Consider the following 105758-nt stretch of genomic DNA (forward strand, 5'->3'; position numbering starts at 1 on the left):
GAATCCTGCACACCCCCTCAGACCGGCCACGCACGATCGAGCTGACCTCCTGACCCCCTGTGCGGCACGGCCTGACCCCGTGCCGCACAGGCTCTTTCGCCCAGGCATTACAGGCAGCGCCTCGCCTGCTGCGAAACGAACGGATCCGGCACGAAACGCTGCCAGGACCGCTGAACACCTGCTGTCCGCTCTCGGGTTCTGGCTCGCTTTCCGTGATGCGCGCCGGCTGGGCATCGGCCCGCTCGGCGCAGGCCTGACGATGCTGCCGCTGGCCGTCTCGCTGATCGCATTCTCGATGCTCGTGCCTCGTCTGCTGGGCCGCTGGGGAGCACGCGCGTGTGTCCTTGCCGGCATCGGGTTCACCGCGGCCGCGATGGCCGCGATCGGGCTCGGCTCGGTCCTGCAGGCAGACGGGGTGGCGATGATCCCGGCCATGATTCTGATCGCGGCCGGGATGGGGTTCGGCATCGTGGGGCTGCAGTACGTCGCAGTCAGCGGCGTCACCGAGGACGACGCCGGGACCGCCTCGGGCGTCCAGCGCGCGGCTGACCAGTTGGGCGGTGCGACCGGGGTAGCAGTCTGCGTCGGGATCGGGTTCGCTCCGACCCTGCACTCCCTCGATCCGTTCCTGGTCGCCACCCTGCTGGCCGTCGTGGGGCTCGTGACCGGTGCGGTCGTGGCCTGGCGTATGCCCGCGCCTGTCCCCGCGGAGGACCTGCAGGAACACGCTGGATGACCTTCGCCCTGCCGGGGTGTGCCGCCCTGACTACCAGGGCGGCACACCCCGACGGGGCTTGCTGGTCAACGTTCTCCACAGCCGAGCGAAGGTCACGTGCCCGTCCTGTCCTCATCCATCACCGACCCGTTGTGGGACCAGTTCCAAGCCCTCCTGCCCAAGCGGGAGGCGGCCGCTCATCCGCTGGGCTGTCACCGTCCCCGTATCCCCGACCGGATCGCGCTCGACAAGCTTCTGGCCCGCCTCGTGCTCGGAGGCACCTACCACCAGCACGCCGACCACACCTGCTCGGCAACCACGATGAGGGCCCGGCGGGATGAGTGGATCGCCATCGGCGTCTTCAAGCGGCTGCACCAGCTGGCCCCGGAGGCTTACGACGAGGCCATCGGCCTGGACCTCGAGCATCCGTTCCCGGCTGGTCCGGAAGACAACCTGAGCGCTTACCGGGACCTCCTCGACAGCGGCCTGGACCCATCCGCCATCGCGTTCGCCGGGGACTCCGCCGGCGGCGGCTACTCGGTCACCACCGCCCTGGCCGCCCGCGACGCGGGGCTTCCGCTGCCCGCCGCGATCGTGCCCTTCTCCCCGGGCTTGGACGCCACCCGGACCGGGGAGAGCATGACGACCAAGGACGGCATCGACCCGATTTTCACCCGCGAGGCCGTGATGCACACCGGGGCCATGTACCTCGCCGGGTAGAAGTTTCCCGGGCGGCTGCCGGCTCCCGTGAATCCGCCGCGTACTTCGCTGTCGCCGAAGCACTGGCGAACGCGATCAGACACGCGGGCGCCCGGCGCATCGCGATCAGTCTGGCCTACCGCACCGACGGCGGAGGCCTGCTTGTCCTCCGCGTGCGCGACGACGGTCGCGGTGGAGCCCGTGTCGAGGGCGGGACCAGGCTGCGGGGCATCGAGCGGCGCTTGGCCGCGTTCGACGGAACCCGGACCGTCAGCAGCCCGGACGGCGGACCCACCGAAGTGAGGATGTCACTGCCGTGCGCGTTGTCCTGGTCAAGGACCTCACCCTCCTGCGGGACGGACTCATCCGGATCTTCGAAGCCTACGGTTTCGAGTCGTCGAGGCCGTCGGCAACGGCCCCTCACTCGTACGGGCTCTCAGACAACACCGTCCCGACGTGGCCGTGATCGACGTGCGCCTGCCCCCGACCTTCACCGACGAGGGACTGCGCGCCGCGATCGGCCATCTCCTGAAGGAACGAGTCTCGGACGTGGGGAACTTCATCGACACCGTCCGGCGGGTCGCGGACGGCGCGACGTGATGGACCCCGAGACGGCAGCTTCGCTGCTGGCCCGCCACGATGCCGACGAGCCGCTCGGAACGCTATCTCCCCACGAGCGTGAGGTGCTGTCCCTGATGGCTGAGGGCCGCTCGGTCGCCGCGATCGCCGCCCGCATGTTCGTGACGGAGAAAAGCCGTGAGCAAGCACTGCAACGGCATCTTCAACTCGGACTCCAGCAGGCGGCAGAGGACAACCGACGTGTCCTTGCCGTCCCGGCTTACTTGCAAGGGTGAGCGCGGGGTTCGGGCGGCGCCCGTGCGGTTGCGCTTCTTGGCCAGGGAACCGTCACGCGTGCAGGAGCCGGCGGGTCACCGTCGTGGTGATGTCTAGGGGCTCGAGGCTGCGGTGGATCTTGGCCATGACGCTGGCCCCGAGCCACATGTCGTACAGGATCCGGGCCGTTTCCAGCGGCGTGTCCTCGATCGTGACAGATCCGTCCGTGAGGCCGGCGGAGATGGCTCGCTCCAACCGGCCGACGATCGCATCCGTCCCCTCCTTGAGCGCGAGGCGCATCGACTCGGAAAGGTCGGACACCTCGGCCCCCAGTTTCACGGCGAGACACCTGCCCTGGCACTCGCCGACGCTCTGGGTCTCACGCCACACCTTCCAGTAGTCCATCAGGCGCTCGGCTGCGGACCGACCGGGCGCTGTCAGGACGCGGTCCATGTCCGCGAGGTAGTCGTCGAAGTAGCTCTTCAACAGGGCTTCGCCAAAGGCGTCCTTGGAGGGGAAGTGATGATAAAAGGAGCCCTTGGGCACGCCGACCTCCGCGAGCACCTCATTGAGGCCGACCGCCGAGTAGCCCTTGTGAGCCATGATCCTCTGGGCGGCATCGAGAATGTTCTGACGGGTTTCGGTGCTTCGTGCCGCGGTTCCTGGCATGCTTGCCATTCTACCTTGCATTAGACCAGTCGTCTACTTACCGGGCTCGCTCCGGTGGGTCGTTCGTCGCCTGACACGGGCAGACGCAGGACGCGATGGGAGGTCCGGGCCGCGGCGGTCGAATTGCTCAGGCTTGTGGTCTGCGGCGTCCCTGTCCATGACGGTTCTCGGAGGTACGTGGAACCATCGAGGCTCTGGTACTCGCCGCGAGGCGCGAACCGCTCGGCGAGCGGAACGGCGACCGGGGCATCGACATCCCGTAAAGTGCTGGTCATAAGCACCGTCCTACCAGTGCTGTAGCGGTCAGCACAGGAACTTGAGGGTCAGCGCGCATTGCGCGCGACGGGGATTTTTCCCGCCGGGCGACAGCGACACCGTCTTCTGTGGGGTGGCTGGCAATTGGATGCCGGGTATGGGATGACGTAGTCAGGCGGGGATGTCCTGCCGAAGACGCGCTCGTCTCCCGCAACTGCTGTGAGTCCGGTGACCGTGCCCGGGCCGGCGGTGGCCGGCCCGGGCACGAGGGCGTCACCAGGTGATGACGCCTGCCCCATCACCGCCCTTGGCGCCTGCGGCCCCGTTGTGGCCGGAAAGTCCAGGCTTTCCGGCCAGGCCAAATCCACTTCTCGCCCTTGGCGTTGCCGACGTCGGGTTCCCGTTCGCCTCCTTGGCCACCGTTTTCGCCGGCACCGTGGGACATGCGCTACGGCCGGGGCGCCGCCGGGGCCGGAGGCGCCCCGGCCGCCGCACGGCCATCCCGTGGGACGACACCACCCGGCAGCCGGACGCCGAGCGGAAACCGGGCAGCAGATGCCGGAACTGGGACTCGCTCAGTCCGAAGTCGATGACGTTGCGGCCCGGCTTGCCGGATAAGGCGTCGATGTGCGCGTACTCCAGCCCCGGAACATTCGATCCGGAGCAGCGTTCATTCCACCCCGGCCTGCCATTCGCGAGGTTGACTCGCTCGGTGATCGCGGTTCGGGATGTTCCCGTCCGGGTGAATTCAGGTTTGATGCGTCGATTCGCCGTTCTGGTGACGTGATCATGTGGCTACAGGTGGCGTGCAGAGCGCCCGGAGGGGAAGAAGGCGATCTTGAATTTCATGGTGCGTGTGCTGGAGGGGGCCGCTGCCGGCGCTTTCATGGCGTCGTCGTGGGCGGATCTGTACCGGCGGGACTCGCAGGCGACCCCCTACCAGTCACCGCCGTGGCTCACCGGGTGGGCGCACCAGCTCCCGCCCACCTCGCGCCTGGTCGTTGCCCTGTGTGAGGGGCCTGCCCGGCAGGTCCTGGCCGCTGTGCCGCTGGTCTGCGACCATGCGGGCGCCCGACCGCGGACGGTCGCCCTGTCGGCGCCGATGGGGGAGTACGTCCGCGCCGTGGGCCCAGCAGCTGAGGACCCGCAGGTGGCGGAGGCTCTCGCCCGGTACCTCGAAGGGCTGGCATCTGACGGCCAGCACGTCGATATCGCGGGCCTGCCCGCAGACAGTGCCCTCGCCCGGCACCTCACCTCCACCGGCCCCGCCGTTGCGGGGCACTGGCACACCAGCGTCACCGACTGCGCCGAGATTTCCTTACCCCTTGCCTATGAGGAGATGTCCCGCTCGACCCGACGTGATCACAAGCGACGCCAACGCGCCTGGGACGAACTCGCCCAACGCCACAAGGTGACCTACCGGCGCACCCGCGACAGTGACGAACTGCTCCCCGCCTACGCGGTCCTGGCTCGCCTGCACGCGCGCCGCTGGGCCGGCCACACGCCGCCTGCCGGCTCGCCCCATGCCCCCGGCGCACCCTACTGGCCGGCCGTGCTTGAGCGCTGCGGCGCCAACACGGCGTTCATCGCCACCCTCGCCGTGGACGACGAGATCGTCGCCGCCCAGCTCTGCCTGACACGACACCGCCGGGCCTACTCCGTGGTGCCGGCCATAGACCCTCTTCACAAGGACCTCGCTCCCGGCCACGCCCTCCTGCGCCACCTCGCACAGGATCTGACCACGGCCGGATACGAGTACCTCGATCTGGGCCGCACCGTCCCGGGCCAGCACGCCTACAAGGACCAGTACCGGCCACGCTGGAGTAATACCGTCTCCGCCGTCAGCGCACCAACGGCGTGCCTCGAAGTGCCCGACGAACTTGCCCGGCCCACCGCAGAGCCTGTCTGAAACGTGTGCCCCACCCTGCACCCGGGTGGGACCTCAGTCACGGCCCGCAGCGGCGGTTGGCACGGGGGCGTGTCTTCCTGCTGCGCTTCGGACTGAGCGGCGCGGGCACCGTAGTCGCGTCCTCGAGTCGGCTGCGGCACTCGCCGTGGCTGACTGACCGATCTGCAACGGACACCCGGGGGGCCGACAGCCGGCGGGCGGCGAACACGGACTCGAGCGCGGCCCGGCGCCGCCGATACGGCCAACTGGTCGTGTCGGCCCCGGACAGCCGCATCAGATCCAACGCGACGAAGGGCACTGTCACGTTGGCTGACCGGGCTGGGAGGGGTTGTGCGTGGGGAGCGCGTCGCTGTCGCACAGGGGGCATCGGTACCCGGTCGAGGTCGTCTCCCCTTGCGTGTGGCTGTACTTCCGCTTTCCGCTGTCGTTTCGCGAGGTGGAGGAGTTGATGCTCGAGCGTGGGATCGTCGTCTCCCACGAGACGGTGCGCCGCTGGTGTGCCAAGTTCGGACAGCGGTACGCAAGCGCGCTGCGCCGTCGGCAGCTCCGCCCTGGTGACGAGTGGTATCCGGACGAGGTCTTCGTCAAGATCAGCGGTGCGCAACGCCACCTGCGGCGGGCCGTTGACCGGAACGGCTACGTGTGGGACATCCTGGTGCAGAACCGCCGGGACAAGGCCGTGGCCAGGCGTTTCCTCCGCAGGCTGATGAAGAAGAACGGCGCGGTGCCGCGGGTGATCGTCCCCGGCAAGCTCCGCTCCTACGGCGCGGCCCATCGCGAGGTCATGTCCTCGGTGGAACATCGCCCGCACAAGGGTCTGAACAACCGGGCGGAGAACGGCCACCAGCCCACACGGCAACGCGAGCGCGCGATGAAGGGAATTCCGCTCGGTAGGCGGGGCGCAGCGGTTCCTGTTCGCGTTCAGCGGCCTTTCGCCCCACTTCCGGCCCCGCCGCCACCTGATGAGCGCGCACGGCCACCGAACCGAGATGGCCACCCGCGTCGCCATCGGGGGCCAGAGCACCGGCACTGCCGGCCGGCCCGCCACGGCCTGAACACAAGACCGGACCGCAAGCCCGCCCACACCCCCCGGCACGCCAACAGACCTTCACCCGCACGGCCCGCACCTCCGCGCTCCTGCCGGCCGCCGACGCCGTCATCGGCACGACGGCCCGCCTCGCGGTGGACGCCCTGCGCGCCCGCTGCAACCCACCCGGGCCCGGGCGGGGCACGCGAGCCCGGCTGCCGTATGGGCTGGCGCCCGGCCCAGTCGCATCGACTCGCCCAGGTCCCGGGCGGGGACTCGCGCCGGCTCGGTCGTACGGACTGACGCAGGGCCGCCCGGGATCAGAGCTGGAATTCGGCCGGGGACAGCCCCAGTGCCGCGCAGGCCTCGCGCAGGACCTCCGCCTCGGCCTGGGAGAAGTGGCCGTCCGCGCCGGCGACGACCATGCCGGTCTGGATGACGGCCCGGGCCTCGGTGGGCTTCTTGGCGGCCTTGGCGATCTCCTGCAGCGCCTCCGCCTTGCCGTGCTGGAAGTTTCTCGTCAGCTGGTCCACGTGCTTGCCGAAGCGCTGGCGCAGCTGCTCCGGAGGGAAGTTCTGCAGCACGTCGTTGCTCAGGATCATCGATTCGACCTGCTGGCGCTCGGCCGGGTCCACGTGCCCGTCGGCCGCCGCGACCAGGGCGCACATGGCCATGCTCGCGTCCCGGTACGCCCCGCTCTTCAGCTCGTTCTTCAGCGAACCGAGCTGCGTCTTGAACAGGCCGATCAGCTGGGCCTTGCCGCCCCCGCCGGACCTCGCCCCACCGCCGTGCCCGCCGGACCTCGCCCCACCGCCGTGCCCGCCGGTCGCGCCGGCCACGCCGTGCCCGCCGGTCGCACCACGCCCCGCCTGACCCTGCTGCAGAGCCTTGGCCTGGTCCTTGAGCCGGTCCCACACTGCCATCGCCGTCACCTCGGTATTCGTCAGCCTCAAAGGGCGCACCCGCTCACGCGCGCACACCCTCCCAACGCCCGGCCCTCAGGCAAAAGTTCCGCAAACCCTCCACCACCCCGCGCTCCCACCCGATGCGCTCACCCGGCGGCTCCCTGCCGGCCCGGCCACCGGCAGCCCTGGACCTCGTAGCCCTGCGTTCTCCGGGGGCTACCTCCTGTCGGCGGCCGGTTCCTCCGTCGGGGCCGGGCGTTCCGCGGACGGGACGGGCCGGACCGAAGTCGGTGCCGGGGAGGGGGAGTCGGTCGTGGGGCGGGTGCTCCCGGCGGCGCGGGTGGCGTTCGTGCGGGGGCTGCTCGGCCGGAACTCCGCGACGCGGGGGGTGTCGTCACGGGGGGCGGACGTCCTGGAGCGCTCCGGGGCGGGGTCCGGCGCGGAGGGGGAGGGCGCCGGGGTCGCGGGGGCCCGTGCCGGAGGCGGCGGGGCCATCGGGACCGTCGGGCGGGCGGGCGCCTCGGACGCGCCCGGGCGCAGCGACAGGACGACCACGGCGGCCGCGGCGCAGCACAGGCCCGCCCCGGCCGCGGCGCGCAGCAGCCGTCGGCGGGCCGCGCGGCGGCGGACCGCCTCGTACCGGCCGGGCGGCGCGCCCAGGTAGTCCGGGGAAGAGGGGCGCAGGATCACGGCGAGCGGGTCGTCGGGGCTGGACTCCGGCTCGTCCGCGGCGTCGTCAAGGCGTGTGGTCAAGGCTTCTCCTCAGATGGACGCGGAGCAGTTCCCGGGCCGCGTGCAGATCGGCTTTGACGGTTCCTTCCTTGCGCCCGGTCAGGGCGGACACCTCCCGGACCGGCATGTCAGCGTAGTAGTGGAGGAGGATCGGGACGCGCAGCCGCTCGGGCAGCGCCTGCACGAGCAGCCGCACCGACGGGTCGGCCTGCTCGGGCTGGGGGCGCACGGCGACCTCCGAGGTGACGCGGTGCAGGGCCCGGCGCTCGCGTTCCAGCTTGCGCCAGTGGTCCCGCACGAGGTTGGCCGCGGTGACGTAGAAGGAACCCGCGGGGCTCCTCCACGGACGTCCAACGCGCCGACAGCCGGGTGAAGGCCTCCGAGGCGATCTCGTGCGTCGTCTCGTCGTCGTCGACGAGCCGGCGGCACCAGCCGGCGAGACGCGGGTAGAGGGCGGCGAACAGCTCGGACGCGTCCTTCTCGCGGGACCGTTTCAACGCTCTCCAGAGGTGGGGGATTCGGTGCCGTCCTGCGCGGCGAACACGATGACGTTGTCCGCGTATCCGTTGCCGGTCCGCGCTCCGCCGCAGGTGATCAGCCGCAGCTCCGGACGGCCGACGTTCCCGTAGACGTCGTCCACCGGGAAGTCGTTCTTCGGGACGGTCCGTACGGAGGTGGCGGCGAACCGTGTCGCCGTGCCGTTCGCCAGGCGCGCCTCGATCCGGTCTCCGGGGCGCAGCCGGGCCAGGTGGCGGAAGACGCCGTCGCCGTAGCGCCCGACCGTGACGTGGCCGAGGAACACCGACGGCCCGGTCCGGCCCGGTGCCGGCGAGTGCCGGTACCAGCCCGCCCGGTCGTGCGCCATGACCGGCGGCACCTGCACGGTGCCGTCCGCGGCCAGGCCCAGCGGGATGACCGGGGTGTCGACACCGATCGCCGGGATCAGCAACCGGACCGGCACGCCGCGGCCGCCCGCGGGGCGCGGCCCCCCGGCCTGCTGCCGCGGCGCCGAGGTGCCCGGGCCGGCCGGCTGCTCCGCCGGGCCGCCACCGCAGGCCGTCAGCAGGGACACCAGGGCCCCGGCTGTGAACGCGCGCCTGGAGAGCGGGGTCATGCGCCGGTCGTCCGGCGGCGTACGACGTAGACGGTGCCGCCGCCCACGAGGAGCACCGCGGCGGCGCCCGCACCGATCGCGGTGCCGTCGGTGCCCGAGTCCGCAGCCCCCGTCGTCACGCCGGTGTCGGGCGCGCCGCCCGGCATGACGGAGACCTGGTCGCGCGAAGGTGCGCGGGTGGGTTCGGGCTTCGGCGCCGGGCGGGCCGGGCGGGTCCGCCCGGCGGGCGCGGCCGGTGTGTCGCCCGCCTCAGGGTGGGTGGTCGGCTCGGCGGCCGATGGCACGGGGCTCGGGGTCGTCGCCCCGTCCGCGAACGCGGGCCCGGTGCCCATGAGTACGGCGGTGCCGGTCCTTCCACGCGGTGATCACCGGCTCGATCAACGACCACTGCTCGTCCGGTAAGTCACTCGGGTACGGCTTGCGTTCACTCACCCGGTCACAGCACCAGATCAACAAGCGCGGACCGGCAGATCCTGCCCCGCAGCCACACCATCAGGCGACAGCAGATCCACTCAAAGAGTCATGAACTCCGCTAAGAGCGTGATTCGCCCAAGCCGGGCGTCCCAAGACGGTTGAAGCCGGCGAGGCGCGGCGAGACGACGAAGGGGAAGGATTCGCCATCGGGGGTCTTCAGGGCCGCCACGATGTCATGGTCCGGTGCACCGAATATCTCGAAGTGCTGCACGGTGCAGTGCTCCATTACCTCGCGGATGTACGGATCCGAGAGCCTCCAGTGGGCGCGGATGGCATCGGAGTCGCGGTAGAGCTGGAAGCTGTGCGCCAGCATCCGCTCCTCGTCGATGAAGACCTCGACCATGAGCTGAGGGCCGTGCTCTTGAGCGAATGCCACCGCCTGCGCGATGGCGCGCCGGAAACCGTCGAGGTGACCGTCCGTGATGCGCATGGTATTGCGGAAGAGAATGGTGCTGCTGTTTGTGATCTCCATGCGCCGAGTGTTGCGCCTCAACCAAGGTTGAGGTCAAGGGTGCAGCCCAGCCGGGGAACCGGCGACGACACTGAGGCTGCCGATGATGCCCTGGCGGGCCGCCTCGCGCTCTCCTCCGGCACGGAGGACCGAGCAGCACCTCCCACCCGAGCTCAGCGTGAACCGAACATTAAGTTGCAAATCGACCCCTAAGAGGTCGTTTTCACCTGTAATGCATTAACATCGCCGGTTTTCTGTGGTGGGCTGGTGTGGTGTTGGTGAGGCTGCCGATCCGAGTGGGGCTCAAAGGCTGGATGAGATGACGGGTGGGGTTGGAGGCGGTTCGTGCCTGTTTCATTCCAGGACGCCTGATTGCGTCGCGTGCTTCCACAAGGCAGAACACGCGCCTGGGCGCACTCGTCTGCCGGCGGTACATCCAGGTCATGAGCGAACGTCGTGCGTATCGGAGTGATCTGTCCGATGCCCGCTGGGAGCTGGTCGAGCCGGTCCTGGCAGCCTGGCGATCCGAGCGCCGCCGCCGGGCCCTGCCGTTCGGGCGGCCGCCCGAGCACGAGCTGCGCGAGATCATGAACGCGATCCTGTACGTGGACCGCACCGGGGTGCAGTGGCGCTACCTGCCGCACGACTTCCCGCCCTGGGAAACCGTCTACGGCTACTTCGCCAAGTGGCAGAAGGACGGTGTGTTCGCCCAGATCAACGGCCTGCTGCGAGAATTGGTACGGCAGAAGGAGGGTCGCACTGCCCGACCCTCGGCGTGCGTCATCGACGCGCAGAGCGTAAAGACCTCCACCAGCGTCCCGGCCGCCGGGCAGGGCACGGACGCGGCGAAGAGGATCGTAGGCCGCAAGCGAAGCATCGTCACCGACACCCTCGGGCTGTTGCTGGCGGCGCTGGTCACCGCGGCAAGCGTGCAGGACTCCGACGCCGGCCAAACCCTTGTCGAACACATCGCCGCGGAGCATCCCACCGTCCGCAAGACCTGGGTCGACGGCGGCTACCGCCACCATCTCGTCGAACACGCAGCCACCCTCGGCATCGACATGGAAATCGTCCAACGCACCCCCGGCACCAGGGGATTCATCCCGCTGCCCAGACGCTGGACCATGGAGCGGACCTGCGGGTGGCCGATGCTCCACCGCCGCCTGGCCCGCGACTGCGAAACCCTGCCGCCCGCTCCGAAGCCATGATCCACCTCGCCATGACCGACCTCATGGCCCGCCGCCTCACCGGCGAGAACACCATCTCCTGGCGCGACCCCGCAAAGCCACACCAACCACAGATTCCGGGATGAAACAACGGGAGAAAACGACCTCTAAGACGCGTCGGCTTCAGTCAAGCCGCCTGACCCGGTCACGACCGGGCCGGCATCGGTGCCCGTTTGCAATGCTTCGTTGAGTGTTTATCCAGTCCAAAGGTACTGTGCACGCGACTGCGGTATGCCATTTCACCATGGCTGTGAGCGTCATCGCCCGACCGGGTTCCTGCTGTCAGTTTGTTTCGACGTCAGCGGATCGTCCCGCGGCCTGTGCTCGATACCGCCCCGGTGTGGTGCCGAACTCCCGTTGGAAGGCGTGTGAGAGCGCGTACGGGCTGCCGTAGCCGACTCGGCCGGCGATGGTGGCCAGGGTGTCCGGGGTGTCGCGGAGCAGGGTGGCGGCTCGGATCACGCGCCACCAGGTGAGGTACGCCATCGGAGGGCGGCCGACCAGGGTGGTGAACCGGCGCGCCAGGGTGGGACGGGATACGCCCGCCTCCGCCGCCAGACGGTCATTGCTCCACGGCGCGGCCGGGTCCGAATGCAGCGCCCGCAGGGCGGCGGCCGCCACCGGGTCGCCCAGTACGCGGGGCCAGGCTCCACTGGGGGCCTCGGTCATCCAGGCGCGGATCATGTAGACGAGGAGGAGGTCTAGCAGGCTCGGGAGCGCCACGCAGGAGCCGGGTCGCATCTCGTCCAGCTCACCGGCGAGCAGATCGATGGCGGCACGGAGTTCGAGGTGGCTGCCTACTCGACTGGGAAGGTGGACGACCTCAGGCAGCTCTGCCATGAGCGGGTGCATGCGGCTGCAGTCGAGCCAGTACTTACCGCAGAGCATCTCTGTCTCGTAGCGACCGGGCTGGGTTCGCGGCTCTGTCTCCACAAGCCATTGCTCGAACGGCACTGCCTTCTTCTTCGCAACTGCCGCATCGACCGGGAAACCGGCGATGACATGGCCTGTGCCATGGGGCAGCAGCACCGCGTCACCCACGCCGAGAGACGTGAGGGCGCCACCGTCGGTCAGTAGCCAGCAGTGGCCCGCGAGGACGACGTAGAAGCCCGCGCCGTCGTACGGGTCCAGTCGCGCGCACCAGCTCCCGCTTGTCCGCAGCCGGTGGAACCGGGGGTGCCCGAGGTGCACGGCAGAGATCGCATCGCTCACCACATCCATCCCTTCAGGATATGTGCCGCATGAAGGATGAGATGTATTCGTATTTTTTTGAGCTGGATGCATATCGAGACGATCGTCCGGCCTTTCTTAAGGTCGATCACGTGATGAAAGAGAACGAGAGTGTGCAGAGCATGGTGCTGGGAGACGTCGAGGTCATCCGGGTCGTCGAGTGGCACGAGCCGTTCCTGCCTGCCTCCGGCATGTTCCCGGGAGCTGCCGCCGATGTGTGGAAGGACAACGAGGACTGGCTGGCACCGGACCACTGGGAACCGGACAGCGACTTTGCGGTGCTTGCTTTGCAGAGCTGGGTGCTGCGCAGCGCGGGCCGGACCGTCCTGGTCGACACCGGAGCGGGGAACGGGCGCGAGCGACCGGGCATGAAACCGTTCCACCACGCCCAGAGTGATTTCCTCGGCCTCCTGGCGATGACCGGTGTCCGCCCACAGGATGTCGACGTCGTCGTCAACACCCACCTCCACGTCGACCACGTCGGCTGGAACACCGTCGACGCGGACGGGCAGTGGATACCGGCGTTCCCCAACGCCCAGTACCTCATTCCGGCCGCCGACGACTTCCACTACGGTCCGGACAACGCGTACGGGAACGGCGCGCAGCAGGTCGACCGCCTGATCTACGAAGACAGCATCGCGCCCGTCCACCAGGCCGGACAAGCCGTGCTGTGGGACGGCCTCCACCGCATCGACGAACACCTCATCCTGGAGTCCGCACCCGGTCACACCCCCGGCTCATCCGTGCTGCGACTCGCATCCGGCAGCGACCGGGCAGTCTTCGTCGGAGATCTGCTGCACAGCCCGGTGCAGATCCTGCACCCCTGCTGCAACAGCAGCGTCTGCCTGGCCCCGGAACAAGCGGTGGCCAGTCGCCGTCGGATTCTCGGGCGGGCGGCTGACGAACGGGAGTTGCTCGTTCCCGCGCACTTCGGTGGCGCAGGGGCCCTGGAAATACGACGGGACAGTGACGGGTTCGCCCTCGGCCCATGGGCAACAGCCAGCGGGAGGAACAGTGCGTCCGTCTTCGAGTGAGCCGTGACCTCACCCGCTCACCGCCCCGCCGTCCTCCGAAGCCCTCGGCAGACGGCGCGACCATCACCACCTGCGTCAGCCAGGGAGACCACGGGTGAGCGCACGACCATGAACACCATCCTCAAGGCGCTGCGCCAGCTCTTGAGCCGATAGCGGGGGCCGTTGACCGAGACCACGTCGCAGTGGCGGGCATGGTGGCGACAGGCGTGCTTGTGGAGGGGACAGTGTCCCCGGACCTCACCTGTTGCCCATGAGGGTGATCGTTCGGCGAAAAGCCTCATGGAGCTTTCCGCCGCATAGGCGACCGCCCTTCGCGACCACATCATGCTGCTCAGCCCCGCCCCGTCTACCTGCCGGGGCGGGACCGGGATGCCTCGGCGCTGCGCGCTCTAGTGGGCGGGTTCGTGGCTGACGGCCTGGTCGGAGCAGGCAGCGGCCAGATCGGCCAGGGCGACCCATTCGGCGGTATAGCGGCAGTGCACGTCGGCAGCGGGCGGCAGCCACTGGGCCGGGTCCTGGCCTGCCTTGGACCGGTTGGAACCGGCGGTGACCGCGACCAGCGACTGCGGGGCTCCCTGGTCGTTGGCGTAGGCCTCGCGGCGCTGAGCACTCCAGGCGAACGCGCCGAAATCCCAGACCTCGGCGAGGGGGACCAGGTGGTCGTTGTCCAGGCTCGAGGCGGAGGCCACCCAGATGGCGTCGTAGCAGGAGAACCAGCGCCCGCCCGTCAGGCGACAGCCTGCCCCCCACCGCCGGGGCCTCGACGGCCTCGTCGAGGAGGACCTCGGCGCGGGTGTGGCAGCCGTCGGCCGGATCGAGCCCGGTGTTCCAGTGGCGGAAGCTGTCCCGGCTGTAGCCGTCGCGGGGACGCTGTCACGTTGGCTGACCGGGTGGGATGATCTTCTGGTTGGTCGTGCTGGGAGGGGTCGTCCGTGGGCAGCGCACCGCCGTCGTACAAGGGGCACCGGTACCCGGTCGAGGTGATCGCGCACTGCGTGTGGCTGTACTTCCGCTTCCCGCTCAGCTTCCGCGAGGTCGAGGAGCTGATGCTCGAGCGCGGCGTGATGGTGACCCACGAGACGATCCGCCGCTGGTGCGCGAAGTTCGGGCAGTCCTACGCCAACGGCCTGCGCCGCCGCCAGCCCCGGCCCGGGGACAAGTGGCACCTGGACGAGGTCTTCGTCAGGGTCAACGGCGAGCAGCGGTACCTGTGGCGGGCCGTCGACCAGGACGGCAACGTGCTCGACATCTTGGTCCAGAACCGGCGGGACACCGCTGCGGCCAGGCGCTTCTTCCGTAAACTACTCAAGAAGACTTGCTCGGTGTCGCGGGTGGTGGTCACCGACAAGCTCCGTTCCTACGACGCGGCCCACCGCGAGGTCATGCCCTCCGTCGAGCACCGCTCGCACAAGGGCTTGAACAACCGAGCCGAGAACAGTCATCAGCCCACCCGGCAGCGTGAACGCGCCATGAAAGGCTTCCGCAGCGTCGGCGGAGCCCAGCGGTTCCTGTCCGCGTTCAGCGGCATCTCACCCCGCTTCCGACCCCGCCGCCACCTGATGAGCGCCCCGGCTACCGAGCCGAGATGGCCATCCGCTTCGCGATCTGGGATCAGATCACCGGCGCCGCCGGCCAGCCCGACAAGGCTTGAGCACCGGCCCGAAACCCGGCCCTCCCCACGCCCCGATACGCGGTCAGAGACCCACGCACCCGATAATGTGACAGCGCCCTCGTGCGGTCTGTGGCCGATGCCCTGCCAAAGCAGCTCGCCCCCCTGTCGTCCCCCCGTTGCGAGAGCCCGGTCGCCGCGGCGCCGCACACCACATCGTTGGAAGACTGCCCCGTCTGCGGCGATGCGTTGCTTTCTAAAGCCGCGCCGCTGTCGAGGCGGCACGGCGACTCCTCCTTCTGACTCGCTGGTGCCACCTCGCGGCCCAGGGCTTCGGCGTAGTCGCGTGACGTCCGGTTTGTGGTGACTGAGTGCTTCACCTGGCGGCTGCGAGCCCTTCATCTGGCGCGTTCCTGTGCCGGACATCGAGCGCGAATGCCTGCTTCTTCCTCATCGAGCACCACGGTCTTCGTGCCGTTGCAGGCGGCACCGGTTCCCTTGTCTCATTTCCCGAGCCTCTGGGTCGGCGCTGTGGCACGGTGCTCTGTCGGAGTGGTGCCGCGGAGGCGTTTGAAGGCGACGCTCAGCGCGAACGTGTTGGCGTAGCCGACCTTCCGGGCGATCGAGCCGACCGTGGCCTGCGTCTCGCGCAGCAGGTCGGCTGCCAAGTCGATGCGCCACGAGGCGAGGTAGGTCATTGGCGGTTGGCCGACTTGTGAGGTGAAGCGACGGGCGAGCGCGGCGCGGGACACTCCTGACTTGGCCGCCAGGTCCGCCACGGTCCACGGGTGGGCCGGATCGTCATGGAGAAGTCGCAGAGCATGGCCTACCACTGGGTCCTCCATTGCGCGATACCACGGCGGTGCGTGCGCTTCGGACTGGTCGAACCAGGCCCGCAACGTGGAGATGAGCATCAGATCCAGCAGCCGGTCGCGCATCACCTGCTGTCCGGGTTTGTCCCTGACGATCTCCTCGGCCACCAGATCCAGCAGCGGGCGGCGATAGTCGGCGTCGGGGATCACCAGCACGTCGGGCAGCGCGTGGAGCAGCCGTTCACTGATCTCGCCCCGGCCGGTGTAGGCGCCGCTGAGAAGGAGGGCTGAGCCGTCCGGACCTTCGCCGGTCTCGCCGCCGTTGGCGCCGCGAAGACAGTAATCGGTGCTGTTGATCACGACCTGCGGTGGGGTGGCCGGGTCGTCCGCGACCGTATACGGCGCCCGGCCGCGGATGATCGCGATGTCTCCGGTGCCGACCGGCACCGGCTCGCCTTCCGCCGGGACAATCCATGCCCGGCCGCGCAGCATCGTGGCCAGCGTCAGCGGTGAGCCGCTGGCAAACCGCAGGGACCACGGCCGGTTCATGACTGTCCGCCGGAACAGGGCACCCCGTGCCCTCACCCCGTCCAGCAGTTCGGAGAGCACATCCACGCCCCTACTGTAGACGCGTAGACATCGAAGTGAGTCTCCGAGCCATGGATCGTCTCGCGAGAAGCGTCTTGACTGGCCTCATGACCAAGCATCCGATTTTGGTAACTGGCGGCACGGGCAAGTCCGGCAGCCGGGTCGTGTCCCAGCTGCGAGCGCAGGGGGCTTCGGTCCGGGTGGCATCGCGCTCCGGCGAGCCGCAGTTCGACTGGCTCGACCGCGCCACATGGGACTCCGCGCTGGAGGGCGTGAAGGCGGTGTACCTCGTGCCGATCGACGGGGAGCTTCTCACCCGCCCCTTCATCGAGCGTGCCGTCCATCTCGGTGTCGAACGCGTCGTACTGCTGTCGGGGCGCGGTGTGGATGTGCCGGGATACTCCGGCGAGGCCAACATTGCCGGCGCCACACACGTGGACGGTGAGAGCGCGGTGCGCGACAGCGGTATCACGTGGACGATCCTGCGACCCGCCTGGTTTGCACAGAACTTCAGCGAAGGCATCTTCCTGGACGCGATCCTCGCCGGTGAGCTGAGGCTGCCGGCAGGGGACGGCGCGGCCTCCTTCGTCGATGCCGAGGACATCGCCGCAGTCGCGGTCGCAGCACTTGCCGAGGACGGCCACGGCGGGCAGACCTACGAACTCTCCGGGCCCCGGGCCCTGACCATCGCCGAAGCCATCGCCGAGATCTCCCAGGCCACCGGCCGTGACCTCCGCTACGTTCCGCTGTCCCCCGAAGAGTTCGTCGCTGAACTCACCGGGCAGGGATGGCCGTCCGCCGAGGCGGAGGACTACGCGGAGGCGGTGAGCCCGATCCGGCGCGGAATGGACAGCTACATCTCTGACGGAGTACAGCGCGCACTCGGCCGGCAGCCGCGTGACTTCTCCGACTACGTGAAAGCGTCCGTCGGAGCGTGGCGCGACTGACCACAGAACCGCATCGCCAGCAACAAAAGCGATCCGCTGACCGCCTGCCGCCCAGAACGCCAACCTGGCTCACACCCCCATACGAGAGCCGGAGGGAAGGAGAGCGACGACATCAGCATCTACGAGCCGAACCCGAAGCACCGCAGTGATCATCCGAGGCTGAGGAGTGCGAGGGGGCGATGAGGGTCGCGGGCGTTGTGGCGGAGGCCGGCTGCGATGTTCTTCGCTCCGACTGCCCGTAGGGCTCCTATGGCGAGGTTGCGCCAGGTGGCCATGGCGCGGGGTGTGTTACCGGTCCGCACCTGCGAGGCGTCCTCGGCGAAGGTGGTGTCGCGGATGTAGTGCAGGGTCTCGATCGTCCAGTGGCCGCGGACGAGTCGAGCGAGCTGGGCCGGGGTGGCCTGCTCGGCGGACAGGCTGGCGACGGCGTAGACGGTCTTGACGGTGGTCTTGCCGGTCTTGCGATCGGTGCGGCGACGCTTGATCTGGACGGCCTGGCGGGCGCCGGGGAAGAGGAGGTTGTTCACGGTGGCGACCTTGATCCGACGGATCTCCGAGCGGCCGTGGCCGACGCCCTTGGTGCGGCCCTGAAGCGGGATGTCCTTCCAGGGAAGGGCCTTGAGCTGTCTGCGCAGCTTCTTCTGGTTGCCCTTGACGATCACGATGTAGTGGGCACCCCGGCCCAGTAGGTAGTCGGCGTGGTCGCGCTGGGAGTGCATCGCGTCGCTGGTGACCACGACTCCGGCCAGGTCGGCGACGGTATCCAGCAGCGGCTGGAAGCAGGTGATTTCGTTGGTCTTCTCGCCGACGTCCAACTGGACCGGGACCAGGCCGGTGGTGTGCTCCAGCGCGGCGAGCAGGTGGATCTTGCGGCCTTTCGCCTTCGCCGCACCGCGCAGGCTCTTGCCGTCCACTGCCAGGCCGCGCAGCCCGGCGGTCCCCGTCGGCTTCGGGCGACGATCGGCGAGCCAGCGCCCGACCGCTCGGTCCAGCGCGTCGCCGTCGGTGCGGGCTAGCAGTCGGCGGACGGTTGTCTCAGCGGGCAGGGCCCGCTTGGGCAGGAGCGGATCGGGACGGGCGCCGACCTGTCCTAGCACGTGCGCCGGGGCGTCGGCGATCCACTCGCCGACCGCTAGCAGCGATGTCGCTCCGGCCAGCACGGCACACGCGGTCAGGGCGAGCACGACAGCCAGGCGGTGGCGCACCCCGCGCGCATCACGCGGGTCGGGCACCTCGGCCAGCCGCTCCAGCAGCCCCGGGACCTCCTCGAACCGCACCTCGGAGTGCTTGTGGAGCTGGTCAAATGCAGGCGGGATCAGCGATGACGTGTCGGCAGGCACGGTCTTCCACTCGGATCACGGGGCGTCAGACTCCATGATCCTGGAAGCCCGGCCTGTCACGTTCGGGGTTGCGCTGCTGACCTGGCAGATCGCCAGGAACCGGACGTGACGCAACTACGCCGACGCCCTGCCTCGCGGCCCCCAACACGCCCGCTCGGCGATGTCGGTGAAGGTCATTACAGACCCAAGACCCGCTGACCTGCGTCGTCACACCCTTCGACGATCATGGACGGCTTCGCCCGTGCGGAGCGTGCCCTGTTCACCCGGCCCGCGCCAAAATCCGCGCGAGCCCGGATGAAATTCCTGCGCACGCGAGAGAAGGGCTTCATCAAGACCCTGGCGGAGAGGCTGGGTGTCTCCCGTAAGACGGTGCAGCGCTACCTCTCGGGCACCTCCACCAAGCCGAATAAGCGGCTCCAGCAGGCCCTGGTCTAGGAGACCGAGTCGGAGGGGCAACCACAGGACAGGGCACAGGCAAGGCAGCGCGCGACCACCTCGGGCGGGCTCGTCATCAAGTTCTGGGCCACCCTCGGCTTCACCGCGAACGAGTCCGCGGACGACGCCCGGATGCGGGACCTCACCATCGCCGTGTCACCCTCCCACGCGGCCCTCATCCTGGCAGCACAGGAGGAGGGTGCAACGGGACACCGATCTCCATGAGGCGGTCGAGGAGGCCATCGCGGACGCCTACTTCCGTCAAGCCGGGGGCGGTTGCGCGAGCGTGGAGGTGAAATTCCGGGACGTGCAGTAGCTCGAAATCGAGTTTTGGCTGAGCGGAATTAAACGACTGCGATAGACCTGCCTTGAGCCGAAGCACGATAGTTGTCGCATAGGCAGGCTTGTTGCCACCAGCCGGTCGTGGACGCTCCGGCTGGGCTCACGCCGAACAGCCCGGGCTTGCCCGCTGGCCCTGCTCGACCTCACCCGTGCGGGCAAGGTCGAGCACCAGGAACAACAAGCCCCGTCTGGACACGCCATGCCACGGGCCCGGGGGATCAGCATGACACCCCCAGGGCACGCCCATGGGGACGAGCTGTTCAACGACGTCGTGACCCCGCTGACTGCGGCACCTCTCCAGCATGCCGACGGATTTTCGCGCCAGCTTCGGGAGAAACAGGACCTTGTCGATTGGGTCCCAAGTGGCTGTGGCACCTGAGACCCTGTGGGGGTGGATCAGGGGATCGCTGCGGTTCTGGGGGCGGCTGTTGGTGTCCTAGGCACGCTGGGGACGGCTGTCGCGACGTACGGTGCTGCAAGCAGACAGGCACGGGACCAAGCAAAGGCGACTCACGCGCAGCGCTTACGTGACGAGCGACGCGAGGCGTACCTGTCCTTTTTAGAGGGTGTCACGCATGTCGAAAAGGCGCTCCAGATGATTGAGCCGCTGGTCGTTAGCGGCGATCCGGCAGGCATCAATCAACTGGCGTTGAGCGATGCGATAGGCCATCTGCAGGCTGCCGAGACTGCGTACACGCTCCACTACAGGAAGGTGCAGCTTGCGGGACCAGCGAAGGTCGCAGAATCGGCGCTTCAGGTCTGGGAGGCGGTGGCCTCCTTCTACACAGGCATGCGGAGTAACGCCACAGCCCCGCTGTCGCAGGAGAATGCCCGCCGCATCTTGACGTTGGCCAAGAAGGTGGCAGCGGCGGACGCTGAGTTCCTGAAACAGGCGCGGGGGATTCTCGAAGAGCCGACCGCCTAGGTTCTGCCTGTTGGCCGGTCGTGACAAGTAGCTTGCCTTATCGGTGATATCTGGAGTGCCTCAAGCAATGAGACTGGCCAGATCACCCTACGTCGCTGATGACAACCAGCGTGCTTCGGCACATGTCTGTGACCGTCGCGAGCGATGCGCGGCGACCCGATATCCCGTCCCTTTCCCGTGACGATTGAGAGGCCCGTGTAAGTACCCCCGCTCCCCGCTCCCGCCGCCGCCCCCGCGTTCCCGTCCCCGGTGCGGCCGCGCATCGCCAGCCGGTCGACCAGGCGAAGGTTGGCCGCCGTGCGGTGCGTCGGCGCGCCGCCGGGATGGCCGCCACCGAGGCCGCGGCCGCGCTCGAGGACGCCCGGCTGCAGCAGCACATGGACCGCGACCGCGAGGACCTGGCCGACGACGAACGCAGTCCAGCCGAAGTCGGCGAGTGCGAGCGCATCACGCAGCTGCTCACCGCCACCGGCGGCGTCTACGACCCGGAGACCGACGCCGTCGTCCAGGACGAGCTCGCCGCCGACCGGCGAGCCGAGGAATCCGAGCAGCAGCGCCTCCAGGAGCAGCAGCAGCTCGCCGCCCGCGCCGACGAACTCGTCGCGCTCGCCCGAGCCGGCCGACTCGACCGGAGCGTGGAGACCCGGTCGGGAGACGAGGCCGCCCGCGACATCCTGTTTCACCGCGGCGACTACCACCCGGTGGTCGACGGCTGGCTGGCGCAGGCCCTCGCCGACCGCTCCGGCCACTACGCCGACCCGGCCGCGCGTACGGCGGCCGCCGGCTCGCTGCCCGTGGCGGTGCGGGCCCACGCCGTCCTGCTCGCCGCGCTCGCCCGCACCGCCGTCCGCACCGCCGCCCCTGCCGCCGACGGCGAGCCGGGCGACGGGAGTTGCCTCGATAAGCTGGGAACTGTCCGTGCTGCTCATGTCCGTCTCCACGTGCTGGGCGATGGCTGAGACGGTTAGGGGGATAGGAGGGCTCTGCTACGGACGGGGCCCGCCGTCGCGCTTGTCAGACCGCAATGAACAGCTGGGGCAGCTCCGTCAGCTGGTCGACGGTGTCTTGGTACTGCTCTGCGGGAATTAGACGCCGTTTCATTTGGTGAGTCGGCGGTAGCTGATGAGGGCTGCGGCGATGCCGACGAAGGCCAGGAAGTGCTCGGCCTTGCGCTCGTAACGGCGGTGCAGCCTTCGGCAGCCGGCCAGCCAGGACACGGTCCTTTCGACAACCCAGCGGTACCGGCCGAGCCGGGTGGAGGACTCGATGCCCTTGCGGGCGATGCGGTGGCGGATGCGACGCTCGCGAAGCCATTTCCGCAGGTGATCGTAGTCGTAGCCCTTATCGGCATGGAGCTTGGCCGGACGCCGGCGGCGCGGGCCCCGGCGGGAGCGGACGGGCGGGATCCCACGCACGAGCGGCTGCAGGCCGAGGCTGTCGTGCAGGTTGGCGCCGGAGATCCCCAGCGACAACGGTACGCCGTTTCGGTCGGTGATGAGGTGAATCTTCGATCCCGGCTTGCCACGGTCGGTCGGATTCGGTCCGGTCAGTGGCCCCCGTTTGCCGCCCGGACGCTGACGGAGTCGATCGCGCACCGCGACCAGTCCAGCTCACCCCGCACGCCGAATTCGTCGAGGATGACCCGGTGCAGCCGGGCCCGCACCCGCTCCCGGCTCCACTGGGCGAAGCGCCGGTAGACGGTGGGCCAGGCCGGCCCGAACACCGGCGGCAACTGCCGCCAGGTGCAGCCCGAGGTGGCCACGAAGATGATCGCCGCCAGACATTCGCGGTCCCCGGCCCGTCAGCGGCCGCCGCCCTGCGGGCGTATGACCTCCGTCGGCGGGGCCACCCGCCGGAACAGCGTCCACAACTCGTCCGGCACCAACCGCTCGACCAGAACCGTCATGCACCGCTCAACGAACGATCAAGCCAATAGAAACGGCGTCTTAGTGCCGTCCAGTTGTTTCCGCACCGCGAACAGCTGAGTCCGAAGAGGCAGCGGTGAGCTGTTCCAGGAAGGGGAACATGTCCCACTCGTCGATTCGCCGCCGCAGCGCGGCCTGCGCCGGTGTGTCCGGCATGAGCAGTCCGTGCATCACATACAGCGCGTAGAACCAGCGCAGGCCGAGGAGCACGGTCCGCGCCCGCACGAGCTCCTCATCATGGACCTGCCTCACCACCCCCACCGCACCCACGTGCTGCTCCAACGGCCCCCAGTCCACTGGCGGTACCTCGCCCCGCTCGGCCGCGCCCAGCATCTGTGCCCAGTCCTCGACCGTCAGGTCGAACATGCCGAGCGCGGCCAGCGCCTCGGCCAGCGCGTCCGCCCCGACCTCCTGCACCCCAGGCTGATCGCGGCGACCAGGTGCACCATGCCCGTGGAGTCCGGCCCCTCGGCCTCCACCGGTACGTCCTCGCCGGCTTCGAGGGCCGCGCGCACCAGGGCGGGGTTCGCCGCTGCGCGGCACCACGAGCCGCTCGGCGGCCGCATACAGCGCATCCTGCCCCTCCTCACCTGCCCCGGCCGCGCTGTGAGCCAACTCCACCAGCCGCTGTGACACCGACCTCTCCAGCACCCACACCAGAGCCTGACGCACGGCGCCGACCGGGGGCTCCGGCACCGCAGAAGAGGTCACCCCGCTTCACAATCCACTCGTTCCTGGCCAGGGCGGTCGCCTAGAGTTCGACCGCTAGCGCGTGTCTCTTTGATGGGTTGGTCAGTTGATCGGATGTGTCCGTCCGATTAGTGATCACCGATGCGATGTGGGACCGGATCGAGCCGCTGATGCCGGCGGATCCGGTCCGTGGGCGGCGATGGGCCGACCACCGTCGCACTCTTGAGGCCATCGCGTGGAAGTACCGCACCAACTCGCCCTGGCGGGACCTGCCCGACGAGCTCGGCTCTTTCCAGACCGCTCACAAGCGGCTGATCAGATGGGCCGTGGACGGCACCTTGGAGATGATCCTCGCCGCCGTCCTGGCGGCGGCGGACGTCGAGGACGACATCGACTGGACGGTATCGGTCGACTCCACCGTCGTCCGGGCCCACCAGCACGCTGCCGGAGCACTCAAAAAGGGGCGGCCCGCTCCGGCGAGCCCGCCGATCACGCGCTCGGACGCTCCCGCGGCGGGCTGAGCACCAAGGTCCACCTGGCCGCAGACAGCCGCGCACGGCCCCTGGCCTTCACCATCACAGCAGGCCAGGCAGGTGACGCACCCGCCTTCGAGACGGTGATGTCCCGCATCCGCGTGCCCCGCACCGGCCCGGGCAGGCCCCGCACCCGGCCCCTGGCCGTTCTGGCCGACCACGCGTATTCCTCACGCGCCATCCGCAGCCACCTGCGGCGCCGGGGTATCCGTGCGGTCATCCCGCAGCCCTCCGACCAAGTCGGCCACCGCCTGCGGCGAGGCCGGCTCGGTGGCCGTCCGCCCGGCTTCGACAGCGAGGCCTACAAGCAGCGGAACACCGTCGAGCGGTGCATCAACCGCCTCAAGCAGTGGCGCGGCCTGGCCACACGAACCGACAAGCTCGCGATCGCCTACCAGGCCGCACTCCACCTCGCGGGCATCCTCATCTGGACCCGACGCTGACCAAAGAGACAGAACCTAGACGTCCCCGACTCGTGCGGGTCGCGCTGTCGAGCCGGCGGCCCTTGCGTGTGGCGCAGCCGGGGTGCCCGCGCTGTGGCGCGAGGGCCTGGTGGTCACCGTCCCGTCGTGCGCCGCAGGGCGATCGCGGTGAGCAGTATGCCCTGGCGGGAGAGCCACCGGCCGGTGAACCCCTCGATGCGTTCTCCGTCGGGGGAGGTGCCCAGGACGAGCAGTCGCGCGGAGAAGGTGCCCGAGGCGGGGTCGATGGTGATGTCCGCCTCGGCGAAATCGAGTTCGCGCCGGGTGAGCGGGAACCAGGTCTTGAACACCGCCTCCTTGGCGCTGAACAACAACCGGTCCCAGCAGGTTCCGGGAGAGGACTGCGTCAACGCCCGCACCCGCGCCCGTTCCTGGGGCAGCGAGATGAACTCCAGCAGGCCCTTCGACAGGGGAAGGTCGGGCTCGGCGTCGATGCCGAGCCCCGCGAACGCGGCGGAGCGGGCGATGGCGGCGGCCCGGAACCCGGGACAGTGGGTCAGGCTGCCGACGATGCCGTCGGGCCACACCGGTGCGCCGCGCACACCCGACAGCACAGGCGCCGGCGGCATGCCCAGTTCGCTCATGGCGCGGCGCGCGCACAGGCGGACGTTCGCGTATTCACGTCGGCGCTTCGGCTGGGCCCCCGCCACGGCGGCGGCCTCCTGCGGGTACAGGGCGGTCAGCGCCGCGTCGTAGTCGACGAACGTGCTGCCCGTCCCGACGGCCGAAGGCAACAACTCCTCGATCATCACACCACCCCGCGTTTCCGCCGTCGTTCCCGGCCTCTCCCACCCCGCTCCGCGCTCACAGCGAGCGGGCGAGCCTGAACCCGAGGTCGTCGATGGCGAGGGTCGGGTGGCTCTTGCGGCGGCACGACGCCCGGCACCCCCGGGGCTCGTCGAAGAAGCCACCGCCCCGGAAGACGCGGTACGGGCCGTAGACCCGGGGGTCGTAGACGTCCCAGCACCACTCCCAGACATTGCCGATCATGTCGTGGAAGCCCCACTCGTTCGGCTTCCGCGTGGCGACGTCATGCGGCTCGCCCCCGGAGTTCCCGCGGTACCACGCGATCTCGTCCAGCTCCCCGTAACGGACGTCCGAACTCCCGGCCCGGCAGGCGTACTCCCATTCCGCCTCGGTCGGAAGGCGGTAGCCGTCGGCCGCCCAGTCGCAGACCACGTCCTGCGCGTCACGGCTGTCGCCCATCGAGTAGCAGGGTTCGAACCCGGCCGCCCGCGAGAAGAGGTTGCAGAACCGGATGGCGTCGTTCCACGAGACCTCCGTCATCGGCGTCCTCGGCCCCGCGGCGTTTCCCGGCGTCTCGCCCAGCACGGCGGCGTACAGCTCGCGGGTGACCGGAGTCGGCGCCAGCCGGAAGGCGGCTACCTCGACCGCCCAGTCCGTCATCGTGCCCTCGTCCCGCAGCACGATCTTCCCTGCGGGCAGGTCGATCAAGGGATCGGCGGCCGGCCGGCGCAGCGTTGATTCACGGCTCATCGCAGCCCTACTCCTACACATTCGTTCGTGTCCTCGACGAGCGATCGCCGTCAGGGCACGCGCAGACGTCCTCGCGGACCCGTCGCCCCGTCCAGCCGGACGACGGGTACGACGGGTCCGGTGTTTCTCGCCGCGTTCGTCCTGGTCGGCCGCGCATCACACCCGGTTGCCATCGCCCCCGCAGTCTGCCGCACCGGACGCACCTGGAGGGCGCCGACCGATCTTTTCCGGCCGCGTGCGCGCGGATCGGCGTCCGTGTGGGCGGGGCGAACCGAACCGGGGGAGTCAGCCCCGGGCGGCGCCGAGCGACACCGGCAGGGACCTCAGCCCGCGCAGGGCCGTACCCGGCTGCCAGCGCAGGTCGGCCGGGTCGGCGGCCAGCCGGAGGTGCGGGAACCGGTCGATGAGCCGGTCGAAGGCTATCTGTGCTTCCAGCCGGGCCAGCTGCGCTCCGACGCAGTAGTGGATGCCGTGTCCGAAGGACAGGTTGGCGGCCGCCTGACGATGGATGTCCAGGCTGCCGGCGTCGGGGAACTGGGACTCGTCCCGGTTGGCCGACGTGAGCGCGACCACCACCAGCTCGCCCTCCGGTATGACCACTCCGCCGACCTCGATCGGCTCGGTCGTGAAGCGCAGCGACGACGTGTTGACCGGGCTCTCGTAGCGCAGGAGCTCGTCGACCGCCCCGGGCATCAGTGAGCGGTCCGCGCGCAGAGCGGCGAGCTGGTCGGGGTGGCGCAGCAGCGCGTACACACCGTTGCCGATGAGGTTGACCGTGGTCTCGTTGCCCGCGACCAGCAGCAGGAACGCCATCGAGACCAGTTCCTGGGTGTTCAGCTTGCCGTCGTCACTGGAGCGCACCAGGCCGGTGAGCAGGTCGTCCGCCGGCTGCGACCGCTTGCTTTCGATCAACTCGTGTAGATATCCGAGCAGTGCCATCGTGGCCTGCGCCATGCTCTCCGCGTCCCCGCCGGAGAGCTGGGTGGGGACCCAGCCCTTGAAGCGCTCCTGGTCGTCGGCCGGAACGCCCAGCAACTCGCAGATCACCGCCATGGGCAGCGGGTAGGCGAGGGCACGCATCAGGTCCACCTCGTCGTGGCCCTCCATCGCGTCGAGCAGTTCGGTGGTGATCTCCTCGATCCGGGGGCCCAGTTTCTCCACCGCTCGCTGCGTGAACACCTTGTTGACCTGCTTGCGCAGCCGGGTGTGGTCCGGCGGGTCGGCGTTCATCATGTGCGCGGCCAACTCGCTGGCGAACACCATGCCGGTCTCGCCGTCGGTGTGCCGCTGGATGACCTTCTGGCCGACCTCGATGTTCTTGGACAGGCGGTTGTCGGTCAGCACGGACTTCGCGTCGTCGTAGCGCGTGACGAGCCAGACCTTGGTCCCGCCCGGCGCGATGATTTCGCGGACCGGTGCCTCCGAGCGGAGCACGTCGTACAACGCGTGCGGATCATGCTCGAACTCCTTCTCGTCGATCTGGAGCGGAGCCGCGCCGTCAGGGCCGCTGGACATGCTTCCTCCCGTAGGTCAACCAAGATTTCCGCGAACGATTCGGTGCGCACCCTGAACGGGTGGTACGAGGGGCGGTGTCGCCAGTCGATCACTAAACGCCGTGTCCCGCAAGGCTTCCCGGGTGGCGGTACCCTTCTCGCTTTCGTGCGAGATGCCGTCGGATGAACGGCAGGGAAAACGCGAAACGCCCGTGGTTCGCGTCGATGAGTACGTGCCGAGGGTACTGCCCATGGGAAAGGGAGAGGAGAGTTTCGGGGAGGGGAAAGGCTGCTGCCGACCTCGGCCCGCGCGGGTTTTCCGGACGCTCTTCCTGTCGATTTTGGGCCACGAGCCCGGTCGGGTCCCCGCGCGCCGGCGGCGGAACCGCGCCCCTCCGCGAGAGGCCACCTCGCGGCCGACGCCGCGTCGGAGGCGGGTTCCTCACCGGTCTGACCAGCACGAAGATGCTACGGGGAGCTGCGCGGCGGGAGCGGTCCCGCGGCCGCACCGGTGGAACCAGCCACTCCGTAAACCTGTAGATCGCACTTTGGCTGGTTAGTCTTCCAGGCCCCGGTGGGCCGTTGACCCATGAAACAGGAGCGTGTTAGTTTCCTCCGGCTATCTGTGACCATGATTTTTCTCTTGGGGGATTGTAAATTGCCGGATTTGTTGCAGGAACGGCGCGGAGTGCAGGTATTGATGTGCGATCCGGCCGGGCCTACGGTGGTCACCGAGCAAGATGCGCTGGACTTGATCGGTTCGGCATTGTTCGACGCCGAGATCGTGGCCGTGCCGGTGAGTCGGCTCGACGAGAAATTCTTCTCGCTCGGTACCCGCATCGCCGGAGAAATCATGCAGAAGTTCGTCAACTACCGCATGCGTCTGGCCGTCATCGGTGATATCTCCCGCCATATGGAGGCCAGTTCCGCGCTGCGCGCTCTGGTGCATGAATCCAATGCGGCAAGTCATATCTGGTTCCTGCCCGACGTCGAAGCCCTCGACGCGCGTCTGGAATCCATCGGCGGCAGAGGGCGGGGCTAGACAGCCGTCCTGAAGGCGGACGCCGCGGTCTGCCGGCCGGGTGGCCCCGAGCCGCGTCCGAGCCCGCTTCGCGGGGTCCGGCCGACGCTGTGCCGGGTCGGACGGCCGCCCACCGGGCGCCATCGCCGATCTCGGGCAAGGGGGCAGAGTGGTCCCCGGCGTAGGCGTACCTTCCGCCCTTCGTTCTCGTCATCGGGGCGCGCGCTGCGGTCGAGGAGCGCGCGCACTCTCCGGGGAGGCGGCAGTCGCCGCGGCCACGCGGAGCCCGTGAGATCCGACAGCGGCATCCAGGCCGCGGAGACCAACAGCCGGCTGTGACACATCCAGGCGGCATTCACCGTTGGAGCCGTTCACCAGGAGAGGCATCCGCCGGTCCGGCGTGCCGAGTATCGGCGGTGAGCGGCCAAGGTGCGTCACACCATCGCGAAAGACAAGGGGAGTCTCCACTGATGTCGCAGCATGTCCCCATAGCCGTCATCGGCATCGCATGCCGGTTTCCCGGGGCCGACGACCACCGCCGGTTCTGGGACGTCATCAGGAACGACCGGTCGCAGATCGGCGAAGTGCCACAGGCGCGATGGAACACGGGGGGAGGCCGGCCGGCGCGGACCTCCGGCGACGGCACGAGGCGCCCTCCGAGCAGCTGGGCCGGCCTGATCGACGACGTGGACGCCTTCGACGCGCCGTTCTTCCGCCTCTCCCCGCTGGAGGCGGAAAGCACCGACCCGCAGCAGCGGATCACGCTGGAACTCGCCTGGTCCTGCCTCGAAGACGCGGCCATCGCGCCCAGCGCGCTCTCCGGGCGCGACGTCGGGGTGTTCATCGGCTCGTTCAACCTGGACTACAAGGAGCTCCAAGAGAGACAGCTGCACGAGGTCGCGGCACACCACTCCACGGGAACGATCGGCGCCGTCATCGCCAACCGGGTCTCCCACTTCTTCGACTTCCACGGGCCCAGCGTCGTCGTCGACACGGCGTCGTCCGCCTCCCTGCACGCCCTCCACCTAGCGGTCCAGTCCCTGCGGCACGGCGAGTGCGCCCTCGCGCTCGCCGGCGGGATCAACCTCGTGCTGACCCCGGCCCGGTACACCTCCTTCGCCAAGACCGGCATGCTGTCGCCCACCGGCTCGTGCCGTCCCTTCGACGAACGGGCCGACGGCTACGTGCGAGGCGAGGGCGGCGGCACCGTCCTGCTCAAGCCCCTCCCGGACGCCGTGCGCGACGGCGACCACGTCTACGGCGTCATCAAGGGCAGCGCCGTGAACCACAGCGGCAGGACACGCACCCTGACCTATCCGAGCGAGGAGGCGCAGGCGCAGGTCGTCGCGGAGGCCCTCACCCGGGCAGACGTCTCTCCCGACACCATCGGGTACGTCGAGGCGCACGGCACGGGCACGCCGACCGGCGACCCGGTCGAGTTCGAAGGGCTGGTGGAGGGCTTCCGCAGAGCGCGCGGCGAGACGGCGAAGCCGCCTGAGCACAACTACTGCGGGCTTGGGTCGGTCAAGCCCGACATCGGCCACCTCGAAGCCGCCGCCGGGATCGCCGGCCTGATCAAGGTGCTGCTCGCGCTGGAGCACCAGGAGCTGCCCGGTCTGCGGGACTTCCAGCGGCTGAATCCGCGCATCGACCTGGACGGCACGCCCTTCCACATCGCCGGCCGGCTGCGTGAGTGGGAGCCGCTGCGGTCGCGGTCCGGCGAACCACTGCCCCGCCGCGCGGGCGTCAGCTCGTTCGGCATCGGCGGCACGAACGCCCACGTCGTGCTCGAAGAGGCACCGGCCGTCACACCGGCCGACCCGCGGCAGCACCCCGCGTACCTCCTCTGCCTGTCCGCCAGAACCGGCACCGCGCTCCGGCGGCGGATCCAGGACATGCGGGACTGGCTCGACCGTGACGGCGCCCACGCCGACCTGTTCGACCTCGGTGCCACGCTGCTCCTGGGCCGGGAACACCTCGACCGCCGGACCGCGCTGGTCGTGAGCGACCGTGACGACCTCCGGGCGAAGCTGACCCTGCTGCTCGACACCGGGCGCGCCGACGACTGCTTCCACCGGCCCACGGGCACGCCCTCGGACGGCGAGCCGGCCGGAGCACCGCGGCCCGCCGCCGGGGCCGGGTTCGACCTCGGCGCCGACCTGCCCGCCGCCGAGTACCGGGAGCGGCTGCTCGACCTGGCGGAGTCCTTCGCCGAAGGACACCACCACCGGTGGGAGGACCTGTTCGCGTCGGCCCCGGGACGGCGGCTACGGCTGCCGACCTACGCGTTCGACCGGCACCGCTTCTGGATCACACCCGACGCCCCTGCGGACCAGACCGCTCCCGCCCAGGCGCCGGCGCCCCCGGCGGGCGAGGAGCCGGATTCCGCGATCAGCCAGGAGGAGCACGTGCCGGACGTGACCGCGCGAACACCTCGAGGGGGGCCGGTGGACACCGACGTCCGGGAACGGGTCGAGGCGGACCTCCGCAACCTCGTCGGCGGCGTACTGAAGCTCCCGGCCGACGAGATCGGTCCGCGGGACCGGCTGTCCGACCTCGGCTGCGACTCGGTCGGCAACACGACGCTCGCCCTCCGGCTGAGCGAGCACTACGGCATCGACGTCGCGCCGTCGCTGTTCTACGGGTACTTCACGATGGAGATGCTCAGGGACCGCCTCCTGGAGGAGCCGTACGCCGACGCCGTGGTGCGCACCTATGCGGCGGCCGATGGTCCCACCGCCGATGAGCACCCGACCGGTGAGCACCCCACCGACGAGCACACCCTCGACGAGACGGCCCGCGCCGAGGGGGAGGCGTCCGTCCTGGCGGCGGACGAGCCCGTCCCCGGGCCCGGCCCCTCGGCGAAGAGCGGATCCGGTGCCGTCGACGACGGTGACCACCGTATCGCCGTCATCGGTATGAGCGGCCGCTTTCCGCAGGCCCGCACGGTCGACGAGTTCTGGCAGTTGCTCGCGGAGGGCCGGGAGGCGGTGACGCCGATCCCCGCGCACCGGCTGGGCAACTGGGCCGGGGTCGCCGGAGCGCGGGACGTGCGGGGCGGATGGTTACCCGGTGAAGCCGAGTTCGACCCGCTCTTCTTCGAGATATCCCCCAAGGAAGCCGAGCACATGGACCCCCGGCAGCGTCTGCTGCTGCAGGAGGCGTGGCGGGCCCTGGAGGACGCCGGATACGGGGCGAAGCAGCTCGCCGACAACACCATGGGCATGTTCGTCGGCGCCGAACAGAGCGACTACCCGGGACTGGCCGGGGACGGACAGACGCTGACCTCCGGTCACGACGGCATCCTGGCCTCGCGTCTCAGCTACTTCCTCGACTTCTCCGGTCCGGTGCTGACCGTGAACACCGCCTGCTCGGCAGGCCTGGCGGCCGTGCACCAGGCCTGCCTGAGCCTTCGCAGCGGCGAGTGCGACACCGCGATCGCGGCGGGCGTCAGCCTGTTGGCCGGCCCCCAGTTCCACGAGCACGCCACCCAGGCCGGGATGCTGTCGCCCGACGGGGTCTGCTACGCCTTCGACCAGCGTGCCAACGGCATGGTGATGGGCGAGGCGATCGCCGCCGTCGTACTCAAACCGCTGGCCAAGGCCCTGGCCGACGGTGACCGGGTGCACGCGGTCATCACCGCGAGCGGTCTGAACCACGACGGCCGGACCAACGGCATCACCGCGCCCAGCCAGCCCGCGCAGGCCGCCCTGCTCGAATCCGTGTACCAGCGCTTCGGCGTCCGGCCGGCCGACATCGAATACGTGATCGCCCATGGCACGGGCACCCGGCTGGGCGACCCCGTCGAGGTGAACGCGCTGACCGAGGCGTTCCGCCGCCACACCGACAAGACCCGGTACTGCGCGCTGACCTCGGTCAAGACGAACATCGGGCACACCCTGGCCGCCTCGGGCGTGGTCAGCCTGATCGCCCTGGTGCAGGCCCTGCGGCACCGGACCGTGCCCGCGAGCCTGCACTCCGAGCGGGAGAGCGAGTACATCGACTGGGAGCGCAGCCCGTTCGAGGTCAACAAGGAGGCCCGGCCCTGGCCGGACCGACCGGGGCGTGAACGGACCGGCGCCGTCAGCTCCTTCGGCATCAGCGGGACCAACGTCCACGTCGTGGTGGAGAGCCACGGCGACGGATCGGCCGCGCGGCCGGCCCTCTTCCGGCCCTCGTACCTGCTCGCGCTGTCGGCCAAGACCGAGGAGGCGCTGCGGACGCGGGTGGCGGACCTGCTCGCCTTCCTCCGGGCCGGTGGGGCCGACGACGTGGGGCTCGCGCGGATCAGCAGCACCCTGCTCGCGGGCCGGCACCACTTCGCGCACCGGTGCGCGGTGGTCGCGGACAGCCCCGAGGACGCCGAACGGCTGCTGCGGCAGGTCCTCGACGGCAAGGAGGACCCCCAGGTGTTCCGCGGCCTGGCCGGCCGTGACTTCCGCCCGCAGACCGCGCTCGCCGAGTACGGGAACGAGCTGGTGGCACGCGCCCGCGCGGGGGACCGGGACGCCCGGTACCGGGACGCGGTCCGGGCCCTGGCCGACCTCTACTGCCAGGGCTACGAGCCGGCCTGGGAGAACCTCTTCGGCGACCGGCCGCTCCCGTGCGTGTCGCTGCCCGGCTACCCCTTCGCCCGCGAAACCTACTGGGCCGGTCCGGCGAGGGCCGGCCGAGCGGCACCGGCGCACGCCCTGCCCGCGCCCGCCGCGCTGCACCCGCTGCTGGACAGCAACGTCTCCACACTCCGGTCGCAGCGTTTCGCCAAGCGCCTGTCGGCGGGCGAGTTCTTCCTGCGCGACCACGTCGTGGACGGGAAGATCCTGTTGCCCGGAGTCGCCCACATGGAGATGGCGTACACCGCCTCCCGGCTGGCCACCGGCTCCGACAGCGTCACCCTGCGCGGCATCATCTGGGGCCGTCCGATCGTCATGGACACCCCGTCCCGGACCGTGCACATCGAACTGAGCCCGCTCGGCGAGGACGCCCTGGAGTTCGTCATCCATGACGGTGCCGAGGGAGAACACACGGTCTTCTCCCAGGGCCGGGCCGACTACGCCGCCGGCCGGCCGACGCGCCCGCGTGGCGCGATCGACGTCCCCGCGATCAAGGCGCGGTGCACCACCCGCCGCGAGAACACCGAGATCTTCGCGAGCCTGCGGGACCTGGGGTTCGGCTACGGCGAGACGTTCCAGGCCATGGAGACGCTGTACTGCGGCGAGGAAGAGGGGCTGGCCCGCATCGTGCTGGGCGACGGTCTCGACGAGGACTACCCCCGCTTCACCCTGCATCCCTCGCTGTTCGATGCCGCGCTCAACGCGCTGCGCGGCATCGGGGAACCGGACGGCGTGCTGCGCATTCCGTTCAGCCTCGAGGAACTCGTGGTCTTCGCCCCGATTCCCCGGCAGTCCTACTGCCACGCCACCGTCCACCGGATCGCCCGCGACGGCACCATGAGCGTCGACCTCGCGATCTGCGACGACAGCGGTGCCGAGTGCGTTCGGCTCACCGGCCTGGTGTTCAAGGAGTTCGCGGCCGACAAGAGCGAGAAGCTGCACTACTACGTGCCGCGCTGGACCGATGCCGATGCCCATGTCCATGCCGAAGCCGCCGATGCCGGCGCCGGGCGTACGCTGCTCCTTCTCGACGACGAGGACACGCGCCGCACCCGGCTCGGGGCGAGGTACGCGGGCCGCGTCGTGCGCGTGCGGCAGGGGACCGGGTTCCAGGAGACGGGCCCGGACCTGTTCACGGTGGACCGCCGCAGCGCCGAGGACTTCGACCGGCTCCTGCGGACCCTGGACGAACGGGACCTGTCGCCGCGGGCGATCGTCGACTTCTGGCCGCTGATGCCGGACCGCTCCGATCTCACGGTCGGCCTGGAGAGCCTGCTGCACCTGTTCCGGGCGGTGCACCGGACCGGCGCCGAGCAGGAGGTCCGGTACCTGTCCGTGCTGCCGGAGCGGTCCGGGCCGCAGCGGGCGGCAGCCGAGGCGCTCTCGGGCTTCGGCCGTGCCATGACGCCGGTCGACCACCTGTTCCGGGTGGGCAGCCTCCAGGTCGCCGACGCCCGGGACGCGGACGCCGTCGCCGGCAGCGTGCTGCGCGAACTCGGCGTGGCGGACGGCGCCGCCCCGTGGGGCGGGCACGAGATCCGGCACGTCGACGGCGTCCGCCAGGAGCGCGTGCTGCGGCCGTGGACCGGGGCGGCGGGCGGCGGTTCTGCCGAGCTGCCTCTCAAGGAGGGCGGCGTCTACCTGATCAGCGGCGGCGCCGGAGCCCTGGGGCTGCACGTGGCCGGGTACCTCGCCCGGCAGTGCCGGGCGCGGCTCGTCCTGCTGGGCCGCCGGGAGGCGGACGCCGCGCTGCGGGAGGAGTTCGCCGCACTGGAGGCCGCTGGGGCCGAGGTCCTCTACCTCGCCTGCGACGTGGCCGACCGCGACGGCGTGAGCACGGCGCTCGACACGGGGAGGAAACGATTCGGCGCTCTGGACGGCGTCTTCCACGGCGCGGGCGTCATCGGCGGTACGGGCGTCATGGACGTGGACTGGGCCGGTTTCGAGGCGGTGCTGACGCCGAAGACGCACGGGACCGTCCACCTGGACGAACTGACCGCCGCGGACCCGCTCGACTTCTTCCTCGTGTTCTCGTCCGTCGCCGCCTACGTCGGTGACTTCGGACAGGGAAGCTACGCCGCCGCCAACCGGTTCCTCGACGGCTACGTCCAGCACCGGGAGGAGCTGCGGGCGCAGGGCCTGCGGCACGGCCGGAGCGTGTCGGTCAACTGGCCGTACTGGGAGGAGGGCGGCATGCTCGGCGAGCTCGCCGAGGAAGGCCCCGCGCGGACCCTCTACCGCGACCACTCGGGAATGCGAGGACTGCGGACCGAGGAGGGGATCGGGGCGCTGCTGGAGATCCTGACGTCCGACGAGACCCAGGTCGTCGTGACGAAGGGCGAGCGCCGGAAGATCGAGAGGGTCCTGCGGGTCGCGGGCGCCGAGCGGGCCGTGGCCGAGCCGGCCGTGGCCGCGGCCGATCCGGAACCGGAGGGCGCGCACCCCGTGGCCGTGCACCAGCCCGTGGCCGTCGTGGGGGGCGGGGAACCGGTGGCCGCGGAGGACTCGGGGGAGATGTTCGCGCGGACGGTCGAGTATCTGAAGGACCGCTTGGCGCAGGTCTTCCACATTCCCAAGGCGCGGATCGACGCCGCCGCGGAGCTGGGGGAGTACGGCATCGAGTCCATCCAGATCATGGAGTTGATGCGGCTCCTGACGAAGGACTTCGACTCCCTGCCGGGGACGCTGTTCTTCGAGTACCGCACGATCCAGGAGCTGGCGGAGTACTTCACCGAGCAGCAGGCGGCGCGTCTGACCGAGCTGCTGGGGCTGGAGCGGTCCGCCGCGCCGGCTTTGGAGGCGGTACCGACGAGCGCGCCCGCGCCCGCGGCCGCCGCGCCCTCCGCACCCGCCGCTCCCCAGGGCAGGTTCACGCAGGTGCGGACCGTCGCCGGCCCCGACGAGGCGCCGTCGGCCAGGAGGGCCGGCGGCCGGACCACGGGACGCTCCCGTGACGTGGCGGTCATCGGCATGAGCGGCCGGTACCCGAAGTCACGGAACCTCGACGAGTTCTGGCAGGTCCTGGAGCGCGGCCAGGACTGCATCGAGGAGATTCCGCCGCACCGGTGGGACAAGGACCTGTACTACGCGGCCGAGAAGACACCCGGCAAGAGCTCCAGCAAGTGGGGTGGCTTCATCGACGGCGCCGAGAACTTCGACGCGCTGTTCTTCACCATGTCGGCGAACCAGGCCGCGCTGACCGACCCCCAGACCCGGCTGTTCCTCCAGGCCGCCTGGGAGGCGATGGAGGACGCGGGGTACACGCGCCGTTCCCTGAGCCCCGACAAGGCCCGCAAGATCGGTGTCTACCTGGGCATGATGTGGAACGAGTACCAGCTGTACAGCGGCGAGGACGTCGTCCTGTCCGACCGCGCCGCCGCCTCCAACGCCGTCTCCTACTTCTTCGATCTCCACGGGCAGAGCCTGACCGTGGACACGGCGTGTTCCTCCTCGCTCTACGCGATCGCCATGGCGGTCGAGAGCATCCGCAACGGCTCGTCGTCGCTCGCCTTCGCCGGTGGCGCGAATCTGTCGCTGCACCCGAACAAGTACGTCTCGCTCAGCCAGATGAACTTCTTCTCCGAGGACGGGCGCTGCCGCTCGTTCGGTGCGGGCGGCACCGGTTACGTGCCGGGCGAGGGCGTCGGCTGCCTCCTGCTGAAGCCGTTCGACCAGGCGGTCGAGGACGGGGACCACATCCACGGCGTGATCCGCGGAGTCGCCACGGTGCACGGCGGCAAGACGAACGGCATGACCGTGCCCAACCCGCTGGCGCAGGCGGACATGGTCGCCGCCGCGCTGGCGGATGCCGGGCTCTCGGCCGAGGACGTCAGCTACGTGGAGGGCCACGGCACGGGCACCTCCCTTGGCGACCCGATCGAGATCACCGGTCTGACCCGGGCGTTCCGCAAGCACACCGACCGCAAGCAGTACTGCGCGATCGGTTCCGTGAAGTCGAACATCGGTCATCTGGAGGGCGCGGCCGGCGTCGTCGCCGTCACCAAGGTCCTGCTCCAGATGCGGCACGGGATGCTCGTACCCTCGCTGCATTCCGAGCAGCTGAACCCGTACATCGACTTCCCCAACTCGCCCTTCCACGTACAGCACCGGCTGGAGCCGTGGGAGCGGCCGACCCGGACGGTCGACGGGGTGGAGCGGACCCTGCCCCGGATCGCCGGCGTGTCGTCGTTCGGCGCGCACGGCGCCATCGCGCACGTCATCATCGAGGAGTACCGGCCAGAGGCGGAGCGTCCGGCCCGGACCCCGGGTCCGGAACTGCTGGTGCTGTCGGCGAAGGACGACGAGCGGCTGCGGGACAAGGCCCGGGCGCTGCTCACCTGGCTGTCCGGGGCCGGTCAGGACGCCGATCCCGCGGATCTCGCCTACACCCTCCAGGTCGGCCGCGAGGCCATGGAGGAACGCCTGGCCCTCGTCGTCGACGGGCCGGACGCCCTGCGCGAGGGACTGCGCACCTTCCTCGACGGCGGGCAGGAGAGCGCGCACGTCTTCCGTGGGGGAGTGCGGGAGAACAAGGACGCCGTCGCTCTCCTGGAAGCCGACGAAGAGATGCGCGCACTGGTACGCCAGTGGCTCGGACAGGGCCGGCACGACAAGCTGGCCAACGTCTGGGTGAAGGGCCTCGCCCTCGACTGGGCGTCCCTGGCCCGCCGCACCGAGCCGCGTCGCATCCCCCTGCCGACGTACCCGTTCGTCCAGGAACGCCACTGGCTCGACGCGCCCCCCGCCCTCGCGCTCCGGCCGCCGCGGACGGTGGCGCAGGCCGAGCCCGCGGTGGTGACCGGCGCCGCGGCGCAGCCGGGCCGGTCCGCCGGGGAACAGCTCCGGCCCCTGGCCTTCGTGGAGGACTGGGAGCCCGCGCCTGTGGAGACGGGCACCGCGCGTGCCCCGCGGGGCATCGTCTTCCTGTGCACCGGCGCGGAGCGACAGGAGGCGGTCGCGCGAGCCGCGCGGGAGATCGACCCCGGTCTGCGCACGGTCTTCGTCGGGCGCGGAGACACCTACCGCAAGACACACCCCGACCGCTACCAGATCCGCCGCGGGACGGCCCAGGACTACCTGGACGCCTTCCGGGACATCGCGGCCGGGCCTGTCCCCGTCGACGCGGTCGTCAGCGTCGAGGCGCTCGAACCAGGTGGCGTCGACGGCGACTTCGGCGATGTCGTCCTGACGGTGCAGGCCATCGCCGGCGCCGGGCTCGACGTATCCCGCTACCTGGTGGCCGGGCAGTACCGCGACGGCCGGGAGCGGGCGCTGCTCGAGGCGCATCTCGGCGTGGAGCGCTCGCTGGGCATGGTGCTGCCGAAACTGTCCGTGGCGGCCGTGCTCCAGGACGCCGACGATCCCCTGCGGCCGGCCGACGCCGCCGCCTGGCTGACGAGGCTGGTCGCCGAGCTGCGTCAGGAGCGGGCGGTCAGCGCGCTGTACCGGTCGGGCGAGCGCTTCGTCAGCCGGGTCCGTGAGGCCACGCTCGACGAGCACCGCGCCGGCGCCCTCCGGCACGGCGGCACCTACCTGATCACCGGTGGCTGCGGCGGACTGGGGCTCATCGTGGCCCGGCACCTCGCGGAGCACTTCGCGGCCAACCTCGTCCTGACCGGGCGCTCCCCGTCGGACGAGACGCGCCGCGAGGCGCTGCGCGGCCTCGGCGCCGGACAGCGGGTCCTGTACGTCCAGGCGGACAGCTGCGACGCGGACGCCATGAAGCGGGCCGTGACACAGGCACGCGAGCGCTTCGGGGCACTGCACGGAGTGATCCACGCCGCCGGTGTCCAGGGGCAGGGCAGCATCCTGGACAAGGACCCGCGGTCCTTCCAGGACGTCCTCGGCCCCAAGATCCGCGGAACGCTGGCCCTGGACGAGGCGCTGGCGGGCGAAGAGCTGGACTTCGTCTGCTACTTCTCCTCCACCGCCGCCGTCATCGGTGACTTCGGCACCTGCGACTACGCGGTCGGCAACCGTTTCCAGATGGCCTACGCCCGGCACCGCGACGCCCAGGTACGCGCGGGCCGGCTGTCCGGACGGACGGTGGTCGTCAACTGGCCGCTGTGGCGCGAGGGCGGCATGGGATTCGACCACGACACCACCACGATGCTGCTGAAGTCGAGCGGCCAGGACTTCCTGGAGACGGCGGACGGCCTCGCCCTGTTCGAGCGGCTGCTGTCGCAGCGTGCCGCCCAGCACATGATCCTGGTCGGCAGGCCCGACCGGGTGGCGCGCTTCCTGGGGCTGACGACGCCCCCCGCCGACATCCCGGCGCGACCCGGCACCGGCGCGGCCGCGACCCGGCCGGCCGCCCCGGCGAGCACCGACGGCCCGGACACGCCGCAGCCCCCGGAGGTCGCGCGACGCCTGGCGCACGACCTGAGGCGGATGGTCAGCGGCGCGGTCGGCCTCTCCCCGGACCGGCTGTACGAGGACGACAACCTCGCCGACTACGGCTTCGACTCGGTGAGTCTGGCCGGACTGGCCACCGAGCTGAGCGAGCACTGGGGCGTCGAGATCACGCCGGCCCTCTTCTACAGCCGTTCCACACTGCGCAAACTGCGGGAGTACCTGGCCACCGAGCACCAGGAGCTCCTGGCCGCGTTCTACGGCGACCGGGGCCTGGACGGCACCGTCCGCGGGCCCGCCGCCGCGGAGCCCGTGCCGCCGCGGGACGGGACGATCCCCGCCGGCCCGCCGCGCCCCGGCGCCGAGCCCGCCCAGGACGCCGCCGGCGCCCCGGACACGTCCGCGGCCCCCGGCGTGCCGGAACCGCGCACGGAGGACGAGGACGGCGACGCGATCGCGGTCATCGGCATGAGCGGGCGGTTCCCCGGCGCCGACGACCCCTCCGAGCTGTGGTCGGTCCTCGCGGAGGGCCGCGATGCCGTCAGCCCCGTCTCCCGCGACCGCCTCGACCTGTGGGACGAACCGCACGACAGCCCCTTCGCCGCGTTCCGCGTCGGCCAGGTGTCCGGTCCGGAGGAATTCGACCCGCTGTTCTTCGAGATCTCCCCCCACGAGGCGCGGAGCCTGGACCCGCGCCAGCGGCTGCTGCTCCAGGAAGCGTGGCGCGCCCTCGAGGACGCGGGCTGGACGCCCGCGTCGACCCGCAGGATCGGCATGTTCGTGGGGGTCGAGCAGGGGGACTACGACACCCCGGACCCCGAGGCGGGCAGCGTCACCGCCAACCACGACGGCATCCTCGCCGCACGCCTGTCGTACCTGCTCGACCTCAGCGGTCCCGTGATGGCCATCAACACGGCCTGCTCGTCGGGGCTGGTCGCTGCCCACCAGGCGTGCGCGAGCATCCGCGCCGGCGAGTCCGACGTCGCCCTGGCCGCGGGCGTCAGCCTGATCACCACCTCGCAGCTGCTGACCCGGACCCGGCAGGCCGGCATGCTGTCCGAGGACGGCGTCACCTACGCTTTCGACCGGCGCGCGAACGGCATGGTGCTCAGCGAGGCCGTCGCCGTCGTGGTGCTGAAGCGACTCTCGGCGGCGGTGGCCGACGGCGACCGGATCCACGGCGTCATCCGCGCCAGCGGCATCAACTACGACGGCAGGTCCAACGGCATCACCGCCCCGAACGGCGACGCCCAGGCCGCGCTGCTGCGCGACACCTACCGGCGGCACGGCATCGACCCGGCCGACATCGAGTACGTGGTCGCCCACGGCACCGGCACGCGGCTCGGCGACCCCGTCGAGGTCAACGCGCTCAACGACGTCTTCCGCGGCTTCACCGACAAGCGCCGGTACTGCGCCCTGACGTCGGTGAAGCCCAACGTCGGGCACACGCTCGCGGCCTCCGGGCTCGTCAGCCTCATCGGGGTCCTGCAGGCCATGCGTCACGAGACGATCCCCGCGTCCCTGAACTGCGCTCAGGAGAACGAGTACATCGACTGGAAGGACAGCCCGTTCTTCGTCAACAAGACGAACCGGGCGTGGCCCCAGACCGCCGAGCGCCGAAGGATGGCCGCCATCAGCTCCTTCGGTATGAGCGGCACCAACGCCCACATGGTGGTCGAGAGTCGCCCGGCGGGCGGAGAGAACGAGGTCACGGAGATGTCCGCCCACCTGGTGGCCCTGTCGGCCAAGTCCGAGGAGTCGCTGCGGCAGCGCGTCGCCGACCTGATCGACTTCCTGGAGACCCCGGGGCGCCCGCACGGCCTGCGGGACGTCGGCGCGACGCTGCTGGACCGCCGGACCCACTTCCGGCACCGCTGCGCCGTGGTGGCCCGCGACACCGCCGAGGCGGTGCGCCTGCTGCGCTCGTGGACCGCGGACCGGCGGGACCCCGACGTCCTCACCGGCGTGGTGGCCAAGGATTTCGCACCGGACGAGACGGCCCGGCAGGCCGGGGACCGGCTGCTGGAGGAGGCGGCCGGACCGCACCAGGACGGCCCCGGGCTGCGGGACGCGCTGCGCGCCGCGGCGCGGGCCTACTGCCAGGGGTACGACCTGGCGTGGCGTCGGCTGTTCGGCGGCCGGCGCACCGCACCGGTCGCGCTGCCGGGTTACCCCTTCGCCAGGAAGCACCTGTGGCGGCAGCCCACGCAGCGGCCGGCGCCGGCCGGGGTGTTCACGCCCGCACCCGACCGCGCCGCCGGTGAGGGACACCGGTTCGACACGACGCTCACCGGAGCGGAGTCCTTCCTGCGCGACCACGTCGTGTCCGGGGAGATGATCCTGCCGGGCGTCGCCCAGCTGGAGCTGGTCCGCGCCGCCCACGCCGCGCTCCCCGCGCGGCGGAACGCGCCGACGGACGCCCTCACGTTCCGCGACGTGGTGTGGCTGCGGCCGGTGCGGGTCGGGGACACCGCGCTCGACCTCCACGTCGAGCTGGAACCGGACGGCGCCGCCGGGACCCGCTACCGCGTATCGACGGCCGGAGCCGACGGCCCGGTCGTGCACAGCCAGGGACGCGTCGAGCCCGAGGACGGACCAGGCGCGCGGCCCCGGCTGGACCTGACGGCCCTGCGGTCCGAGTGCGGCCGCTACGAGCTGACCGCGACCGAGGTGTACCTCGTCTACCGTCGCCAGGGCATCGCGTACGGGCCCTCCTTCCGGGGTGTGCGGCGGATCCTGGTGGGCGACGCCCAGGTCCTCGCCGAACTGGCGCTGCCCGAGGCGTCCGAGTACGGCCCGGGCGCGCAGGTGCTGCCGCCGGGGCTGCTGGACGCGGCACTGCAGTCCTCCGTCGGCCTGCGGGACGGCGGCGAACTCCGTCTTCCGTACGCCGTCGAGGCGGTGGAGATCCTCGGCCCCTGCGAGCCGGTCATGTGGGCGTGGCTCAGGCGCACCACGGAGAACGGCGATACGTTCGACGCCGACCTGTGCGACGCGCACGGCGAGGTCCGCGTGCGGTTCAGGGCCTTCAGCACCCGGCCCCTGCCGGCCGAGGCCCCGTCCCCGCCGGCGCCGCGGCGGTCCGCCGAGGGGAGCCCAGTGCTGCTCGAACCGCGGTGGGAGCCCGTCCGGTCCGGTCTGCCGGCCGACGACGACGGGCCGCTGGGGCGGACGCTGCTGGCCGGCGCGGACCCGGAGGAACTGGCCCCGCTCCTGACCGGACGCGGGGAGGACGTGGACGTCCTGCTGCTGCGGGCCGACGACACCGTCGACGGCCTGCGGGAGCGGCTCGCACGCGGTGGACCGTACGACAGCGTCGTATGGGTCGCGGGCGGCGGCGCGACGGTGCTCCCGCACAGCGAGGAGCTGATCGCCCGTCAGGAGGTGGGCCTGTACGCCGGCTTTCGGCTGGCCAAGGCGCTGCTGGCGCTGGGCTACGACAAGCGGGACCTGGAGTGGACCGCCCTCACCGTCCGCAGCCAGGGCGTCGTCGACACCGATCGCGTCGACCCGGCCCACGCCGGCGTGCACGGCCTGCTGGGGTCGCTGGCCAAGGAGAACCCGCGGTGGCGGGTGCGCGTCGCCGATGTGGAGGCTCCGCACGACGAGGTGGTGCGGGAGGCGCTGCGCCTGCCGGTGCAGCCGTCCGGCGACAGCTGGGCCCACCGCGGCGGGCGCTGGTTCCGGCAGACCCTGGCGCCGGTGACGCTCGACGCGCCCCCCGCGCAGGCGGCGCCGTACCGACGCGACCGGGTCTACGTGGTCATCGGCGGCGCCGGCGGACTGGGCGCGGTCTGGACCGAGCACGTCGTCCGCGCCTACGGGGCGCAGGTGGTCTGGATCGGCCGCCGCGCCGAGGACGAGGCGATCCGGGCCAGGATCGACGAGCTGTCCCGGCTGGGACCGGCCCCCTGGTACGTGCAGGCCGACGCCACGGACCGGGCCGAACTGGCGGCCGCCGTCGCCCGGATCAAGCTCCGCTTCCCCGAGATCGATGGCGTCGTCCACTCGGCGCTCGCGCTGCTCGACCAGAGCGTGGCCAGGATGCCGGAGGAGCGCTTCCGGGCCGCCGTGCGCGCCAAGGTGGACATCAGCGTCCGCATCGCGCAGGTCTTCGCGGACGAGCCGCTGGACTTCGTGCTGTTCTTCTCCTCGATCAACTCCTTCCAGCGCTCGGCGGGACAGAGCAACTACGTGTCCGGCTGCGTCTTCAAGGACGCGTTCGCCCGGCTGTGGCGGCAGAGCCGCCCCACCACCGTGAAGGTGATGAACTGGGGCTACTGGGGCAGCGTCGGCGTCGTCGCCTCGTCCGCGTACCAGCGGCGGATGGAACAGAGCGGCATCGGCTCCATCGAACCCGCCGAAGGCATGGCCGCACTGGACCTCCTGCTGTCCGGGCCCCACCACCAGCTCGCCGTCGAGAAGACCACCGTCCCGCGGCGGAGCGCCGACGACACCCGTCCCACCGACTGTGCCGGCCCGGACGACCGGCTGTTGCAGCGCGTGCTCTCGGACTCCGGCAGCGCCCGGGGCTTCGACGACGCCCTGCTGTGCGAACTGCTGCTGCTGCAACTGCGAGCGCTGGGGCCGAGCGGCGCGGACGGCTCCGTCGACGACCTGAGAACCGCCCTGGACCCGAGCGGCGGCTATGACCGCTGGCTCGCGGAGAGCCTGCGGATCCTGGCCGAGCACGGCTACCTCCGGGCGGACGCCGGACGCCACACCCCCACCGACAGGGCGCGTCTCGACGGCGACGAGGTGTGGCGGCGCTGGGAGGCGGTGTGCCGGGAGAGCGAAGGCGCCAACGCCCACGTCAACTTGCTGGACCCGGCGATCCGCGCGCTGCCCGACGTCCTCTCGGGCCGACGGCGCGCCACCGACGTCGTCTTCCCCGGCTCGTCGATGAGCCTGGTACGGGGTGTGTACCGGGACTGCGAGAGCGCCACGGCGCTGAACGAACTCGTGGCGGAGTCGGTGGCCGCCCGCGTCGAGGCCCTGCTCGCCCGCGACCCCGCCCACCGCGTCCGCATCTTCGAGATCGGTTCCGGCACCGGGGGCACCAGCGAGAAGGTGCTGCGCCGGCTGGCGCCGTACCGCGACAGCGTCGCCGAGTACTGCTACACCGACGTCTCGCAGTACTTCCTGCGCAACGGACGGCAGGAGTTCGGCACCGACCACCCGTATCTGCGGTTCGAGCTGTTCGACGCGGAGCGCGCCCCCGCCGAGCAGGGGGTGGACGAGGGCGGGTACGACATCGTCCTCGCCACCAACGTCCTGCACGCGACCCGCGACGTCCGGGCGGCGGCGCGGCACGCGCGAGCGCTGCTGGGCGCGGAGGGCGTGCTCATCCTGAACGAGCTGGCGACGCGCACCCCGTTCCTGCACCTGACCTTCGGGCTGCTCGACGGCTGGTGGCGCTACGAGGACAGCGACCTGCGGATACCGGGCTGCCCGGGGCTGGCTCCCGAGACCTGGCAGCGGGTGCTGCGGGAATCGGGCTTCGCCACCGTGACCCACCCCGCCACCCCCCTGCACGACGCCGGCCACCAGATCGTCGTGGCCGACGCCGGCGAGCGCACCGGCGCGCCTGCCGTCGCACCGCTGGGAGCGGACGATGCGCGGCAGCGGGTACGGGCCGTGATCGTCGAGCGGCTCCAGACGTCGCTGGGGCTGGACCGCCGGGAGATCTCCGAGGAGGACTCCTTCGCCGACTACGGCGTGGACTCCATCCTCGGCGTCGAGCTCACCCAGCAACTGAGCGCCGACCTGGGCATCACGCTCTCGGTCACGGACCTCTTCGACCACAGCTCGGTGCGCGCGCTCGCCGGCTACGTGGTGGAGCACCACCTCGACGCCTCGTCACCGCTCCTGGCCCCGCCCCTCCCCACGACGGCCCCGGCGCCCGAGACCTCGGCTGCTCCCGCCCCGGCGCCCGAGGCCGCCCCCGTATCCGGGCCCGCCCCGGCGCCCGTCGTCGAACCGCCGGCCCCGTCCGCACCGGTGACCGGGCCCGCACCGGTGACCGGGCCCGCCGTGGACGGCCCGCCGCGGCCGGCCGTCCCCGACTCCGTCCGCGAGCCCGTCGCCATCATCGGCGTGAGCGGCAGGTTCGGCACGGCCGAGGACACCGGCCGGCTGTGGCAGCACCTCGCCGAGGGCCGCAGCCTGGTCCGCGAGATCTCCCGCTGGGACATGTCCGCCTTCGTGGCGCCCGGCGCGCCCCACCCCCGGTACGCCTCGCTGATGGACGGCATCGACCGGTTCGACCCGCTGTTCTTTCAGATATCCGGCCTCGAAGCCACCTACATGGACCCCCAGCAGCGGATCGTGCTGGAGGAGGCGTGGAAGGCGCTGGAGGACGCCGGCTACGCGGGCGACGCCCTGCGCGGCCGCTCCTGCGGCGTCTACATCGGCACCCAGGTCAGCGACTACCTGCCGGGCTCCAGCGCCGACGCCCCCGCCCAGGCCATGTGGGGCAACGCCGAGGCGATCATCCCGGCACGCCTGTCCTACCTCCTCGATCTGCAAGGCCCCGCCATCGCCGTCGAGACCGCGTGCTCCGGATCCCTCGTCGCCCTGCACCTCGCGTGCCAGGCCCTGCGGACGGGCGAGATCGAGACGGCCCTGGTCGGCGGAGTGTCCGTGCAGTGCGCACCCGACTACTACCTGAACGCCCACAAGGCCGGGATGCTCTCGCAGACCGGTCAGTGCCACACCTTCGCGGAGGGCGCGGACGGCTTCGTCCCCGGCGAGGGCGTCGGCGTCGTCCTGCTCAAGCGGCTGCGGGACGCCCTCACCGACGGTGACCACATCCACGGCGTGATCCGCGGTTCGGGCATCAACCAGGACGGAACCTCCAACGGCATCACGGCGCCGAGCGCCAAGGCGCAGGAGCGGCTGGAGCGGCAGGTCTACGACACCTTCGGCATCGACCCGGCCGGCATCCAGCTCGTCGAGGCGCACGGCACCGGTACCCAGCTCGGCGACCCGATCGAGTTCCAGGCGCTGACCCGCGCGTTCCGCCACTACACCGACCGGCGCCAGTACTGCGCCATCGGCTCGGTCAAGACCAACATCGGGCACACCGCGCCGGCCTCGGGAATGGCGGGCCTCATCAAGATCCTCCTCGCCCTGCGCCACCGCGAGCTGCCGCGCAGCCTCCACTTCGACCAGGGCAACGCCCACATCGACTTCGAGGACAGCCCCTTCTACGTCAACACGGCGCACCGCCCCTGGACGACCGAGCCGGGCCGGCCGCGGCGCGCGGCGCTCAGCTCCTTCGGGTTCAGCGGCACCAACGCCCATGTGGTGGTCGAGGAAGCCCCCGCCGCGCCGCGCCGCGGCACCGCGCCCGTCCAGCACCACCTCGTGGTGCTGTCCGCCCTGTCCCCGGAGCAGGTGCGGACGCAGGCGGAGCGGCTGGCGGACCACCTGCGCCGCCACCCGGACACCGACCTGGGCGACATCGCCTCGACCCTGGTGCGGGGCCGGCGGCACTGCCCCGTCCGGCTGGCGTGCGTGGCCCGCGACACCGCCCACCTGGTGACGCTGCTGGAGCGGTGGCTCGCCGACGGGCCGGGAGCTCAGGTGCGCACCGCCGATCTCACGGAGAGCGCGGTGAGCCCGCAGCCCGCTCTGCAGCAGTACGGCGACAGCTGCCTGCGCGCGTGCGCCGAAGGCGCCACCGGGGAGAGTCGCCGGGAGCACCTGGAAGCCGTGTCCGCCCTCTACCTGCAGGGGTACCAGCTGCGCTACGAGCGGCTTTTCGAGGGCGGCGCGTACCGTCGCGTCCCCCTGCCGGCGTACCCGTTCGCGCGGGAGCGCCACTGGCTGCCCTCGGGGGACGGCTCACCTTCCGCGGCGCCCGCACGGTCCGCCGACCGCACACCCACGCCGGGGCCGCGAGCCGACGCGGCCCACCTGGCGCTGGCACCGGTGTGGGTCGAGGAACGGGCCCCCGAGCCCGGCCCCGCCCGGCCCGTCGGGAACGGCGTCGTCGTCGTGGGCGGCAGCGCCGCGGACCGGGTGGCCCTGGCGGCCGAGTGCCCCGACGCCCACTTCCTCCCGCACGGCTCCGCGAGCACCGCGTCGCTCACCGAGCAGCTGCGGGGCGCGGGCCAGATCCGCGAGCTCGTGTGGATCTCCCCGGCGGACGCGGCCGCCGAAGCCGGTGCCCCGCAAGGGGACACCGCCGCCGGAGCGGTCGCGTTCTTCCGACTGGTCAAGGCGCTGTTCGAGCTGGGCTACGGCGCCGAGGAGCTGACGTGGACGGTGGTGACGCGCCAGAGCCAGCCCGTGCGGCCGGGCGAGCCGGTGCTGCCCGCCGACGCGGCCGTGCTCGGCCTGGCCGAGGTCATGGCCGAGGAACTGCCCGACTGGAGCGTGGCCTGCTTCGACCTGGGTCCGTCCGACACGCTCCCCGCCCGGACCTCGCGCACCGCCGGGGCCGCCACCGTGCGGGCGCTGCGCGACGGCCGGTGGTTCCGCCGCGGCCTGTACCGGGCGGAACTGCCCGCACCGGCCCGTTCCCCGTACAAGGAGGGCGGGGTGTACGTCGTCCTGGGCGGGGCCGGGGGCATCGGCCGGCTCTGGAGCGAGGACATGATCCGGCGCTACCGGGCGCAGGTCGTATGGATCGGCCGGCGGGAGGAGGACACCGCCATCCAGGCGGAGATCGACCGCCTGGCCGCCCTCGGGCCGGCTCCGTGGTACGTCCGGGCCGACGCCGCCGACAAGGACGCGCTCCGGGGCGCGTACGCCCGGATCCAGGAGCGGTTCGGCACCGTCCACGGTGTGGTGCAGTCCGTCTTCGGCCTGGTGGACCAGAGCCTGAACAACACGACCGAGCAGGCGTTCCGGCAGGGGCTGAGCGCGAAGATCGACGCCAGCGTGTGCATGGCGGAGGTCTTCGACGCCGACGGACTCGACTTCATGCTCTTCTTCTCCTCGATCGCGTCGCTCAACCCGACCCGCGGATACTGCAGTTACGTGGCCGGCAACGCCTTCGAGGACGCCCTGTCCCGCCGGCTCTCCGGAGCACGCCCGTACGCCGTGAAGGTGGTCAACTGGGGCTACTGGGGCGCCGTCGGCAGCGGGCTCGACGTTCCGGGACACGTGCGTGAGCGCATCTACCGGCGCGAGGGACTCGGCGACATCGACCCCGCGCTGGCGATGGACGCGGTCGAACGGCTGCTGGCCGCTCCGCTCGGACAGGTGGCCTACCTCAACACCAGCGAGCCCGAGCGGTTCGAGGGCTACACCGACCGCGAGGCGATCCGCGTGCTGGAACCCGCCGAGCGCCGCAGCGAGCCGCTCTCCCCGCGGCTGCCCTCGCGCGAGGAGCAGCGGCGCACCGTGGAGGCACGGGCCAAGTCCGCGCTGCGGACGCTGGACGAACTGCTCCTGCGGCTGCTGTGGTGCGCACTGCGCGAACGCGGCTGGATCGGGACGGGCACCGTCGACGCGGAATCCTTCCGGCAGGCCGGCGGGATCCTCGGCAAGTACGACCGCTGGGCGTCGAAGACCCTGGACCTGTTCGCGCGGCAGGGCTGGCTCGTGGCGACCGGGAACGACGGCTCCTACCGTGCCCTCCCCGACGCCGTCGACCCGGACGCCACCGCCGCCGAGTGGGAACGCAGCCGCGACGAGTGGCTGGCCGACCCCGAACTGCGCGCGTCCGTCGACCTGGCCGCCACGACGCTGCGCGCGCTGCCGGACGTCCTCACCGGCGCCGTCCCCGCCGTCGACGTGATCTTCCCCGGCTCCTCGCTGGACCTCGTCGAGGGCATCTACAAGCGGAACATGATCGCCGACTACTTCAACGACGTCGTCGGCGACTGTGTCGTCGCACTGGTCGAGAGCAGGCTCGCGCAGGATCCCGAAGCCCGGATCCGCATCCTGGAGATCGGCGCCGGAACGGGCGGCACCACCGCCACGGTCCTGCGGCGGCTGGAGCCGTACCAGCGGCACCTCGGCGAGTACTGCTACACCGATCTCTCCCAGGCGTTCCTCATCCACGGCCGGCGGGAGTTCGGCGCGAACCGCCCGTTCCTGCGCTGCGAGATCTTCGACGCCGGCCGGTCCGTTGCCGAGCAGGGACTCGACGAGGGCGGGTACGACCTGGTCATCGCGACCAACGTCCTGCACGCCACCGAGGACATCCGCGCGTCCCTGCGCAACGGCAAGGCGCTGCTGAGGTCCGGCGGTGGTCTGGTGGTCAACGAGATCGACGGCTACACCGTCTTCGGCATGCTGACGTTCGCGCTGCTGGACGGCTGGTGGCCCCGCGACACCGATCTGCGCGAACCCGGGGGGCCCGGCCTGCGGCCCGAGACCTGGCGGTCGGCGCTGGAGCTGGAGGGCTTCGAGGGCGTCGAGTTCCCCGCGTGGGACGCGCACCCGCTCGGCCAGCAGGTGGTGGTCGGCTTCAGCGACGGGGTGATCCGCCGGCTCGCCGACGCCCAGCGGTGTTCCGCGGCCGACGAGCCGGCCTCCCCGCCGGTCCTGGAGCCCCGTCCCGAACCGGTCTCCCAGCCGGTCCGTGCAGCGTCCCGGGTGGACGGCGCGGCGCTCGGCGAGGTCGTGCGCGCGTACCTCACGGAGCTGGTCGCGCGGACCCTGCTCATACCGGCCGGATCCATCGACGTCCGGGAGCAGCTGTCCGCCTACGGCATCGACTCCATCCTCATCCTCCAGCTGCTGAACGGCCTCAAGAAGGACCTGGGGGAGACCAGCAGCACCCTGTTCTTCGAGTACCGCACCATCGAGGCGCTGACGGAATACTTCGTCACCGAGCGGGGCGAAGCCGTGGCCCGCGCCCTCGGCGTGAGCCCCGATCCGGCCGCCGAACCGGAAGCGGCGGCGTCCGTCCCGCGGACCCCCGCCCCGGACGCGCAGGCCCCGGCCGGGGCCGCCCCGACGACCGCCACCGGCCGCACGGCGACGGGTCCGGCTCCGCGCTCCCGGCGCACCGGCGACGTCGCGATCGTGGGCATGAGCGCGCGCTTCCCCCAGGCACAGACGCTGGACGCCTTCTGGCAGGTGCTGCGCGAGGGCCGGAACACCGTCACCGAGATCCCCGCCGACCGGTGGGCCCTCGACGGCTTCTACGAGCCCGACAAGGAGGAAGCCGTCGCGAACGGCAGGAGCTACAGCAAGTGGGGCGCCTTCCTCGACGGATTCGCCGACTTCGACCCGCTGTTCTTCGAGATGACGCCGAACGACGCCCTGGAGATCGACCCGCAGGAGCGGCTGTTCCTCCAGGAGGCGTGGCGGGCGTTCGAGAACGCCGGCTACACGCGGAGCCGCCTGGAGCGCGAACACCGTTCCCGGGTCGGCGTCTTCGTCGGCATCACCCGCGCCGGACACAACCTCCACGGCCCCGAGCGCTGGCGCCGCGGCGACACCGTCCAGCCCTACACCTCGTTCGGGTCGGCGGCCAACCGCGTCTCGTTCAAGCTGAACCTCAACGGTCCGAGCATGCCCGTCGACACGATGTGCTCCTCCTCTCTGACAGCGCTCCACGAGGCGTGCGAGCACCTGCTGCACGGCGCCTGCGAACTGGCGGTGGCAGGCGGCGTGAACCTGTACCTGCACCCGTCGAGCTACGTCAACCTGTGCGGCCTGCAGATGCTCGCCGACGGGGACGAGTGCCGCAGCTTCGGCGCCGGCGGCAACGGCTTCGTCCCCGGTGAGGGCGTCGGAGCGCTCATCCTGAAGCGGCTGGAGGACGCCGAGCGGGACGGCGACCACATCCACGCCGTCATCCGCGGCACCAGCATCAACCACGGCGGCACGACGAACGGCTACACCGTGCCGAACCCGGTCGCACAGGGCCAGGTCGTGCGGGACGCGCTCGACCGGGGAGGCGTCGACGCGCGCACCATCAGCTACGTCGAGGCGCACGGCACCGGCACCGCGCTGGGCGACCCGATCGAGATCAACGGCCTGACCCGGGCATTCTCCCAGGACACCCAGGACGTGGGGTACTGCGCGATCGGCTCCGTCAAGAGCAACATCGGGCACGCCGAGGCCGCCGCCGGTATCGCGGGGGTGTTCAAGGCGGTGCTGCAGATGCAGCACGGTGAACTCGTCCCGAGTCTGCACGCCGACGAGGTCAACCCGCACATCGACTTCGACGCGTCGCCGTTCGTCGTCCAGCGCGAGGGTGCGGAGTGGAAGCGGCCGGTCGTCACCGTCGATGGCGTGACCGCCGAGGTGCCGCGCCGGGCCGGCGTCTCGTCCTTCGGCGCGGGCGGCTCCAACGCCCACGTGGTGATCGAGGAGTACGTGCGCGACCAGTCGGCCCCCTGGGCCGGCCCGGCCGCCGCTCCGGTCCTGGTCGTGCTGTCCGCCCAGGACGAGGAGCGGCTGCGGGAGCAGTCGAGCGCTCTGCTGGAGGCGCTCGCGGACATCGAGCGGACCGGGGCGACGCCGGCCGATGTCGCTTACACCCTGCAGATCGGCCGGGAGGCCATGACCGAGCGGCTGGGGACGGTCGTGCGCACCTTCGACGAGCTGAGGGACCGGCTGCGCACCTTCCTGGACCGCCCCGACGGCGACGCTGCCGGGCTGCACCGCGGTCGCGCGGCACGCTCCGACCGCGCGCTGACCGCGCTGACCGCCGACGCGGACATGAGCGCGGTCGTCGGGACGTGGCTGGCCAAGGGCGCGTACGCGAAGGTGCTCGACCTGTGGGTGAACGGCTTCGAGCTGGACTGGGGCAGCCTGCACCCGGCGGGGGCGGCGCGCATCGTCCCGCTGCCCACCTACCCCTTCGCCCGGGAGCGGTACTGGATCGCTGAGCGGCCGGTCGACGGCCGGCTCCCCGACCACCACCCCGCCGCGGCCGGGGAACCGGTGGACGACCTGCCCGATCCGCTGATCGACGACCTCCTCGACGAGGTGGTGAACGGCTCTCTCGGCGTCGAAGCGGCCGCCGAGCACATCCGACGGTCCGTCCTCGACGGTGCCGGCGCGCACACCGACGACGAGGGGCGCTGATCATGGACCACGAACTGAAACGGCTTCTGCTGGATCTCAAGGCCGATCGCGTCTCCCGGGAGCACGTCAAGCAGTACCTGAAGAACCGCCAGGAAGCCGCGGCATCGCCCGCCGACGCCCCGGACCCGGCGCTCTTTGCCGAACTGCTGCGGTGCCACCCGCTCTGGCGGGTCTCCGACGGCCCCGCGACCGGGCGCACGCCGGGACACGTGGTGCTCCTCGCCGGACCGCCGGAACTGGAACACGCGCTGCGTCAGCGGGACGCCACGGTCGACGTGCGCCTCCTGCGGTCCGGGGCCACCGGACTCGCCGACCGCTACGCCGACCTCGCGGGCCAGGTGCTCACCGCGCTCCGCTCGCTGGCCGGCGACCCGGAACTGCCCCCCACGCTGGTCCAGCTCGTCTGCTCCCCGCAGGGAGAGGACGCCCTCCTGTCCGGGCTGATCGGCATGGTCAGGAGTGCGGGCCTGGAGAACCCCGCGATCGTGCCCCAGCTGCTCCTCGTCGACCCGGCCGCCGGTCCGGAGCCCGGCGCGCTCCAGATCCTGGCGAGCCGCGAACACGGCGACGACCGTGTCGTGCGCTTCCGCGACGGCGTCCGTGAGGTACTGACCTGGCACGAGCTGCCCAGCCCCGAGCACACGCCGCTGCCCTGGCGGGAAGGCGGCACGTACGTCATCACCGGCGGCCTCGGCGGGCTCGGACTGATCTTCGCCCGGGACCTCCTGCGGTCCGTGCGGAACACCGCCGTCCTGCTGACCGGCCGCTCCGCGCTCGACAGCGAACGGCGACACCTGCTGGAGGGCCTGTCCCGTCCGCACGCGCGCGTCGAGTACACCCGGCTGGACGTGGCCGACCCTGACGCTGTCGCGGCCCACCTGGCCGACGCGCGGCGCGAGCACGGCGCCCTCCACGGCATCATCCACGCCGCCGGGGTGCTCCGGGACGGCTTCCTGGCGCACAAGAGCGCCGAGGAGCTGGCCGCGGTCCTCGCCCCGAAAACGGCCGGCACCCTCAACCTGGACGCCGCCACCAAGGATGACGCGCTGGACTTCTTCGTCCTGTTCTCCTCCACGGCGGCGGTCACGGGCAACGTCGGCCAGTCCGACTACGCCGCCGCCAACGCGTTCCTGGACGCGTTCGCGCACCACCGGGACGGTCTGGTCGCGCGGGGCCTGCGCTCGGGACGCAGCCTCTCGCTCAACTGGCCGCTGTGGGCCGAGGGCGGAATGCGGGTCGACGCGGACACGGAGCGGGCCCTGCGCCGACAGACGGGCATGCACGCCTTACGCACCGAGTCGGGCATCCGGGTCTTCCACGAGTCCCTGGGGTCGGACCACAGCCAGGTGATGGCGGCCGAAGGCGACGGTCCGCGCCTGCGCCGGACGCTGCTCCGGCAGCGGGCGACCACCGCCGGATCCGCTTCGGCCCTCGCTCCCGTCCCCGCCGTCCCCGACGACGTCGACGACGAGGTGCTGCGCGAGCTGGTCGTCCGCCGGCTCGCCCAGACGCTCAGCGCCGTCATCGGCTTGCCCGCCGCGAAGATCGACGCCCGCGCGCCGCTGACGACCTACGGCATCGACTCCATCGTCGTCACCCGGCTCAACCGGAAACTGGCCGACGTCTTCCCCGGCCTGCCCAAGACGGTGTGGTACGAGTTCACCTCCCTGGACGCCCTCGCACGCCATCTCCTGCGGGCGAACCGGCGCAGCTGTCTGGACTGGACGGGGGCGGCCAAGCCCCGGCAGGCCGCCGCGGCACCGCGGGCCACGGCCACCACGGCCACCACGGCCGCCGGGCGACGACCGCGGCCGACGGCCACCACGACCACCGCCGCGGCCACCGAGCGACCGGCGCCCGCGACCGCCTCGCCCGCCGGCCCGCCCCCGCCCGCCGAGGACGCGATAGCCGTCATCGGCATGAGCGGACGCTTCCCGATGGCCCGCACCCTGCGGGAGTTCTGGGAGAACCTGGCCGCCGGACGGGACTGCGTCACGGAGATCCCCGAGGACCGCTGGCCACTGGAGGGCTTCTACCACCCCGACCGCGACGAGGCCGTGGCGGCGGGCCTGAGCTACGGCAAATGGGGCGGGTTCCTGGACGGCTTCGACGAGTTCGACCCTCTCTTCTTCGCCATCTCGCCGCAGGAAGCCATGAGCATGGACCCGCAGGAGCGCCTGTTCCTGCAGGAGTCCTGGAACGCGCTGGAGGACGCCGGCTACACCCGGCAGCGCCTGGCCGACGCGCACCGCCGCAGGGTGGGCGTCTTCGCCGGCGTCTCGAAGACGGGGTTCGACCTGTACGGGCCGGAGCTGTGGAAACGGGACGAGAAACTGCACCCCCTGACCTCGTTCGCTTCGGTGGCGAACCGGGTGTCGTACCTTCTCGACCTGACGGGGCCGAGCCTGCCGGTCGACACGCTCTGCTCCTCGTCCCTGAGCGCCGTCCACGAGGCGATGCAGCACCTGCGCCGCGGCGAGTGCGACCTGGCCCTCGCCGGTGGCGTGAACCTCTACCTGCACCCGTCCAACTACACCCTCATGTCCGGCAAGCGGATGCTGTCGGACGACGGCAGGTGCCGGAGCTTCGGAGCCGGTGGCAATGGATTCGTGCCGGGCGAAGGCGTGGCCGTCGTCCTGCTCAAGCGGCTCTCCGACGCCGAGCGTGACAACGACAACATCCGGGCCGTCCTGCGGGGCAGCAGCGTCAACCACGGCGGCCGGACCAACGGCTACACCGTGCCCAGCCCGGCCGCGCAGGCCGAGGTCGTACGCGAGGCGCTCGCCCGCGCCGGTGTCGCAGCCGGCGAGGTGAGCTTCGTGGAAGCCCACGGCACCGGCACGGAGCTGGGCGATCCGATCGAGATCGCCGGACTGACCCAGGCGTTCGCTGCGGACACCGGCTCCCCGCAGCACTGCGCCATCGGCTCCCTGAAGAGCAACATCGGTCACCTCGAAGCCGCCGCCGGCGTCGCCGGGCTGCTCAAAGTCGTCCTCCAGATGGAGCACGGGTCCCTCGCGGCCGGCCTGCACGCGCACGAGTCCAACCCCGACATCGACTTCACCCGGACGCCGTTCCGTCTCCAGCGGGAGACGACCGAGTGGACGCGGCCCGCGGTCGTGGACGGCGACGGGAGGACAACGCAGGGCGACCGGATCGCCGGAGTCTCCTCCTTCGGCGCCGGCGGTTCCAACGCCCATGTCGTCGTGGCCGAGTACCGCCGAGCCGATCCCGAGCCCGGCCCCGCGCCCGCGGGCGCCCCGCGGCTGATCGTCCTCTCGGCGAAGGACACCGAGCGTCTGCGGGACCGGGCCCGGGCCCTGCTCGACTGGCTGGGCTCCGGCGACCCGGCCGCCGACGACCTCGGCGCCGTCGCCCACACCCTTCAGCTGGGACGCGAGGCGATGGACGCGCGGCTCGCGCTGCCCGTCGGTTCGAGCGCCGAACTCATCCGCAAACTCACCGCGTTCGCCGCCGGCGAGGAGGGCGTCGAGGGCCTGCACCTCGGCAACGTCAAGGAGCACCGCGAAGCGCTCGCCGCCCTCGGGGACGACGGCGACATGGCCGCGACCGTCGACGTGTGGATCGAGAAGGGCAAGTTCGACCGGCTGCTCGGCCTGTGGGTCAAGGGCCTCGACGTCGACTGGGGCAAGCTGTACGGCCCTCGGCGCCCTCGGATGCTCGCGCTGCCCGGCTACCCCTTCGCCCGCGAGCGCTACTGGGTGGGCGACCTGACCGCGGGACCCGGCCCCGTCGACTCCGGCCGGCTCCACCCGCTCGTGCACACCAACACCTCCACTCTCGACACGCAGCGCTTCGACTCCGTCTTCACGGGCCGGGAGCCTTTCCTCGCCGACCACGTCGTCAACGGCCGCAAGGTGCTGCCGGCCGCCGCGTACCTGGAGATGGCCCGGGCCGCGCTGGACGCCTCGCTCGCCGGACGCGCCCGGCGGACGGTGCTCCGCAACGTGGTGTGGGCCCAGCCCGCGACGGTCGAGGAGAACGCCGTACGCCTGGTCACGACGCTGTACCCCGCGGGGACCGGGCCCGACGGAGAGGTGGCCTTCGAGATCTCCGGTGCTCCGGGCGGCGATCGCAGCACGGACGCCGTCGTGCACAGCCAGGGAACGGTGCGCGGCCTCGCGGACACCGGCGAACCGGCGGCGGTCGACGTGGCCGCGCTGCGCGCGGCGTGCGTCGACGCGCGCCTGGACGCCGGGGACTGCTACCGCCTCTACCGGTCCATGGGACTCGACTACGGCCCCGCGCACCGCGGCATCGAGAGCGTGGCGATCGGCGACGGGCAGGCGCTGGCACGGCTGCGGCTGCCGTCCGGGACGACGGCCGACGCCGACGGGTACGTGCTGCACCCCGGCCTGCTGGACGCCGCTCTCCAGTCCACCATCGGACTGTTCGGCCGGGACGGCGCCCCCGCGGACTCCGCCCCCCTCCCGCTGCACCTGCCCTTCGCGCTCGACGAACTGGACGTCCTCGGGCCGTGCGCCCCGCGGATGTGGGCATGGGTCAGATACGGCCACGACGACCGGCCCGACCTCGGCGTCCGCAAGCTGGACATCGACCTCCTCGACGACGCCGGTGTGCCGCGCTGCCGCCTTCGGGGGCTCACCTCCAGGGCGTACGCCGCGAACGGGCCGGCCGAGCGGGCCGGCGGCGCGCTGCCGCACCCCGCGGCGGCGTCCTCGGCCGTCGCCGCCACGGAGGACGGCGGCCCCGCCCCGGCGGGCACGCTCAAGGAGCGGGTCGGCCGGTACCTGGTCGACTTCCTCGCCTCCGAGCTGCGCGTACCCGCCGAGCGGATCGACGCCGACGACGCCCTCGACCAGTACGGCATCGACTCGATCATGGCGATGAACCTGACCAACCGCTTGGAGGGGGTCTTCGGATCACTGCCCAAGACGCTGTTCTACGAGTACCAGACCCTCGGCGCCCTGTCCGGGTACTTCCTCGGCGCTCACCGGCCGCGCCTGACCGAACTGCTCGCGGCACACCCCCGCGAACCGCACGGCGCCCCGGTGGACGCCGGCGCCTCACCTGAGGGGGCCGGGTCCCGGCGCGTCCGCCGCACGGCCGCGCGGCGCGGCCGCCGGGAGCCGGTGGGCCGGGACACCGAGATCGCCGTCGTCGGACTGGCCGGCCGCTACCCCCAGGCGCGCAACGTCCGCGAGTTCTGGCGGAACCTGGCCGAGGGCCGCGACAGCGTCACCGAGATCCCCGCCGACCGGTGGGACCACGGCCCCTACTTCGACCCGGACAAGGACACGCCCGGCAAGACGTACACCAAGTGGGGCGGGTTCCTGGACGGCGTCGACTGCTTCGACGCGCTCTTCTTCAACATCTCCCCGCGCGAAGCGGCGTTCATGGACCCGCAGGAGCGGCTGTTCCTGGAATGCGTGCACGAGACGTTCGAGGACGCGGGGTACACGCGCGAGACGCTGAGCCGCTGCGACGGCCGCGGCATGCCCGGCAACGTCGGCGTCTTCGTCGGCGTGATGTACGAGGAGTACCAGCTCTACGGCGCCCAGGAGCAGGCGCGCGGCCGCAACCTCACGTTGTCCGGCAGCGCGTCGACCATCGCCAACCGGGTGTCGTACGTCTTCGACCTGCACGGCCCGAGCCTGGCCGTCGACACCATGTGCTCCTCGTCGCTGACCGCGCTGCACCTGGCCTGTCAGAGCCTGCGCACTGGAGGCTGCGAACTGGCCGTCGCGGGCGGCGTGAACCTGTCGCTGCACCCCAACAAGTTCCTGATGCTCGGCAGCGGCAAGTACGCGTCCAGCAAGGGCCGGTGCGAGAGCTTCGGACAGGGCGGCGACGGCTACGTCCCGGCCGAGGGCGTCGGCGCGGTCCTGCTCAAGCCGCTCGCCCGCGCCCTCGAGGACGACGACACCGTGTACGGCGTCATCCGGGCCACCGCGGTCAACCACGGGGGCAAGACCAACGGGTACTCCGTCCCCAACCCCCGCGCGCAGTACAACGTCATCGGCCACGCGCTGCGCGAGGCCGGAGTCGACGCGCAAGCGGTGAGCTACGTCGAGGCGCACGGAACCGGCACCTCGCTCGGGGACCCCATCGAGATCTCCGGCCTGACCAGCGCCTTCCGCGAGTACACCGACCGGACGCGGTTCTGCGCGATCGGCTCGGTCAAGAGCAACATCGGGCACGCCGAGAGCGCGGCCGGCATCGCCGCGCTGACGAAGGTGCTGCTGCAGATGAAGCACGGCCACATCGCGCCCTCCCTGCACTCCGAGGTGCTCAACCCCCACATCGACTTCGACGGCAGCCCCTTCCACGTGGCACGGGAGCTGACACCGTGGAACCGCCCGACGGGCGCCGACGGCTCCGCGATGCCGCGGATCGCCGGCATCTCGTCCTTCGGCGCGGGGGGTTCCAACGCCCATGTGATCGTCGAGGAGCACCTGCCCGCTCCCCGCCCCGCGGACGGACCCCGCCCGCAGAGCGGGCCCGCCGCCATCGTCCTCTCCGCGCGGACGGACGCGGGACTGCGGGCACAGGCCGATCAGCTGCTGCGCTGGACGACCGAGGACGAGGGCGCCGCGGCCGAGCTCGCGGACATCGCCCACACCCTCCAGTCGGGCCGCGAGGCGTACGAGGAACGCCTCGGAGTCGTCGCGGCGACCACCGGTGAACTCGTCGCGAAACTGCGGGCGTTCCTCGACGGCGAGGCCGGGATCGCCGACGTGTACCGGGGCCGGGTGGAACGCCGGCAGGACACCGCGGCCGACCCCACCGGCGAGGCGGAGGACCGGGCACGGCAACGGGACGCGGCGCTCGCGCGGCGCGCCCACGGCGAGATCGTGAGGCTCTGGACGACCGGTCTCGCGGTGGACTGGACGCAGCTCAACGACCGGTCGGCGGCCGCACCGCGCCGGATACCGATGCCGGCCTACCCCTTCCAGGGGGAGCGCCACTGGCCGGCCGACGGCGGCGCGGCCGGCCAGGACCGGGCGGCGGGCCCGGCGCGGCTCCATCCGCTCCTGCACGCCAACACCTCCACCCTCCAGGGACAGCGCTTCACCTCGGTCTATACCGGCGAGGAATTCTTCCTGCGGGACCACCGGGTCGGCGGCACGCCCGTGCTGTCCGGCGCCGCCTGTCTGGAACTGGCGCGCGCCGCCGTGGCGGCCTCGCTCGACGAGCCGTACCGGGTCTCGAAGCTCCGCGACGTCGTCTGGACGCGGCCGGTCACCCTGCACGGACCGGAGCTGACCGTCCAGGTCCGCCTGCGGCCCGGGGAACCCGGCGAGGTCGGCTTCGAGATCCTCGTCCCCGGCGACCCGGTGGCCGGGACCGCCGACGTGCTGCACGGCCAGGGCGTGGCGCAGGTGATCCCGCACCCCGCGACCGCGCACCACGACACCCGCGTCGACCTGCCGCGACTGCGCGACGAGTGCCGAACCCCGGGACCCGACGCCGACACGCTGTACGCGGCCGCCGAGGCGCGCGGTATCGGCTACGGCCCGGGGCATCGGGGCGTGCGGCGGCTGTGGACGGGCGCGGGCCAGGTCCTGGCCCGGATCGCCCTGCCGCCGAGCGTGCGGGACACCCGGGACGCCTACGGGCTCCATCCGTCGGTCGTGGACGCCGGCCTGCAGGCATGCGCGGGCCTGCCGTCCGTGGCGGATGGAGAGGGACTGCCGCTTCCGTTCGCCGTGGACGAGGCCCAGATCCTCGCGCCCTGCCCGGCGCAGGCGTGGGCCTGGGTGCGGGACGGCGCGGGCCGGGAGGGCGACGGGTCGCGCCGCGTCGACATCGACATCTGCGACGACGACGGGCGGGTGTGTCTCCGGCTCACGGGTGTCGCCCTGCGCGCCCACTCGGCTGCGACGACCCCTCGGGAGCTGTTCGCCGTACCCCACTGGGTGGCCGCGGACCCGGCGCCGGCGCAGGCCCCGGCGCCCGAGGGCCTGGTACTGGTCGTGGACCTCCCCGAGGTCGCCGCGGCCCTCGCGACGCGGGACACCGCCCGCGTGGTCCGGCTGACGTCGAGTGCCGAGGACGTCGGCCGCCGCTACACCGACCACGCGGTGCAGGTCTTCGGCGAGGTCAAGCGGCTGCTCGGCGAGCCCGCCCACCACCCCGTCAGGGTGCAACTGGTCGCCCCGGCCGTCGAGGCGCCGCTGTGCACCGGACTGGCCGCCATCCTGCGGTCGGCCGGTCTGGAGAACTCACGGCTGCTCGGCCAGCTGGTGCTGGTGGACCCGCAGGACCCGCCGGAGCGTGCCGCGTCCCGCGTGATCGAGGACCGCGCGGCACTCGCGGACTTCGGTGTGCGGTACCTCGGCGGCCTCCGCCAGGTCCTGAAGTGGCGCAAGGAGGACGTCGACCACCGGACGGCGGTGACGCCCTGGAAGGACGGAGGCGTCTACCTGATCACCGGGGGCGCGGGCGGCCTGGGCACGGTCTTCGCCCACGACATCGCCGAGCGCGCCCGCGGGGCCCGGATCGTGATCGCCGGCCGCGCGCCCCGCGACGCGCACAAGGACGCGCTGCTGGAACGACTGCGGGAACACGGCGCGCAGACGGTCTACGCGCAGGCCGACGTCGCCGTCGCGGACGACGTCGTGAGGCTCGTGAGGGAGACCCGGGAGCGGTACGGCCGGATCGACGGGATCCTGCACGCCGCCGGGCGCACCAGTGACGCGTTCGTCCTCAAGAAGGACGCCGAGCAGTTCGTCCAGGTGCTGGCGCCGAAGGTCGCCGGACTCGTGCACCTGGACGAGGCCACGAAGGACGCGGACCTCGACTTCCTGGTCGCCTTCTCCTCGGTCGCGGGGGCGCTGGGCAACATCGGGCAGGCCGACTACGCGGCCGCGAACGCCTTCATGGACGCCTTCGCGGCGCACCGCAACGCCCTGGTGGCCCGGGGCGAGCGGCGGGGGAGGACCCTGTCGGTCGGCTGGCCCCTGTGGGCCGGCGGCGGCATGGGTGTCGACGCGGCGACCGAGCGGTCGCTGCGCGCCCGCTTCGGGCTCGTGCCGCTGCCGGACGAGGCGGGGCTGCGCGCCCTATACCTCGCCCTGGCGTCGCCGTCCGACCAGGTGATGGTGGTCTCGGGCGATCGCCCGAGGATCGAGCGGACCCTCCTCGCCGGACTCCTCGTGGACGGCCCCGCGCCCCGGCCCCTGCCCGCACCGGACGCCGCGGCGGCGAAGGCCCCCGACGAGGACAGGGCGGCGGCGCTCGCGCAGGGCCCGGACGAGACCACCGCGCAGCAGGCCGTGGCCTACTTCAAGCGGCTCCTGGCATCGGTCATCGACCTGCCCGCCGACCGGATCGACGCGCAGGCGCCACTCGACGACTACGGCGTCGACTCCGTCATGACCATGGAGATGACCCGCACCCTGGAGGAGGTCTTCGGCCCGCTCCCCAAGACCCTGTTCTTCGAGCACCGGACCATCACCGCACTGACCCGGCACCTCCTCGCGACCCATCCGCGGCAGGTACGGCAGCTCCTCCCCTCGGCAGGCGGGTCCCGGCGGACGCCCGCCGTCGCCCCGGGCGGCGCCTCCGAGCGGCCCGTCCCGGGCGCGGGACGTACCTGGCGCGCGCCCCTTGCCGCTCCGGCGGGGCGTACGGCCGGCCCGGCCCCGGGCGGGGGAACCGGCGACACGGCGATCATCGGACTGGCGGGCCGCTACCCCCAGGCCCGTGACGTGCGGGAGTTCTGGGAGAACCTCGCCGCCGGCAAGGACTGCGTCACCGAGATCCCGGACGACCGCTGGGACCACCGGCTCTTCTTCGATCCGCGCAAGGGGATCGCGGGCAAGTCGTACAGCAAGTGGGGCGGATTCCTCGACGGCGTCTACGACTTCGACCCGCAGTTCTTCGGCATCTCCCCGCGCGAGGCGGAGATCATGGACCCGCAGGAGCGGCTGTTCCTCCAGTGCGTGCACGACACCCTGGAGGACGCCGGTTACGTCCGGGACACCGGCAAGGACCGTACGGGGAACCTGTTCGACGGCCCGGTGGGCGTCTTCGTCGGAGTGATGTACCAGGAGTACCAGCTCCACGGCGCCTCGGCGCGGGAAGCCGGCGCGGCGCCCGTCGTATCGGGCAGCTCCGCCTCCGTCGCGAACCGGGTGTCCCATGTGTTCGACTTCCGCGGCCCGAGCATGAGCGTCGACACGATGTGCTCGTCGTCGCTGATGGCCGTGCACCTGGCCTGCCGGAGCCTGGAGTCGGGCGAGTGCGACACGGCGGTGGCCGGCGGAGTCAATCTCTCGCTGCACCCGAACAAGTACCTGCTCCTCAGCCAGGGCCGGCTCGCGTCGAGCGACGGCCGGTGCGCCAGCTTCGGCGCCGGCGGCGACGGCTACGCGCCGGGAGAAGGCGTGGGCGCGATCCTGCTCAAGCCCCTGGCGCGAGCCATCGCGGACGGCGACCGGATCTACGGCGTCATCAAGGGCACCGCGGCCAACCACCGCGGCAGGACGAGCGGTTACTCGGTACCGGAACCGGTGGGACAGGCCGAGGTCATCGGTGAGGCCCTGCGGCAGGCGGGTGTGAGCGCGCGGGACGTGAGCTACATCGACGCCAACAGCGTCGGCACCTCCCTGGGTGACCCGATCGAGATCGCCGGCCTGTGCAAGGCGTTCGCGCCCCACACCGACGACCGGGGGTTCTGCGCGATCGGGTCGGTGAAGAGCACCATCGGGCACGCCGAGAGCGCGGCTGGCATCGCCGGCATCACCAAGGTCCTGCTCCAGCTCCAGCACGGCCGGCTGGCCCCGTCCCTGCACGCCTCGACGCTCAACCCGCACATCGACTTCGAGCAGACCCCGTTCGTGGTGCAGCGGGAGCCCGCCGAGTGGCCGGCCCCCCTGTCGGACGACGGCCCGCTGCCGCGCGTCGCGGGCGTGTCCGCGTTCGGGGCCGGCGGCTCCAACGTCCACGTCGTGCTGGCGGAGTACGTCCCCGCCGGCCCGCCCCCTTCGTCGCCGGCCGACGACGGCCGGCGTACCGTGATACCGCTGTCCGCCCGCACGAGCGAGCAGTTGAGGGCGCGGGCCGCGCAGCTGGTGGAGTGGCTGGGCCGCCCCGAGAACGCGGACCTGGCGCTCACGGACGTCGCCCACACCCTCCAGGTCGGCCGCGAGGCACGGGAGGAACGCCTCGGCGTCGTCGCCTCCTCCGTGCCCGACCTGGTGGAGAAGCTCGGCCGGTTCCTGGCGGATGACGTCACGGGCGGCGAGATCGTCCGCGGTTCGATCGTCGACGCCACCCGGACCATGACGTTGTTCGCCTCGGACTCCGACCTCGACGTGATGATCGCGGCGTGGGCCGAGAAAGGGAAGTACGAGAAGCTGCTCGAACTGTGGGTCAGCGGCGTGCCCGTGAGCTGGCGGTCCCTCGACGGCACCGCGACCGCACGGCGGGTCGCGCTGCCGACCTACCCCTTCGCGGCCGAGCGGTACTCCGCCTTCGACGCCCTGCCCGTCGCCGAGCCGGTCGCACCCGGCCGTGGGGCGTCGCTGCATCCGCTGGCGCAGGTCAACACGTCCGACTTCACCGAACAGCGCTTCACGTCCGTCGTGACCGGCCACGAGCGCTTCCTGGGGGAGCGCGTCGCGCGCGCCGTGCCCGGCGCGGCCTTCCTGGAGATGGCCGTGGCGGCGAGCTGCCTCGGCAGCCGGACCGCCGTCGGCCCCACGGCGCCGGTCGTGCTGCGGGACATCGTGTTCGCGCAGCCCCTCGATCCGGCCGACGGCCCCCGCGAGGTGCACGTCGGGCTGCGCCCGCAGGACGACGGCGACATCCGGTTCCGGATCACCAGCACACCGCTGGGCGGGGACGTCGATGACGACGCCGCCGAGCACAGCGAGGGTGTCCTCTACTTCGCCGACGGCGCCGAGGAGACCGTGCTCGACCTGCCCGCTCTGCGGCAGGCCTGCGGCACGTCCGCCCCGGGCGCCGAGCGGCACGACGGGCGAGGGCGCGACGACGCGCCCGCGCGGGAGCCCGCGCACCGCGTCGTCCGGCACGTCCGGACCGGACCCGGGCAGGCTCTCGTCCAGCTGGCGCTGCCGGACCCGGTGCGCGACACCGAGGACGGTCTCGTGCTGCACCCGGGCCTGCTCGACGCCGCCGTCCAGGCGTGCTCCGACCTCCTCGGCGGGCCGTCCGGGCGGGGCCGGGCGGGCGACGGCGGTGGGCCCGTGGTGGTCCGGGCCATCGAGGAAGTGCTCGTTCTCGACGCCTGCCCGCCCGTGATGTGGGCCCGGGTCCGGCCCGCCGCCCCGCAGGCCGGCCCCGCGCGCGCCGCCGGGTTCGACCTGGACCTGGCCGACGAGCGGGGCCGGGTCCGCGTCCGGATCGGCGGACTGTCACTCGATCGGGCCGCGTTCGGCCGCGACACCCGCGGAGCGGCCGTACTCGCTCCGGAAGCAGCCGCGGACGGCCCTGGAGCGGAACACCGCGACCCGACGCCGGCCGGCGGGACGGAGTCCCGCGACGCACAGTCCGTCCTGCTGAGCCGGCAGTGGCGAGCCCGGCCCGTGCCGGCCTGGCCGTCCGGGCTCTGCGCCGCCCGCCCGACGGTGCTGCTCGCCGGTCTGCCCGCGGTGGAGCCCCACCTGCGGGACGACGACGCCGATGTGTTCGTCCTGACCGCCGAGGACGAGGGCCCGGACAGCCGGTACACCGCCTACGGCCTGCAGGTGCTGAGGCACCTGCGCCCCCTCCTGCGCGGAGCCGGCGGCCGGCACCAGGTCCAGCTCGTGCTGCCCGGCACGCCCGACGCTGCGCTGCTGCACGGACTCGCGGCGGTCCTCCGGACGGCCTGCCTCGAGAACCCGGCCGTCACCGGTCAGGTCGTGGTGCTGGACCGGGCGGACACCCCCGAGCGCGCCGTGCCGCGGATCAGGGAGAACCTCGGCTGCCCCGAGGAGCCGTTCGTCCGGTACGTCGAAGGCCGCCGCGAGGTGCCGGTCTGGACCGAGTCCGAGGCCCGCCCCGGCCCGCATACGCTGCCGTGGAAGGAGAACGGGGTCTATCTCGTCGCGGGCGCGACCGGTGCGCTCGGCCATGCCGTGGCGCGGGAGATCGTCACGCAGACGGAGAACGCGACCGTCATCCTCGTCGGCCGGTCCCCTGCGGCCCCCGAGCCCGTCGAGGCGTTGCCACCGCAGGCGGCCCACGGCGCGGTGCGCTACGAGCGAGCCGACATCTCCCGCCCCGACGAGGCGGACGCCCTCATCGCGCGGATCCTGGAGCGCCACCGGGGGATCGACGGAGTGATCCACGGTGCGGGAGCCGTCGGCCGTGCGCTGATCGTCGACACGCCCGGCCGCGACTTCCTCGACGCCGTGGCCGCGCAGGCGGCGGGCGTGGTGAACCTGGACGCCGCGACCCGGTCGCTCCCGCTGGACTTCTTCGTGACGTTCTCCTCCGCTCGCGGGGTGGACGGGGCCCTCGGCCAGGTCGGCGGCGCCGCGGCCGACGCCTTCCTGGGCGCGTACGCCCGGTACCGGGAGGACCTCGTCGCCGGCGGTGAGCGGTTCGGGCACAGCCTGTCCGTCGTCTGGCCGTCGCGGGGCGACGGCCTGCCGGAGGCGGCGGGCACCGGGGGTTTCCACCGGATCCTGCGCTCCGGGCACGGCCAGGTGAGGATCCCGGCTCCTCCCGCCGGCCCCACCGAGGGGGACACCTCGGTCCCGGCGCAGCGGAAGTCTCCTGCTTTCTCCATCGATGGGACGGACTCGTGACGCACAACCACAGCGACCTGCTCGAGGAGAAGGCGAGCGACTACCTCGAGCGGCTCCTCTCCGAGATCACCAAGCTCCCCCTCGCCCGGGTCGACGCCCGAGCGGCCTTCGAGAGCTTCGGTATCGACTCGGTCATGGCGATGACCATGACGGCGCGGCTGGAGGCGGTCTTCGGGTCACTGCCCACGACCCTGTTCTTCGAGTTCGCGACGCCCCGCGAGCTGGCCCGGCACCTGGTCGCCACCCGACGGTTCGACGTGGCGGATCTCCTCGGGGAGAACACGACGGACGCCACGGACGTCACGGGCGCCACGGACAGGGCGGATGCCCCTGACGCGACGGGCACGGTGTCCGCGGCAGCCGAGCCCTCGGCCGCCGAGCCCCGGGCCGCAGGCGCGGGAGCCTCCCGCGCCGGTGCCCGCTCCACGGGCCCCCTGCGACGCAAACCCCTGTCGTCGACGAGGTGGTCGACGGGCAGGCCGGCGACACCCTCTTCGCCGGCGTCCCGGCCGGGGCCCGCCGGCTCCGAGCGGCAGGGGCTGGACATCGCGATCATCGGACTGGCCGGGCGCTACCCCAAGGCCCGCACCCTGGACGAGTTCTGGGCGAATCTGGCCGCCGGACGCGACTGCGTCACCGACATCCCGGCCGGCCGGTGGGACCACCGGGCGTACTTCGACCCCGACCCGGACGCGCCGGGCAAGACGTACAGCAGGTGGGGCGGATTCGTGGACGGGGTCGACGAGTTCGACCCGCTGTTCTTCAACGTCTCGCCCGTCGAGGCGGAGCGGATGGACCCGCAGGAACGGCTGTTCCTCCAGTGCGTGTACGAGACCGTCGAGGACGCCGGATACACCCCGGACCGGCTGAAGGCGCCGACGGAGACCGGCCGTGCCCCCGCCGTCGGCGTCTACGTCGGCGTCATGTACTCGGAGTACCAGCTGTACGGAGCCCAGGAACAGGTCCTGGGCAACCCGGTGACCGTGTCCGGGAACATCTCGGCCGTCGCCAACCGGGTCTCGTACTTCTTCGACTTCCACGGCCCGAGCCTGAGCGTCGACACCATGTGCTCCTCGTCGCTGACCGCCGTCCACCTGGCGTGCCAGAGCATCCGGTCCGGCGCCTGCGACCTGGCGATCGCCGGCGGAGTCAACGTGTCGGTGCACCCCAACAAGTACCTGCTCCTCGGCCGCAGCCGCTTCGTCTCCAGCACGGGCCGGTGCGAGAGCTTCGGTGCGGGGGGCGACGGATATGTGCCGGGCGAAGGCGTGGGCGCCGTCCTGCTCAAACCCCTGGAGCGGGCGGTACGGGACGGGGATCACATCCACGGGATCATCCGGGGCGTCGCCGTCAACCACGGGGGAAGGACGAACGGATACTCCGTCCCCAGCCCCGCCACCCAGGCCCGGGTGATCACCGATGCGTGGCGGCAGGCCGGGATCGACCCGAACGCGGTCGGTTACATCGAGGCACACGGCACCGGCACCTCGCTCGGCGACCCCATCGAGGTCGCCGGACTCGCCCGCGCCTTCCGCGAGCACGGGCGCGACGACCGGTCCTGCGCGATCGGTTCGGTCAAGAGCAACATCGGCCACGCCGAGAGCGCCGCCGGCATCTCCGGTCTCACCAAGGTGCTGCTCCAGCTGCGGCACGGCAAGATCGCCCCGTCGATCCACTCCGCCGAACCGAACCCCAACATCGACTTCGGCAGCACGCCCTTCACGGTCCAGCAGACACTGGCCGACTGGACGCGGCCGGTCGTCACCGTCGACGGCGAGCGGCGCGAGCTCCCTCGGACCGCCGGCGTCTCCTCCTTCGGGGCGGGCGGCACCAACGCGCACCTGGTCGTCCAGGAGTACCGGCCGGACCCCGCCGACGCCCCGGACCGCGCCGACGCCCCCCGGGGCCCCGTCCCCGTCGTCCTGTCGGCCCGCACCACCGAGCGCCTGAAGGAGAAGGCGGCGCAACTCGCGGACTGGATCGAGCGGAAGAACCTCTCGACCGCCGACCTGCCCGCGCTCGCCCACACCCTCCAGGTGGGGCGCGAGGCCATGCGGGAGCGACTCGGGATGATCGTGACCGCCATGCCGGAGCTGGTCGCACGGCTGCGGGACTTCGGCGACGGCCCCCAGGACACCGAAGGGCTGGTCCGCGGCAGGGCGCGCGCGTCGGTCGCCGGCCCGGGCATGAGCGAGGCGCTCGCCCGGCGGGACCTCGCGGGACTGCTGGCGCTGTGGGCCGAGGGCGGCGCGGTCGACTGGCATGCCCTGCACGCGGGCCGGTGCCCGGCCCGTATCGCCCTGCCCTCCTACCCGTTCGCCAGGAACCGGTACTGGATCGACACCACGCGCTCGGCCGCGGCCCTCGCTCCGCACGGGGCGACGGCGCCGTACGACGCCGTGGTGAGCGATGACGACCGGGAGCCGGCACCCCTCCTCTTCACGGAGTCCTGGGAACCGGCGGCGCTGCCCGCCGTCCGCCGGCCCGACGCGCCGCGCACCCTGGTCTGTCTCTGCCCCGACCCGGCGGACCGGGCCGAGCTGGCACGCACCGCCCGCGAACTGGACCCCGCCCTCACCCTGCTGTGCGTCACCCGGGGACAGCGCTTCGCCCGGACGTCCGACCACTCCTACGAAGCCGGGCACCGGACTCCGGACGACTACGTCCGCGTCTTCGAGGACATCCGGTCGCGGTACGGCGCGGTCGACGGCGTTGTGAACCTGTGGCCCCTGGACGACGCGGAACCCGGCTCGTACACCGCCACCGTGCACCTCCTGCGGGCGATCGCCGCATCGGGGCTGCCGGTGGGGCGCGTCCTGCAGGCCGGGGAGTTTTGCGACGGCGTGGAGCAGGCGTACGCCGAGTCGTGGCTGGGCTTCGACCGCTCCCTGCCCAGGGCACTTCCCGACGTGCGGTTCTCCGCGATCCTGGCGGAGACCGAGGACCCGTCCGGCAGGACGCCCCGCGGCGTCTGGTTCGAACGTCTGTGGCACGAGTGGACGGCCGCGACGTCCGGCAGCGCCCTGTACCGCGCCGGTGTCCGCCACGCCAGCCGGGTCGTTCCCCGTCCGGACCGGGCCGGCAAGCACCTCCTGAAGCCCAACGGCACCTACCTCGTCACGGGGGGCACCGGCGGCCTGGGCCTCCTGCTCGCCGCACACTTGGCCAGGAACTGGTCGGCACGCCTGGTGCTGACCGGGCGCTCAGCCCTCGACGACCGCAAGCGGCGCGGCATCGCACGGATCGAGTCGCTGGGCGGCGAGGTCCTGTACCGGCAGGCCGATGCCGCCGACCGGCAGGCCATGGCGGAGACGGTGGCCGCGGCGCGCGAACGGTTCGGCCCGCTCCACGGCGTCGTCCACGCCGCCGGCGTCGCCGAGAGCGGCTCGCTGGTCGCCGGCGACCTCCGCTCCTTCCGGGACGTGCTCTCCGCCAAGGTGGACGGCACGCGCGTGCTCGACGACGTACTCGCCCCCGAACCCCTCGACTTCGTCTGCTACTTCTCCTCCACGTCGGCGGTCCTGGGTGACTTCGGCGGCTGCGCCTACTCGGTGGCCAACCGCTTCCAGACCTCCTACGCGCGCCATCGCGACGAGCGGGTGCGCCGGGGAGCGGCGACCGGCGCGACCGTCGCCGTCAACTGGCCCCTGTGGAGCGGTGGCGGCATGGGGTTCGAGGACACGGAAGGCATCGACCTGTACCTCTCCACGAGCGGGCTGCGTCTGCTGGGGGAGGCCGAGGGCCTCACCCTCTTCGAACGCCTCCTGGGACAGGGCGAGCCCCAGCGGATCGTCATGGCCGGCGATCCGGAACGTGTCCGGCGCCTGCTCGGCGCGGACCCCGCCCCGGCGGCCCCCCGGCCCGAGGTCCCCGCCGCCGCACCCGCCCCCCGCGCGGGCGTCACCCGCTCCGCGGACCCCACGGACACGGAAGGCGGCCAGGGCATGACGGACGGAAAGGACCCGGACGTCGAGGCGCTGGTGCTCTCGGCCCTCAGGACGGCGATCGTCGACATACTGCGGGTGCCACGCGAGCAGATCCACGCCGACGAGAACTTCTCCGAGCTCGGGTTCGACTCGGTCAGCCTGGTGAAGCTGGCCAGGGCCCTGGGGGAGGCTCTGACGATCGAGGTGCTGCCCTCGGTCTTCTTCTCCCACTCCACCCCTCAGAAGCTGGTCGCTCACCTGACCGCGGAACACGCGCAAGCGCTGAGCCGGCACCGCGCGGAGCGGGCACCGGCCCCGGACCCCGCCCCGGCGCCTGCCGGCACCCCGGCGGCGCAGGTCCCCGCCGCCGAAGCCGGGCAGCGGTCCGCGGCCTCTTTGGCCCCGCGGCCCACGGCGCACTCGGAGCCGGAACCGATCGCCGTCATCGGCATGAGCGGCCGCTTCCCCGCCGCTCGGTCCGTCGACGAGTTCTGGGAGAACCTGCTGCAGGGCAAGGACGCGGTGTCCCCCGTCCCGGCGGACCGGCAGGCCGACTGGGCCGACTGGGCCGACCGGGAGGGGACGCAGAGCGGGCGACAAGAGGCCGTCCGCTGCGGATTCGTGCCCGGGATCGCGGAGTTCGACGCCGCGTTCTTCGAGATATCGCCGCGCGAGGCGCGCACCATGGACCCGCGTCAGCGACTGCTGCTCCAGGAGACCTGGCGTGCCCTGGAGGACGCGGGCTACGGCGAACGGAGACTGCGCACCGGGACGATCGGCATGTTCGTCGGCGCCGAACAGGGCGACTACTCCCAGCTGACCGGGGGAGAGGGGGGCATCACCGCCCAGCACGAGGCGATCATGGCCTCGCGCCTGGCCTACCTCCTGGACTTCTCCGGCCCGGTGCTGGCCGTCAACACCGCCTGTTCCTCCGGACTGACCGCCGCGCACCAGGCATGCGCGAGCCTGCGCGGCGGCGAGTGCGACACCGCGGTGGTCGCCGCCGCCAACCTGGCGACCACCGCGCGCGGTCTGACCGAGATGGGCAAGTCGGGGATGCTCTCCGACAGCGGAGTCTGCCGCGCCTTCGACAAGCGGGCCGACGGCATGGTCCTCGGCGAGGCCGTCCCCGCCCTCGTCCTCAAGCGCCTGTCCCAGGCGGAAGCCGACGGCGACCGCATCCTGGCGGTCATCCGCGGCAGCGGCATGAACTACGACGGCCGGACGAACGGCATCACCGCCCCGAACGGGGCGGCCCAGGCGCGGCTCTACCGGCAGGTCTACGACCGGCACGGGATCGACCCCAAGCGCATCGAGCACGTCGTGGCCCACGGCACGGGAACACCGCTCGGGGATCCCGTCGAGGTGAACGCCTTGAACGAGGTGTACCGGGAACGAACGGACAAGACCGGCTTCAGCGCGCTGACCTCCCCCAAGACCAATGTCGGTCACACGCTGGCCGCGTCCGGGCTGGTCGGCCTGATCGCCCTCGTCCAGTCGGTACGGCACGGCATCGTCCCGGCGAGTCTGCACTGCGACCAGGACAGCGACCACATCGCGTGGCAGGACAGCCCTTTCTACGTCAACAAGGAGACCAGGCCTTGGCCGGCCGGACCCTCGGGAACGAGGCTCGGCGCGGTCAGCTCCTTCGGCATGAGCGGGACCAACGTCCACATGGTGGTGGAGAGTTACCCCGAGCCCGCCCGTCGTCCGGCGGTCACCGAGGCCCCGGCTCTGCCGCTGCTCGTCTCCGCCAAGACCCCCGAGGGACTGCAGAGGCGGATCCAGGAGCTCCGGTCGGCCCTCGCGCAAGGAGTCCTCGACCACCAGCGGCTGCGGGACACGGCGTACACGCTCCTGGAGGGCAGGCAGCACTTCGCCCACCGCTGCGCACTCGTCGTCAGCGGTGCCGACGACGTCCTCACGGTGCTGGCCGCGGCCGAGAGCGGCCGGGACCATCCCATGGTCCTCCGCGGTGAGGCACCACGCGACCAGGACCGTTCGCTGGCGGACGTCCAGGCGCGCGCGCTGCTCGACGTGCTCCGGGCGCCCGGCGTACCGGCGCAGCGGTACCGGGAGGCGTGCCGTGCCCTGGCCGAGCTCTACTGCCGGGGCGCCGCGCCCGACTGGCCGGCGCTGTTCTCGGGCGACAGACCACGGATCGTCACGCTGCCCGGCTATTCCTTCGCGCGCTCGCCGCACTGGGTCACCGACGGGCATCGCGCCCCGGCACGCCCGGCCGCGCGGGAATTCACGCCGGCACCCCCGGCACCCCCGGCCCCTCTGGCACCCCCGGCGCCCTCGGCGCTCCCGGTGCGGGAGCCTGGGAAGCCGGCCGCACCGGGTCCCGTCCCCGGGAAGAAGCACCGGGTCCGGCTCCAGGATCCGGGCACGGCGACAGCCCTCAAGACGGCCCCGGTGGACAAGCCCCGGACCGTCGTGCTGACCGACACGGGTGAGAGGACCGGCCGGCCGGCTCCTTCGGCCGCACCGGCTTCCGCGGTGGCCGCGACCACGGCAGCGACTGCTCCGGGCACGGTCCGCGGGCCGTCACGTTCTGCCAGTGCGTTGCGGGACGAGTTGCGGGCCGGGCTCGCGGCGGTGTTGTTCCTGTCGGAGAGCGAGGTGGATCCACGGCGCAACTTCGTGGAGCTGGGCCTGGACTCCATCATCGGGGTGGAGTGGGTGAAGTCGATCAACAAGGCGTACGGGACGTCGCTGACGGCGACGCGGTTGTACGACTATCCGTCGGTGCTGGAACTGGCCGCTCATGTGGAGCAGCTGATCCCGGCCGGCGAGGTCGTTTCCCCGGAGCCGGAGCCGGAGCCGGAGCCGGATGCGCGGCGAGAGACGGAGCCGGTTGTCGCGCCCCGGCCCGATGGTCCTTCGGGCGTGACCGCGGTCGCACCGAGCCCGAGTGCGTTGCGGGACGAGTTGCGGGCCGGGCTCGCGGCGGTGTTGTTCCTGTCGGAGAGCGAGGTGGATCCACGGCGCAACTTCGTGGAGCTGGGCCTGGACTCCATCATCGGGGTGGAGTGGGTGAAGTCGATCAACAAGGCGTACGGGACGTCGCTGACGGCGACGCGGTTGTACGACTATCCGTCGGTGCTGGAACTGGCCGCTCATGTGGAGCAGCTGATCCCGGCCGGCGAGGTCGTCTCCCCGGAGCCGGAGCCGGAGCCGGAGCCGAAGCGGGGGCCGATCGCGTTACCGGCCCCGGCGGACCCGGTCCCGGACCCCCGGCCCGCCCCGCTCCCGGAACCACCGGCGGATCCGGACCCAGCCCCGAAACCGGCCTCGATTCGGGTGCTGCCCGTGCCCGAGGGCGCCCCGTACACCGCTGTTCGCGGTGACCGCGTGGCCGTCGTCGGAATGTCCGGGCGTTACCCGGACGCGGCGAACCTCCGCCAGTTCTGGGCCAATCTCCGGGACGGCCGGGACTCCGTGCGGGAAGTGCCCGCCGACCGCTGGGACATGTCCCGCTACTACGACCCCCGCCCCGGCCGCAAGGGCAAGACCTATTGCAACGCGATGGGCCACCTGGAGGACGCGGACTGCTTCGACCCGCTGTTCTTCAACATCTCCCCGGCCGAAGCGGAAGGCATCGACCCGCAGCACCGGCTCTTCCTGCAGGAGGCGTACCGGGCCTTCGAGGACGCGGGCTACGACCCCGGGTCGACGAACAGGACGAAGTGCGGTGTATACCTGGGCATCAGCGGCAACGAGTACAGCTTCCTGGTGTCCGGCAACGACAGTCGGGAAGACACCGTCGCGACGAGCAGCAGCAACGCCATCGCCGCCGCACGCATCGCCTACTTCCTCAACCTCAAGGGCCCGGCGATCGCCCTCGACACCGCCTGCTCGTCCTCCCTCGTGGCGTTGCACCTCGCTCAACAGGCTCTGGCCAGTGGTGAGATCGACATCGCCCTGGTCGGAGGCGTCTCGCTGTACCTGCTCCCGGGCACCTACGTCAGGATGTCGGGAGCGCGGATGCTGTCGGCCCGGGGGAAGTGCCGGTCGTTCGACCAGGGAGCCGACGGCTTCGTGCCGGGCGAGGGCGTCGGAGCCCTGGTGCTGAAGCGGCTGAGTGACGCCGAAGCCGATCACGACCACATCCACGGCGTGGTTCTGGCGTCGGGTACGAACCAGGACGGCAAGACCAACGGCATCACGGCTCCCAGCGCCAACAGCCAGATGGAACTGTTCCGTACGGTCTACGACCGGTACGGCATCGACGCGGCGTCCATCGGTTACGTCGAGACGCACGGCACGGGGACGACCCTCGGGGACGCGATCGAGCTCGACGCCCTGAGCACCGTCTACCGTGAGCGGGGAGTCGCCCCGAGGGCCTGTGCGATCGGCTCGGTGAAGAGCAACATCGGGCACACCTCCGCCGCCGCGGGCGTCGCCGGCATGCACAAGGCGCTGCTCGGTCTGCGCCACGGCCTGCTCGTCCCGTCCCTCCACGTCGAGACCCCCAACGAGCTGCTGGACTCCGACGACTGCCCGCTGACCGTCAGCAGGGACCTGCAGTTCTGGGAGGCGCAAAGCGGCCACGAGCTGAGGCGGGCCGCCGTCAGTTCCTTCGGATTCAGCGGAACCAACGCCCACGTGGTGCTGGAGGAGTATCGCCATGCGTGACACGAGCGAACAGGCCGCGTCGTCGGCTGTCGTGATCGTCCTGTCGGCCGTGTCGGAAGGACAGCTGGACACCCGCGTACGTGATCTGCTGGCCTTCGTCGAGGAGCAGCCGCGGCTCGACCTGGTCGACCTGGCCTTCTCGCTCCAGGTGGGGCGGGCGGCGCTGGACTGCCGGCTGGCCTTCACCGCCGACTCCCTCGACGGGGTGGCCCGGGGACTGAGGACCCATCTGGGGCTGGACGACACGGTCGAGGTGTTCCGCGGCCGGGCAGCGGAGTCGCCGCGCTGGGACGAGCAGAGCGAGGAGGACCGTGACCTGGTCCGCTCGCTGGTCTCCGCCCGCGCGTGGCGCCGTGTCGCACGGGAGTGGGCCGGCGGCCTTGCCGTCGACTGGGCCCATGTCCACGCTCCGCGCAGGCCCTTCCGGATCCCGCTGCCCACGTACCCGTTCGCGAAGGAGCGGTACTGGGTGGCCGCGAGCCCCGAGGCGCCCGCCGGTCCCGCGAGCCCCGAGGCGCCCGCCGGTCCCGCGAGCCCCGAGGCGCCCGCCGGTCCCGTGCGGCCGTCGGCGTCCGCCGCGCTCCATCCGTTGCCGCACCGCGACACCTCCGGGTCCAAAGGCCGGCACTACAGGTCGGCTTTCACCGGAGCGGAGCCATTCCTGAGGGATCACCTCGTGCACGGGGTTCCGACGCTGCCCGGAGCCGCGTACCTGGAGGTGGCACTCGCGGCGGCGGCCGACTCCAGGGGCACGACCGTGGCGGACAGCGCCGGCGTCGCCCTCTCGGACGTGGTCTGGATCCGGCCTCTGCGCGTCGACGATCAGCCGCGCGACCTGCACGTGGTGATCGAGCCCGGTTCCGCGGACGCGGCCGGCTTCCGGATGTCCGTCGGCGGCGAGGAGGCCGAGCGCGTCGAGCTGTGCACGGGATCGGTGGCGCCGTGCGAGGCGGCGCCGGCCTCCGTGGACCTCGCGCGGCTGCGGGCCGCGTGCGGTGAACGGCGGTGGGACGCGACGGACATCTATCCCGCGTTCCGGTCGGCGGGGATCGAGTACGGCGATTCGTTCCGCGCCATCGACCACCTGCTCCTCGGGGACTCCCAGGTGCTCGCCCGGGTGGCGCTGACGGAGACGGCGCGCGTCGACGCGGACGGCTGCTGTCTGCCGCCGAGCCTGATGGACGCGGCCTTCCAGACGTGCGCGGGCCTGATGGCCGGTGAGCCGGACGCCGGACGGACCGCGTTCGTGCCGTTCGGGGTGGAGCGGGTCGAGGTGCTCGCCGCGCCGGGCGACGCCCTCTGGGTCTGGGCCCGACGGGGCACCCGCGACACGGTGGGCGGGACCACCCGCACCTTCGACCTCGATCTGTGCGACGACGCCGGACGCGTCCGGGTACGCGTCCGGGGCCTGTCGATACGAGCGCTGCATCCGGAGGTGACGGCCGAGGCGGCGAACGCGTCCGCGGACGAACCGGTGTTCGCCTCCCCGCGCTGGCAGCGCAGACCGCTGTCCGACGCGGCCGTCCCCGTCACCGGCGGGCGGGCCGTGGTGTTCGCCGAGAGCGGCGCTCTCGCGGACGGCGCCGCGGATCCGGACTGCGAGGTGGTGACGCTCGGTTCCCGGGCCGCGACGCTCGACGCCCGCTATACGGATTACGCGGTGCAGGTGTTCCTCAGAGTGCGGGAGCTGCTGCGGGACGGCACGCAGACGACGTACGTCCTGCAGATCGTGCTGACCGACCGGCCGGAGTCAGGGGTGCTGACCGGTCTCGGTGCGCTGCTGAGGACCGCGGCCGCGGAGAACCCGCGGATCACCGGACAGGTCGTCGTCATGGGGGCGGGGACACCGGTCGCGGCACGGCTCGGTCTCCTGGCGAAGGAGCGGCGCCATTCCGTCGACGCCACCGTGAGGCTCCGCGGAGACACGCGTGAGGTGCTCACCTGGGCCGAGGAGTTTCCGGCGCAGCCGCCCGGTCCGCCGTGGCGGTCCGGAGGCGTCTACCTCATCACCGGCGGCATGGGCGGCCTCGGCCGCGTCTTCGCCGAGGAGATCGCCCGGCAGGCGCGGGACGCTAGGCTCGTCCTCGTCGGCCGTTCCCCCGAGACGGAACGGTCGCGCCGGGTCCTCGAAGAACTCGGGGCTTCGGGCGCGAAGGTGTCCTACGAAGCGGTCGACGTCACCGACCGGGCCGCGGTCAGGGCTCTGGTGCACAGGATTCGGCGCACGGCGGGGACCATCCAGGGGATCGTCCACAGCGCCGGGGTGATCGAGGACGACTTCATCCTGAGGAAGTCCGAACAAGAGTTCCGCGAGGTGCTCGCCCCGAAGGTGAGTGGCCTGGTGAACCTCGACGAGGCGACCGAGGACCTTGATCTGGACTTCTTCGCGGCCTTCTCCTCCGGTGCCGCCGTCACGGGGAACGTCGGTCAGGCCGACTACGCGGCGGCGAACGCGTTCATGGACGCGTTCGCCGAGTACCGCCAACGGCTCGTGGCCGACGGACGCCGTTCTGGCCGCACCCTCTCGGTCAACTGGCCGCTGTGGGCCGAGGGCGGCATGGGCGCCGATGCCGGCACCCGCGCGATGCTGCGCGACCGCTTCGGCATCCTCCCGCTGGAGCGCGGCGCCGGGATCGGGGCGTTCGGCCGCTCCCTGCACACCGACCACCACCAGGTACTCGTCGCCGCTGGGCACACGGACCGGATCAGGAAGGCGCTGACGATGCAGCAGGCCACAGAACACACGGCACCGGTGACCACAGGAACTCCCCTCGCCCCGGCGGCGGTCCGGGACGACGGCCTGGCGGAGTGGACGGTCGCGTACCTCACCTCGCTGCTGTCGGAGGTGCTGAAGGTGCCCGCACGGCGCATCGAGCCAGGCAGCCGCCTGGAGCGCTACGGCATCGACTCGATCCAGGCCCTCAACCTCACCGCCCGGCTGGAGGCCTCCTTCGGACACCTGCCGAAGACGCTGTTCTTCGAACACCGGAACATCAAGGAGCTGAGCCGGTACTTCATCGAGGCTTACCAGGACCGGTTGCGGGAGCTGAGAGGGACCGCCCCGGCCGCCGAGGCGCCCTCGCTCCCGGCAGCGGCGCCCGCAACCGCCCCCGCGCCGGCATCCGCCCCCGCCCCGGCACCCGCGCCAGCGGAGCCGTCCACCGCGTCCGCCGTCACCGGTCGGGCGGCGGCGGTGACCGCGGCCGGGCAGGCGCACCGCGCGCTGGGGACCGGATCCGCCCGGCGCGCCATGGAGATCGCCGTCATCGGAATGGCCGGGCGCTACCCGCAGGCACCCGATCTGCGGACGTTCTGGCGGAATCTCGCGGAGGGCCGGGACAGCGTGACCGAGATCCCCCGGGACCGCTGGGACGCCGGCGCCTACTACGACGCGGACCGCTCCCGGCCGGGGACGACGAACTCCAAGTGGGGCGGCTTCCTCGACGACGTCGACCGGTTCGACCCGCTGTTCTTCAACATATCCCCGCGGGAGGCCGAGTTCACCGACCCGCAGGAACGCCTGTTCCTGGAGTGCGTCTACGAGACACTTCAGGACGCCGGATACACGCGCCAGGACCTGTCCGCGCCCGCGCCGCACGGGGCCGGAGGCAACGTCGGGGTGTTCGTGGGCTCCATGTACGACGAGTACCAGCTCTACGGCGCGACCGAGCAGGCCCTGGCCGCCGGAAGGGCCGTTCCGGGCAACGCCGCGAACATCGCCAACCGCGTCTCCTACTTCGGCGACTGGCAGGGACCGAGCCTCACCGTCAAGACGATGTGCTCCTCGTCCCTGACGGCCCTCCACCTCGCCTGTCAGAGCCTGCAGACGGGCGACTGCGAGGTCGCCATCGCCGGCGGTGTCAACCTGTCCCTGCACCCCGCGAAGTACCTCCTGCTGGGACAGGCCGGCTTCGCGTCCGGAACGGGCCGCTGCGAGAGCTTCGGCCAGGGCGGCGACGGCTATGTGCCCGCCGAGGGGGTGGGCGCGGTGATGCTCAAGCCGCTGGACCGGGCCGTCGCCGACGGTGACCGCATCCTCGGAGTGATCAAGGCGACCGCGGTGAACCACGGCGGCCGCACGAACGGCTACACCGTCCCCAACCCGAACGCCCAGGCCGACGTGGTCGCCCGCGCCCTGGACAGGGCGGGGGTCGACGCGCGCACCATCAGTTATGTCGAGGCACACGGTACGGGCACCTCGCTCGGGGACCCGATCGAGATCGCCGGCCTCACCAAGGCGTTCTCCCGCCACACCGACGACCGCCAGTTCTGCGCGATCGGATCGGTCAAGAGCAACATCGGACACGCCGAGAGCGCCGCGGGCATCTCGGCCTTCACCAAGGTGCTGCTGCAACTCGCGCACGGCCGCCTGGCGCCCTCGCTCCACTCGGAGACGCTGAACCCGCACATCGACTTCGGTGACACGCCCTTCCGGGTGCAGCGGGAGCCGGCGGAGTGGCGGCGGCCGGTGATCGACACACCCGACGGGCCCCGGGAGTACCCGCGTCTGGCCGGCGTCTCGTCGTTCGGGGCCGGCGGATCGAACGCCCATGTCATCGTGGGCGAGTACATACCGCCGGAGCCGCCGGCGACCGAGGATCCGGCGCACTGGCCGCTCGGATCGGTCATCGTGCTCTCGGCGAGGACCGAAGAGCAACTGCGCGAGCAGGCCCGGCGTCTGCTGGACTGGGTGCGCGAGGAGCGGATCGAGGACGCCGACGTCCCCGCTGTCGCGGCCACTCTCCAGGTGGCCCGGGAGCACATGGCCGAGCGGCTGGCGTTCCTCGCCGGCTCGGCGGCCGAACTGACGGCCCGCCTGGACGGCTTCGTCGAGGGCGAGGACGACGCCGGGACGTACCGGGGTCGCGGCAGGCGCTCCCGCGATGTCGTCTCCGTCCTGGTCGAGGACGAGGACATGGAGCGCACCATCGCGGCCTGGGTGGACAAGCGGAAGTTCGGCAAGCTGCTCGAACTGTGGACCAGCGGGCTGGACCTGCCGTGGCGCAGCTACTACCCCGACGCGCTGCCGCGCCGGCTCTCCCTGCCGACCTACCCGTTCGCCCGCAAACGGTTCTGGATGAACGACGGCGCCCGGACCTGCGCCCCGACGGCCGGCCCCGGCGTGGCCACGGCAGCCGGACCGGCCGAGCCGGCGGGGGACGCGGACGCGGCGATCCGCGAGACGCAGGCCCCTCGCCCGGCCCCTCGCCCGGCCCCTCGCGCCGTCCCTGGCACGCGGGCCGTCCCGAAGCCCCGCGGCATCGGGCTGGCCCCGCTGGACGCAGGTTTCGGGCGCAGCGGTGACGCGGCGCCCGCGCGACCCGCCGCGCCGGGCTCGCTCCCGGTGCTGGACGCGCCGGCCGAAGCGGCCGACACCACCGCGGCGGCGGCCCCTGCGGAAGGCGTCTCGCGCCCCGCCCCGGCAGCCCCGCCCGGGCCGACGCCCGGACGGCTCGTCCCTCCGGGGCCCGCCGCTCCGGACCAGGCGAGTCTCGTCCGCGAGCTGGCGGCGAGCCTCGCCGAGGCCCTGTACCTGCTGGAGGAAGAGGTCGACCCGGACACGAAGTTCACCGACATCGGCCTGGACTCCATCGTCGGCGTCGAGTGGATGAACGCGATCAACAAGCGCTACGGACTCGATCTGCCGGTGACCCGGCTCTACGACCACCCCACCGTGGTGGAGCTGTCGGCCTACATCGCCCGGGAGCTGTCCGTAGGAGGCGCCCCTCAGGGGCGCCCCTTTCGTGAGGTGACCGAGCCTGCTGCCGAGCCCGAGCCCGAGCCCGAGCCCGAGCCCGAGCCGGCCGAGATCGAAGAGCGTGAGCCCGAGCCCGCGCCCGCGCCGGCCGAGACCGAAGAGCCCGAGCCGGTCAGGGTCGCCGAGTCGGCGCCCGCGGCCGAGCGCGCAACGCGGGCCGAGTCCGCCGCCGAGCCGCCGCAGGCGCATGCCCGCCCGGCCGGCGCCATCGCCGTGGTGGGCATGTCCGGCAGGTACCCGGGGTCCGCGACCCTGGACGACTACTGGGACAACCTCGCGCACGGCCGCGACTGCGTGGGCGAGGTCCCCGAGTCCCGCTGGCGGGTCGCCGATCACTACGACCCGCGTCCCCACGTGGAGGGCAAGGTCACCTGCAAGTGGATGGGGCACCTCGACGACATCGAGAGCTTCGACCCGCTGTTCTTCAACATCCCGCCCGCGGAGGCGGAGGCGATGGACCCGCAGCAGCGGCTGTTCCTCCAGGAGGCGTACCACGCGTTCGAGGACGCGGGCTACGACCCCCGTTCGCTGAGCGGCCGCAAGTGCGGCGTCTACCTCGGCATCATGAGCAGTGAGTACGGCGCCCTGATGCAGCGGCACGGCGGTGCGACGAGCGCCGCGGCCACGAGCGGCAGCAACGCCATCACCGCCGCGCGCATCGCCTACTTCCTCGATCTCAAGGGCCCGGCCATCGCCCTGGACACGGCCTGTTCGTCTTCTCTGGTGGCCACCCATCTGGCGGCGCAGGCCCTGCGCAGCGGCGAGATCGACATGGCCCTGGTCGGGGGCGTCACCCTCTACCTGAGCCTAGACGCGTACCTCGGCATGTCCAGCGCGGGAATGCTGTCCCCGGACGGGCGCTGCAAGGCCTTCGACGACAGCGCGAACGGGTTCGTGCCGGGCGAGGGCGTCGGCGCGCTCGTCCTCAAGCGCCTCGACGACGCCGTGCGCGACCGTGACCACATCCACGGCGTGGTCATCGGCTCGGGCATCAACCAGGACGGCAGGACCAACGGCATCACCGCGCCGAGCGGCGCGAGCCAGAGGGAACTGGAGCGCGACGTCTACGACCGGCACGGCATCGACCCGGCCGGGATCACGTACGCCGAACTGCACGGCACCGGGACCAAGCTGGGCGACCCGATCGAGCTGGAAGCCCTGGCGACGGTCTACCGGGAACACACGGACGAAACCGGGTACTGCGCCATCGGCTCGGTGAAGAGCAACCTCGGCCACACCTCGGCCGCCGCCGGCATCGCCTCGATCCAGAAGGTGCTGCTGTGCATGCGGAACGAGCAGCTGGTGCCGACGCTGCACTTCGACCGGCCCAACGAGCACTTCGACTTCGAGAGCTCCCCGTTCCGGGTGAACACCGAGCTCTCGCCGTGGAAGGCCGAACCGGCCTCCCGGCGACGTGCTGCCGTCAGCGGCTTCGGCTTCAGCGGTACCAACGCCCACCTCGTCGTGGAGGAGTTCGCGCGGGACGCCGCGGAACGGCCGGTCGGCGGCCCCCAGGTCTTCGTGCTGTCGGCCAGGAGCGAGGAGCAGCTGAGGACGTCGGCCGCCCGCCTCGCCGCGCACCTGAGCGCCCACCCGTCGCAGGCCCTGGCGGACGTCGCCCACACCCTGCAGCAGGGCAGGGAAGCCATGACACGGCGGCTGGCGGTCGTGGCCGCCACGCCGGGAGAGCTGCTGGAGGCCCTGACGCGGTACGCCGAGGACGGCGCCGCGGACGGCGTCCTCACCGGTCTGGCCGGCAAGGACCGGCCGGGCCGGGCGGCCCGGGCCGCACTGGTGCCGCAGGCCGGTCCGGACGGCGCGGTGTCGGTGCCGGAGGCCGAACGGCTGGCCGCGGCGTGGGTCGGTGGAACACCCGTCGACTGGGCGCGACTGTCCGAGGGGGCCCTGCCCCGCCGGGTCCCGTTGCCGACGTACCCCTTCGCGCGGGAGCGCTGCTGGTTCGACGCCGCCCCGGCGTCCCGGCGGCCCGACGCGTCCCCGTCGGCACCGGATCCCGACGCCACCGCGCGGGAGCAGGCGCGGACCGGGCCCGACGGCGAGGCCCCGGGCGGTACGGACATCCTGTTGGCGCCGGTCTGGGACGCGGTCCCGCCGCGCGTGCCGCAGGACGTCACCCGCCCGGCCGGCCGGGTCGTCGTGATCGGCGGCACCGAGGAACAGCGGGAGCGGATCGGCGTCGTCCACCCGGGTGCCCGGCACCTGCCGCTGGATACCGCGGACACGGTGGAGACCATCGCCGCGAAGCTCGACGCCATCGGCGAATCCCTCGGACACCTGGTCTGGCTGGCTCCCCGGGAGACGGCCGCCGACGCCGCGGCCGACGCGCTGGTGGACGCGCAGGAGGCCGGCCTGTACGCCTGTTTCCGCACACTGAAGGCGCTGCTGGGGCTGGGGTACGGCCGCCGCCCGCTCGACGTCACGATCGTGACCGAGCGGACCCTGCGGGTCCGGCGGACGGACCGCGTCGACCCCGCCCACGCCGGTCTGCACGGACTGCTCGGCTCGGTGGCGAAGGAGTACCCGGGCTGGACGGTGCGCCTCGCCGACCTCGACCCGGACCGGGACTGGCCGGTGGCGCAGCTGTTCGCGCTGCCCCGCAAGGAGAGCGGCAGCGTGTGGGCCTACCGCCGCTCCCGCTGGTACCGCCAGACCCTCGTGCCCGTGCGGGACACCGCCGCGGAGCACAGCCGCCGGGCGGTGTACCGGCAGGGCGGCGTCTACGTCGTCATCGGCGGCGCGGGGGGCATCGGCGAGGCCTGGACCGAGCACGTGATCCGCGCCTACGGGGCGCAGGTCGTGTGGATCGGGCGGAGGGAGGAGGACGAGTCCATCCGGGCCAAGCTGAGCCGCCTGGGCGAGCTCGGTCCCCGGCCGCGGTACGTGCGGGCCGACGCCACCGACCGGGCGGCGCTGGAGCGGGCGTACCAGGACATCAAGCGGACCCATCCGGTCGTCCACGGCGTGATCCACTCGGCGATCGTGCTGCTCGACCAGAGCCTGGAGCGCATGGACGAGCAGCGCTTCCGCGCCGCGGTCACGGCCAAGGTCGACGTGAGCGTCCGACTGGCCCAGGTCTTCACGGGCGAGCCCCTGGACTTCCTCCTCTTCTTCTCCTCGATGAACTCGTTCCTGAAGGCTTCGGGGCAGTGCAACTACGTGGCGGGATCGGTGTTCGAGGACGCCTACGCCCACCGCCTCGCCGACGAGCTGGACATACCTGTCAAGACCATGAACTGGGGCTACTGGGGGACCGTGGGCGTCGTCGCCGCCCCCGAGTACCGGGAGCGCATGCACAAGGCTGGCGCCGGCTCGATCGAGCCCGCGGACGGCATGGCGGCTCTCGACGTCCTCCTTTCGGGCACGTTCGACCAACTCGGGCTGATCAAGGCCCACGGGGGTAATTCCTGACATGCTGAACGACATTCGGCGCGAATCCATCACGATGGCGCCCGAAGGCACGCCGGTTCCCCTGCGCCGCCTGTGCCGTGAGCAGGCCGCTACGACGGGCCCCGCGGCCGGCGCATCGCCTGGTGCCGCCGCCGACCTGGACGAGGGCCTGCTGAGCCGCCTGCTGCTGCTTCAGCTCACCAGCGCGGGGCAGTTCTCCGACGCGGCCGCGCCCCCGCTCCCCGGCGGACTGCGGCGCTGGCTGGACGAGTCCGTGCGCCGGCTGCGCGCCGACGGGCTGCTGAGCGGCTCCCCCTCGCGGCCGGTCCCGGCGGTGCGGGTGGACGGCCCCGCCGCGTGGTCACAGTGGGAGGAGCACGGCGCCGGCGCGCGGGGGGACACCGGCCGGCGTGCGCGCTTCACGCTGCTCGACGCCACGCTGCGGGCACTGCCGGGCATCCTGCGCGGCGAGGTGCTCGCCACCGACGTGATGTTCCCCGGCTCGTCGATGGAGCTGGTCGAGCCCATTTACCGGGACAACCCCCTCTCCGACTGCTTCAACGGGATCCTCGCGGACGCCGCGGCCGCCGTGGTGCGGGAGATCGTGCGCGCCGACCCGGCCGCCCGCGTCCGCATCCTGGAGATCGGCGCCGGCACCGGGGGCGGGAGCGTCACCGTCCTGGAGCGGCTGGAGCCCTTCGCGGCGCAGGTCGAGACCTACTCCTACACGGACCTGTCGAAGTCCTTCCTCATGTACGCGCAGGAGGAGTACGGGCCGCGCCACCCCTACCTGGACTACCGGTTGTTCGACGTCGAGCAACCGCTGGCCGGGCAGGGCATCACCCCCGGTTCCTACGACCTGGTCCTGGCCACCAACGTGCTGCACGCCACGAAGGACATCCGCCGGACGCTGCGCAACGCCAAGGGCGCGCTCAAGCGGCACGGAGTTCTGCTCGCGAACGAGCTCTCCTCCCATTCGCTCTTCACGCACCTGACGTTCGGCCTCCTCGACGGCTGGTGGCTCTACGAGGACGGCGAACTGCGCATGCCGGGCGGTCCCGGTCTCTCCCCGGACACCTGGGAGGAGGTGCTCGACGACGAGGGATTCGACTCCGTGTCCTTCCCGGCGCGGCGGCTGCACGAGCTGGGCTACCAGGTGATCGCCGCGGAAAGCGACGGCGTCGTCCGGCAGGCGGCCCAGGAGGCTGCGGGCGCGACGGCCCCGACGGCCCCGACGGCCCCGACGGGGGAAACGGTCGGCGAAGCCCCCGACCGGCCTGGTGCCCAGGAGGCCGCCGCCTCCGGCGAGGTGACCGAACAGCACGTCAGGGACGCGGTCTTCGAGCAGCTGAGACGGTCGCTGAAGCTCGACCGGTCACAGATCGGCGTGGATGACGCCTTCATGGACTACGGCGTCGATTCCATCATCGGTGTGCGGCTGATCCAGGAGATCAACCGGGCGCTCGGCACCGACCTCGCCACGACCGACCTCTTCGACCACGGTTCCGTCAGCCGGCTGGCGCGGTACATCGTCGACCACGCGCTCCCGGCGGCACCGGTGCCGCGACCGCTGCCGGCCGCACCTGCCGAACCCGCTGCACCGCGGACGGCCGGGCAGCGGGTCGCGCCCGAGGAGGTCGCACCGCCTTCGGCCGGGACCCGGCGGGCCGCCCGGCCGCACGCGGGGCCGAACGCGCAGCGGACCGCCGCGGGCGCCCCGGACCGGGAACCGATCGCCGTCATCGGCATGAGCGGCAGGTTCGCCGGCTCGGCCGGCGTCGAGCAGCTCTGGGAGCACCTCGCCCAGGGCGACGACCTCACCGGGCCCGTCTCGCGGTGGGACCTGTCGCGCTACCAAGCGGCCGACGCGCGGGGCTGCGAACGCGGCAGCTTCATCGACGGGATCGACCGCTTCGACCCGGCCTTCTTCAACATCTCGGGCGTCGAGGCCACGTACATGGATCCGCAGCAGCGGCTCTTCCTGGAGGAGTCGTGGAAAGCCCTGGAGGACGCCGGCCACGCGGGCTCCGGTACCCGCGGGCGGCGCGTAGGCGTCTACGTCGGCTGCCAGGAGAGCGGCTACGCGCAGCTGTTCGGCGCCGGGGCGCCCCCGCAGTCCATGTGGGGCAACGCGCTGTCGGCGATGCCGGCGCGCATCTCGTACCACCTCGACCTCCAGGGCCCGGCGATCGCCGTCGACACGGCCTGCTCCAGCTCGCTCGTCGCCATCCATCTCGCCTGCCAGGGGCTGTGGGGCGGGGAGACCGAGATGGCCCTGGCGGGCGGCGTGTCCCTGCAGTGCACGCCGCAGTTCTACGTGCTGGCGGGCCGTGCCGGCATGCTCTCCCCGAGCGGCCGCTGCCACACCTTCGACGACCGGGCCGACGGGTTCGTGCCCGGCGAGGGCGTCGGCGTCCTCGTCCTCAAACGGCTCGGCGACGCGCTCGCCGACGGCGACCACATCCGTGGCGTCATCAGCGGTTCCGGGATCAACCAGGACGGTGCCTCCAACGGGATCACCGCGCCGAGCGCCGCGTCCCAGGAGCGGCTGGAGACCTCGGTCTACGACACCTTCGGCATCCGCCCCGACGACATCCAGATGCTGGAGGCGCACGGCACGGGCACCGAGCTCGGCGACCCGATCGAGTACCGGGCGCTGAAGCGGGCCTTCCGCCGGTACACCGACCGACGGGACTACTGTGCGCTGGGCTCGGTCAAGTCCAACCTCGGCCACACCATCACCGCCGCCGGTGTCGCCGGAGCCATCAAGGTCCTGCTCTCGCTCGAGCACCGGACCATCCCGCCCTCGATCAACTTCGAGCGGGCGAACGCGCACATCGACCTGTCCGACAGCCCCTTCTACGTGAACACGGTCAGCCGCCCCTGGGCCGCCGGCGGCGACGGCACACGACGTGCCGCGGTCAGCTCCTTCGGGGTCAGCGGGACCAACGCCCACATCGTGTTCGAGGAGGCCCCGGGCGCGGTCCGCCCCGCCACCGCGCCCACCGCGCACCTGGTCACCCTTTCCGCGGCCACCGCCGGGCAACTCGTCGAGCAGGCCGAGCGACTGGTCGACCACTGCGAGCAGCGGCCCGGCCTGGACCCGGGCGACATCGCCTTCACCCTCCTGCTCGGCCGCAGACACCTGGCGCACCGGCTGGCCTGGGTCGTACGCGACCGCGCGGAACTGGTCCGGACCCTGCGCACCTGGCTCGACGGAGGCCGGGGCCCCCGGCTGAGCGCCGGCCAGGTCCCCGCGCAGGGGATCGAGGAGCGGGCCGCGCTGCGCGACCTCGGCAACGACCGCCTGCGGCGGGCCGCCACCGACCCGGCCTCGCGCGCCGAGTCGCTGTGCACCGTCGCGGACCTCTACGTCCAGGGCTACGACCTGGACTACGCCGCACTCTTCGCCACGGGCCACCACACCCGCGTACCGCTGCCCACCTACCCGTTCGCCCGGGACCGGTACTGGGCGCCCGAGCAGCGGGCGCTCACCCCGGCCCGGCCCGGCTCGGCCGAACCGCACCCGCTGCTGCACGAGGACGTCTCGGACTTCGCCGCCCGGCGCTACCGCACACGGTTCACCGGCGAGGAGCACTTCCTCACCGACCACGTGGTCAAGGGCCGGAAGGTGCTGCCGGGCGTCGCCTGCCTGGAGATGGCGCGGGCCGCCGCCGCCCTCACCCTGGGGGCGTCCGGGCCCGGCGACGGCGACGTCGCCCTGCGCAACGTGGTGTGGGCGCGGCCCGTGGCCGTGGACGCCGAGCCCGTCACCCTCGTCACGTCCCTCACGCCCACGGGGCCCGCCGAGGCCGACTACGAGATCACCGGCACGCCCGGCCCGGCGTACGGCACCGCCCCGGTGGTGCACAGCCAGGGGCAGGTGGTGCGGAAGGCGTGCACGCCGGGGCGGCTCGACGTCCCGGCCCTCCGCGCCGCGTGCGACCGGGCGGAGCTGACCGCGGCCGAGCTGTACCGCGCGTACGAGGCCATCGGGTTCCGCTACGGCCCCTCGCACCGGGGTCTGGAGCGGCTGCACATCGGCCGCGGCCAGATCCTGGCCCGCCTCGTCCTGCCCGGCTCGGTCCGCGCGGCCCGCGAGACGTTCGTCCTGCACCCCAGCCTGCTCGACGCGACCCTGCAGGCCTCGCTCGGCATCGGTCTCGCGACCGGCGCGGCCGAAGCCCTCGACGTGTCCGGCATGAAGCCCTCCCTCCCGTTCGGCCTGGACGAGCTCGAAGTGCTCGGCGGCTGCCCGGAGTCGATGTGGGCCTGGATCCGCTTCGGCGCGGGCTCCCGGGCGGACGGGACGGTCTTCAAGCTCGACATCGACCTCTGCGACGACGAAGGACGGGTCCGCGTCCGGATCCGTGGCATGTCCTACCGCGTCCTGGCGGGCGAGGTCGGCGGCGGGAGCGGGCCGGACGCGGTGTCCTGCGTCCGCTTCCTGCCGGTCTGGCGGGAAGCCGTGCCGGCCGGCGAGCCGCACACCGGACCGCGGGAACGCGTCGTGCTCCTGCCCGACCTGCCCGACCTCGGCGAACTCCTCGCCCGGCGGGATCCGGCGGCGCGGCCGCTGCGGCTGACCTCCGGCGCAACCGGGATCGCGGAGCGGTTCACCGAGTACACCGTCCAGGCGCTGGACCACTTGCGGCGCCTGATGGCCGAGGGCGTACGGCACGGAGTCCGCATCCAGCTCGTCGTGCCCGACGAGACCGGACTCGGCACCACCCGCGGCCTGCTCGGGCTGCTGAGATCGGCGCAGGCCGAGGAGCCGGGGCTGCTGCCGCAGGTGGTGGTCGTCGACCCGGCCGAGACCGCCGAGCGGACGATGTCCCGGCTCGCCGCGGCCCGCCGGTATCCCGACGCGGCCTGCCTGCGGTTCCGGGCCGACCGCGCCGAGGTGCTCGGCTGGCGCGAGGACGACACGCCGGCGCCGGCCCGCGCGCCCTGGCGCGGTGGCGGGGTCTACCTCGTCACGGGCGGACTCGGCGGCATCGGCACGCTCGTCGCACGGGACATGGCCGGGGTGCGCGACGTCACGATCGTCCTGGCGGGCCGCTCACCGCTCGGACCCGAACAGCGATCCGTCCTGGACGCGCTGCGTGACCGGGGAGCCGACGTCCGCCACGCGCGGGTGGACGTCACCCGGGCCGCCGACGTGCGGTCCCTGGTGGACGGCATCCTGCGGGAGCACGGCGCCCTGCACGGCATCGTCCACGCGGCCGGGGTGCTCCGCGACGGCCTCGTCCGCGGCAAGACCGCCGACGAGTGCCGCGCCGTCCTCGCGCCGAAGGTCGCCGGCCTGGTGAACCTGGACGAGGCGAGCAAGGACGTACCGCTGGACTTCCTGGTGTCGTTCTCCGGCGCGGCAGGGGTGTTCGGCAACGCCGGACAGAGCGACTACGCGGCGGCCAACGCGTTCCTGGACGCCTACACGCACCACCGGCGCCGGCTGGTCGACCGCGGTGAGCGCTCGGGAGCCTCCGTGTCGGTCGACTGGCCGCTGTGGGCCGAGGGCGGAATGCGGGTGGACCCCGGCACCGAGGCGATGATGCGCGAGCGGCTGGGCATGGCGCCCCTGCCGACCGGCGCCGGCCTGGGCGCCCTGTACGCCGCACTGGAGGCGCCGCACAGCCAGATCCTGGTCGTCGCCGGCGACGCCGACCGGATCCGGCGTGCCGTGCTGGGCCGGCCGGCGTCGCCCGAGCCGGTCCGGCCCGCACCGCCGCGGTCGGCCGTTCCGGTGGACGGCCCTGGCGAGGGCGACAGCCCGGTGCGCGGCCCGGCGGCCGGTCCAACCCGGCAGGCGACGGGCGGCGCCGCCGACCCGGTGCGCACCGCTCTGGTCGCCCGGCTCCGGCAGACGCTGAGCGAGGTGCTCCAGGTGCCCGGTCACCGGATCGACGCGGCGGCGCCCTTCGAGCAGTTCGGCATCGACTCGGTGCTGGCACTCTCCCTCACCAACCGACTGGAGAGAGACTTCGGCTCCCTGTCGAAGACGCTCTTCTTCGAGCACCGCAACCTGCACGAGCTGAGCGCCTACTTCCTCCAGGCCCACCCGGCCGCGGTCCGGACGGTCGTCGGCGTCCCCGGCGAGCCCGGCCCGTCCGCCGCGCCCGAGGCCGACGCCGCGGTCACCGCCGTACGGCCCCCGGCGCCCGCCGCGGTCCCGGTGCCGGCCGCGATCCCGGCGCCCGCCGCGACCGTGCGGCCCGCGACCCGCGAGGACGCGATCGCCGTGATCGGACTCGCCGGCCGCTACCCGGGCGCGCGGGACCTGGACGAGTTCTGGGAGAACCTGGTCACGGGACGTGACTGCGTCACGGAGGTGCCCCCGGACCGCTGGGAGCACCACCCCTCCGACGACTCCGGCCGGAACGGGCCCGGCGGCAACCCCACCCGGTGGGGCGGATTCCTCGACGGCGCGGCCGACTTCGACGCACCGTTCTTCAACGTCTCACCGCGCGAAGCCGCGATCATGGATCCGCAGACGCGCCTGTTCCTGGAGTGCGTCTGGACCCTGCTGGAGAGTTCCGGCTACACCAGGGACCGGCTGCGGGACGCGCACGGCAACCGGGTCGGCGTCCACGTCGGCGCGATGTACCAGCACTACCAGCTGCTGTCGTCCGACCTCGTGCACGAGTCGATCACGTCGGTGATGAGCTACAGCGCCATCGCCAACCGGGTCTCGCACTTCTTCGACCTGCAGGGGCCGAGCCTCGCGATCGACACCACCTGTTCCTCGTCACTGGTCGCGATCCACATGGCCTGCGAGGAACTGCGCAGGGGCGGCAGCGACATGATGATCGCCGGTGGCGTCAACCTCTCCCTGCACCCCAAGAAGTACCTGGGGCTCAGCCTCACCGGCCTCACCGGCAGTGACCCGGGCAGCCGCGCCCTCCTCGACGGGGACGGCTTCATCCCCGCGGAGGGCGTCGGCGCCGTCCTGCTGAAGCCGCTGGCCGACGCCGTGCGCGACGGGGACGAGGTACTCGCCGTCATCCGGTCGAGCGCGACCAACCACAAGGGCCGTACCAGTGGCCCCATGGTGCCCAGCCCGGCCCGGCAGGGACGGCTGATCGCGGAGAACCTGGAGCGGGCGGGCATCCACCCGCGCACGATCGGTTACGCCGAGGTGTCGGCCAACGGTTCCCAGCTGGGCGACGCCATCGAATTCGCGGCGCTGCGCGACGCCTTCGGTGAGCACACCCGCGATGAGCGGTTCTGCGCCATCGGCACGGTCAAGTCCACGCTGGGCAACATGGAGGCGGCCTCGGGCATAGCCCAGCTGAGCAAGGTCGTCCTGCAGCTCGCGCACCGCCGACTCGTCCCCTTCACCACCAAGGGTCGGCTCAACCCGGGGGTGCAGCTCGCGGGCACCGCGTTCTATCTCCCGCGGGAGGCGGAGCCGTGGCAGCGGCCCGTCGTGGACCTCGACGGCGAGGAACGGGAGTACCCGCTGCGGGCGACCGTCAACTCCTTCGGCGCGGGCGGCTCCAACGCCCACCTGGTCGTGGAGGAGTACGTGGCGGAGCCCGGGGCCGACGCTGCCGCCGCACCGGCGCCCCGGGACGCCGATCCGGCGCCGCAGGTCGTGGTCCTCTCCGCGCGCACGGAGGACCGCTTGAGAGCCGCCGCGAGCCGGCTGCTGGAGTTCCTGTCCGCGCGGGCGGACCTGCCGCTCGAGGACGTCGCCCACACCCTGCGCTGCGGACGCGAGGCCATGCACTCCCGGCTGGCGCTGGTCGCGGGGAACCTGAAAGAGCTCACCGCGGGCCTGGCCCACTACCTCGACGGTGCCGAGGGGAGCGCCCCCGTACCCCTGTTCACCGGCCAGGTGGGACGCGACGGCTCCGACCTCGACCTGCTGCTCGGCGGGCGGGCCGGGGAGGCGCTGGTCCGCGAGCTGCTGGCCGAGAACCACCTCGAGAAGCTGGCCCTGCTGTGGACGCGGGGCGGGACGGTGCCCTGGGAGTCGGTGCGGCACGGCGAGCGGCGCCCGCGGCTGCTGCGCTCGCTGCCGGGCTACCCGTTCGACCGGAAGCGGTACTGGGTGCCCACACCCCGGGGAGGCGACGCCACGACCGCGATCACCGCTCCGGCGGCCGTCACCGATCCGCCGGCGGCCGCACCCGCGGCGGTCACCGATCCGCCGACGGCCGCACCCGCGGTGGCCGCCCCTTTGCCGCCCGCTGCCCCGGCCGGCGCGGCCGCGGACCGGATCACGGCCGCCGTCGCCGAGGTGCTGGGGATGCGCACGGACGAATTCGACCTCGCGACGCCGCTGGAGGATCTCGGCTTCGGCTCGCTCCACGCCACGCAACTGCTCCAGGCGCTGCGGACCGAAGCCGACCCCCTGGCCGATCTCCGCTCGCTGAGCGAATGCCGGACGACCCGGGACCTGGTGCGGCGCTTCGGGTCCGGGGCCGGCGCGCCCGCCGGGGCCGGAGCGGCGTCACCTGTCGCCCCGGTGCGCATCCCGGAGGTCGTCCACCTCAACGCTGCCCGCGAGGGACGGCCCGTCTTCTGGTTCCACGGCGGGCTCGGCGGGGTGGAGGTCTACGCGTCGCTCACCGACAGCGTCGAGCGGCCCTTCTACGGGATCCAGGCCCGCGGCTGGATGACGAACAGTGAGCCGCTGCACGGGATCGCGGCGCTGGCGGCGCACTACGCCCAGATCATCCGCACGGTCCAGCCCGAGGGCCCCTACGACCTCGGCGGTTACTCGTTCGGCGGCCTGCTGGCCTACGAGGTGACCCGTCGGCTCCAGGAGCAGGACGGGACGGTCGAGAGCATCGTCATGGTGGACACCTACGACGACACCGTGGGGGAGGTGACCATGTCGCGCCCCGACATGCTGTTGCAGCAGGTCAATGCCCTGCTGTTCGCCGCGTCGAAGCCGGCTCCGAAGGATTTCGCCGACACGCTGGTGTCCGTTCGCGAGATCGACTGGGACCAGGACGAGGACGCCCTGCTCGAACAGATGCTCACCCACGCGCGCCGGCGCGGGCTGAAGGGTGACGCGCGAACGCTCCGCGCCAGGGTGCTGCGCAATCTGGCGGTCCAGGAGGCCTATGGACTGCTGGACTACGACATCGCCCCGCTGCCCCGGCCGGAGTCGGTCGCCTGCTTCTACTTCCGCAACCGAAGCGGCCGGTTCTACGGGGAGATGGAACCGCTGTTCTCCACGCAGGAGGACGCAACGGTCCTGGACGACGCCGTCTACTGGGCGCGGTGGCAGCGGCATCTGCCGAACTTCCACCAGATCGACGTGGACTCGGCCAACCACTTCGTAATGCTCGGCGACCCGGCGGCGCTCACCACGGTGCGGTCGTTCTGCAAGCTGCTCTACTCCGGCGGGCGCGGCAGGCGTCTCCCCGTGGCGAAGGCATGGGCCACCCGTCACCAGAAGGCGAGGGACACCCGATGAGCGCGGCGGGAGAACGCGACGAGGACGCGTCGGAGCGGCTCGGCTGTGCTTCCTTCCGCCGGGACCTCGGCGTCCACTACGCCTATCTGGCGGGGTCGATGTACCGGGGGATCGCCTCGAAGGAGCTGGTGGTCGCCATGGGGCGGGCAGGCTTCATGGGATTCCTGGGAGCCGCCGGCCTTAGCCCCGAGCGGGTGGCGGACGACATCGCCCACATCCGGCGGCACCTGGAGCCCCACCGGCCCTTCGGAGTCAATCTGCTGTGCGACCTCCAGCACCCGGCACGGGAGACGGCCAACGTCGAGATGCTGCTCGCCCAGGGCGTGCGCGTCATCGAGGCGTCGGCCTTCATCAAGGTCACCCCGGCCTTGGTCCTGTTCCACCTGTCGGGGCTGCGCCCCCGCCCGGGAGGCGGGGTCGCCCGTGACACGCGGATCGTCGCCAAGGTGTCGAGGCCCGAGGTGGCGCGCGAGTTCATGAGCCCGGCGCCGGAGGCCGTCGTCGAGCGGCTGGTGGCCGAGGGCCGGGTCACCCGCGAGCAGGCCGCGCTGGCCCGGAGGGTTCCGGTGGCTCAGGACATCACCGTGGAAGCCGATTCGGGGGGCCACACCGACCGCGGGGTGTCGACCGTGCTGCTGCCGTCGATGCAGAGCCTGCGGCTGCGCATGACACGGGAGTTCGGGTACGGCGAGAAGATCCGTCTGGGGCTCGCCGGCGGAATCGGGACGCCGCACGCGGTCGCCGCCGCCTTCGCCATGGGCGCGGACTTCGTCATGACCGGCTCCATCAACCAGTGCACCGTCGAGGCCCGCATCGGCGACGCGGTGAAGGACTGGCTGCAGACCATCGACGTGCAGGACACCGACTACTGCCCGGCCGGCGACATGTTCGAGATCGGCGCCCTGGTCCAGGTGCTGAAGAAGGGTGTGCTGTTCCCCGCCCGGGCGAAGCGGCTGCACGCGCTGTACAAGAGCTACGAGTCGTGGGAGGAGATACCGCAGGAGACCCGGGCGCAGATCCAGGACGCCTACTTCAAGAAGAGCGTCGAGGACGTGTGGCGGGAAACCTGTGAGCACTTGCGGAAGACGGGCCGTGAGTCGGAGATCGAGCGGGCCGAGCGCAGCCCGAAGCGGCGCCTGGCTCTGCTCTTCCGCTGGTATTACGGCTACAGCAGCCGGCTGTCGTTCATGGACGCCGATGCCGATCGGCCCAACGTTCAGATCCACACCGGTCCGGCGCTGGGGGCTTTCAACCAATGGGCACGTGGCACATCATGGGAAAACTGGAGGAACCGTCATCCGGACCGGATGGCGAAGGAACTGATGCATGAGGCGTCCGCGATTCTCTCGGGATACAGGTAGCCGTGGGTGTGGATTTTCTGGCAGGGTGAGGGTGGAACATGATCGCGGTCGTCGAGACAGTGAGGAAGGATTTCCCATGAGGACCTATGTCTTCCCCGGACAGGGGGCGCAGCAAAAGGGAATGGGCTCTGCCCTTTTCGATGAATTCGCGGATCTGACTCGAGCGGCCGACGAGATCCTGGGCTACTCCATCAAGGACCTCTGCCTGGAGGATCCTGAAGGACTGCTGGACCGGACGCAGTACACCCAGCCCGCGATGTATGTCGTGAACGCCTTGTCCTACTACCGCAAGCTCCGCGAGACCGGTCAGGTTCCCGACTTCGTCGCAGGTCACAGCCTTGGCGAGTACAACGCGTTACTGGCGGCCGAGGCGTTCGACTTCGAGACCGGCCTGCGGCTGGTACGCAAACGCGGGGAGCTGATGGGCCGGGCGGCGGGCGGCGGGATGGCGGCCGTGCTGAACGCCTCGGAGCCGGAGATCCGGACCATCCTCGCGCGAAACGGGCTCGATTCCGTCGATCTGGCCAACTTCAACACGCCGTCGCAGATCGTGATTTCCGGTCGCGCCGAGGACATCGAGGCCGCCAAGCCGCTGTTCCAGACCGGAAACCACCTGTTCATGCCGTTGCGGACGAGCGGGGCCTTCCACTCCCGGCACATGGAGCCGGCCCGGGCGGAGTTCGAGCGGTTCCTGGCCGGAGTGACCCTGTCCGAGCCGCGCGTACCGGTCATCTCCAATGTGACCGCGAGGGCTTATGAGGATCATCTCGTCAAGGAGAACCTGACGCGGCAGATGGTGTGCGCCGTACGGTGGTCCGACTCCATGGAGCACCTCCTCGAACATCCCGGAATGGAGTTTGAGGAGATCGGTCACGGTAATGTGCTGACGAAATTGCTGGAGAAGATCCGCCGCGAACTCAAAAGCGCCGGGAAAGCACGCCCCAAGGCCCTGGAGAAGGCGCCTGAAAGCGCTGTGGAAATGGTCCGCAAATGGAATGATCGATATGTGATCGGCTCTCGTTTCCGGTCCACCACCGGAAACTACGGAGAACTGGAGACCGCCACGGAGGCAACCGTCCTCTTCGGGCACCGGGCGGCCGTCTACATGCACGGGTACCGCGGGTACTTCGACCTCCGGGAACTGGAGCCGGTACCGGCAGCGCACTGAATCCGAAACCGACCGGAAAAGCCCCAGGAAGAGAAGTCATGACGACCGTTGGAATCGAAGCACTGAACGTCTTCGCCGGCTCCTGCTATCTCGACGTGGAGAAGCTGGCGATCCACCGAGGTCTCGACACCGCGAGGTTCGACAACCTCCTCATGAAGGAGAAGACCGTCGCGCTGCCGTACGAGGACCCGGTGACGTTCGGCGTCAACGCGGCCAAGCCTCTCATCGACGCGCTCTCGCCCGAGGAACGGGACTCCATCGAGCTGGTCATCACCGCCACCGAGTCGGCGTTCGACTTCGGCAAGTCCATGAGCACCTACTTCCACGACCTGCTCGGGCTGAACCGCAACTGCCGCCTCTTCGAGATCAAGAACGCGTGCTACTCGGGGGTCGCGGCGCTCCAGACGGCGGCGAACTTCATCCTGTCGGGCACCTCGCCGGGCGCGAAGGCCCTGGTCATCGCCACCGACATCACGCGGTTCATGGTCGCGGAGAGCGGTGACGCGCTCTCCGAGGACTGGTCCTTCGCCGAACCGAGCGGCGGCGCCGGCGCCGTGGCGATGATCGTCAGCGACACCCCTCACATCTTCCAGATCGACGTCGGCGCGAGCGGCTACTACGGCTACGAGGTGATGGACACCTGCCGACCCCTGCCCGACAGCGAAGCCGGCAACGCGGACCTGTCCCTGCTCTCCTACCTGGACTGCTGCGAGAACTCCTTCCGCGAGTACCAACGCCGGGTCGGCGACGTCGACTTCGTCTCCACCTTCGGCTACCTTGCCTTCCACACCCCCTTCGGCGGAATGATCAAGGGTGCGCACCGCAACCTGATGCGCAAGATGGCCAAGGCACGTCCGGCGGCCATCGAGGAGGACTTCCGGCGGCGCATGCACCCGGGCCTGACCTACTGTCAGCGCGTCGGGAACATCATGGGTGCGACCACGATGCTCTCGCTGGCCAGCACCATCGACAACGCGGACCTGTCCAGCCCTCAGCGCATAGGCGTCTTCTCGTACGGCTCCGGCTGCTGCTCGGAGTTCTTCAGCGGCGTGTCCCGCCAGGAGAGCCAGGACCGCACGCGCGATCTCGGCATGGAGAAGCACCTCGGCGGCCGGTACGAGCTGTCGATGCCGGAGTACGACTCACTGCTGCAGGCCAACCACGCGGTGAAGTTCGGCACCCGCAACGCCCACCTGAGCACCGACATCGTCCCGCAGGCCCGGACCGGGAGCGGCCGGGAACGCCTCTTCCTGAAGCGGATCGACGAGTTCCACCGGGAGTACGAGTGGGTGTCCTGAACACCGCGGCGTTCGACACCGTCAGGGTCCGCTTCGAGAACGGGATCTGCTTCCTCCAGCTGCACCGTCCGGAGGCGGGCAACACCATCAACGCCCGCCTGGTCGAGGAGTGCGCGGAGGTGGTGCGCTTCGCCGAGGAGCACGCCACGACCCTCGTCCTGGAAGGGCTGCCCGAGGTGTTCTGCTGGGGCGCCGACTTCGGCGACCTCGCCGCGGGAGACACCGGCGGCGGGAACGGGGAATCACCCGCGGCGGCCCTGTACGACCTGTGGCTCTCGCTGGCCTTCGGATCGTTCGTCTCCGTGGCGCACGTCCGCGGCAAGGTGAACGCCGGAGGCATGGGATTCGTGTCCGCCTGCGACATCGTGCTGTGCGCGGACACGGTGATGTTCAGCCTGTCCGAGATGCTCTTCGGACTGATGCCGGCCTGCGTCCTGCCCTTCCTGACCCGGAAGGTCGGCCCGGCCAAGTCCAACTACATGACCCTGATGACCCAGCCGTTCACCGCCGAACAGGCGGTGGCCTGGGGACTCGTCGACGTCAGCGCGGACAACAGCGACAACCTGCTGCGCCGGCACCTGCTGCGGCTGCGCCGTCTGCCCAAGACGGGAGTGACCCGCTACAAGACCTACCTGCGCGCCCTCGACGACATCCTGCTCCCCTCCCGGGACAAGGCCGTCGCCGCCAACCAGGAGGTGTTCTCCGACGAGGGGAACCTGCGCAAGATCGAACGCTATGTGACGACAGGACAGTTCCCCTGGGAAGGAGAGTAGGAATGCAGGACCCACCCGTCGAGTACCGGGAGATCGCCCCTTCCGTCGCCCAGATCACCATGCAGGACCGGGTGCACAAGAACACCTTTTCCGATCAGCTCATCACGGGCCTGCAGGACGCCTTCGCGAAGGCCGCCGCCGACGAACGCTGCAAGGCCGTCGTCCTCACCGGCTACGGCAACTACTTCGCGAGCGGCGGCACCAAGGAGAGCCTGCTCCTCATCCAGGAGCGGCGCATCAGTTTCACCGACGCCGACATCTACAGCCTCGCGCTGGACTGCCCCGTACCCGTCATCGCGGCGATGCAGGGGCACGGCATCGGCGGAGGCTTCGCCATGGGGATGTTCGCCGACTTCGTGATCCTCGGCCAGGAGAGCATCTACACCACGAACTTCATGAAGTACGGGTTCACCCCCGGCATGGGCGCCACCCTGATCCTGCCCAGGAAGCTCGGCATGAGCCTGGGCGGCGAAATGCTGCTCTCGGCGAAGACCTACTACGGCCACGAGCTGAAGGAGCGCGGCGTCCCCTTCCCGGTCCTGCCGCGCGCCGAGGTGCTGCCCCACGCCCTCGAACTGGCCGACACCCTGGCCGAGAAGCCCAGGATCTCCCTGGTCACCCTCAAGAGCCATCTGGTGTCCGAACTCCGCGCCGAACTCCCGCACTACATCGAGCGCGAAGTGGCCATGCACGCGAAGACCTTCCACCAGCCCGAGGTCCGGGCTCTCATCACATCCCACTACACCGGAGGCTGACCCCATGTCGCAGACACGCGTCTTCGACCTGATCGTGGAACACACCCGCGAGGTGATCCCCGAACTCGAAGAACACCGCTTCGCACCCACCGACTCGCTCCGCGACCTGGGAGCCAACTCCATCGACCGGGCGGAGATCATCGTCATGACCCTGGAGTCGCTGTCGGCGAGCATCCCCCTGGTCGAGCTGGCGGACGCGAAGAACATAGGCGAGCTGGCGGATCTCATCCATGACAAGTCCGCGGTCTGACGGCCGCGACGTCGTCGTCACCGGCCTGGGCGTCACCACCGCGGTGGGCCAGGGCAAGGACGACTTCGTCGCAGCCCTTCTCGACGGTCGCCACGCCTTCGGATTCATGCGGCGACCGGGCCGGCTGCCCCCGGCCCCGGCCGGCGACGGGGCCGTGGCCTTCCTGGGCGCCGAGATGGAGGAGCCGGGCCTGCCCGGGAGCATCGCCGCGCGCACCGTGCGCACGGCCTCGCTCTCGGCCAGGGCGGCCCTGACCACGGTGCACGAGGCATGGCACGAGGCGGGGCTGGACGAGGCCGACCCATCCCGCATCGGACTCGTCGTCGGCGGATCCAACGTGCAACAACGGGAGTTGACCCTGCTGCACGCCCGCCACGCGGACCGTCCCGAGTTCCTGCGCCCGACCTACGGCATGGGCTTCATGGACTCCGACCTGTGCGGGTTCCTGACCGAGCAGTTCCCGATCCGGGGCTTCGCGCATACGCTCGGCGGGGCGTCGGCCAGCGGACTGCTCGCGGTGCTCCAGGCCGTGCGGGCCGTGCAGTACGGCGAGGCCGACGTCTGCATCGCCGTCGGCGCGCTCATGGACCTCTCGTACTGGGAATGCCTGGCGTTCCGGGCCATGGGCGCCATGGGCTCCCACCGCTGGGCCGGCGATCCGGCCGCGGCCTGCCGCCCCTTCGACCGTGACCATGACGGGTTCGTCTTCGGCGAGGCCTGCGCCGCGGTGGTCGTCGAGCGGGCGGACGGGCACCGGCAACCGGCGCCGTACGCGCGCTTCCGCGGCGGCGGCAGGGCGATGGACGGCACGCGCAATCCCCATCCGTCGGTGGAGGGGGAGACGGCCGTCATCCAGGCGGCGCTGCGGGAAGCCGGCCTGCCCGCGTCAGCCGTCGACTACGTCAACCCGCACGGCACCGGCTCGCCCACCGGTGACGCGGTCGAACTGCGGGCGCTCGAGCGCTGCGGGCTCACCCACGCCCGGATCAACGCCACCAAGTCGATCACCGGGCACGGGCTCACCGCGGCCGGGGCGGTGGAGATCGTGGCCACGCTCCTGCAGATGAGGGAGGGCAAGCTGCACCCCACCCGCAACCTGGTCGATCCGCTGGACGAGAGGTTCCCCTGGGTGCGCGAGAAGGCGGAGGACTGCGCGGTCCGGACGGCCGTGAGTCTGAGCATGGGCTTCGGCGGCGTCAGCGCGGCGATCTGCCTCGAGAAGTGTTGACGGCGAACGGCCCCCGGGCCCAGGTGCGAGACCTCGCGAAAGGAGCGGCTCGGTGACCGGATCGACCGTGTTCATGTACTCGGGGCAGGGCTCCCAGTACTTCCACATGACCCGCGAACTGTATGAACGGCACCCGCGCTACCGGCTCTGGCTGGAGCACTGCGACGGCATCGCCTCACCCGTCCTCGGCAAGTCGGTGGTGGACACCGTATTCGACCAGGACCGCACGAAGAGCGATCCGTTCGACTCGCTGGCGGACTCCAACGCGGCGCTGCTGTGCGTGGAGTACAGCCTCACACGGGTCGTGCAGGAAATGGGGTACCGGCCGGACGTCCTGGTGGGCTACAGCCTGGGCGAGATCACCGCTGCCGTGGTCGCGGAGGTGCTTCCGCTGGAGCTCGGGATCTCCTTCGCCGTGGAATTCGCGCGGACACTGGCGGACCGCACCCCGCCGTCGGGGATGCTGGCGGTGCTCGGCACGGAGGAACTGCTGCGCAGCCATGCCGAGTTGTTCGCCGGTTGCTGGGTGACGGGACGCAACTTCGACGGCAACTTCGTGGTCAGCGGCCGAACCGAGGCGGTGGAGCGGCTCGAACGCTCCCTGGGGCAGGAAGGAATCGTCTGCCAGCGGCTGCCGGTCAACCACGGCGTGCACACCGAACTCATCGACTCGGTCGAGGACCAGGTGCGCCGCCTCCTCGGCACCGTCACGTTCGCTCCGCCGAAGATCCCCATCGTGTCGTCCGCCGCCACGGACCACGTCGTCGACGTGACGGCCGACGGCGTCTGGGCCGCCATGAGACGTCCGGTGGATTTCGTGCGGACCATCGAGAAGATGGCCGCCGCCGGCGACGCGACCTTCATCGACCTCGGGCCGAGCGCGACACTCGCGACCTTCGTGAAGTACATCCTGCCGCCGGGCAGCGGCTCGGCACAGGCGCACACCGTCAACCGTTTCGGACAGGACCTGAAATCGCTCCGCGAGTTTCAGGAGCAGACAGCCTCCCTGCGGGGCTGAGGACGCGTACGGGAACCAGGAAGGACATCCGGTCATGTCGACGAAGAACGAGATCAGAATCTATCGGGACGCCACCGCGATCATCACGGGCGCCGCGTCGGGGATCGGCCGCGCGCTGGCCGAGGAACTCGTCGCCCGGGGCTGCGAGGTGGTACTGGCCGACCTCCAGATCGACCAGGCGGAGGAAGTGGCGGCCGCGCTGCGGGACTCCGGCGGGAAGGCGACGGCCGCCTGGCTCGACGTCACCGACCACGCGAAGTTCGAACAGCTCGTCAAGGACACCGTCGCGCGGACCGGACGTCTGGACTACCTGTTCAACAACGCCGGCATCACCCACGGCATGGGTGCGGGCGCCCGGCACTACCGCATCGAGGACTGGCGGCGCATGATCGACGTCAACCTCGTCGGTGTCGTCAACGGCGTCCAGGCCGCCTACAACCTCATGATCGACCAGGGGTTCGGCCACATCGTGAACACCGCGTCCCTGGCGGGTCTGGTCCCGAGCGCGGGGACGACCTCGTACGTCACCACCAAGCACGCCGTGGTCGGACTCTCGCACAATCTGCGCATCGAGGGGGCCCAGCTCGGAGTGCGGGTGAGCGTGCTGTGCCCGGGCGTCGTGCGCACCCCCCTCATCGAGGGAGGCGTGTACGGCCGTCGCGTCGAGGGCGTGACCCGTGAGATGACGCGGAACATGTGGGAGGAGCAGAAGCCGATCTCGGCGGAGGAATTCGCCGGGAAGTCGCTCGACGCGGTCGCCCGGAACAAGGGCATCGTCGTGGTTCCCGCGGCCTGGAAGCTGTTCTGGTGGCTCTTCAGGTTGTCGCCGTCCCTCTGCGTGAACATCGCGACCAAGAAGTTCCGAGACCTGGGGCGGAGCGGGACGTCCGGCCGCTGAACCGGCTATGGGCCCGTACACCGGTCCCCCCAAACCTCTGCCGACCGTCCGACCGTCCGCGAACAGGGAGTGCCGATATGCGTAGTGTGTCCCCGAGTCCTTCCACGGCAGCCGTGCCCTCGTCCGCGGCTGCCGGCTGCTTCTACGCGACGGCATGGGTCGAGGCGGAGGCACCCTCGGGGGTGCCGTGGCCGGGTCCCCATCTGCTGCTGTCCGACGCGGACGTCGATGCCGGCCTGCCGGGCGGGTGGGTCGAGCGCGTGGTGCGCACCCCGGATGCGCTCGGCGCCGTGCTCGCCGAGCGGGCCTGGGGCTGCGTCGCGGTGCTGAGCGACGGACGAGAAGCCGGTGTGTCGGCGGGGCTGCGCGTGCTGCAGGCCTGTTCGGTAGGGGTGCTTTCCCCTCCCCGCAGGGTGGTGTTCCTGCCGGCGCCGGGCGCGGTCGACGACGCGGGGTTGTGGGGACTGGCCCGGACCGCCCGGCTGGAGCGGCCCGACCTGTCGGTTCACTGCGTCGAGACACCCAGGGAGCAGCTGGCACGGGCGTTGACGCTGAGCCGGAGCGGCCGTCTGGAGGAGGAATACCGGTTCACCAGGACCGGCGTCCTCGAAGTCCCGCGCCTGCGGCGGCACTCCACGAGCGACGAGGCGTTCGCTGCCCGGCCGGACGCGACGTACGTGATCAGCGGGGGGACGGGAGCCCTGGGGCTGGTGGCGGCCGAGTTCCTGGTCCACCGGGGGGCGCGGCACGTGGTGCTGCTGTCCCGGTCGGCGCACCCGGGATCTCCGGTGCCGCCCGCGGTCGCCGGGCTGCGTCGAGCGGCCCGGGTCGAGTGCGTGACCTGCGATGTGAGCGACCCGCTGAGCGTTCGCCGGGCGCGGGACACGATGACGAGAGCCGGCATGCCGGCGGTGGCGGGTGTCGTCCACGCCGCGGGCGTCCTGGCCGACGGTGTGCTGACGCACCAGTCGGAACGGAAGCTGAGGCAGGTCTACGCGGCCAAGGTCGACGGCGCGAAGAATCTGCGGACCGTGTTCGCGCCACCGGACTTCCTGCTGCTGTTCTCCTCGGCCGCCTCCCTCTTCGGGGCCGCCGGCCAGGCGAGCCATGCCGCGGCGAACGCGACGCTGGACGCGTTGGCCGAGTCCTGGTCCCTGCGCGGTGAGCCCGTTCTCTCCGTCCAGTGGGGCGTGTGGTCCGACGCCGGCATCGCCGTACGGCACGGGGCGGTCGAACGCGCGAGGAGCGCGGGCTTCGGAGCGATCGGCAACGATCTCGGGGCAACGGCGCTGAACCGGCTGCTCGCCGGGCCCGAGCGGGGAGTGGTCTGCGTCTCCCCGCTGGACTGGGACGCGCTGTCGCTGAGGAACCCTTTCGTTTCACGCTTCACCACCCGGCGGCGCACGGACGCGCCGGCGCCGCCACCGGTGCTGGCCGACGTGGAGCAGGTCGTACGCACGGCGGCCCGGACAGCCGTGGGACGGCATGTCGAGGACGACACCTCGCTGGCGGACTCAGGCCTGGACTCGCTGGGAAGCGTACTGCTGCGCAACAGGATCGCGTCCGACCTGGAGGTCGTGCTGTCCCCGGAATTCGCCGTGGAATCGGCAGATGTGCGCTCTTTGGTGGGGTACGTCTTCGAGCAGCTGCGAAGCCGGTCGAGCGACGGTGCGGCTGCTCGGCGCAAGCCCGCGTCACCGGAGCCCGCGACACGACCCGCGGCACCGGAGCCTGTGACACCGCAGTCCGCGACAAGACCGGCGTCACCGGAGCCCGCGTCACAGCCCGCGCCCCGGACGCCCACCGCATCGCGTCTGCCGATCCTCGTCATAGGGGCGGGCCTGGGGGGCCTCGGATTCGCTCGGCGACTGGAGAAGCTGGGCGTCGCGACGGTGATCCTGGAGAAGCGGGACCGGGTGGGCGGCGTATGGAGCTCACTCGCCAACGCGGATTCCAAGGTCCAGATCGACTCTCCGGCGTACAGCTTCGACAGCGCGTCGCCCGCGGTGCACGGCGACCACCGCTGGCGAGCGGTGTTCCCCCGCAGGGACGAGGTCCTCCAGCAGGCGGACTCCGTGGCGTCCGAGCTGAGGGCTCCGATCCACTTCGAGTGCGAAGTGGTTTCCGTCCGGAAGGTACGGGAGCAGGAGTACGAGGCCGTATACCGTCAGCGCGGCGTCACCAAGTCCGTCCGGGTCGCGGGCGTCGCGGCTCTCACGGGCGGACTCCACCTGCCCGTGCGGCACCGATTCCGTGACGAGCACCTCTTCGCGGGGCACGTCGGACTCGGAGTCGCCGATGACACGCCGCCGGAGACGTTCAAGGACGCGTCGGTGGCGATCGTCGGCCACGGTGCTTTCGCCTTGGAGAACATGCGCACGGCCCTGGAGAACGGTGCGCGGCACGTGACGATCATCTGCCGGCGGCGGAACCTGGTCGTGTCCACCCTCTGCAACTGGCTGATCAACTCGAGCGAGGGAGCGACACCGCTCGACGACGTCGTCGACATCATGCGCCCGTTCTACGAGCTGTGCGGCATCGACATAGCCGACCTCCCTTCGCTCTCCCAGGGAGCCGACGGAGGCTTCGTACTGGACCAGTCGACGGTTCCGGCTGCCTCGGACGTCTACTTCCTGGCGCAGGCGCTCGGGAAGGTGACCGTCGTCGAGAGCGAGATCGATCATGTGTCGGCCCGTTCGGTCGTCACGGAGGACGGGCGGGAGGTGGAGGCCGACGTACTGGTCAAATGCCTGGGGTCGGAAACGGACCACAGCGTCCTGTCGAAGATCTTCGGTGCGGACAGCAGAGTCGAGGGGCTCTGGATCGACGGGGACCCCAACCTGTTCACCTACAACGACGGTGCGCAGATCCCCCGGAAGGCGAAGTCCCTGCTCTGCTCGAGTTACGTGTTCTTCCTCCAGGCGTTCGCCGAGGCGTACCTGCATTTCCGCGACGACCCCGCGGAGCTGAAAGCACTGTTCGGCAGGGTCGCCGTGGAGTCGTCGGACAGGTCGTCCTCCGAACGGCTGCTCGTGGAGTTGTGGGACTTCATCGAGCGCGCAAAGAAGAACGTCGCGTCGCGAACCGCCGAGCTCGCCCCGTTCGACCGCTTCCAGAAAGAGCGGGAAGCGGAATGGCGGGCGTACTCCGCGATGATGGGCGGAACGGCGGACGCGGGGGAGCGGCTGTGGGATGTGATGGCCCCGACCATGTCGCTGCTTCACCGGCGGGACCCCGCGTTCCCCGTGGAGCGACGCGTCCGCCACGACGACTTCGGCCCGATGAGTGTCTTCGTGCCGCGACGGCACCGGGTGCTGTTCCTGCCGGGCCGGGGGACCGACGCACGTCTTTCCCGAGCCATGCTGAAAAAGGCCGGCTGGACCAGACGAGAGGACCTGGAGTTCGTCATCCCCGACGCCCCCTACACGATGCCGGCGTTCACCAGCACGGAGCACCTGGAGATGCGGGGTCTGGACTCCTTGGCAGAGGAAGGTCTCTACGACCTGACGGGAACCTACCGGGAGTGGAAGACGGGCTTCGCGGAGCTGTGGGCCCAGTACCACGGCACTCCTGCGGACGCGGCACAGGGGGGTGCCGAGGAAGCTCTACACTCGACCCTCCAGTACCTCAGGGCGGTCGCGGAAGAGCATGGGCCGTTCGCCGGTGTCGCTGGATTCGGTGAAGGCGCCGCGGTCGCTTCCGCGGCTCTCCACCATCAGGCTCGGGGGCATGACGTGGGACTGGGCGGCGTACGCTTCTTCATCGCGATGTCCGCATGGCGGTCCCCTGTCCACGAGCGGGCCGGGATATTCGAGAAGCCCCGACCCCTCGATGTACCCGTGCTCCAGACGCTGGGGGAGAGAGAAGCAGACGTGTTCCAGGCCGCTGCTCCGGTCTTCGGCCGGGACTTTCGCCGGGTGTTCGAGCACAGGCATCTGGGAAAGCACGCCTACCCCTCGCTCACGCGCGGTCTCGATCACAGACTGAACCGCCTGCTGCACGCCGCCTTCGGCCTCGATCTTCCGTAAACCCAGTGGCTCCGCCGGTCCGCCTCCGGACCGTTCCCGGGGTTCTGTCCGCCATCGCCCCCTGGAGGGATCGGGTCGGCATCGGGTTCTCCCGGAAGCCGGGCGTGGCGGTGGAGTCAGCGCCAGTCGTCGATCACGTAGGCGTCCGGGTGGCTGTAGCCGGGTTCGTTGGGCTTGTGCATGGTCACGCC

37 protein-coding genes and 10 pseudogenes are annotated in these 105758 nt (G+C 71.6%); 30 read left to right on the top strand and 17 right to left on the bottom strand.

What is annotated here, in order from left to right; translation table 11 throughout:
• The 4 genes and pseudogenes from AB0L29_RS24780 to AB0L29_RS24795 form a co-directional block, all read left to right on the top strand.
• Nucleotides 1-736: MFS transporter (locus AB0L29_RS24780; RefSeq protein WP_365829954.1), on the top strand; the 736-nt coding region annotated here is incomplete at its 5' end.
• Nucleotides 737-832: 96 nt separating this feature from the next.
• A pseudogene (locus AB0L29_RS24785) lies at nucleotides 833-1432 on the top strand (alpha/beta hydrolase fold domain-containing protein); the annotation flags it as partial.
• Between the two features lie 77 nt (nucleotides 1433-1509).
• A pseudogene (locus AB0L29_RS24790) lies at nucleotides 1510-1674 on the top strand (sensor histidine kinase); the annotation flags it as partial.
• Nucleotides 1675-1730: 56 nt separating this feature from the next.
• A pseudogene (locus AB0L29_RS24795) lies at nucleotides 1731-2268 on the top strand (response regulator transcription factor).
• A gap of 52 nt (nucleotides 2269-2320) precedes the next feature.
• Here AB0L29_RS24795 and AB0L29_RS24800 read toward each other — a convergent pair.
• Nucleotides 2321-2917, bottom strand: coding sequence for a TetR/AcrR family transcriptional regulator (locus AB0L29_RS24800; RefSeq protein WP_365829955.1), 597 nt, complete (start codon nucleotides 2915-2917; stop codon nucleotides 2321-2323).
• A 1141-nt stretch (nucleotides 2918-4058) separates the two neighbouring features.
• Here AB0L29_RS24800 and AB0L29_RS24805 point away from each other — a divergent pair.
• Complete coding sequence (locus tag AB0L29_RS24805) at nucleotides 4059-5081, top strand: GNAT family N-acetyltransferase (RefSeq protein WP_365829956.1); 1023 nt, start codon at nucleotides 4059-4061, stop codon at nucleotides 5079-5081.
• 334 nt (nucleotides 5082-5415) lie between these two features.
• Nucleotides 5416-6136 (top strand): annotated as a pseudogene (locus tag AB0L29_RS24810) (IS6 family transposase).
• 292 nt (nucleotides 6137-6428) lie between these two features.
• Here AB0L29_RS24810 and AB0L29_RS24815 read toward each other — a convergent pair.
• The 7 genes and pseudogenes from AB0L29_RS24815 to AB0L29_RS24845 all read right to left on the bottom strand — a co-directional run bounded on the left by AB0L29_RS24815 (nucleotide 6429) and on the right by AB0L29_RS24845 (nucleotide 9805).
• Nucleotides 6429-7031: a TerB family tellurite resistance protein gene (locus AB0L29_RS24815; protein ID WP_365829957.1), complete on the bottom strand. Its 603-nt coding sequence runs from the start codon at nucleotides 7029-7031 to the stop codon at nucleotides 6429-6431.
• Between the two features lie 198 nt (nucleotides 7032-7229).
• A complete protein-coding gene (locus AB0L29_RS24820; RefSeq protein ID WP_365829958.1) occupies nucleotides 7230-7766 on the bottom strand; it encodes a hypothetical protein in 537 nt (178 codons plus the stop codon).
• Nucleotides 7750-8242: pseudogene (locus AB0L29_RS24825) on the bottom strand (RNA polymerase sigma factor). Before AB0L29_RS24825 ends, AB0L29_RS24820 begins: the two are co-directional and overlap by 17 nt.
• Entirely contained in the window at nucleotides 8239-8859 is a 621-nt protein-coding gene (locus AB0L29_RS24830) for a class F sortase (protein ID WP_365829959.1), read from the bottom strand. The pseudogene AB0L29_RS24825 and the gene AB0L29_RS24830 overlap by 4 nt, the downstream one beginning before the upstream one ends.
• Nucleotides 8856-9191 (bottom strand): sortase-dependent protein, encoded by a 336-nt coding sequence (locus tag AB0L29_RS24835; RefSeq protein ID WP_365829960.1) that lies wholly within the window; start codon nucleotides 9189-9191, stop codon nucleotides 8856-8858. The genes AB0L29_RS24830 and AB0L29_RS24835 overlap by 4 nt, the downstream gene beginning before the upstream one ends.
• A gap of 16 nt (nucleotides 9192-9207) precedes the next feature.
• Nucleotides 9208-9291, bottom strand: a pseudogene (locus tag AB0L29_RS24840) (IS5/IS1182 family transposase); the annotation flags it as partial.
• Between the two features lie 100 nt (nucleotides 9292-9391).
• Nucleotides 9392-9805 (bottom strand): hypothetical protein, encoded by a 414-nt coding sequence (locus AB0L29_RS24845; protein WP_365829961.1) that lies wholly within the window; start codon nucleotides 9803-9805, stop codon nucleotides 9392-9394.
• 422 nt (nucleotides 9806-10227) lie between these two features.
• Here AB0L29_RS24845 and AB0L29_RS24850 point away from each other — a divergent pair.
• Nucleotides 10228-11096: pseudogene (locus AB0L29_RS24850) on the top strand (IS5 family transposase).
• A gap of 196 nt (nucleotides 11097-11292) precedes the next feature.
• Here AB0L29_RS24850 and AB0L29_RS24855 read toward each other — a convergent pair.
• Nucleotides 11293-12231: an AraC family transcriptional regulator gene (locus AB0L29_RS24855; protein ID WP_365829962.1), complete on the bottom strand. Its 939-nt coding sequence runs from the start codon at nucleotides 12229-12231 to the stop codon at nucleotides 11293-11295.
• Nucleotides 12232-12335: 104 nt separating this feature from the next.
• On the opposite strand from AB0L29_RS24855, the gene AB0L29_RS24860 reads away from it, so the two are divergent.
• A complete protein-coding gene (locus AB0L29_RS24860) occupies nucleotides 12336-13274 on the top strand; it encodes an MBL fold metallo-hydrolase (protein ID WP_365829988.1) in 939 nt (312 codons plus the stop codon).
• A 389-nt stretch (nucleotides 13275-13663) separates the two neighbouring features.
• Here the strand turns inward: AB0L29_RS24860 and AB0L29_RS24865 are convergent.
• Nucleotides 13664-14138, bottom strand: a pseudogene (locus AB0L29_RS24865) (HNH endonuclease); the annotation flags it as partial.
• A 68-nt stretch (nucleotides 14139-14206) separates the two neighbouring features.
• Here AB0L29_RS24865 and AB0L29_RS24870 point away from each other — a divergent pair.
• A pseudogene (locus AB0L29_RS24870) lies at nucleotides 14207-14925 on the top strand (IS6 family transposase).
• A gap of 461 nt (nucleotides 14926-15386) precedes the next feature.
• Here AB0L29_RS24870 and AB0L29_RS24875 read toward each other — a convergent pair.
• Complete coding sequence (locus tag AB0L29_RS24875; protein WP_365829963.1) at nucleotides 15387-16310, bottom strand: AraC family transcriptional regulator; 924 nt, start codon at nucleotides 16308-16310, stop codon at nucleotides 15387-15389.
• Nucleotides 16311-16390: 80 nt separating this feature from the next.
• Between AB0L29_RS24875 and AB0L29_RS24880 the strand changes: the two genes are divergently transcribed.
• Nucleotides 16391-17230 carry an NAD(P)H-binding protein gene (locus AB0L29_RS24880; RefSeq protein WP_365829964.1) on the top strand — a complete coding sequence of 280 codons (840 nt, stop codon included), beginning with the start codon at nucleotides 16391-16393 and terminating at the stop codon, nucleotides 17228-17230.
• A 149-nt stretch (nucleotides 17231-17379) separates the two neighbouring features.
• On the opposite strand, the gene AB0L29_RS24885 is transcribed toward AB0L29_RS24880, so the two are convergent.
• Complete coding sequence (locus AB0L29_RS24885; protein WP_365829965.1) at nucleotides 17380-18570, bottom strand: ISAs1 family transposase; 1191 nt, start codon at nucleotides 18568-18570, stop codon at nucleotides 17380-17382.
• 294 nt (nucleotides 18571-18864) lie between these two features.
• On the opposite strand from AB0L29_RS24885, the gene AB0L29_RS24890 reads away from it, so the two are divergent.
• The 3 genes from AB0L29_RS24890 to AB0L29_RS24900 all read left to right on the top strand — a co-directional run bounded on the left by AB0L29_RS24890 (nucleotide 18865) and on the right by AB0L29_RS24900 (nucleotide 21231).
• Nucleotides 18865-19005 (top strand): HTH domain-containing protein, encoded by a 141-nt coding sequence (locus AB0L29_RS24890; RefSeq protein ID WP_365829966.1) that lies wholly within the window; start codon nucleotides 18865-18867, stop codon nucleotides 19003-19005.
• 733 nt (nucleotides 19006-19738) lie between these two features.
• On the top strand, nucleotides 19739-20272 hold the full coding sequence (locus tag AB0L29_RS24895; RefSeq protein ID WP_365829967.1) for a hypothetical protein: 534 nt from the start codon (nucleotides 19739-19741) through the stop codon (nucleotides 20270-20272).
• A gap of 302 nt (nucleotides 20273-20574) precedes the next feature.
• Nucleotides 20575-21231 carry a hypothetical protein gene (locus AB0L29_RS24900; RefSeq protein WP_365829968.1) on the top strand — a complete coding sequence of 219 codons (657 nt, stop codon included), beginning with the start codon at nucleotides 20575-20577 and terminating at the stop codon, nucleotides 21229-21231.
• Nucleotides 21232-21369: 138 nt separating this feature from the next.
• On the opposite strand, the pseudogene AB0L29_RS24905 reads toward AB0L29_RS24900, so the two are convergent.
• Together AB0L29_RS24905 and AB0L29_RS24910 are read right to left on the bottom strand one after the other, a co-directional pair.
• Nucleotides 21370-22178 (bottom strand): annotated as a pseudogene (locus tag AB0L29_RS24905) (IS5 family transposase).
• A 40-nt stretch (nucleotides 22179-22218) separates the two neighbouring features.
• Nucleotides 22219-22614, bottom strand: coding sequence for a hypothetical protein (locus tag AB0L29_RS24910; protein WP_365829969.1), 396 nt, complete (start codon nucleotides 22612-22614; stop codon nucleotides 22219-22221).
• A 419-nt stretch (nucleotides 22615-23033) separates the two neighbouring features.
• Here AB0L29_RS24910 and AB0L29_RS24915 point away from each other — a divergent pair.
• A protein-coding gene (locus tag AB0L29_RS24915; protein WP_365829989.1) for an IS5 family transposase occupies nucleotides 23034-23863 on the top strand; the annotation gives its coding sequence in 2 pieces (ribosomal slippage) (nucleotides 23034-23369 and nucleotides 23372-23863; 828 coding nt in all).
• A gap of 113 nt (nucleotides 23864-23976) precedes the next feature.
• Here the strand turns inward: AB0L29_RS24915 and AB0L29_RS24920 are convergent.
• The 3 genes from AB0L29_RS24920 to AB0L29_RS24930 form a co-directional block, all read right to left on the bottom strand.
• Nucleotides 23977-24651 (bottom strand): 4'-phosphopantetheinyl transferase superfamily protein, encoded by a 675-nt coding sequence (locus AB0L29_RS24920; RefSeq protein ID WP_365829970.1) that lies wholly within the window; start codon nucleotides 24649-24651, stop codon nucleotides 23977-23979.
• A gap of 55 nt (nucleotides 24652-24706) precedes the next feature.
• Nucleotides 24707-25399 (bottom strand): SUMF1/EgtB/PvdO family nonheme iron enzyme, encoded by a 693-nt coding sequence (locus tag AB0L29_RS24925; protein ID WP_365829971.1) that lies wholly within the window; start codon nucleotides 25397-25399, stop codon nucleotides 24707-24709.
• A gap of 285 nt (nucleotides 25400-25684) precedes the next feature.
• Nucleotides 25685-26914, bottom strand: coding sequence for a cytochrome P450 (locus AB0L29_RS24930; RefSeq protein WP_365829972.1), 1230 nt, complete (start codon nucleotides 26912-26914; stop codon nucleotides 25685-25687).
• A 609-nt stretch (nucleotides 26915-27523) separates the two neighbouring features.
• On the opposite strand from AB0L29_RS24930, the gene AB0L29_RS24935 reads away from it, so the two are divergent.
• From AB0L29_RS24935 to AB0L29_RS25010, 16 genes are all read left to right on the top strand, one after another.
• Complete coding sequence (locus tag AB0L29_RS24935) at nucleotides 27524-27934, top strand: DUF4180 domain-containing protein (RefSeq protein ID WP_365829990.1); 411 nt, start codon at nucleotides 27524-27526, stop codon at nucleotides 27932-27934.
• A gap of 449 nt (nucleotides 27935-28383) precedes the next feature.
• Entirely contained in the window at nucleotides 28384-51879 is a 23496-nt protein-coding gene (locus AB0L29_RS24940; protein WP_365829973.1) for an SDR family NAD(P)-dependent oxidoreductase, read from the top strand.
• Nucleotides 51880-51881: 2 nt separating this feature from the next.
• Nucleotides 51882-65624, top strand: coding sequence for an SDR family NAD(P)-dependent oxidoreductase (locus AB0L29_RS24945; protein ID WP_365829974.1), 13743 nt, complete (start codon nucleotides 51882-51884; stop codon nucleotides 65622-65624).
• Entirely contained in the window at nucleotides 65621-74191 is an 8571-nt protein-coding gene (locus AB0L29_RS24950; protein WP_365829975.1) for an SDR family NAD(P)-dependent oxidoreductase, read from the top strand. Before AB0L29_RS24945 ends, AB0L29_RS24950 begins: the two co-directional genes overlap by 4 nt.
• Nucleotides 74184-83378, top strand: a complete 9195-nt coding sequence (locus AB0L29_RS24955) for an SDR family NAD(P)-dependent oxidoreductase (RefSeq protein WP_365829976.1) — start codon at nucleotides 74184-74186, stop codon at nucleotides 83376-83378. Before AB0L29_RS24950 ends, AB0L29_RS24955 begins: the two co-directional genes overlap by 8 nt.
• A 1-nt stretch (nucleotide 83379) precedes the next feature.
• Nucleotides 83380-92790: an SDR family NAD(P)-dependent oxidoreductase gene (locus AB0L29_RS24960; RefSeq protein ID WP_365829977.1), complete on the top strand. Its 9411-nt coding sequence runs from the start codon at nucleotides 83380-83382 to the stop codon at nucleotides 92788-92790.
• Complete coding sequence (locus AB0L29_RS24965) at nucleotides 92787-94151, top strand: PfaD family polyunsaturated fatty acid/polyketide biosynthesis protein (protein WP_365829978.1); 1365 nt, start codon at nucleotides 92787-92789, stop codon at nucleotides 94149-94151. Before AB0L29_RS24960 ends, AB0L29_RS24965 begins: the two co-directional genes overlap by 4 nt.
• Nucleotides 94152-94227: 76 nt before the next feature.
• On the top strand, nucleotides 94228-95319 hold the full coding sequence (fabD, locus tag AB0L29_RS24970; RefSeq protein WP_365829979.1) for an ACP S-malonyltransferase: 1092 nt from the start codon (nucleotides 94228-94230) through the stop codon (nucleotides 95317-95319).
• Nucleotides 95320-95357: 38 nt separating this feature from the next.
• Nucleotides 95358-96617, top strand: coding sequence for a hydroxymethylglutaryl-CoA synthase family protein (locus AB0L29_RS24975; protein WP_365829980.1), 1260 nt, complete (start codon nucleotides 95358-95360; stop codon nucleotides 96615-96617).
• A complete protein-coding gene (locus tag AB0L29_RS24980) occupies nucleotides 96605-97390 on the top strand; it encodes an enoyl-CoA hydratase/isomerase (protein ID WP_365829981.1) in 786 nt (261 codons plus the stop codon). The genes AB0L29_RS24975 and AB0L29_RS24980 overlap by 13 nt, the downstream gene beginning before the upstream one ends.
• 2 nt (nucleotides 97391-97392) lie before the next feature.
• A complete protein-coding gene (locus tag AB0L29_RS24985) occupies nucleotides 97393-98145 on the top strand; it encodes a polyketide synthase (protein WP_365829982.1) in 753 nt (250 codons plus the stop codon).
• A 4-nt stretch (nucleotides 98146-98149) separates the two neighbouring features.
• Entirely contained in the window at nucleotides 98150-98395 is a 246-nt protein-coding gene (locus AB0L29_RS24990; RefSeq protein WP_365829983.1) for an acyl carrier protein, read from the top strand.
• Nucleotides 98376-99623, top strand: coding sequence for a beta-ketoacyl synthase N-terminal-like domain-containing protein (locus tag AB0L29_RS24995; RefSeq protein ID WP_365829984.1), 1248 nt, complete (start codon nucleotides 98376-98378; stop codon nucleotides 99621-99623). The genes AB0L29_RS24990 and AB0L29_RS24995 overlap by 20 nt, the downstream gene beginning before the upstream one ends.
• Nucleotides 99624-99675: 52 nt before the next feature.
• Nucleotides 99676-100641 carry an acyltransferase domain-containing protein gene (locus AB0L29_RS25000; protein WP_365829985.1) on the top strand — a complete coding sequence of 322 codons (966 nt, stop codon included), beginning with the start codon at nucleotides 99676-99678 and terminating at the stop codon, nucleotides 100639-100641.
• A gap of 34 nt (nucleotides 100642-100675) precedes the next feature.
• On the top strand, nucleotides 100676-101539 hold the full coding sequence (locus AB0L29_RS25005) for an SDR family oxidoreductase (RefSeq protein ID WP_365829986.1): 864 nt from the start codon (nucleotides 100676-100678) through the stop codon (nucleotides 101537-101539).
• A gap of 77 nt (nucleotides 101540-101616) precedes the next feature.
• On the top strand, nucleotides 101617-105567 hold the full coding sequence (locus tag AB0L29_RS25010) for an SDR family NAD(P)-dependent oxidoreductase (protein WP_365829987.1): 3951 nt from the start codon (nucleotides 101617-101619) through the stop codon (nucleotides 105565-105567).
• Nucleotides 105568-105758 lie beyond the last annotated feature (191 nt).

The organism is Streptomyces sp. NPDC052701, from assembly GCF_040678355.1.
In the GTDB taxonomy this organism is placed as follows: domain Bacteria; phylum Actinomycetota; class Actinomycetes; order Streptomycetales; family Streptomycetaceae; genus Streptomyces.

Bases quoted from the DNA above. Each gene is read 5' to 3' on its own strand.
- AB0L29_RS24800 (WP_365829955.1), bottom strand. From the start codon at position 2,917: ATGCCAGGAACCGCGGCACGAAGCACCGAAACCCGTCAGAACATTCTC.
- AB0L29_RS24805 (WP_365829956.1), top strand. From the start codon at position 4,059: ATGGCGTCGTCGTGGGCGGATCTGTACCGGCGGGACTCGCAGGCGACC.
- AB0L29_RS24815 (WP_365829957.1), bottom strand. From the start codon at position 7,031: ATGGCAGTGTGGGACCGGCTCAAGGACCAGGCCAAGGCTCTGCAGCAG.
- AB0L29_RS24830 (WP_365829959.1), bottom strand. From the start codon at position 8,859: ATGACCCCGCTCTCCAGGCGCGCGTTCACAGCCGGGGCCCTGGTGTCC.
- AB0L29_RS24835 (WP_365829960.1), bottom strand. From the start codon at position 9,191: ATGGGCACCGGGCCCGCGTTCGCGGACGGGGCGACGACCCCGAGCCCC.
- AB0L29_RS24845 (WP_365829961.1), bottom strand. From the start codon at position 9,805: ATGGAGATCACAAACAGCAGCACCATTCTCTTCCGCAATACCATGCGC.
- AB0L29_RS24855 (WP_365829962.1), bottom strand. From the start codon at position 12,231: ATGGATGTGGTGAGCGATGCGATCTCTGCCGTGCACCTCGGGCACCCC.
- AB0L29_RS24860 (WP_365829988.1), top strand. From the start codon at position 12,336: ATGAAAGAGAACGAGAGTGTGCAGAGCATGGTGCTGGGAGACGTCGAG.
- AB0L29_RS24880 (WP_365829964.1), top strand. From the start codon at position 16,391: ATGACCAAGCATCCGATTTTGGTAACTGGCGGCACGGGCAAGTCCGGC.
- AB0L29_RS24890 (WP_365829966.1), top strand. From the start codon at position 18,865: ATGAAATTCCTGCGCACGCGAGAGAAGGGCTTCATCAAGACCCTGGCG.
- AB0L29_RS24920 (WP_365829970.1), bottom strand. From the start codon at position 24,651: ATGATCGAGGAGTTGTTGCCTTCGGCCGTCGGGACGGGCAGCACGTTC.
- AB0L29_RS24925 (WP_365829971.1), bottom strand. From the start codon at position 25,399: ATGAGCCGTGAATCAACGCTGCGCCGGCCGGCCGCCGATCCCTTGATC.
- AB0L29_RS24930 (WP_365829972.1), bottom strand. From the start codon at position 26,914: ATGTCCAGCGGCCCTGACGGCGCGGCTCCGCTCCAGATCGACGAGAAG.
- AB0L29_RS24935 (WP_365829990.1), top strand. From the start codon at position 27,524: ATGATTTTTCTCTTGGGGGATTGTAAATTGCCGGATTTGTTGCAGGAA.
- AB0L29_RS24940 (WP_365829973.1), top strand. From the start codon at position 28,384: ATGTCGCAGCATGTCCCCATAGCCGTCATCGGCATCGCATGCCGGTTT.
- AB0L29_RS24945 (WP_365829974.1), top strand. From the start codon at position 51,882: ATGGACCACGAACTGAAACGGCTTCTGCTGGATCTCAAGGCCGATCGC.
- AB0L29_RS24955 (WP_365829976.1), top strand. From the start codon at position 74,184: ATGCGTGACACGAGCGAACAGGCCGCGTCGTCGGCTGTCGTGATCGTC.
- AB0L29_RS24960 (WP_365829977.1), top strand. From the start codon at position 83,380: ATGCTGAACGACATTCGGCGCGAATCCATCACGATGGCGCCCGAAGGC.
- AB0L29_RS24965 (WP_365829978.1), top strand. From the start codon at position 92,787: ATGAGCGCGGCGGGAGAACGCGACGAGGACGCGTCGGAGCGGCTCGGC.
- fabD (WP_365829979.1), top strand. From the start codon at position 94,228: ATGAGGACCTATGTCTTCCCCGGACAGGGGGCGCAGCAAAAGGGAATG.
- AB0L29_RS24975 (WP_365829980.1), top strand. From the start codon at position 95,358: ATGACGACCGTTGGAATCGAAGCACTGAACGTCTTCGCCGGCTCCTGC.
- AB0L29_RS24985 (WP_365829982.1), top strand. From the start codon at position 97,393: ATGCAGGACCCACCCGTCGAGTACCGGGAGATCGCCCCTTCCGTCGCC.
- AB0L29_RS24990 (WP_365829983.1), top strand. From the start codon at position 98,150: ATGTCGCAGACACGCGTCTTCGACCTGATCGTGGAACACACCCGCGAG.
- AB0L29_RS24995 (WP_365829984.1), top strand. From the start codon at position 98,376: ATGACAAGTCCGCGGTCTGACGGCCGCGACGTCGTCGTCACCGGCCTG.
- AB0L29_RS25005 (WP_365829986.1), top strand. From the start codon at position 100,676: ATGTCGACGAAGAACGAGATCAGAATCTATCGGGACGCCACCGCGATC.
- AB0L29_RS25010 (WP_365829987.1), top strand. From the start codon at position 101,617: ATGCGTAGTGTGTCCCCGAGTCCTTCCACGGCAGCCGTGCCCTCGTCC.